The organism is Enterobacter sp. PP-008-ECC_S150, assembly GCF_045257065.1.
Taxonomy (GTDB): domain Bacteria; phylum Pseudomonadota; class Gammaproteobacteria; order Enterobacterales; family Enterobacteriaceae; genus Enterobacter; species Enterobacter chengduensis.
This window is the reverse complement of record NZ_JBJHHG010000021.1, coordinates 1-87,715: the sequence shown is the minus strand read 5'-3', so window position 1 is coordinate 87,715 and position 87,715 is coordinate 1. Positions and strand designations below refer to the sequence as shown.

The 87,715-nt window shown below is 57.1% G+C and carries 81 protein-coding genes, 3 tRNA genes and 1 riboswitch; of the genes, 40 read left to right on the top strand and 44 right to left on the bottom strand.

All coding sequences use genetic code 11. The annotated features are described in order from the left end of the window. Positions 1-474 precede the first annotated feature (474 nt). Together ACJBF3_RS20620 and ACJBF3_RS20615 are read right to left on the bottom strand one after the other, a co-directional pair. Complete coding sequence (locus tag ACJBF3_RS20620; RefSeq protein ID WP_045327424.1) at positions 475-1,587, bottom strand: hypothetical protein; 1,113 nt, start codon at positions 1,585-1,587, stop codon at positions 475-477. A gap of 23 nt (positions 1,588-1,610) precedes the next feature. Further along, the gene (locus tag ACJBF3_RS20615) at positions 1,611-2,921 is read right to left on the bottom strand and encodes an MFS transporter (protein ID WP_045327425.1); all 1,311 of its coding nucleotides are present in this window, start codon (positions 2,919-2,921) and stop codon (positions 1,611-1,613) included. A gap of 360 nt (positions 2,922-3,281) precedes the next feature. Here ACJBF3_RS20615 and ACJBF3_RS20610 point away from each other — a divergent pair, with 360 nt between their 5' ends. Next, on the top strand, positions 3,282-5,078 hold the full coding sequence (locus tag ACJBF3_RS20610) for a glycoside hydrolase family 2 protein (RefSeq protein ID WP_045327426.1): 1,797 nt from the start codon (positions 3,282-3,284) through the stop codon (positions 5,076-5,078). A 4-nt stretch (positions 5,079-5,082) separates the two neighbouring features. Here the strand turns inward: ACJBF3_RS20610 and ACJBF3_RS20605 are convergent, their stop codons facing one another. From ACJBF3_RS20605 to mntR, 7 genes are all read right to left on the bottom strand, one after another. After that, a complete protein-coding gene (locus ACJBF3_RS20605) occupies positions 5,083-6,663 on the bottom strand; it encodes a hypothetical protein (RefSeq protein WP_127902856.1) in 1,581 nt (526 codons plus the stop codon). A 199-nt stretch (positions 6,664-6,862) separates the two neighbouring features. Continuing rightward, positions 6,863-7,903, bottom strand: coding sequence for an aldo/keto reductase (locus ACJBF3_RS20600; protein ID WP_045327428.1), 1,041 nt, complete (start codon positions 7,901-7,903; stop codon positions 6,863-6,865). Positions 7,904-8,010: 107 nt separating this feature from the next. Next, positions 8,011-9,534 (bottom strand): efflux transporter outer membrane subunit, encoded by a 1,524-nt coding sequence (locus tag ACJBF3_RS20595; RefSeq protein ID WP_045327429.1) that lies wholly within the window; start codon positions 9,532-9,534, stop codon positions 8,011-8,013. Beyond that, positions 9,534-11,105 (bottom strand): DHA2 family efflux MFS transporter permease subunit, encoded by a 1,572-nt coding sequence (locus ACJBF3_RS20590; protein WP_045327430.1) that lies wholly within the window; start codon positions 11,103-11,105, stop codon positions 9,534-9,536. Before ACJBF3_RS20590 ends, ACJBF3_RS20595 begins: the two co-directional genes overlap by 1 nt. Then, on the bottom strand, positions 11,102-12,196 hold the full coding sequence (locus tag ACJBF3_RS20585; RefSeq protein WP_045327432.1) for an HlyD family secretion protein: 1,095 nt from the start codon (positions 12,194-12,196) through the stop codon (positions 11,102-11,104). Before ACJBF3_RS20585 ends, ACJBF3_RS20590 begins: the two co-directional genes overlap by 4 nt. Before the next feature lie 101 nt (positions 12,197-12,297). Further along, complete coding sequence (locus tag ACJBF3_RS20580; RefSeq protein ID WP_045327434.1) at positions 12,298-13,407, bottom strand: anion transporter; 1,110 nt, start codon at positions 13,405-13,407, stop codon at positions 12,298-12,300. Next, a complete protein-coding gene (gene mntR, locus ACJBF3_RS20575; RefSeq protein ID WP_008501176.1) occupies positions 13,404-13,877 on the bottom strand; it encodes a manganese-binding transcriptional regulator MntR in 474 nt (157 codons plus the stop codon). The genes ACJBF3_RS20580 and mntR overlap by 4 nt, the downstream gene beginning before the upstream one ends. 183 nt (positions 13,878-14,060) lie before the next feature. On the opposite strand from mntR, the gene mntS reads away from it, so the two are divergent. Beyond that, positions 14,061-14,189: a manganase accumulation protein MntS gene (mntS, locus tag ACJBF3_RS20570; RefSeq protein WP_008501175.1), complete on the top strand. Its 129-nt coding sequence runs from the start codon at positions 14,061-14,063 to the stop codon at positions 14,187-14,189. Between the two features lie 282 nt (positions 14,190-14,471). Further along, positions 14,472-16,055 (top strand): phosphoethanolamine transferase, encoded by a 1,584-nt coding sequence (locus ACJBF3_RS20565; protein WP_045327436.1) that lies wholly within the window; start codon positions 14,472-14,474, stop codon positions 16,053-16,055. 586 nt (positions 16,056-16,641) lie between these two features. Here ACJBF3_RS20565 and ompX read toward each other — a convergent pair. Further along, positions 16,642-17,160, bottom strand: a complete 519-nt coding sequence (gene ompX, locus ACJBF3_RS20560; protein WP_024908709.1) for an outer membrane protein OmpX — start codon at positions 17,158-17,160, stop codon at positions 16,642-16,644. Positions 17,161-17,515: 355 nt separating this feature from the next. Here ompX and rhtA point away from each other — a divergent pair, with 355 nt between their 5' ends. The 6 genes from rhtA (at position 17,516) to ybiO (ending at position 24,123) form a co-directional block, all read left to right on the top strand. Next, on the top strand, positions 17,516-18,403 hold the full coding sequence (gene rhtA, locus ACJBF3_RS20555) for a threonine/homoserine exporter RhtA (RefSeq protein WP_406545243.1): 888 nt from the start codon (positions 17,516-17,518) through the stop codon (positions 18,401-18,403). 299 nt (positions 18,404-18,702) lie between these two features. Further along, positions 18,703-19,206, top strand: a complete 504-nt coding sequence (dps, locus tag ACJBF3_RS20550; protein ID WP_010428924.1) for a DNA starvation/stationary phase protection protein Dps — start codon at positions 18,703-18,705, stop codon at positions 19,204-19,206. A 362-nt stretch (positions 19,207-19,568) separates the two neighbouring features. After that, a complete protein-coding gene (gene glnH / locus ACJBF3_RS20545; RefSeq protein WP_023310880.1) occupies positions 19,569-20,312 on the top strand; it encodes a glutamine ABC transporter substrate-binding protein GlnH in 744 nt (247 codons plus the stop codon). A gap of 93 nt (positions 20,313-20,405) precedes the next feature. Then, positions 20,406-21,065: a glutamine ABC transporter permease GlnP gene (glnP, locus tag ACJBF3_RS20540; RefSeq protein ID WP_003858462.1), complete on the top strand. Its 660-nt coding sequence runs from the start codon at positions 20,406-20,408 to the stop codon at positions 21,063-21,065. After that, on the top strand, positions 21,062-21,784 hold the full coding sequence (glnQ, locus tag ACJBF3_RS20535) for a glutamine ABC transporter ATP-binding protein GlnQ (protein ID WP_032639054.1): 723 nt from the start codon (positions 21,062-21,064) through the stop codon (positions 21,782-21,784). The genes glnP and glnQ overlap by 4 nt, the downstream gene beginning before the upstream one ends. Positions 21,785-21,909: 125 nt before the next feature. Continuing rightward, entirely contained in the window at positions 21,910-24,123 is a 2,214-nt protein-coding gene (gene ybiO, locus ACJBF3_RS20530) for a mechanosensitive channel protein (protein ID WP_045331574.1), read from the top strand. Between the two features lie 48 nt (positions 24,124-24,171). Here ybiO and rlmF read toward each other — a convergent pair whose 3' ends face one another. Next, positions 24,172-25,083: a 23S rRNA (adenine(1618)-N(6))-methyltransferase RlmF gene (rlmF, locus tag ACJBF3_RS20525; protein ID WP_045331577.1), complete on the bottom strand. Its 912-nt coding sequence runs from the start codon at positions 25,081-25,083 to the stop codon at positions 24,172-24,174. Positions 25,084-25,326: 243 nt separating this feature from the next. On the opposite strand from rlmF, the gene mcbA reads away from it, so the two are divergent. From mcbA to ybiJ, 3 genes are all read left to right on the top strand, one after another. Then, positions 25,327-25,593: a DUF1471 family periplasmic protein McbA gene (gene mcbA / locus ACJBF3_RS20520; protein ID WP_045331579.1), complete on the top strand. Its 267-nt coding sequence runs from the start codon at positions 25,327-25,329 to the stop codon at positions 25,591-25,593. A 121-nt stretch (positions 25,594-25,714) separates the two neighbouring features. Beyond that, positions 25,715-25,981, top strand: a complete 267-nt coding sequence (locus ACJBF3_RS20515; RefSeq protein WP_047723444.1) for a DksA/TraR family C4-type zinc finger protein — start codon at positions 25,715-25,717, stop codon at positions 25,979-25,981. A gap of 285 nt (positions 25,982-26,266) precedes the next feature. Continuing rightward, entirely contained in the window at positions 26,267-26,527 is a 261-nt protein-coding gene (gene ybiJ, locus ACJBF3_RS20510; RefSeq protein WP_023310874.1) for a DUF1471 family protein YbiJ, read from the top strand. Positions 26,528-26,645: 118 nt separating this feature from the next. On the opposite strand, the gene ybiB is transcribed toward ybiJ, so the two are convergent. Next, the gene (gene ybiB / locus ACJBF3_RS20505) at positions 26,646-27,608 is read right to left on the bottom strand and encodes a DNA-binding protein YbiB (RefSeq protein ID WP_045331584.1); all 963 of its coding nucleotides are present in this window, start codon (positions 27,606-27,608) and stop codon (positions 26,646-26,648) included. Positions 27,609-27,860: 252 nt separating this feature from the next. On the opposite strand from ybiB, the gene ACJBF3_RS20500 reads away from it, so the two are divergent. The 5 genes from ACJBF3_RS20500 to ACJBF3_RS20480 all read left to right on the top strand — a co-directional run bounded on the left by ACJBF3_RS20500 (position 27,861) and on the right by ACJBF3_RS20480 (position 33,252). Then, complete coding sequence (locus ACJBF3_RS20500) at positions 27,861-28,397, top strand: fimbrial protein (RefSeq protein ID WP_045331588.1); 537 nt, start codon at positions 27,861-27,863, stop codon at positions 28,395-28,397. Between the two features lie 67 nt (positions 28,398-28,464). Continuing rightward, positions 28,465-29,139 (top strand): molecular chaperone, encoded by a 675-nt coding sequence (locus ACJBF3_RS20495; RefSeq protein WP_045331591.1) that lies wholly within the window; start codon positions 28,465-28,467, stop codon positions 29,137-29,139. Between the two features lie 23 nt (positions 29,140-29,162). Further along, positions 29,163-31,724, top strand: a complete 2,562-nt coding sequence (locus tag ACJBF3_RS20490) for a fimbria/pilus outer membrane usher protein (RefSeq protein ID WP_162837900.1) — start codon at positions 29,163-29,165, stop codon at positions 31,722-31,724. Between the two features lie 20 nt (positions 31,725-31,744). Next, positions 31,745-32,734, top strand: a complete 990-nt coding sequence (locus tag ACJBF3_RS20485; protein WP_047717668.1) for a fimbrial protein — start codon at positions 31,745-31,747, stop codon at positions 32,732-32,734. 5 nt (positions 32,735-32,739) lie between these two features. Then, positions 32,740-33,252, top strand: coding sequence for a fimbrial protein (locus ACJBF3_RS20480; RefSeq protein ID WP_045331620.1), 513 nt, complete (start codon positions 32,740-32,742; stop codon positions 33,250-33,252). Here ACJBF3_RS20480 and dinG read toward each other — a convergent pair. Both dinG and rhlE read right to left on the bottom strand, forming a co-directional pair. After that, the gene (gene dinG, locus ACJBF3_RS20475; protein WP_045331597.1) at positions 33,239-35,416 is read right to left on the bottom strand and encodes an ATP-dependent DNA helicase DinG; all 2,178 of its coding nucleotides are present in this window, start codon (positions 35,414-35,416) and stop codon (positions 33,239-33,241) included. The two genes, ACJBF3_RS20480 and dinG, sit on opposite strands and share 14 nt — an antisense overlap. Before the next feature lie 97 nt (positions 35,417-35,513). Then, on the bottom strand, positions 35,514-36,851 hold the full coding sequence (gene rhlE / locus ACJBF3_RS20470; protein WP_045331599.1) for an ATP-dependent RNA helicase RhlE: 1,338 nt from the start codon (positions 36,849-36,851) through the stop codon (positions 35,514-35,516). Between the two features lie 205 nt (positions 36,852-37,056). Here rhlE and cecR point away from each other — a divergent pair, with 205 nt between their 5' ends. Genes cecR through ACJBF3_RS20445 form a run of 5 tightly spaced genes read left to right on the top strand, consistent with a single transcriptional unit; the run spans position 37,057 to position 42,697 of the window. Beyond that, entirely contained in the window at positions 37,057-37,734 is a 678-nt protein-coding gene (cecR, locus tag ACJBF3_RS20465) for a transcriptional regulator CecR (RefSeq protein WP_045331602.1), read from the top strand. Further along, on the top strand, positions 37,731-38,726 hold the full coding sequence (gene hlyD, locus ACJBF3_RS20460) for a secretion protein HlyD (RefSeq protein WP_045331604.1): 996 nt from the start codon (positions 37,731-37,733) through the stop codon (positions 38,724-38,726). The genes cecR and hlyD overlap by 4 nt, the downstream gene beginning before the upstream one ends. Next, positions 38,719-40,458 carry an ATP-binding cassette domain-containing protein gene (locus tag ACJBF3_RS20455; RefSeq protein WP_045331606.1) on the top strand — a complete coding sequence of 580 codons (1,740 nt, stop codon included), beginning with the start codon at positions 38,719-38,721 and terminating at the stop codon, positions 40,456-40,458. Before hlyD ends, ACJBF3_RS20455 begins: the two co-directional genes overlap by 8 nt. Beyond that, a complete protein-coding gene (locus ACJBF3_RS20450) occupies positions 40,448-41,581 on the top strand; it encodes an ABC transporter permease (RefSeq protein ID WP_045331608.1) in 1,134 nt (377 codons plus the stop codon). Before ACJBF3_RS20455 ends, ACJBF3_RS20450 begins: the two co-directional genes overlap by 11 nt. A 9-nt stretch (positions 41,582-41,590) precedes the next feature. Then, complete coding sequence (locus ACJBF3_RS20445; RefSeq protein ID WP_045331610.1) at positions 41,591-42,697, top strand: ABC transporter permease; 1,107 nt, start codon at positions 41,591-41,593, stop codon at positions 42,695-42,697. Here the strand turns inward: ACJBF3_RS20445 and ACJBF3_RS20440 are convergent. After that, positions 42,659-43,069, bottom strand: a complete 411-nt coding sequence (locus tag ACJBF3_RS20440; RefSeq protein ID WP_023334980.1) for a YbhQ family protein — start codon at positions 43,067-43,069, stop codon at positions 42,659-42,661. The genes ACJBF3_RS20445 and ACJBF3_RS20440 overlap by 39 nt on opposite strands. Before the next feature lie 133 nt (positions 43,070-43,202). On the opposite strand from ACJBF3_RS20440, the gene ACJBF3_RS20435 reads away from it, so the two are divergent. The 3 genes from ACJBF3_RS20435 to ACJBF3_RS20425 are packed head-to-tail and all read left to right on the top strand — an operon-like array spanning position 43,203 to position 46,161. Beyond that, positions 43,203-43,964, top strand: coding sequence for an endonuclease/exonuclease/phosphatase family protein (locus ACJBF3_RS20435; RefSeq protein WP_045331612.1), 762 nt, complete (start codon positions 43,203-43,205; stop codon positions 43,962-43,964). Then, the gene (gene clsB, locus ACJBF3_RS20430; protein WP_045331615.1) at positions 43,961-45,199 is read left to right on the top strand and encodes a cardiolipin synthase ClsB; all 1,239 of its coding nucleotides are present in this window, start codon (positions 43,961-43,963) and stop codon (positions 45,197-45,199) included. Before ACJBF3_RS20435 ends, clsB begins: the two co-directional genes overlap by 4 nt. Then, positions 45,199-46,161 carry a YbhN family protein gene (locus ACJBF3_RS20425; RefSeq protein ID WP_045331618.1) on the top strand — a complete coding sequence of 321 codons (963 nt, stop codon included), beginning with the start codon at positions 45,199-45,201 and terminating at the stop codon, positions 46,159-46,161. The genes clsB and ACJBF3_RS20425 overlap by 1 nt, the downstream gene beginning before the upstream one ends. An 89-nt stretch (positions 46,162-46,250) precedes the next feature. On the opposite strand, the gene ACJBF3_RS20420 is transcribed toward ACJBF3_RS20425, so the two are convergent. The 6 genes from ACJBF3_RS20420 to moaA all read right to left on the bottom strand — a co-directional run bounded on the left by ACJBF3_RS20420 (position 46,251) and on the right by moaA (position 49,730). Then, complete coding sequence (locus ACJBF3_RS20420) at positions 46,251-46,958, bottom strand: Bax inhibitor-1/YccA family protein (protein ID WP_045331241.1); 708 nt, start codon at positions 46,956-46,958, stop codon at positions 46,251-46,253. Between the two features lie 64 nt (positions 46,959-47,022). Beyond that, positions 47,023-47,475: a molybdopterin synthase catalytic subunit MoaE gene (gene moaE / locus ACJBF3_RS20415; RefSeq protein ID WP_406545242.1), complete on the bottom strand. Its 453-nt coding sequence runs from the start codon at positions 47,473-47,475 to the stop codon at positions 47,023-47,025. Between the two features lies 1 nt (position 47,476). Further along, positions 47,477-47,722 carry a molybdopterin synthase sulfur carrier subunit gene (moaD, locus tag ACJBF3_RS20410; protein ID WP_045331247.1) on the bottom strand — a complete coding sequence of 82 codons (246 nt, stop codon included), beginning with the start codon at positions 47,720-47,722 and terminating at the stop codon, positions 47,477-47,479. Next, positions 47,715-48,200, bottom strand: a complete 486-nt coding sequence (gene moaC / locus ACJBF3_RS20405; RefSeq protein WP_008501142.1) for a cyclic pyranopterin monophosphate synthase MoaC — start codon at positions 48,198-48,200, stop codon at positions 47,715-47,717. The genes moaD and moaC overlap by 8 nt, the downstream gene beginning before the upstream one ends. A gap of 3 nt (positions 48,201-48,203) precedes the next feature. Then, complete coding sequence (moaB, locus tag ACJBF3_RS20400; RefSeq protein ID WP_032638997.1) at positions 48,204-48,716, bottom strand: molybdenum cofactor biosynthesis protein B; 513 nt, start codon at positions 48,714-48,716, stop codon at positions 48,204-48,206. Positions 48,717-48,740: 24 nt separating this feature from the next. Continuing rightward, positions 48,741-49,730, bottom strand: coding sequence for a GTP 3',8-cyclase MoaA (gene moaA / locus ACJBF3_RS20395; protein ID WP_045331250.1), 990 nt, complete (start codon positions 49,728-49,730; stop codon positions 48,741-48,743). After that, a riboswitch (molybdenum cofactor riboswitch) is annotated at positions 49,718-49,852 on the bottom strand. Its footprint overlaps the gene before it by 13 nt. Before the next feature lie 225 nt (positions 49,853-50,077). Here moaA and yvcK point away from each other — a divergent pair. Next, on the top strand, positions 50,078-50,986 hold the full coding sequence (gene yvcK / locus ACJBF3_RS20390) for a uridine diphosphate-N-acetylglucosamine-binding protein YvcK (protein ID WP_045331253.1): 909 nt from the start codon (positions 50,078-50,080) through the stop codon (positions 50,984-50,986). Positions 50,987-51,112: 126 nt separating this feature from the next. Here the strand turns inward: yvcK and ACJBF3_RS20385 are convergent, their stop codons facing one another. Both ACJBF3_RS20385 and uvrB read right to left on the bottom strand, forming a co-directional pair. Next, positions 51,113-52,270, bottom strand: a complete 1,158-nt coding sequence (locus ACJBF3_RS20385) for a DDE-type integrase/transposase/recombinase (protein ID WP_045331256.1) — start codon at positions 52,268-52,270, stop codon at positions 51,113-51,115. 103 nt (positions 52,271-52,373) lie between these two features. Further along, positions 52,374-54,389 carry an excinuclease ABC subunit UvrB gene (uvrB, locus tag ACJBF3_RS20380; protein WP_045331257.1) on the bottom strand — a complete coding sequence of 672 codons (2,016 nt, stop codon included), beginning with the start codon at positions 54,387-54,389 and terminating at the stop codon, positions 52,374-52,376. 751 nt (positions 54,390-55,140) lie between these two features. Between uvrB and ACJBF3_RS20375 the strand changes: the two genes are divergently transcribed. Continuing rightward, complete coding sequence (locus tag ACJBF3_RS20375) at positions 55,141-55,863, top strand: ABC transporter ATP-binding protein (RefSeq protein WP_045331259.1); 723 nt, start codon at positions 55,141-55,143, stop codon at positions 55,861-55,863. On the opposite strand, the gene bioD is transcribed toward ACJBF3_RS20375, so the two are convergent. Genes bioD through bioB form a run of 4 tightly spaced genes read right to left on the bottom strand, consistent with a single transcriptional unit; the run spans position 55,826 to position 59,453 of the window. Then, positions 55,826-56,527: a dethiobiotin synthase gene (gene bioD / locus ACJBF3_RS20370; protein WP_059517965.1), complete on the bottom strand. Its 702-nt coding sequence runs from the start codon at positions 56,525-56,527 to the stop codon at positions 55,826-55,828. The genes ACJBF3_RS20375 and bioD overlap by 38 nt on opposite strands. Next, the gene (gene bioC / locus ACJBF3_RS20365) at positions 56,520-57,275 is read right to left on the bottom strand and encodes a malonyl-ACP O-methyltransferase BioC (RefSeq protein ID WP_045331264.1); all 756 of its coding nucleotides are present in this window, start codon (positions 57,273-57,275) and stop codon (positions 56,520-56,522) included. The genes bioD and bioC overlap by 8 nt, the downstream gene beginning before the upstream one ends. After that, on the bottom strand, positions 57,259-58,416 hold the full coding sequence (gene bioF / locus ACJBF3_RS20360; RefSeq protein ID WP_045331266.1) for an 8-amino-7-oxononanoate synthase: 1,158 nt from the start codon (positions 58,414-58,416) through the stop codon (positions 57,259-57,261). Before bioF ends, bioC begins: the two co-directional genes overlap by 17 nt. Beyond that, positions 58,413-59,453, bottom strand: a complete 1,041-nt coding sequence (gene bioB, locus ACJBF3_RS20355) for a biotin synthase BioB (protein WP_033144975.1) — start codon at positions 59,451-59,453, stop codon at positions 58,413-58,415. The genes bioF and bioB overlap by 4 nt, the downstream gene beginning before the upstream one ends. An 86-nt stretch (positions 59,454-59,539) precedes the next feature. Here bioB and bioA point away from each other — a divergent pair, with 86 nt between their 5' ends. After that, complete coding sequence (bioA, locus tag ACJBF3_RS20350) at positions 59,540-60,829, top strand: adenosylmethionine--8-amino-7-oxononanoate transaminase (RefSeq protein WP_072265695.1); 1,290 nt, start codon at positions 59,540-59,542, stop codon at positions 60,827-60,829. Positions 60,830-60,877: 48 nt separating this feature from the next. After that, on the top strand, positions 60,878-61,354 hold the full coding sequence (locus tag ACJBF3_RS20345; protein WP_045331274.1) for a kinase inhibitor: 477 nt from the start codon (positions 60,878-60,880) through the stop codon (positions 61,352-61,354). Between the two features lie 86 nt (positions 61,355-61,440). On the opposite strand, the gene hutH is transcribed toward ACJBF3_RS20345, so the two are convergent. The 5 genes from hutH to hutI all read right to left on the bottom strand — a co-directional run bounded on the left by hutH (position 61,441) and on the right by hutI (position 67,685). Continuing rightward, on the bottom strand, positions 61,441-62,961 hold the full coding sequence (gene hutH / locus ACJBF3_RS20340; protein WP_045331279.1) for a histidine ammonia-lyase: 1,521 nt from the start codon (positions 62,959-62,961) through the stop codon (positions 61,441-61,443). After that, complete coding sequence (hutU, locus tag ACJBF3_RS20335) at positions 62,958-64,646, bottom strand: urocanate hydratase (protein ID WP_045331282.1); 1,689 nt, start codon at positions 64,644-64,646, stop codon at positions 62,958-62,960. Before hutU ends, hutH begins: the two co-directional genes overlap by 4 nt. Before the next feature lie 126 nt (positions 64,647-64,772). Then, positions 64,773-65,507, bottom strand: a complete 735-nt coding sequence (locus tag ACJBF3_RS20330) for a histidine utilization repressor (RefSeq protein ID WP_045331285.1) — start codon at positions 65,505-65,507, stop codon at positions 64,773-64,775. Between the two features lie 19 nt (positions 65,508-65,526). Next, positions 65,527-66,465 carry a formimidoylglutamase gene (gene hutG, locus ACJBF3_RS20325; protein WP_045331288.1) on the bottom strand — a complete coding sequence of 313 codons (939 nt, stop codon included), beginning with the start codon at positions 66,463-66,465 and terminating at the stop codon, positions 65,527-65,529. Further along, a complete protein-coding gene (gene hutI, locus ACJBF3_RS20320; protein ID WP_045331290.1) occupies positions 66,462-67,685 on the bottom strand; it encodes an imidazolonepropionase in 1,224 nt (407 codons plus the stop codon). The genes hutG and hutI overlap by 4 nt, the downstream gene beginning before the upstream one ends. A gap of 224 nt (positions 67,686-67,909) precedes the next feature. Here hutI and ACJBF3_RS20315 point away from each other — a divergent pair, with 224 nt between their 5' ends. Then, complete coding sequence (locus ACJBF3_RS20315) at positions 67,910-69,193, top strand: putative acyl-CoA thioester hydrolase (RefSeq protein WP_045331293.1); 1,284 nt, start codon at positions 67,910-67,912, stop codon at positions 69,191-69,193. Positions 69,194-69,248: 55 nt separating this feature from the next. Here the strand turns inward: ACJBF3_RS20315 and tisB are convergent, their stop codons facing one another. Then, positions 69,249-69,338 (bottom strand): type I toxin-antitoxin system toxin TisB, encoded by a 90-nt coding sequence (tisB, locus tag ACJBF3_RS20310; RefSeq protein WP_023332440.1) that lies wholly within the window; start codon positions 69,336-69,338, stop codon positions 69,249-69,251. A gap of 443 nt (positions 69,339-69,781) precedes the next feature. After that, complete coding sequence (gene pgl, locus ACJBF3_RS20305) at positions 69,782-70,777, bottom strand: 6-phosphogluconolactonase (protein ID WP_045331294.1); 996 nt, start codon at positions 70,775-70,777, stop codon at positions 69,782-69,784. 140 nt (positions 70,778-70,917) lie between these two features. Between pgl and ACJBF3_RS20300 the strand changes: the two genes are divergently transcribed. Next, entirely contained in the window at positions 70,918-71,736 is an 819-nt protein-coding gene (locus tag ACJBF3_RS20300) for a pyridoxal phosphatase (RefSeq protein ID WP_047717673.1), read from the top strand. On the opposite strand, the gene modC is transcribed toward ACJBF3_RS20300, so the two are convergent. The 4 genes from modC to ACJBF3_RS20280 form a co-directional block, all read right to left on the bottom strand. Further along, positions 71,737-72,795, bottom strand: coding sequence for a molybdenum ABC transporter ATP-binding protein ModC (gene modC / locus ACJBF3_RS20295; protein ID WP_045331945.1), 1,059 nt, complete (start codon positions 72,793-72,795; stop codon positions 71,737-71,739). Between the two features lie 2 nt (positions 72,796-72,797). Next, positions 72,798-73,487 carry a molybdate ABC transporter permease subunit gene (gene modB, locus ACJBF3_RS20290; RefSeq protein WP_045331946.1) on the bottom strand — a complete coding sequence of 230 codons (690 nt, stop codon included), beginning with the start codon at positions 73,485-73,487 and terminating at the stop codon, positions 72,798-72,800. Beyond that, positions 73,487-74,260, bottom strand: a complete 774-nt coding sequence (gene modA / locus ACJBF3_RS20285) for a molybdate ABC transporter substrate-binding protein (RefSeq protein ID WP_045331947.1) — start codon at positions 74,258-74,260, stop codon at positions 73,487-73,489. The genes modB and modA overlap by 1 nt, the downstream gene beginning before the upstream one ends. Before the next feature lie 178 nt (positions 74,261-74,438). Further along, entirely contained in the window at positions 74,439-74,588 is a 150-nt protein-coding gene (locus ACJBF3_RS20280) for an AcrZ family multidrug efflux pump-associated protein (protein WP_032638956.1), read from the bottom strand. A 127-nt stretch (positions 74,589-74,715) separates the two neighbouring features. Between ACJBF3_RS20280 and modE the strand changes: the two genes are divergently transcribed. The 7 genes from modE to gpmA all read left to right on the top strand — a co-directional run bounded on the left by modE (position 74,716) and on the right by gpmA (position 82,535). Next, the gene (gene modE, locus ACJBF3_RS20275) at positions 74,716-75,504 is read left to right on the top strand and encodes a molybdenum-dependent transcriptional regulator (protein ID WP_045331948.1); all 789 of its coding nucleotides are present in this window, start codon (positions 74,716-74,718) and stop codon (positions 75,502-75,504) included. 67 nt (positions 75,505-75,571) lie between these two features. Continuing rightward, the gene (gene modF, locus ACJBF3_RS20270) at positions 75,572-77,044 is read left to right on the top strand and encodes a molybdate ABC transporter ATP-binding protein ModF (RefSeq protein ID WP_045331949.1); all 1,473 of its coding nucleotides are present in this window, start codon (positions 75,572-75,574) and stop codon (positions 77,042-77,044) included. A 201-nt stretch (positions 77,045-77,245) separates the two neighbouring features. After that, entirely contained in the window at positions 77,246-78,262 is a 1,017-nt protein-coding gene (gene galE / locus ACJBF3_RS20265) for a UDP-glucose 4-epimerase GalE (RefSeq protein WP_032638951.1), read from the top strand. Between the two features lie 10 nt (positions 78,263-78,272). Beyond that, positions 78,273-79,319, top strand: a complete 1,047-nt coding sequence (gene galT / locus ACJBF3_RS20260) for a galactose-1-phosphate uridylyltransferase (protein ID WP_047717675.1) — start codon at positions 78,273-78,275, stop codon at positions 79,317-79,319. Positions 79,320-79,322: 3 nt separating this feature from the next. Next, entirely contained in the window at positions 79,323-80,471 is a 1,149-nt protein-coding gene (galK, locus tag ACJBF3_RS20255) for a galactokinase (protein WP_045331951.1), read from the top strand. After that, positions 80,465-81,508 (top strand): galactose-1-epimerase, encoded by a 1,044-nt coding sequence (gene galM / locus ACJBF3_RS20250; RefSeq protein ID WP_045331952.1) that lies wholly within the window; start codon positions 80,465-80,467, stop codon positions 81,506-81,508. The genes galK and galM overlap by 7 nt, the downstream gene beginning before the upstream one ends. A 274-nt stretch (positions 81,509-81,782) precedes the next feature. Then, positions 81,783-82,535 (top strand): 2,3-diphosphoglycerate-dependent phosphoglycerate mutase, encoded by a 753-nt coding sequence (gene gpmA, locus ACJBF3_RS20245; RefSeq protein ID WP_008501111.1) that lies wholly within the window; start codon positions 81,783-81,785, stop codon positions 82,533-82,535. Between the two features lie 59 nt (positions 82,536-82,594). Here gpmA and aroG read toward each other — a convergent pair whose 3' ends face one another. Further along, a complete protein-coding gene (gene aroG, locus ACJBF3_RS20240; protein WP_045331954.1) occupies positions 82,595-83,647 on the bottom strand; it encodes a 3-deoxy-7-phosphoheptulonate synthase AroG in 1,053 nt (350 codons plus the stop codon). A gap of 302 nt (positions 83,648-83,949) precedes the next feature. On the opposite strand from aroG, the gene ACJBF3_RS20235 reads away from it, so the two are divergent. Continuing rightward, positions 83,950-84,330 carry a protein YbgS gene (locus ACJBF3_RS20235; protein WP_045331955.1) on the top strand — a complete coding sequence of 127 codons (381 nt, stop codon included), beginning with the start codon at positions 83,950-83,952 and terminating at the stop codon, positions 84,328-84,330. Between the two features lie 105 nt (positions 84,331-84,435). After that, positions 84,436-85,374, top strand: coding sequence for a CDF family zinc transporter ZitB (zitB, locus tag ACJBF3_RS20230; protein ID WP_045331956.1), 939 nt, complete (start codon positions 84,436-84,438; stop codon positions 85,372-85,374). Here zitB and pnuC read toward each other — a convergent pair. The 5 genes from pnuC to ACJBF3_RS20205 all read right to left on the bottom strand — a co-directional run bounded on the left by pnuC (position 85,371) and on the right by ACJBF3_RS20205 (position 87,675). Beyond that, on the bottom strand, positions 85,371-86,090 hold the full coding sequence (pnuC, locus tag ACJBF3_RS20225) for a nicotinamide riboside transporter PnuC (RefSeq protein ID WP_045331957.1): 720 nt from the start codon (positions 86,088-86,090) through the stop codon (positions 85,371-85,373). The genes zitB and pnuC overlap by 4 nt on opposite strands. A 22-nt stretch (positions 86,091-86,112) precedes the next feature. Beyond that, a complete protein-coding gene (nadA, locus tag ACJBF3_RS20220) occupies positions 86,113-87,156 on the bottom strand; it encodes a quinolinate synthase NadA (RefSeq protein WP_045331958.1) in 1,044 nt (347 codons plus the stop codon). Between the two features lie 222 nt (positions 87,157-87,378). Beyond that, positions 87,379-87,454 (bottom strand) — tRNA-Lys (locus ACJBF3_RS20215). Between the two features lie 23 nt (positions 87,455-87,477). Next, positions 87,478-87,553, bottom strand: a tRNA-Lys gene (locus ACJBF3_RS20210). 46 nt (positions 87,554-87,599) lie between these two features. After that, positions 87,600-87,675: transfer RNA gene (locus ACJBF3_RS20205), tRNA-Lys, on the bottom strand. Positions 87,676-87,715: the final 40 nt, after the last annotated feature.

Sequence of the window (87,715 nt, the reverse complement as noted above, 5' to 3'; positions counted from 1 at the left end):
CAGGGATGCAATATCTGAATTTTTCAGCCATACGTTACCGGGGATAGCGGGTTTTCTGACGTCCCGAATTAACGATCATTTTCAGGTGCTCAAACCTGCATCTTGAGGTTTATTGGGTATATTGGTAATGCTATCAGTTCAATACGTGCAACCACGGGTGGGTTTGCGGAGGTTTTCGTTAAACCCGGCGACTCGGTAAAAGCAGGACAGGAGGTCGCCCTGCAGCGAAATGCGTTCGGTGATGTTGTCGCGAAGTATTCAGCAGAACGGGACGGCCAAGTACTGTCAATTGGAACAGATGTAGTTAGAGAACCCCGAGCCCTGCTGGTAAGAGTCCTTGAGCAAAATCCAGCGGCAACCTGCAAAGACGGTTGCTGATTGCCGCCACAGCCCATCGTTGAATCGGCAAAAGCATGCTCAATGGAATAAAATGCTTTCGCCGATTTCTGTACCGATGGGCAAAGAAATTTAAAATCACCTCAACAGATTTTTAAAATATCCAATACCGATCGTCTTGCGGAAACGCCAGTCCTGCCATTGAGGCCATAAAACGTGGGCGATCATCGCGATAGCTATCCATCGGAACCAGGTGGCAAACGTATTACTGTGTCCCTGAGGCTCTTTATATCCCTTCACCCATCCATCATATCCTCGCTCGCCAAGTAAGGTGTCCGGGAATCCACCATCCGCGTTCTGGAAGTCCAACAATTTCACGAGCATACTGCGGAGCCAATGCTCAATTTCATCGCTGCGATATGGGCAACGCGCGTGGCCGTGCGCCAAAATATCGATAATATCGACATCAATACAGCTGCTGCGAATGGCTAGTGGTTGTTCCAGGCAACGGCTTATCGACTGGTTAAAATAGGGAATGTTTTCATCGAGTGCATAAAATACATGTAGATTATGCGTCGCACCGCAGAGCGCAAATAGTAAAGCTTCCTGGCTGTACTGCTGACCCGGCCCCCAAAAACCTGAATAGGGTTCGCTTTGCTGATTATGCCAGAAGATCATATCCTGCAAACGTTGAGCCGCAGGACCGTTCGGTTCTCTCTGCTGTTCGAGTAACAGAAAACTTCCAATATTGACGATATTATTACCTTCCAGCCAGGGATCGCGCATATCACGTTGACCTAACCATGCCCAAAAATACTGAGCGTCGAGGTAAGGTTTCAAAAATGGCAGCTCGATTCTATCCAGTTGATCCAGCACTTCCAGCGTCCCCATACAGTAATTGGTTGTATGAAAACGCATGTACTGGCGCGTTTTTTCAGCATCCGGTCCTTTCCATGTTTCGTTCCAGCACAACCCCGGCAACTGGAAAAAACCGTCCTCCCCCTGATGGCCCAATATCCAGTCCGCAAGCGCTTCTTTCCCGGCGATCTCATCCCCCAATAAAACGCGAGCCATCGTGCCATCATAGGTTCCCGGCAGAAGCATTTGCGGCCATTGCTCGGGCTGGTGAAGTTCGCTGACGCGTAATACGCCTGCCGTTGCGTTGGGGAGTTGCATTTTATTTAGCCAAAGAAGACTTTTCTCTCTGGCTGCCAAAATACGTTCCTTTAACAGACTATCGGTAAATGACATGTTCTGTACCTGTATAGTTAATATTATTTAAATTTAGCTGCTGACATTGTTGGAATTAATAAATGCATTATCAGGAAACCCAGCAGATAGGCAAAACCACCCATCAGGAAAATAGACCAATAGCTTCCAGTTGCCTGTAAAATATGTCCTGTGGCCTGCGTAAAAAGAATTGAACCGAGAGAACCAATCAGGCAACCAATACCAACAACAGCACCCACCGCCTGTTTTGGAAACATATCGGATACGCTGGTATAAAGATTGACTGACCAGCCCTGATGCGCTGCGACGGCAAGCCCAATCAGCAGTACAGCGCACCAAAGATTGGAAACGTTCGAGACCAGTAAAATAGGAAGCACGCAGGTAGCGCATAACAATAATGTCGCTTTACGCGCTTTATTGACAGCCATACCACGGTTTACCATCCATGCAGGGAGATAGCCACCTGCAAGACCGCCCATCGTTGCCAGAATATTGATTAATACCAGGGGCATCGCCATATGCGCCATATCAATACCGCGAGCGTCATGCAGCCACTTCGGTAGCCAAAAAAGGAAGAACCAGAAAATCGGGTCAGTGAGAAATTTGCAAATGGCGAATGCCCAGGTCTGCTTATACTTTAGCAAACCCAACCAGCTGATTTTTTGAGTTGTTTGTACTGTAATATCGGCGTCATCATCCTGATTAATCCAGGCTAATTCTTCTTTATTTACCTTCTTAATTTTCTCCGGCTTTCCGTATAATATTAACCAGAAAGCAATCCAGATAAACCCTACGGCACCGGTGACGATAAATGCTTCACGCCAACCCCACTGTAATGCTATCCATGGAATAATAACAGGAGCGAAAATATTACCGATGTTGGAACCCGAATTAAAAATACCCGTTGCGAAAGCACGCTCTCGTTTTGGGAACCACTCTGCAGCAACCTTCACAGCTGAAGGGAAGTTGGCACTCTCCCCCAGCCCAAGGAAGATTCGCGCGTAGATAAATCCTATAACGGTACCGACCATTCCGTGAGCCATCGCAGCTAAACTCCAGATTGCCAATGCGACAGGTAAAACCAGGCGTGCGCCATAAACGTCAACAAAACGTCCGCACAGGAATAAACCTAAGGCATAGGCAGCCTGAAATGCCGTTACTATATTACCGTATTCAATTTCATTCCAGCCAATGTCTTTTTGTAATATTGGGGCGAGCAACCCTAATATAGATCTATCAAGATTATTTATGGTGACAGAAAAAAAGAGCAACGCGCAAATTGTCCATCGATATCGACTGGTTGTAGAACCAATATTTACTGCTTCATTACTGATACCACCCTGCAACTGACCCATAGTATTTCCTCCGTCACGATTTAATAATCGTATCCAAACAGACCCATAGTAATTAATTTCAACCAGTGTACGTTACCCGGCCTGAATGCATGACGGATAATAAACAGAAGTGAGATCCCTGAAGTCCTGCCATAATTTTATGTGAGTCATATCGCGCCTCAGGGTTGAAGATGTGATCAAAATCACCATAGTAAAAGCAATTATGAGATGCGCATCACATTAGAATCCTGTCGTTATTCGACCTCCATCACATTTACATGTTTTTATCACTTAACTTTCCTTCTGTTTATGAGGAACAGCTCCAGCGTCTGAATTCGAGCCGTTATTCTACAGAAACACCTCTTTTATGAAGGATATCTCATGTTGGAAAAATCGGACCTGGCTGAAAATGCCGTTGAATGTTTACATAACGAGCAATATGACCAACCGTATAATAAGCAGAATCTCAATCATACTAATCTGTTATTCACGGGTGGCCGAGACCGTGAAAGCCTGAGTGGCGAATGGCGCTTTACGTTGGATCTTCACGACACAGGATTAAGGCAAAAATGGTATCTCTTAGAGAAAAGTGACGCTGAAACACGTCGCGATCCTTACGATTACGATCCTTTTGCCGGGGAGACCGTTCCGGTGCCGGGATGCTGGCAGATGATGAAAGAAAAATGGTTTTATTTTGAAGGGAGTGCGTGGTACACCCGGGACATTGATTACCTCAAACAGGACGCGGATGAACGTATTTTCTTACGTATTGGCGCAGCCAATTACGATTGCAAACTTTTTGTCAATCATCAGTTTATAGGCAACCACTATGGGGGCTCAACCCCATTTTGCGCTGAATTAACGTCTGTATTACTGCCTGGAAAGAATGTGGTGATGTTATGTGTGAATAACACCCGCACTACTGACAGGCTACCTTTGAGAAATAACGACTGGTTCAACTATGGCGGGATATACCGTGAAATTGATATTATTCGAACGCCGCAAACTTATATCAGGGATCTGTTCGTTTATTTAGTTCCAGACGGCAAATATAATAAAATAGCCGTGAGAATAGCAGTGGAAGGCGATGCGGGAGAGGTGAATTTCTCTCTCGCTGAACTTGGCATCTCCGTTACCCTTCCGGTGGTGAGTGGCATTGCTGAAGCTAACCTGTCTGCTGAACCGCAAATTTGGTCTCCTGAACACCCTAAATTGTATCGCGTTATGGCATCGCTGGGGCGCGACTGTGTCAGTGACCGCGTGGGTTTCAGGCAAATTGACGTTGTGGGTACGGATATCCGTATCAACGGTAAATCGCTCTATCTACGCGGCATAAATTGCCACGAAGATGATGTATTATTGGGAAAAATGACCAACGAAGCGGATATCCGCCGCCGTTTTCATGATGCCAAAGAGCTCAACTGCAACTACCTGAGACTGGCGCATTACCCCCACCATGAGATGGTCGCGCGTATTGCGGATGAGGTCGGTTTGCTGCTCTGGGAAGAAATTCCAAACTACTGGGCGATAGATTTTGAAAATCCGACAACGCAACGTGATGCACATAATCAGTTGATGGAGCTAATCTATCGCGACCGAAACCGTGCCAGCGTAATTATCTGGTCAGTGGGTAATGAGAATGCCGATACCGATGAACGCCTGGATTTTATGAGCATGTTGATTGACGCAGCCCGAAAGGCCGATCCCAGCCGTTTGATTTCTGCCGCTTGCCTTGTCAATCATGCAAAAATGAAGATTGAAGATCGTCTGGCAGATTATCTTGATATTATCGGTCTGAATGAGTATTACGGCTGGTACGAAGAGAATTTTGACGATCTGATTGTGCTCGGTGAAAACTCGTCGCCAACAAAGCCTGTTGTTATCACTGAAACTGGTGCCGAGGGCGTTCCGGGCGAACATGCACCTCAGTCGGGGCCATTCTCGGAAAACTATATGGCGGATGTTTATCGCAAACAGACCCAGTATCTGCCAAAACTCAATTATGTGCGCGGTTTTACCCCATGGTTGTTGTATGACTACCGTACAGAAAGACGTCAGAATCCCTATCAGAAAGGATTCAATTGCAAGGGACTGATTACCGCAGATAAAGTAACGCGCAAAAAAGCATTTTATGTATTGCGGGATTTTTATCAGCAATTAAAAAATGCCGGATCATAATTGATCAATTTTCTGTCAAACTTTCTGCCAGGCTAAGTAGCCTGGCAGGATCAAATAGCATAGCCAGATAATGTGGCTGTTGTTGTTCTTCTTTATCAATCCACCCAGAAATTCGAATCGCCAGAAGGCGCAGTTCATTAATTTCACTATTTAATTCAAATGAAGATATGCCACTCTGATGGCCGTAACGATCGACCATCATTTTCATAGCGACACTTCGTGCGACTCTATTGAACATTTCAGTGTAGTACGGGACGCGGTCCCAGACGCGTTTGAATAAATCTTTTTTCTCATCCGACATCTCAATGGAGTGTATTATTTGAAAGAGCCGGTTACGGGAGTCTTGTGCCAAAAACATAGCTCGTTCTTTCTCTAACACTAATTGCTGGAACTGTTCGCGTCCGGCATCGGGATCGTTTATCGGGAACAAGACCGTCGCAGCATAATCCTCAGATTTAAGCAAATGAAACTGCAGTTGTTTTACGGCTTGTGCATAGTTTACCGGGACCTGGCTGAAATGGTGTAAAACATGTCCCAGTATATAGGGGGTCTTTCTCATCCATTCATAGCTGTTGGCGTACAATTGATGAAAGATGTTTAATTCAGCCGCCTCCACCTTACGCTCAAGCATATCCGTGAGCCAGCAATGAAACGCCTGTTTCTCAGACATAAATATTTCACGGCCAAACATCGCTAAGCCATGCAGGTTCACTGAATTTACGGAGTTAATCAGGGAACTGTTAGAGATCCATTCCCAACTAAGCCGTCCCGTAATCGCTTCCAGTTCCTCACCAGCCATACTCTCAACCCAGCTAAGACGGCCCTGAATTTCCTCTAATAAGTAGCACGGTAGTAGAGTCCAGCCGTACTCCAGCCCCCACATATCAAACTCAATCCACTTGATCCGACCTTCAAGCTGAGTCAATAAAGGGTTATTGACAAAACCTGGGCGATAGCCATGAGCAACTGCTTTTATTGACACCCTCACATCCGGAGGTAATACCTGCAACGCATTGACTAATTGCCACGATGCTGCCTCATCCTCCATGTAGTCACGCAGGACCATTTTTTTTCCCAGGCTTCGCAGGGTTTGGTAGAGAAATGGGATTGTCGAAACCCAGCTGGCTTTATAGGGTTGATGTCGGTGAAGATTAACAATCATTCCATCAATGCCGGATAGCTGTTCCAGGGCTTCAAAGAGTGCGTGCTGATAAAAGTTTTTCCAGAAAATTTCATCTGCGCTAATATTATCAATCAAAGCATATTCTGGATATTTTTCTTGTATTTTCCCATCCCGTGGTAGAGCTTCTCCTTGCAACCAAACGCCAATGCCCGACGCCTGACAATAACGGCATAATCGCTGCAAATACAATAAATGCTCCTGATACTCACGCATCAGATTTTCACGACCATGTTGACAATATTTTGAAGGAGGGACTAATAAAGACAATAAATTCTGCTGATTAATAACAAGTCCATTAAATTGGTCCCGTACCATCACTGCAATAACACTCTGCAAGTATGGCCAGTGCCAGATCAGCGAAGAGTTTACTTCTAGTAAACGAAGCGGAATTGAGCTCTGCACTTAAAGAAACCACACTAAGAACGTTAGCCATGGCTTGCATTTTATAGCTTTTATTTTTCATTCACCACATTTCTTTGTTCTTAGACATCCTGAAGTCCTAATTACAATAGTGATACAGTTTGCCTTTAAAAAAGCAGCATCTCGTCATTTACTTATATCTCATCCCCGGCAGGCGAAGCGCCACCGGGGAAAAGAAAGGTTACTGTTGCGCTAACTGGTTGCGGCGATACTCCCCCTGCCGCTCCAGCATCCAGCCCGGATATTCCCGCGGCAGCGCGCTCACCGCATCAAGCTGTTTCAGCTCATCTTCGCTTAAGCGGATCCCGGTTGCGGCAATGTTGTCGTCCAGCTGTTCAACGCGTTTCGCACCAATGATGACGCTGGTCACCGCTTTCTGATGCAGCAGCCACGCCAGCGCGATTTGCGCGACGGAGACGCCCTTGCTTTCGGCGATAACGCGCATCACGTCCACGCAGTCGAAGGCGCGATCTTTATTCACCGGCGGGAAGTCAAACTCCAGACGGCGACCACCGGCTTCGCTCTGCCCGTCGCGGCCATATTTCCCGCTCAGCAGGCCGCCCGCCAGCGGGCTCCAGACCATCAGCCCGACGCCTTCGCTCTGCATCATCGGCACCAGCTCGCGTTCCAGATCGCGCCCGGCGATGGTGTAATACGCCTGCAGCGAGGCGAAGCGCGCCAGCCCGAGCCGCTCGGAAATGCCCAGCGCTTTGGCAATCTGCCACGCCGCCCAGTTCGACACGCCGATATAGCGCACGTGGCCGTGCTGCACCAGGTTATCCAGCGCGTACAGCGTCTCTTCAATCGGCGTGGCCGGGTCGAAGCCGTGTAGCTGGTAGAGATCGATATGATCGAGCTGCAGGCGGCGCAGGCTATCCTTCACGCTGCTGATAATGTGATAGCGCGAGCTGCCGCGCGAGTTCACCCCTGCCGTCCCCTTTTCGCCGAACACTTTGGTGGCGACCACCACGTTCTCGCGGGGGATCTTCAGGTTCTTCAGCGCCTGACCGGTGATCTCCTCCGACCGCCCTTCCGAATAGACGTCCGCAGTATCGATAAAGTTGATCCCGGCATCCAGCGCGCGGCCCACCAGCTGTTCTGCTTCGCTCTGCTGGAGCTGGCCAATCTTGCCCCACATGCCGCCTTCACCGCCGAAGGTCATGGTGCCGAGGCACAGTTCAGAAACGAACAGACCGGTATTGCCCAGTTTTTGATAACGCATAAGATAATCCTCGCATGTCGTTTAAGGGGTACCCGATAGTTATACCCGCCCCTCGGCCATCGCGAATGTGGCGTTCCTGTCCGTTTCTTGCCCAATCCTCTGAATAGTTATCCGCGCGGGGCGTCGCCAAAGACGCTGTAGTCCGGTAACTGCACCTGCTGATACGGTTCCCAGCCGCCGCCGAGGGCCTTGTAGAGTGCCACCAGATCGAGCGCGCTTTGCACCTGCGCCTGCGCGCGCTGCTGCTGGGCCTGGGCAAGCTGACGCTGGGCGTCCAGCACGTCGATAAAGCTGGCGATCCCCTGGCGGTAGCTGTCGCTCGCCAGATCGAAGGCGTTTTGCAGAGCGTCGATGGTTTTCGCCAGCCCCGCTTCACGCTGCTGGTCGGTGCGATAGCTCACCAGCGCATTTTCGACATCGCCAAGCGCGGTGAGCACCGTCTGGCGATAGTCCAGCACCGCCGCCCCCTGCTGCGCGCGCGCCACCTTGACGCTGGAGACCAGCCGTCCGCCCTGGAAAATGGGGATGGAGACCTGCGGGCCGAAGCTGTAAAAGTGGCTGCTCCAGTCGGTGAGCCAGTTGGTTTCGCTGTTGCGCAGGCCAAACTGACCGGAGAGGGTAAAGCTCGGGAACAGCTGGGCCACCGAAACGCCGATTTGCGCCGTGGCGGCATGCAGGTTCGCCTCCGCTTCACGCACGTCCGGACGGCGTCGCGCCAGCGTCGACGGTATGCCGGTCTGCACGATATCCGGCAAGACTGGCATCGGCTGTACGCTTTGCAATTCCGCATCCAGCGCGCCCGGCGGCTTGCCGAGCAAGATCGCCAGGCCATTCATCGCCTGCCGCTCCTGCGCCTGGTACTGCGGCAGCTGTGCTTCAAGGTTGCCTAACTGCGCCCGGGCGTTTTCCACGTCCATCTGCGGCGACAGCCCGCCCCGCTGGCGGCTTTCGGTCAGATCCAGCGTCTGCTGGGCGCTTTTAATCTGGGTATTCAGCGTGGCGATAACGCTCTGCGCCCCGCGCAGCTGCAGCCACGCGCGCGCCACTTCCGCCTCCAGCGACACCAGCGCGTCGTTACGCTGCTCGATAGCGGCTTTCTGCTGCGCTTCGGCGGCTTCCACCTGACGGCGCACCTTGCCCCACAGGTCGATTTCCCACTGGGCGTCGAAGCTGCCCTGGTAGAGGTTAATCGGCTGCGTCAGCGGGCCCAGCGCGCCCTTCAGGTTGGGATCGATGCTATCCACCTGATCATATACGCCGTGGGATTTCAGCTCCCCTTCCAGGCCGAGCTGCTGGCGCGTCGCCTGCAGATTGCCGTTTACCGACGGGTAAAACGCCCCGCCCGCCTGGTTAATCTGCTCGCGCGCCCCGGCGATGCGCAGCACCGTCTGCTGCAGGGTCAGGTTCCCGGCGATGGCGCGCTCAACCAGGCTGTCCAGCTGCGGCGAGCCGAAGGTCTTCCACCAGCGCGGGTTGGTCGCGGCGGAGGACGTTTGCGATTTCACCGCGCTGTCGCCCTTATCGTTCCAGTGCGTGACGGGAGGTGGTGCGGGCTGCTGGTAGTCCGGCCCAACGGCGCAGCCCACCAGCAGCATCATTATCATCAGGGGGTGTAAACGTCTGTGTATCATCAATGTGCTCCTGCACTCCCCTCGCTCTTAACCGGCGAGAGCAACAAACAAAACGGAATCAGCAACAGGGCCACGACGCTCAGGATGGTGAAGACGTCGATGTAGGCCAGAAAACGGGACTGCTCAATCATGGTCTGGTACAGGCGTCCAGTGGCGATGCCGGTGGGGTCACCCACCTGGGTGGTGAAGTTCTGGATCGCCTGCGCGCTTTCGCGTATCGCCAGCTGGAACTGCTCGTTAAACGGCGAGGCGTGGTACGCCAGATGCGCGCTGTGCGCCTGAGATCGTTCGGTGATGGCCGCCGTCGACAGCGAAATCCCAATCGAACCCGCCACGTTGCGGAACATGGTGAACAGCGCCGCCGCGTCGGCATTAAGCCGTCTCGGGATCGAAATAAAGGCAATGGTGGTGAGGGGCACAAACAGGAACCCCAGCCCGATCGACTGGGCGCTGCGGAACAGCACCAGCGTTTCGAAGTCGATATCCGGGGTCAGCGTGCGCGACCAGAAGAACGACACAGCGAGGCAGGTAAAGCCAAAGGCAATGATCCAGCGCGTCTGCACCACCGGCATCAGCTTCAATACCAGCGGGATGGTCAGCACGATCAGCACCGCGCCGGGCGAAAGCACCAGCCCTGACCACGTCGCCGTGTAACCCAGATCCTGCTGCGCCAGCTGCGGGATCACCACCGAGCTGCCGTACAGGATCATCGCCATACCTGCCATCAGCAGGCTGGAGATAGCGAAGTTGCGGTCCTTCATGCAGTGCAGATCCACCACCGGCTTTTTGGCATACATCAGCCAGTAAATCGCGCCGATGATGCCGATCAGCGTTAATACCGCGAACGTGCGGGTAAAGTTCGAGTTAAACCAGTCCTCATCTTCCCCGCGGTCAAGCATCACCTGCAGACAGCCGAGCCCCAGGGCGATCAGGCCGATCCCCGTCCAGTCAATGCTCAGCTTCTCTTTTGACTTGCTCTCCCAGGGCGGATCCTCCAGCAGCTGATAGATCGCCAGCACCGTGACAATCCCCACCGGAATGTTGATAAAGAACACCCAGCGCCAGGAGTAGTTGTCGGTGATCCAGCCCCCCAGCGTCGGGCCGAGGACCGGCGCAACGATGATCGCGATGGAAGAAAGCCCGAACGCTTTGCCCCTGTCCTCCGGCTTGAAGTAGTCGAGCAGCACCGACTGCTGCGTGGGCTGCAGTCCGCCGCCAAAAAAGCCCTGCATCACGCGGAACAGGATGATCTGCCACAGCTCGGTGGCGATGCCGCAGAGGAACGAGCAGACGGTAAACATCACGATGCAGATCAGGAAGAACTGCTTGCGGCCAAACACCCGGCTCAGAAACGCCGAAATGGGCAGCACGATGCCGTTCGCCACCAGATAGCTGGTTAACACCCAGGTAGATTCGTCATAGCTGGACGAGAGCGAGCCCGCCACGTGGGGCAACGCCACGTTGACGATAGTGGTATCCAGAATTTCCATAAAGACCGCCAGGGTGACGACAATCGCCACCGCCCACGGATTGCTGGCGGGTTTCCAGCTGTCGTGGCCGTGATCCGTCATTCGACCGTCACCTTCGGCGCCACCGACAGGCCCAGCGGCAGCGGTTTGTTGGCATCGAGTCCCTTATCAATGACGATTTTCACCGGCACGCGCTGCACAATTTTGACGAAATTACCGGTGGCATTTTCTGCCGGGAAGGCAGAGAAGCGCGAGCCGCTGCCCTGCTGGATACTGTCAACGTGGCCCTCAAGCGCCATGTCAGGCCACGCGTCGACGGACACCGTGACCTTGTCGCCGGGCTTCATGCGCTCGAGCTGAGACTCTTTGAAGTTCGCCACCACCCACACGTTCGTGGAAACCAGCGAGAACAGCGCGGTGCCCGCCTGCACCAGCGTGCCGGGCTGCACGTTGCGTTTGGTGACAAACCCGTCGAACGGGGCGCGGACTTCGGTATAGGAGAGGTTCAGGTTGGCCGTTTCCAGCTGCGCTTTAGCCTGCTCAACCTGACGCTCGCGCGCTTCCACGTTGGTTTCCTGCTGGCGGATTTGCAGCTGTACCTGCTCTGCCACTTCCAGCTGCGCCTGCGCGCTGGCCAGGCCAGCCTGGGCGCTGCGCAGCTGGGCGTTTGCGGAATCAATGCTTTGCTGGGTGGTCGCGCGCGGGTCGACGCCGCGCTGGCGACGGTACTCCGCCTGCGCGTTCGCCAGATCGGCCTGTGCTTTCAGCACCTGCGCTTTGGCTTCGTCACGCTGGGCGGGATACTGCACTTTTGAGAGCGCCAGCTGCGCCTGGGCCTGATGCAGCTGGGCGATAGCCAGGCCAAGCTGGGCCTGGGCCTGATCGCGCTGTGCGGTGGTGTCACGCGGATCGATGACCACCAGCAGATCGCCCTTTTTCACGCGCTGGTTATCGCGCACCCGCAGCTCGGTGACGTAGCCCGCCGTTTTGGGGGCAATCGTCACCACGTCGCCGTCGGTAAAGGCGTCGTCTGTCGTCTCTTCGTTACGGGTTAAAAGCCACCAGACCAGGGCCACAATGACCATCACCACCACGACAATGCCGAGGATAATTAATGGTTTTTTGCCCGGGCGCTTACGCTCATTATTGTTTTTGTCCTGCTCGTCAGCAGGCGGGTTTTGTTCTTCAGCCATAGTTCAGCAACGGTCCTGTCAGTGAGCGGCATCACGCTATGCCGTTCACTAAAGCTAGGACGTTGCTATACGTTTGCCAGGAAAAACTGACAAATTGCGCACTATATGAGAAGGAATAGTCCGAAACCGATCGCCGCAGCCCATACCAGCATAGGAATTGACCAGAGATGGAAGCGCCACCAGATACGACGATCGTTAGCCATACGCAGGGCAATCAGGTTTGCCAGCGAGCCGGGCAGCAGCCCAAACCCGCCGATGTTAACAGCCCAGGCCAGCAGGGTATCGGGCGGAACGTAGTTGAGCAGCAGAATGGTGGAAGGCACGTTGCTGATAAACTGCGACAGGCCGATCGCCGTCAGCCACAGCCCCGGCTGAGACAGCGTGCTGACGCCGTGCAGCACGTTCTGCAGCACCGGAAGCTGGATGAGAAGATGCACGTCGATAAACATCGCCATAAAGACCAGCAGCAGCGTCCAGTCCACGCTGACCAGCACGCGGCGCGCCAGCACGACAAAGCCTGCGGCGACGAGCAGAACGCCCGCCAGCTCAACCTTCAGCTCCAGCGCGAACAGAAAGACGATGTATAGCCCGAGGCAGCTCCACACCAGGCGCGGCTGCCACTGCGGGCCCGCCGTGCCGCTGTGGTACTGCAGTTTTTTATCCGGAAACGCAAACCAGCATACCGCCAGCAGCGACAGCATCATCACCAGCGCCAGCGGGGCCATCTGCCAGGTGAAGGCGGCGAACGACAGGCCGGAACGTCCCCAGAGCAGGATATTTTGCGGGTTGCCGATCGGCGTCAGAAGCGAGCCGGCATTGACGGCCAGCGCTTCAAAGATGATGAGCCGGCTGACCGGGATTTCACACAGCTTACGCAGCGTAAGCGTGAGGGGCACGATGATAAACAGCGCCACGTCGTTGGTCAGAAACGTCGACAGCAGCGCGGCGGAGAACACCATAAACAGGGACAGCCTGCGTTCGGTGGCAAAGCGACGCACCATTTTACGACCCAGCACGTCAAAATAGCCGCTCAGCTCGACCCCTTTGGTGAGCATCATCAGGCCGCTCAGGGTAATGATGGTGCGCCAGTCAATCGCGGCGGGCCAGGCGTGTGGGGCAAACGGCACAAAGAGGCTTAACCCTGCGCCAATGATGAGTAAGAGATGGAAGAAACGATCGCGTGCCAGGGCCTGCAGTCCGGGGATTTTCATTCAGCGGAGGGACCATATTTAAGGGTAAATTCGCGAAACTTCACCAGCGTCTCTTCGCTGACGTGGTGTTCCATGCCTTCCGCATCCCGGCGGGCGATCTCCGGGCTGACGCCCAGCACCAGTAAAAAATTCTCGACAAGCTGATGGCGCTCGCGGCTCTCCTGCGCGAGTTTCTCCCCTTCCGGCGTCAGAAACACGCCGCGCCAGGGGATCATTTCAATTAAGCCCACGGAGGCCAGGCGTTTTAACATTTTAGCCACAGTCGGCTGCGACACCCCCAGCCTGGCGGCCATATCGACCTGGCGCGCTTCCCCAACCTCACGAATCAGATCGGAAATGAGTTCAACATAATCATCAATCAGTTCACGCCGGTGCGCTTCACGGACCTGACGAAAACCTTCGACATGTTCTTCAACATTCACCAGCTGCGTCGTTTTTTTAATGGTTGGCTTACCTGCGCGACGGTTCATTGTACTTCCTCAGTGGGGTGACGCTTCCAGCGCCCGGTATCGAGAGCGCACATTGTAAACCATCCCTAAGCAAGCACAAAAAATTAACGAAATAGCCATAGCTATACAATATAGCCTGTGCTATATCTGTATGTAATGCAGTCACCCTTCACGGATCGAAGGGATCAAAACTCAGGAGGTCTTATGAACGAATTCAAGAGGTGCATGACCGTGTTTACCCACTCACCCTTTAAAGTGCGCTTAATGCTGTTGAACATGCTGTGCGATATGTTTAACGGCAAACCGCATCAGGACGACAAACCTTCCCACTAAGCGGCGTTGCGGTACGCCGCTTCATTTTTTCGTCACAATCTCGCAGTAAACTGGCTTCCAGCCGCCCTATTCCCGATCTTTTTTACGGATTTGCAATCCCCTTCGCAAAACATCTGCTTAGCAACTGTTGATATTCTTTAGCGCTCGCACTATCTTCTTGCAGCCCTGCACAATTTGCGGCTCGCTGAAGCGGACCCCATTCCCTCTCCACGCACTGTCAGGCAGGTTATGACCCTTGACGCCAGGGTGAGCACATGGCGTTTTCATCCATGATAGTGACCTATGAATGTAACCCTGATAGATACCGTTGTGACCCGCAGCCGGGCCTTAAGCCCGTGGACGGGGTTTTACTTTTTGCAGTCATTACTGATTAACTTTGCGCTGGGTTATCCCTTTAGTCTGCTCTACGCGGTGGCCTTCACCTGCATTCTGCACGTGCTGTGGCGCTCTGCGCCGCGCGTGCAAAAAGCGTTAATCGGGATCTGTTCGCTGGTTGCTGCACTCTATTTTCCGTTTGGTCAGGCTTACGGCTCACCAAACTTTAATACCCTGCTGGCGCTGCACTCGACCAATATGGAAGAGTCGACGGAGATCCTGACCATCTTCCCGTGGTACAGCTACGTGGTGGGGCTCTTTATCTTCGCGTTGGGCGTTATCGCCATCCGCCGCCAGTCGGGCGAGAAAAAGTCCTGGGGTAAGATCGAACTACTCTGTCTGGTATTCAGCGTTGCCGTGGCGTTCGTCGCCCCCATCCAGAATATTCCCTGGGACGGCAAGCTAAGGCTTATTAATATCGGCTATCCGGTATTCCGCTTCGTGAAAGACGTCGTGGTGAATAATAAAGAGGTTCTCGACGAGCAGGCGCGCATGGCCGAACTTTCCAATATGAAAGACACCTGGAACGTGCTGGCCGTTAAGCCGAAATATCACACCTACGTGGTGGTGATTGGCGAAAGCGCGCGTCGCGATGCCATGGGCGCCTTCGGCGGACACTGGGATAACACCCCGTTTGCGAGTTCGGTCAAAGGCACGCTGTTTACCGATTATGTCGCGGCCAGCGGCTCGACGCAGAAATCGCTCGGCCTGACGCTTAACCGGGTCGTCGACGGTAAACCTCAGTATCAGGATAATTTTGTCACTCTGGCAAACCGCGCCGGTTACCAGACCTGGTGGTTCTCCAATCAGGGGCAAATTGGCGAATACGATACGGCTATCGCCAGTATCGCCAAACGTGCTGACGAGGTGCAGTTCCTGAAAAACGGCGACTTTGAAGCCGACAAAAACACCAAAGACGAGGCGCTGTTGAAGATGACGGCCCAGGTCTTCGCCACCCCGCGTACGCAGCCGCAGCTGATCGTCCTGCACCTGATGGGGTCCCATCCGCAGGCCTGCGATCGGACCGGCGGCAAGTATGCGGAGTTCGTGCAGTCCAAAGAGACGTCCTGTTATCTCTACACCATGACGCAAACCGACGACCTGCTCAGCAAGCTTTACGATCAGCTACGCAACACGGGCGACAGCTTCTCGATGGTCTATTTCTCGGATCACGGGCTGGCGTTTAAGGAGCGCGGCAAAGAGGTGCAGTATCTGGCACACGATGACAAGTTCCAGCAGAACTTCCAGGTGCCGTTTATGGTGCTGTCGAGCGATGATAAAACGCATCGCGTTATTAAAGCGCGTCGTTCGGCAAATGACTTCCTGCAGTTCTTCTCACAGTGGACGGGGATTACGGCCGAGCAGATAAAAAATGCTTACCCGTTTGTCTCTAACAAGAAAGCTCCCCCAGTTTACGTTACCAACTTTAAGTTACAGAAAGTTGACTACAACCATCTGGGTACGGATATTTTTGATATTAAGAGTAAGTAAGCTGAGCGGTCTGATGCCCTCACCCTGGCCCTCTCCCACGGGGCTGGGGAATCCCCAGTAATTTTTTTACCTGAAGCGACGTATCTAGCATCAGGATTATGAATGCCTTACAGCAATGACCTGGTCCGGCTGTAAATCGCCGAAGCGTTTCCTGCAGGCCGGGGCGAGGCGCATGGATGCGCCGAGAGGGCGGGCTTTACAGGGACGTTACCTCCGCCCGTCCCCGATAAGCCGGAAGGAATAAGCTGAGGGCACCGCGAAGCGGCGATTTACCGCCGGGAGCCCGGGTCGCCAGGGTGGTGGCGATTGAGCCACCCTGGCACGTTCACCGGTCATGTTGTTACAGAGTAGCAAGGAACATAAAGTGAACGGAATGACCTCCACAGCCGTATGTTCCCCCTCACCCCAGCCCTCTCCCTCAAGGGAGAGGGGGTCGTCCGTGCAGGCATTATTTTGTGGGGATCCCTCAGACCACGGGTAGAGGGAATAAACACTAAAAACGGCAACCTGAGGTTGCCGTTTTGCTTTGAACTTGAAAAAAAAATCCGCCACAGTGGGCGGATTTTTTATTTAATCACCGAAGTGATTAGAAGCGGTAACCTACGCCCGCGATCCAGGTGCCAACGTCAACGTTGCGGATACGGCTCTGCTCATAGGAGAAGTCCAGAGCAACGTCCTGGATTGGGTTGAACTGCAGGCCTGCGCCATAGGAGAAGCCGTAGTCGCTGTTGCTTGCAGTGCGGTTCAGACCCTGGTTTTCGGTCTGCTGGAATTTACCGTAGCCAACACCCACAACACCGTAGATGCTTGCCCAGTCGTTCAGACGGTAAGCTGGACCAGCAGTGATACCGTAGTACTGACCTTTGTTGTACGCGCCGTTTTCAGAACGATCTTTCTCGGTGTAGGTGAAAGAACCGATCACGCCCAGTGGGTTGTTATCCTGCTCGTAGCGATACTTCAGGTTGAAGCCGTTAGCTTTGTTCATCACGCCCTGATAGTCGCTCTGAGCGTAACCACCAGTAACAGTAGAAGTCGCAGCTACAGCGGTACCTGCGGAAACAGCCAGTACAGCGGCCAGTGCTGAAAGACATGCAATTTTTTTCATAACCACCTCAAATGTGATCCAAGTAAGTCCGTAAGTTTTAAATATATCAAAAAAATTTGCGAAACTCTTTGTGATTCGTGATGTCTAATGAAACTTTTCCTGTAACAGAACGTTTCCAGCATCAGCTATCTCTTTCAAATCACATGCAATTTTCACTACTAAATGCGCATAGTGCGCGTACGCGCCGTTACATTCATCCAGATTATTCCTAATCTGACAGGCGATAAATCCACCAGCGCGTCATCATTTTACGGATTTGACGGGCTTTTTTTTTCAACCGTACCTCAACCGTAGCCGCATATTTCCTTTACACTGCAACCTTTACTTCACTTGACATAAGCTGACAGGAGAAAGGATGCCTGGGTTATCCCGCACGTCGTCGGTCTGGTTGCCGGTCGCAGTCATACTCATTGCCATGTTGTCCATTCAAAGCGGCGCTTCGCTTGCAAAATCGCTTTTCCCGCTGGTTGGCGCGCCCGGGGTGACCGCCCTGCGTATTGCGCTGGGCACGGCAATACTGGTGATCATTTTTAAACCCTGGCGTCTGCGCTTCAAAAAAGAGCAGCGTTTACCCCTGCTGTTTTATGGGCTCTCCCTGGGGGCGATGAACTACCTGTTTTACCTCTCCATCCAGACGATACCGCTCGGTATTGCCGTCGCGCTGGAGTTTACCGGCCCGCTGGCGGTGGCGCTCTTCTCCTCCCGTCGCCCGGTCGATTTTATTTGGGTCGTGTTAGCCGTTCTGGGCTTATGGTTCCTGCTTCCCCTGGGCCAGAGCGTCGCTGAGGTCGATCTGACGGGTGCCGCCCTGGCGCTGGGTGCAGGCGCCTGCTGGGCCGTCTATATCCTCACCGGCCAGCGTGCAGGCGAAGAGTACGGTCCGGCAACGGTGGCGCTGGGCTCCCTGATTGCGGCCATCGTGTTTGTGCCCATCGGCATGGCGCAGGCGACCGAATCCATCTGGCAATGGTCCGTTATGCCCGTCGGGCTGGCGGTCGCGATCCTTTCTACCGCACTCCCCTATTCTCTGGAGATGATAGCCCTTACGCGTCTGCCGACACGCATATTTGGCACCCTGATGAGCATGGAGCCTGCGCTCGCCGCCATCTCCGGGATGGTGTTTCTTGGCGAAACCCTGACATTGACCCAGACGCTGGCGCTCTGCTCGATTATCGCGGCATCCATGGGCTCGACGCTCACCATGCGCCCGGAGCCTAAAGTTGAGAAGGTGGATATCCGCTAAGGCCATATATTCTGCATGGCCTCCACGCCATGCAGAATAAAGGCCAGAAAGACGCTCGTTATAATTTCTTACACACTTTGCGCTATTTTCAAAATATCCCTCTGAATTTTCTCCCCGATCCTGAAATTAAGATTGATCTGTATCAATTTTAAAATTATCAATAATAATCAATAGATTAAATTCACAACCTCCTTCTCGCTATTAAACCGATAGGCACAGCCAAACCGCAGACAAAAAATCCGGTGCTATACTTAGTTCCGTAATTACCTGGGACATAAACATCAAGAGGATATGAGATTATGAGTACCGCTAAACTGGTGAAAACGAAAGCGTCTAATCTGCTTTATACCCGTAACGATGTATCGGATAGCGACAAAAAGGCGACCATTGAGTTGCTGAATCGCCAGGTGATCCAGTTCATCGATCTTTCGCTGATCACCAAACAGGCCCACTGGAATATGCGCGGTGCAAACTTTATTGCCGTTCATGAAATGCTGGATGGCTTCCGCACAGCACTGGTTACCCACCTCGACACGATGGCTGAACGCGCCGTTCAGTTAGGCGGCGTAGCGCTGGGCACCACGCAGGTGATTAACAGCAAAACGCCACTGAAGAGTTACCCGCTGGATATTCATACCGTGCAGGATCACCTGAAAGAGCTGGCGGACCGCTACGCGATTGTGGCAAACGATGTGCGCAAAGCGATTGGCGAAGCCAAAGACGAAGATACTGCCGATATTTTCACCGCCGCGTCCCGCGACCTGGATCAGTTCCTGTGGTTTATCGAATCTAACATCGAGTAATCCATACGAATTTTCTATCAAACCCTCGCCCTCCGGTGAGGGTTTTGCACATCTATGGTGCACACTTTTTGCCTGAGACCGTGCAAAAGTGAAGAAATTGTAATAATCACCTCACACAACCGTTAACGAAAGATTGTTTTTTCGTCAGAATGGACGCTAAATATCTCCCCATCAGTTGAGCCAAACGGAGTGCACCAAAACAGTGCTCTACTTTGGTGCAACAACACCTCATTGCCCCGTTTATTGTGCAATGCGTGACATCATCCCCTTTGCAAAACAACAGCTTGTAAAGTTGGCACGATTTTTTCATTGTGCCACCTGTTCTCGCAGGGGATCGCCCCGTGGATATAAAAGGAAATGCTATGAAGTCTGTATTAAAAGTTTCACTGGCTGCACTTACCCTGGCTTTTGCAGTGTCTTCTCAGGCTGCCGACAAACTGGTTGTGGCGACCGACACGGCGTTCGTTCCGTTTGAATTCAAACAGGGTGATAAATACGTTGGTTTTGATGTGGACCTGTGGGCCGCAGTCGCAAAAGAGCTCAAGCTGGATTACACCCTGAAGCCGATGGACTTCAGCGGCATCATCCCGGCGCTGCAAACGAAGAACGTCGATCTGGCGCTGGCGGGCATCACCATCACCGACGAACGTAAAAAAGCGATCGACTTCTCTGACGGCTACTACAAAAGCGGCCTGCTGGTGATGGTCAAAGCCGATAATAACGACGTAAAAAGCGTGAAAGATCTCGACGGCAAAGTGGTGGCAGTGAAGAGCGGCACCGGTTCTGTTGATTACGCGAAAGCCAATATCAAAACCAAAGACCTGCGTCAGTTCCCGAACATCGACAACGCGTATATGGAACTGGGCACCAACCGTGCCGACGCGGTTCTGCACGACACGCCTAACATCCTGTACTTCATCAAAACCGCTGGCAACGGCAAGTTCAAAGCCGTTGGCGAGTCTCTGGAAGCCCAGCAGTACGGTATCGCGTTCCCGAAAGGCAGCGACGACCTGCGCACCAAAGTGAATGGCGCGCTGAAAACGCTGAAAGAGAACGGCACCTATAACGAAATCTACAAAAAATGGTTCGGTACCGAGCCTAAATAATTTTACCTGAATTCAGGTTTGTAACGCCCGGTGGCGCTGCCGCTTGCCGGGCCTACGTTTTTCGTTTTTCACCACGGTATACAGGAATACATCATGCAGTTTGACTGGAGCGCCATCTGGCCTGCCATTCCACTCTTGCTTGAAGGCGCTAAAATGACCCTGTGGATTTCGGTCCTGGGTCTGGTTGGCGGGTTGATTATCGGTCTTGTCGCCGGTTTCGCCCGCACCTACGGCGGCTGGATTGCAAACCACATCGCACTGGTTTTCATCGAAGTGATCCGCGGCACCCCCATCGTCGTGCAGGTCATGTTCATCTACTTCGCCCTGCCGATGGCGTTCACCGATCTGCGCATCGACCCGTTCAGCGCAGCCGTCGTGACCATTATGATCAACTCGGGCGCCTACATTGCGGAAATTACCCGCGGTGCGGTGCTGTCGATTCATAAAGGCTTCAGTGAAGCGGGTCTGGCGTTAGGCCTTTCACGTCGCGAAACGATCCGCCACGTTATTCTGCCGCTGGCGCTGCGCCGCATGCTGCCGCCGCTCGGTAACCAGTGGATCATCAGCATTAAAGATACGTCGCTGTTCATTGTTATCGGCGTGGCCGAGCTGACCCGTCAGGGGCAGGAGATCATTGCCGGCAACTTCCGCGCGCTGGAAATCTGGAGTGCGGTGGCCGTTGTCTACCTGATCATTACTCTGGTTCTGAGCTTTGTTCTGCGTCGTCTTGAAAGAAGGATGAAAATCCTGTGATTGAATTTAAAAACGTTTCCAAGCACTTTGGCCCAACCCAGGTGCTGCACAATATCGATCTGAACATCCAGCAGGGTGAAGTGGTGGTGATTATCGGGCCATCCGGATCCGGTAAATCCACCCTGCTGCGCTGCATCAACAAGCTGGAAGAGATCACCAGCGGCGACCTGATCGTCGACGGCCTGAAGGTGAACGACCCGAAAGTGGACGACCGTCTGATTCGTCAGGAAGCGGGCATGGTGTTCCAGCAGTTCTACCTCTTCCCGCACCTCACGGCGCTGGAGAACGTGATGTTTGGCCCGCTGCGCGTGCGCGGCGCCAGCAAAGCGGCGGCAGAAGCGCTGGCCAAAGATCTGCTGGCGAAGGTCGGCCTGGCTGAACGCGCGCACCACTACCCTTCCGAGCTGTCCGGCGGTCAACAGCAGCGCGTGGCGATTGCTCGCGCCCTGGCGGTTAAACCGAAAATGATGCTGTTTGATGAGCCAACGTCAGCACTCGACCCGGAGCTGCGCCACGAGGTGCTGAAGGTCATGCAGGATCTGGCGGAAGAAGGGATGACGATGGTTATCGTGACCCACGAAATCGGCTTTGCCGAGAAAGTGGCCTCCCGCCTGATCTTCATTGATAAAGGCCGCATCGCGGAAGACGGTAACCCGCAGGAATTGATTGCGAACCCGCCGAGCCAGCGTTTGCAGGAGTTCCTGCAGCACGTCTCCTGATTATTCACTTCACACGTAAGCCGGGCATGCCCGGCTTTTTTACGCCAGATTGTTCCCAAAAATCCCCCACCTCGCCCCGACCTCTATACTTATCATTTTGTTCGACATTTTCACCGGAGGGCGCCGTGCCGTGGATCCTGTTGCTGTTGATTAGCCTGTTTAGTGCGCCATCGTTCGCCGTCGCCATCCCCGGCGTGACCACCGCAACAACTGCCAGCCAGCAAACTACGCCCCCTCCGGAACCGGATGTCGAACAGAAAAAAGCCGCCTACGGCGCCCTTGCCGACGTGCTTGAGAACGACTCCTCCCGGCAGGAACTGATTGGCCAGCTGCGGAAAGTGGCCGCCACGCCGTCGCAGGAGTCGGTGCCCACCCTCACCCCGCCGCAGGTGGAAGAGCAAAAAACGGTGCTGGAAAACGTCACCGACGTGAGCCGACACTATGGTGAAGCGCTCTCCTCGCGCTTTGCTCAGCTCTACCGCAACCTGATTGGCTCCCCGCATAAGCCGTTCAACCCACAAACGTTCACCGCCGCCGCCACGCAGTTCCTGATGCTGGCCGGTGCAGTATTCCTGTTCTACTGGCTGGTGCGCCTGTGCGCGTGGCCGCTGTACCGCAAAATGGGGCAATGGGGACGCAGAAAGAATCAGCAGAAGAGCAGCTGGCTGCACCTGCCGTTAATGATAGCCTCAGCGTTTATCATCGACTTACTGCTGCTGGCGCTGACGCTGTTCTTAGGCCAGCTGCTGGCCGACAGGCTGAACGCGGGCAATAAAACCATCGCCTTTCAGCAGTCGCTTTTCCTCAATGCCTTTGCCCTGATTGAGTTCTTCAAGGCGCTGCTGCGGCTGCTCTTTTGTCCGCGCGTCCCGGCGCTGCGTCCTTTCTCCATCCGGGATGAAACCGCGAAGTACTGGGCGCTTCGCCTCAGCGTGCTCAGCGGGTTGATTGGCTACGGCCTGCTGGTTGCCGTGCCGATCATCTCCAACCAGGTGAACGTCCAGTTTGGCGCGCTGGCAAACGTCATTATCATGCTCTGCATCACCGTCTGGTCGCTGTACCTGATCTTCCACAATAAAAAGACCATCACGGAGAGCCTGCTGCATCTGGCCGATCGCTCCCTGTCGTTCTTTAGCCTCTTTATTCGCGCGTTCGCCCTGGTGTGGCACTGGCTGGCAAGCGCTTACTTCATCGTGCTGTGCTTCTTCTCGCTGTTCGACCCGGGAAATAGCCTGAAATTTATGATGGGGGCGACGTTCAAAAGCCTGGCGATTATCGGCATCGCGGCGTTTGTGTCCGGCCTGCTGTCGCGCTGGATTTCGAAAACCATCACCCTGTCGCCGCAGGTACAGCGGAATTACCCGGAGCTGCAAAAGCGGGTTAACGGCTGGATGTCGGTGTCGCTCAAGGTGGCGCGCATTCTCACCGTCTGCGTGGCGATTATGCTGCTCCTGAATGCGTGGAGCCTGTTTGATTTCTGGAACTGGCTGCACAACGGCGCGGGCGAAAAGACGGTCGATATTTTAATTCGTATCGCCCTGATCCTGTTCTTCTCTGCCGTCGGCTGGACGCTGCTGGCGAGCCTGATTGAGAACCGTCTGGTATCGGATATTCACGGCAGGCCACTGCCCAGCGCGCGGGCAAGAACGCTGTTAACCCTGTTCCGCAACGCGCTGGCGGTGATTATCAGCACCATTACCATCATGATTGTGCTCTCGGAAATCGGCGTGAATATCGCCCCGCTGCTGGCGGGTGCCGGTGCCCTGGGTCTGGCCATCTCCTTCGGGTCGCAAACGCTGGTGAAGGATATTATTACCGGCGTCTTTATCCAGTTTGAGAACGGGATGAACACCGGCGATCTGGTGACCATCGGGCCGTTAACCGGCACCGTGGAGCGGATGTCGATTCGTTCGGTGGGCGTGCGCCAGGACACCGGGGCGTACCACATCATTCCCTGGTCTTCGATCACCACCTTCGCCAACTTTGTGCGCGGCATCGGTTCCGTGGTGGCGAACTACGATGTGGATCGTCATGAGGATGCCGATAAAGCGAAGCAGGCGCTGCGCGATGCGGTAGAAGAGCTGATGCAGATGGAGGATATTCGCGGGCTGGTGATTGGCGAGCCGTCGTTTGCCGGCATCGTTGGGCTGACGAACACGGCATTTACCCTGCGCGTGTCGTTCACCACCCAGCCGCTGAAGCAGTGGACGGTGCGCTTTGCGCTCGACAGCATGGTGAAAAAACACTTTGACCTGGCGAACGTGCGGATGCCGGTACAGACGTATCAGGTGTTGCCGCCACCCGCCTCGCCGCTGCCGCCGCAGGAGCCGACGCTGTAGCCTGGTTGCCGGGTGGCGGCTTCGCCTTACCCGGCCTACGACGGAGGGCTATTTGCGACGTTTGTTGTTGTCCATAAACGTCCAGGCAATAAAGCGGCTCTGCTTCTGGCCCTGCGCCATCTCTTTTTTCACCACCTTAACGGCACCCGCTTCGGTGAGCGCACGGTAGAGCGGCGGCAGGTTATCCCCGCGGGAAACCAGCGTGGTGAACCATTTTACCTGGCGACCAAACTGTTTGCTTTCCGCAATCATGCGCAGGATAAACGCCACTTCGCCCCCTTCACACCAGAGCTCCTGCTGCTGACCGCCGAAGTTCAGCGCGGCGTCTTCAGCCTGCCCCAGGTTACGACGCTTGCGCTCGCTGCCCGCGCGGGCCGCTGCCGCCGAATCGTGGAACGGCGGGTTGCACATCGTGGCGTCATAGCTTTCGTTTTTGTGAATAATGCCGTTGAAGATCGACGCCGGGTCTTTCTGACGACGCAGGCGAATGGCGCGGCTGAGTCCCGGGTTCGCGCTGATAATCGCCTGCGCGCTGGCAAAGGCCTCGTCACCGATTTCGCTTCCGGTAAAGCGCCACTGATAGTCGTGCGCGCCGATGAGCGGGTAGATCAGGTTCGCCCCGGTGCCAATATCCAGAATGGTGGCCTGCTGCGGAACGACACCCTCATTGCCTTCGGCAAGAAGGTCGGCAAGGTGATGAACGTAGTCAGCGCGGCCCGGCACGGGTGGACAAAGAAAGCCTTCCGGAATATCCCAGTGCGCCACACCGTAAAAATGCGCCAGCAGGGCTTTATTCAGCATTTTTACCGCCTGCGGGTCCGCAAAGTTGACCGAGGGTTCGCCCGCTGGGGTCTGAACAATGAAGTTCTGCAGCGGCGGGCAGCTCTGGCATAACGCATTCATGTCGTAGCGGCTGCGGTGGCGATTTCGCGGGTGCAATCCCGGCTTTTGGGCAGTCATGGCATTCTCCTTTAAACAGCGGCGTAAGATACCCTTTGCTGGCCCAACGGTAAATCTTTCTCTGCGACGCTCAAAAACTCGCCATAAATCAACTACCTTTATGTCTATGATCCGTCAGTAAATTGTCAATTTATATCGTTCAAAAAATAAGCAGATCATCATCAAATATTTGCGCTAAGTCACATTCGTCTGGCTTCTAAACTTATAGGGAATCACCTGTTGTTCCCTCATGAGGATGTGATTATGAAAAAGTACCTGACCCTTGCTGTTATCGCAGCCGCTCTGGCGACCGCGTCCTTCTCTGCCATGGCCGTTCAGTCACTGACCCAGAGTACTGACACCAGCCAGCTGCGTCCTGCGGGCACCGTCTCGGTGAGCCGCGCCAGCAACCTTGACGATCTTCAGGCTAAGCTCGCCGAAAAAGCCCGCCAGGAAGGTGCAAAAGGATTCGTGGTGAACGCCGCCGGCGGAGATAACCATATGTACGGCACGGCAACCATTTATAAATAACCTGCCTCTTCTGTAAGACTGCATCTGTCCAACGGGTGCAGTTCTCTTCCCTCTTCGCCTTGATTGTTTATTTTTTAACCCCATCTAAACTGTAGGGCTTAACCGATATCAGGAGGACGCCATGGCTTCCGGCTGGGCAAATGACGACGCTGTTAACGAACAGATCAACAGTACAATTGAAGATGCGGTTGCGCGGACCCGCGGTGAAATTCCGCGCGGTGAAAGCTTAACGGAGTGCGAAGAATGCGGAGAACCTATTCCTGAGGCACGCCAAAAAGCCATCCCGGGCGTAAGGTTATGCATTGCCTGCCAGCGGGATAAAGATTCGAAAAACAGCTCACATTCAGGATATAATCGCAGAGGATCGAAAGACAGCCAGTTACGTTGACTTGCATTTACCTAAGTTAACGTTGCTGAGGCCTACCTTTACGCTCACGCTTTTTAGCGAACCGCGTGGCAAAATGTGCCATTCACCTTTCTTCTGTAAAGCGCATCCGCAAGAAGTGTAAAGCGGTACTTTGAATTTATTAATATTCAATAAGTTATTTGTCATTCAATTTTTTTGAGCGACCACGTCAATTCTCTTCGATTTTATCCCTCGCGAAAAACCGTGATACTTATCACATCGACGAGACATCGTCCCCTTAACAGAAACACCTGCGAGAGATTAATTATGAAAACCATCAAATATGCTGTTGCTGCTGTTGCCCTGTCCGCTCTGTCTTTCGGCGCCTTCGCCGTTGAGCCGGTTTCTTCTACTCAGGCGCAGAATATGAACAAAGTTGGTGTGGTCAGCGCTGATGGCGCCACCACGCTGGACGGCCTGGAAGCCAAACTGGCTGAGAAAGCGGCTGCTGCCGGTGCAAGCGGATACACCATCACCTCCGCTAACGGCAATAACAAGCTGAGCGGCACCGCGGTTATCTACAAATAATCGCCTGAATGAATGCTGTACCCTCACCAAACCCTCAGGTGAGCTGCTCCAACCCTCATTGACCCTGTTGTTTGTTACCCTTGCTTGCCCGTCCGCCACTGGACGGGCTTTTTTTTGCCTAAAATGCCGCTTCAACGCGCGTCAGACCGGCCTCGACCGTCTCCACTTCCCCGGTCGCCAGCAGGCAGCAGGCCATCTGCAGCTTGATGGAGTGCGGCACCGGCACGTTTCCGGCAAGACACTGCTCAATCCACTTCGCGGTGGTGAAGGGATCTTTCGCCTCCGGCAGAATAACGCCGCTGTTCTCTTCCCCCCGCTCAAGCGCGATGCGCGTTCCCGCCGCGTCGATCAGCATTATTTGCGGGCAGCGCTGCGGATTAGCGTAGACCTCCCCTTCCGTGCCGTGCATCAGCAGCGCGTTGCCGCCAATCTCTTCAAAGAATTTCCCCACGCGCCCCACGTATTCCGGGTGCGAAACGCTGGACAGGCGCAGCGCGGCGTTTTCAGCAAACGGCGTGACCAGCTTCGCCAGGGTGTGGGCGCTGTTACGCACGCCCATTCGCCAGCGCATAGCGAGCTGCTTTTCCAGCGGCGGGCAAAGCGCCCTCACGGGAATGTAGACCGGATGATGGCTATCAAGCATCGCCTGCGCCTGCCCGGCGTGGAGAGTCGGTTCGATCCCCAGCAGTTCAAAAATCGTTTCCGTCAGCACGCGGGTCGGATCTTCGCTTACCCCGTGCACCACTACCGGGAAACCCAGCTTATGTAACAGAATGGCCAGCAGCGGCGTCAGGTTGGCCTGCTTGCGCGCGCCGTTATAGCTGGGAATGACGATCGGCATCGGCTTAGCGACCGGCGGCGTCAGGCGCAGCGTTTGCGCCTGCATCGCCTCGTAAAAGCCGCGCATCTCCGCCTCGCCTTCCCCCTTAATGCGCAGGGCGATAAGTATGCCGCCGAGTTCGAGATCGGGAACCTCACCGTTGAGCATGCGGGTGTAGAGCGCTCGCGCCGTCTCGTGATCCAGATCGCGGGCATGGTTTTTACCACGTCCTACCTCTTTGATAATTTTACGATAATCCACGGTATCTCTCCTGAAACGTCCTCTTATTACCACTATATCCCCGATGAAGTCCTGCCCGATAGCTTTTTATCCCCACCGTCAGAGACGCCTGTTTTTACGAAGAAAAAAATTATGCAAGCACTCGTTAAATTATTTGTGATGTCTATAGAAGATTCTTAGCCATTCATTTTTTGATTAAATAACGAGCGGAATTTATTGAGGTCAACGGGCAAAAACCTTAGGCACGTTTTTACCCACACACCAGGAACTATTATGAACAAGATTGCGTTAGGTCTCTTTATCGCGTCGGTGGTTGGCTGCTCGGCATCCGCGTTTGCAGCCACAGACGGTGAAGGACAGATCAACTTTACGGGCGAAATCATTGATTCCGCCTGTCAGGTTGTAAATGGTTTAAGTAACCCGTTGAACGTGACGCTGGGCAAAGTCTCGAAGACGGTCTTTACCGGTGCCGGCTCCACCAGCACCGCCACGAAGTTTGATATTGAGTTAAAAAACTGCCCGGAAACCGTGACAACGGCAGCGATTAACTTTGGCGGCACCCCGGATGCCAATAATAACAGCACCCTGGCGTTAACGCCGGATACCGATGCCGCAACCGGCGTGGCTATTCAGCTGATCGATTCTTCTGAACAGCCCGTGAGTTTATATACCCCGTCAAAAGAGTATCCCCTGGCGTCCGGTACGGCAGTAAACGATCTGCAGTTCGCAGCGCGTTATATTCAGACCGGATCGGCCGTCACGGCTGGCCCGGCAAACTCTGTTTCAACATTCACGGTTATTTATAACTGATATTGTTCACCCGGGACTATTTCATTTTGCAAAAAAGAAATAGTCCTGCCTTATTTGAGAAAAAACTATGCGTCACGGTTATTTACTCAGCACACTGTTACTGGTAGCGGCAACGGCACACGCGGGCGTGATTATTAACGGCACGCGGCTGATCTACCAGGGAGGCAAAAAGGAATCCTCTATCGGTATTTCAAACCCAGATGCAACGGATTATCTGGTGCAATCCTGGGCGGATTCTGGCGGTAAAAACCTGGCTAAAGCACCGTTTCTGATTACGCCACCGCTGTTTCGTCTTGACGCGAAGCAGGAAAACGTTCTGCGCGTCGTACGTACCGGCGGAAATATGCCTGAAGATCGCGAGTCGCTGTTCTGGCTCAATATTAAGGCCATCCCCTCTTCAAAACCGGTCGCGGGCGAGAATACCCTGCAAATCGCCATTAACACGCGCATCAAGCTGATGTACCGTCCGGCCTCGATCAAGGGTAAACCCGAAGACGTGGCGGATAAGCTTGAGTGGCGCCGGGAAGGCAATGACCTGGTGGTTAACAACCCCACGCCGTTTTATATGAACTTCCAGAAGGTCACCCTTAACGGACATAAGATCGATAAAGCCACCTGGGCCGTGCCTAAAACCGAAACCCATTTTGCGCTGCCTGCCAATACCGGCGGCTCAACCGTGTCGTGGTCAATTATTACTGACTACGGCAGCATCAGCAAAACGCTCTCTGCTTCCCTGCGTTAATACATTATCCAACAGCGGATCTTATGATTACGTATTCTTCAACCCCAAGAAGGCAACTGCCTTCCGTTTATCGGATGCTTACGCTGCTGACCCTGTTATGCGGGTTAGCGGCCGTATGTTTTTCGCAGCAAACGCGGGCGGATGACTATTTTAATCCGGCGCTGTTGGATGTCGATAATCCGCAGCAGGGAAAAACCGATCTCTCTATTTATGAAAAAGGCCCGGGACAGGCACCGGGTAAATATCAGGTCACGATCTTTATCAATAATAATAAAATCGATACCCGCGACGTGACCTTTACATTGCAAATGCAGGCTAGCGGGGATAATTCCCTGCAGCCCTGCTTCACTCTGGCCGATTTAAAAAGCCTGGGCATTAAAACCGACGACTACCCTCAGCTTGCCGCGAAGGGCAAATGCGCGGATTTGCAGGCCATACCGGCGGCGTCGGCGACGTTTCGCGTCAGCAACCAGCAGCTTTTGCTGAGCATTCCGCAGTCCGCCCTCGGCCAGGTTCCCCGCGGCTATATTGACCCAACGGAATTCGACGAGGGGATCACCGCCGGCATCCTGAACTACAGCGCCAGCGCCAGCCAGAGCCATGCGCTTCAGCAGGGCGAACAGGACAACAGCAGCCAGTACGTCAACCTGCGCCCGGGCCTGAACATCGGCGCGTGGCGCCTGCGCAACTACTCGACCTGGAACCGCAGCACCAGCGGCCACGACGAGGAGCAGTCCTTTAACTCGGTCTATACGTACGCCCAGCGCGACATCGTGGCGTTAAAAAGCGACCTGACCGTAGGCCAGAGCAGCTCTCCGGCAGACGTGTTTGACAGCGTCCCGTACACCGGCGCGCAGCTCAATTCCGACAGCGATATGCTGCCCGACAGCGAAAAAGGCTACGCCCCAATCATCCGCGGCACCGCCCACAGCAACGCGCTGGTGGTGGTACGTCAGAATGGCTACGTCATTTATCAAAATACCGTTGCGCCGGGTGCGTTTGAAATCAACGATTTGTACCCCACCGGCAGCAGCGGCGATCTCCAGGTCACCGTGAAGGAGACGGACGGCAGCGAACGTCACTTTGTGGTGCCCTACGCCTCCGTTCCGGTGCTGCAGCGCGAAAAGCACCTGAAGTACAGCGTCACTGCCGGGCGCTACCGCTCCTATGACAAAGACGTGGAGCAGACCCCCTTCGCCCAGGGGAGCGTGATTTATGGCCTGCCGTACGGTTTCACCGCCTACGGTGGCGTGCAGCAAAGCAGCCACTATCAGTCGCAGGCGCTGGGCACCGGTAAAAACTTTGGCGATCTGGGCGCGTTCTCCATCGACGTGACGCGCGCCAAGGCGCTGCTCAAAAAACAGCAGGCCAGCAAGGGGCAGTCCTGGCGCTTGCGCTACAGCAAAGACTTTGCCGGAACGGGCACAAACTTCTCCCTGGCGGGCTATCGCTACAACAGTAAAGGGTTTTATACCCTCGAAGACACCATGGAGTCCTACACCCGCGCCGATGACTGGTCGGCACCGCAGCAGCGCCGCGCGCGCACCGAGGCCACCGTCGATCAGACGCTGGGCGACGGCTGGGGGTCGTTTACGCTGAGCCTGGTCAAAGAGACCTACTGGAACCAGGGTCAGGACATGACCTCGATGAGCGTTAGCTATAACAACAGCTGGAAAGGGATCACCTACAGCATGAGCTATAGCCTCAACAAAAACACCAACAGCAGCGATGACGAAGGCGAATCGATCGGCAACGATAACCTGTTCGCGCTGAGCGTCTCGGTTCCGCTGGATCGCTGGATGAGCAATACCTGGGCCACCTACAACATGAATGACAGTAAGGACGGCGCGACGCACACGCTGGGCCTGAACGGGACGGCGCTTGCCGAGAATAACCTTAACTGGAACGTGCAGGAAGGCTACGACTCCTCAGAGCACGCCACCTCGACCAGTCTGAACGCGGATTACAAAGCCACCTACGGCGAGGTGACCGGCGGCTTCAGCCAGGATAAATACCAGCGGACCACCAACGTCGGCCTGCAGGGGGGCATGATCGCCCACGCTAACGGCCTCACGCTGAGCCAGCCGCTGGGCGAGACCATCGCGCTGGTAAAAGCGCCCGGCACCCACGGCACGCACATCGCCAACCAGACAGGAGTAGAAACCGACTTCCGTGGCTACACCGTGGTGCCGTTCGTGACCGCCTATCGCCACAACACGATTTCGCTGGATACCGAAACGCTGCCTGGCGAGGCCGACGTGACGCACGCCTCGCAGATCGTCACGCCAACCCGCGGTGCGGTGGTGCGGGCAAGCTTCAATACCCGCGTGGGGCGCCGCGTGCTGATGACCCTGACGCACAACGGGAAACCGCTGCCCTTTGGCGCAACGGTCACCACCGAGGATAAGGACAGCGAATATATCGTCGGCAACGACGGCCAAACCTATCTTTCCGGAATGCCCGATCGCGGCAAGCTCTCTGTCTCATGGGGACAGGACGCCAGCGACCGCTGCGTTGCGGAATACGCGCTCACGGATGAAAAAGACAACACAGACATTACTAATGCTGCAGCGCAGTGTCAGTAATCAACCCGGCAGGTGCTGATATGCAGCTTGTAAAACAATGCTTTTTCCTACTCGTCCTGGCGACCGCATCGCTATTTGTGCCGCATGCGAAGGCAACATGCACTTCGCCCGATTTGCCAAAAATGATTAACGTATCATCCATCTCTGTCTCCAGCACGTTGCCGGTTGGGGCCACCATCCCCGGCACCGAGCAGACCGTTCACATTTCGGGTAATTGTTATAACCCTGCTGACTACGGCTTGCCTATCGTTGCATGTTATTACGGTTCAGGTACCGAAATACCCGGTCTTTCAGGGGTTTATGAATCGGGCATTGAAGGCGTCGGTGTTGCATTGATGAATGATAAAGGTCAGCGAATTACCGGCGCAGGAGGGGTTTACTGTAACTCAACCGCCACACCGCTGGGATATGTCTCCGATGATGTCGCTGAGTCGTTTAGTTTTGACGCCACCCTTGAGCTGGTGAAAACCAGCGATACGGTTAAATCAGGCTCGCTTTCCCAGGCTGCGTCAAAATTTGGTGTCGGCGTTTATCAACATGAAGGGATTAGCGACCCCAATACCATTTCTTATTCGGGCAACGTAAACCTCCAAAACGTCACCTGCTCCGTGCTGCCTAAAACCCTGACCGTCAACATAGGCGATTTTCCGGTCAGTGATTTTATCTCGGTCGGTACGCTTTCAATGCCCGATAAGAAGTTCAACATCACGGTGAACTGTAACGCCAACGTTCAGCCTGAATTTAAGGTGACCAGCAGTAACGGCTACGTGCCCGGCTACGAAGGGGTGATTAAGCTCACGCCGGAGAACGGCGTGGCAACGGGGGTCGGCGTTCGCATGGTGATCGACAACGCGCTGGCCACGTTCGATACCTACACCCCAACCGAAAGCATGGCCTACGCCAACCAGACGCTGGATATCCCGGTCATACTGAACTACCTGCAGGTGGCCGATGAAGTCACTCCTGGCCCGGCAAACGCCGTCGCCACCATTACGCTGGCCTATAAGTGATGATGATGAAAAAACGTATCCTGATGCTGGCCGTTCTGGCCGCCACCCTGATTACTCAGACCCGGGCTGACGATATTCAGCTGCAAATGACGGGTAACATTTTCGCCAATACCTGCGTCGTGGACAGCGCCAGCAGGAATTTAACCGTAGATTTAGGCCAGGCGGCCTCCAGCGATTTTCGCGACGTGGGGGATACCGGCGCCTGGAAAACCTTCAGCCTGAAGGTGACGCACTGTCCGAAATCCCTCGCCGTGGCAAATGCCGCCTTTTACGGCCAGCCCGACGGCGCGCACCCGACCAAATTCGCCAACACGGGCAGCGCGAAGGGTCTGGCGCTGGAGCTGGCGGACGGCCAGGACCATATCCTCATTGCGCCGCAGGCCAGCTTTAACGCGGTAATCGACCAAAACGACCATACGGCCACCTTCCCGCTGGCCGCCCGCTATTACGCCACCTCAATGCCGGTAACCGCTGGCACCTTCAGCAGCGTCGTTCAGGTGACATTTACTTACCAGTAGGACCGCGCCCCTTAGCACGGATGCTTTTCCTGCGCCCGGCGGCCAGTTTTGCCGGGCGTTTTTTTACCTCCGGCACCTCAGGCTGTTCAATCGGGAAGACCGGCAGCGCGTTCAGAAGCCGCTGGCCGTAATTTTTGGTCAGCAGGCGTTTATCGTAAATCACCACCTCGCCCCAGCAGCCGTGGCTTCGAATCAAACGCCCCACCTGCTGAATGAGATTAAACGACGCCGCGGGCAAACTCTGCACCTCAAACGGATAGCGGTTGAGGCTTTTCAGCCACTCCCCTTCGGTGATCACCACCGGGCTGTCAATGGGCGGGAATGCGATTTTGTGGATATGCACCTGCGTCAGGTAATCGCCCTTCAAATCCAGACCTTCCGCAAATGACTGCAGCCCCACCAGCACGCTGCGCTCGCCGCTATCGATGCGCTTACGGTGCGTTTCCACCAGCCGGTAGCGCGGCTGATCCCCCTGCACCAGCAGGAGTAAACGCAGATCGGTGACGTGCTCCAGGAAGCGCTGCATCGCCCGCCCGCTGGCAAAGAGCACCAGCATGCCGGGGTATTTTTTGCTCTCGACCTGTTCGCGGAAGTAGGCCGCCATCTCCGCAATGTGCTGCTCTTCGTTGTCGATAAGCGGCTCGTATTTCATGCGTGGAATGACCAGCTTCCCCTGCTCGCAGTGGTTGAACGGCGAGTCCAGCGCCACAAAGCGGTCGCCCGCCTTCTCTTTAAGCCCGCTCATCTCCTGCAAGCGGGAGAAGCTGTTCAGTGAACGCAGCGTGGCGGAGGTCACCACCACGTGCGGCACGCTGCGCCAGATAAGCTTTTCCAGCTGATCGGCCACGCGGATGCCCACGCAGTGGAAGAAGAGATGGACCTGCCCGTCGCGCACCTCGCGGGTGGCCCACTTGGTGACCGGCGCACCGGACGCCTGCGCCATCGAGGCCAGCCGCCAGAGCTTGCTCTGCGCCTCAAACATGCCGAGTGCGCGGTTCATCTGCAGCAGAATGCGGTGCAGGCGCACCACGTCATGCGAGCCGGTTTTCTCGCTGAGATCGTTTAAAAACATCTCCGCCAGCCCGCGCAGCTTTTCGAGGTGCTTCGCCAGCTGCTGGCAGATCGCCATCACCTCTTCCGGCAGTTCGCCCATCGCAAAGCGGTGTTCCGCTTCCTGGGCTGCCGGAAGATAAAGATTCAGGATGTTGTTGAGCGAGGAAATCAGGCCGTAAACCTCTTCACAGTGGTCGCTCAGCCGCTCCGGCACCGCCAGCGGCGGGGTGGTTTTCGGGCGGAACTGCTCCATACAGGTGGCGACAAGCTTGCAGAAGAGATCGAGCTGCAGGCGGAACCAGGGCGCGGTAATCTCGGCGCTCATCTCCAGCGCGTCGCGCGCCACGTCCGGCAGATGGTGGCCTTCATCAAGCACCAGCAGCAGGTTTTTCGGCTCCGGCAGCACCGCTTCGCTCTCGAGCGCGGCCATCACCAGCGCGTGGTTAGCGACCACCACTTCCGCCTCCTGAATCTCACGCCGGGCGACAAAGAACGGGCACTCGCGGTAGTAGTGGCAGTTGCGGTTCAGACAGCTGGCTTTATCCGTGCTGAGCCTGCGCCACAGGTCGTCGTTAATCGCCAGACTGGTGTGATCCCGCAGGCCGTCCCACTTATAGCCGTCAAGCTCGGCTTTGAGTTTTGCACACTGCTCCTGCTCGGCCTTATTGTTTGGCGTCAGCTCGTCGTCCAGAAACGCGAGCAGATCCTGCTGGCTGGGCTCGCTGCTGGCAAGCGCCGCCAGGTTGCGCGGACACACGTAACGCCCGCGCCCAAAGGCTGCCGTAAAGCGCAGATCGGGGATGATTTTACGCAGCAGCGGTAAATCTTTGCTGAAGATCTGATCCTGCAGCGCCACGTTGGCGGTGCTGACCACCAGCGTTTTGTCCTCTTCCCGCGCGATGGCGATGCCGGGAATGAGATACGACAGGGTTTTCCCGACGCCGGTCGGGGCTTCAATCGCCAGATGTCGCCCGTCGTCCCCGGCGAGCGTTTTTGCCACGTCGGCAATCATCTGCCGCTGGGGCGCTCGGGGGATAAAGTCGGGGATCTGCTGCTGTAGCGCCTTATACCATGCGCCAATTTGCGCCTTGAGCGCAGCGGTTAAAGCCATCGGAAAACCTGAAATACTGTATAAACAGCCACTATTGTGGCACTTTCTGTTCGCTGCCGCAAAAAGAAAAGCCCGGCTTTACGACCGGGCTTCCAGATTACTGCGGGTTAGCAGGTTTACGCGGGCGGCGTCGACGCTGCCCTTCCCCTGCCGGTTTCCCTTCGCCGCTGCGCCACGGGTTTTCACCCGCCGGTTTGCCGTCGTTGTTGCGACGCGGCTGCTGACCTCGACCGCCGCCGCCCTGGCCGCGACCGCCACCCTGACGACCGTTCTGAATCGGCTCGGCTTTGATGGACGGATCCACTTCGTAGCCCGGGGTTTCGATGCGCGGGATCTCTTTCTTCAGCAGACGTTCGATGTCGCGCAACAGCTTGTGCTCGTCCACGCAGACCAGCGAAAGCGCTTCACCGGTTGCCGCTGCACGGCCGGTACGGCCGATACGGTGAACGTAGTCTTCCGGCACGTTTGGCAGCTCGTAGTTCACCACGTGCGGCAGCTCTTCAATGTCGAGGCCACGGGCAGCGATGTCGGTCGCCACCAGCACGCGGATGTCGCCGGACTTGAAGTCCGCCAGCGCGCGGGTTCGCGCGCCCTGGCTCTTGTTACCGTGAATGGCGGCGCTGCGGATGCCGTCTTTATTCAGCTGTTCCGCCAGGTGGTTCGCGCCGTGCTTGGTGCGGGTGAAGACCAGCACCTGCTGCCAGTTACCCTGGCCGATCATCTGGGAGAGCAGTTCGCGCTTGCGCTTTTTATCAACGAAGTGAACGTGCTGCGTCACCTGCTCGGAGGCAGTGTTGCGACGCGCCACTTCCACTTCCAGCGGGTTATGCAGCAGCTTTTCCGCCAGCGCCTTGATCTCGTCGGAGAAGGTCGCGGAGAAGAGCAGGTTCTGACGACGCGCGGGCAGCTTAGCCAGCACGCGACGAATATCGTGGATAAAGCCCATGTCGAGCATGCGGTCGGCTTCGTCCAGCACCAGAATTTCAATACTATCGAGCTTCACCGCGTTCTGGTGTTCGAGATCCAGCAGACGGCCCGGCGTTGCCACCAGCACGTCCACGCCGCCGCGCAGCTTCATCATCTGTGGGTTGATGCTGACGCCGCCGAACACCACCAGCGAGCGAATGTTGAGATAGCGGCTGTAGTCACGCACGTTCTCACCAATCTGCGCCGCCAGCTCGCGGGTTGGGGTCAGGATCAGGGCACGGACCGGACGACGGCCTTTGGCGTGCGGCTGGTTTTTTACCAGCAGCTCTAACAGGGGCAGCGTAAAGCCCGCAGTTTTGCCGGTGCCGGTCTGGGCGCTGGCCATCAGGTCACGACCCTGAAGAACGGCAGGGATCGCCTGCTGCTGGATTGGGGTTGGCTCAACGTAGCCCTGCTCTGCGATCGCGCGCAGAATTTCCGGGTTCAGGCCAAGGGAATCAAAAGACATAAAAACTCCGAACCGCCCCGACCATCACAGGTGTAGTTTTCAGGGAGATATAACAATTAGGAGGACAAAAACCACAATGTCGCGAAGGAGCGGAGTGTAGCAGCTTTTGTGACGTGGCGCATAAAATATCCCTGCGTACTCCCTCGACGTTAGCCTGAATCAGGCATAATCTTAATCAATCGATTGATTAATTTTCAATGCCGCCATGAATACGACACCCACAACAAGCAAAGGTGAACAGGCCAAAAATCAGCTTATCGCCGCCGCGCTGGCGCAGTTTGGCGAGTACGGGCTGCATGCGACCACGCGCGATATTGCCGCGCTGGCCGGGCAGAACATTGCGGCGATTACCTACTATTTTGGCTCAAAAGAGGATTTGTATCTCGCCTGCGCCGACTGGATCGCCGATTTTATCGGCACGCAGTTTCACCCGCACGTTGAGGAAGCCACCGCGCTGCTCGGCCAGCCGTCGCCCGATCGCGAGGCCATCCGCCAGCTGATCCTCAAGGCCTGCCACAACATGATCCGCCTGCTGACCCACGACGATACGCTCAGCCTGAGCAAGTTTATCTCCCGGGAGCAGCTCTCCCCCACTGCCGCCTATCAGCGGGTACACGATCGGGTGATTGCCCCGATGCATACCCACCTGACCCGGCTGATCGCCGCCTATACCGGGCGGGATGCCAACGATACCGAGACCATTTTGCATACCCACGCCCTGCTGGGTGAGATCCTTGCCTTCCGTCTGGGCAGGGAAACCATCCTGTTACGCACCGGCTGGACACAATTTGATGAGGATAAAGCCGCGCAGATTGGCCAGGTCATCGCCTGTCATCTCGATCTGATCCTGCAAGGCTTAACGCAAAGGAGCCTGAAGTCATGAAAAAACCTGTCGCCATCATTCTGGTGGTTGTTGTTTTGCTTGCCGCGGGCGTCGGTGGATGGCTGTGGTATCAGAGCCACCAGGATAAAGGCCTGACGCTGTACGGTAACGTGGATATTCGCACGGTGAACATGAGCTTCCGCGTCGGCGGACGTCTCGCCTCGCTGAGCGTTGACGAAGGCGATGCCATTAAAACCGGGCAGACGCTGGGGATGCTGGATAAAGCGCCCTACGAGAACGCCCTGATGCAGTCCAAAGCGGGCGTGTCCGTTGCCCAAGCGCAATATGACCTGATGCTGGCAGGCTATCGCGATGAAGAAATTGCCCAGGCCGCCGCCGCCGTTAAGCAGGCGCAGGCGGCCTACGACTACGCGCAGAACTTCTACGCGCGCCAGCAGGGGCTGTGGAAAAGCCGCACCATCTCCGCCAACGATCTGGAAAATGCGCGCTCGTCCCGCGACCAGGCGCAGGCGACGCTGAAGTCCGCGCAGGATAAATTAAGCCAGTACCACACCGGTAACCGCCCGCAGGACATTGCCCAGGCGAAAGCCAGCCTTGAACAGGCGCAGGCGCAGCTGGCCCAGGCGGAGCTGGATCTGCACGACACCATCCTCATCGCGCCGTCTGACGGCACGCTGATGACCCGCGCCGTGGAGCCGGGCAGCATGCTCAGCGCGGGCAGCACCGTCTTAACGCTCTCCCTGACCCGCCCGGTCTGGGTGCGCGCCTACGTTGACGAGCCGAATCTCGGCCAGATGCAGCCGGGCCGCGAGCTGCTGCTCTATACCGACGGTCGCCCGGACAAGCCGTATCACGGCAAGGTGGGCTTCATCTCCCCTACCGCCGAATTCACGCCGAAAACCGTGGAAACGCCGGACCTGCGTACCGACCTCGTGTATCGCCTGCGCATCATCGTGACCGATGCGGATGACGCCCTGCGCCAGGGCATGCCCGTCACCGTAAAAGTGAACAACGGGGAACGACATGAATGACGCGGTTATTCAGCTCAGCAATCTGGTTAAACGCTTTAAGGGGATGGACAAACCGGCGGTCGCGCCGCTGAACTGCACCATCCAGAAAGGCTATGTCACCGGGCTGGTCGGCCCGGACGGGGCGGGAAAAACCACGCTGATGCGAATGCTCGCCGGTCTGCTGAAGCCGGATGAAGGCTCGGCCAGCGTGCTGGGCCTTGACCCGATCAAAGACGACGGCGCGCTCCACGCCATGCTCGGGTACATGCCGCAGAAGTTTGGCCTGTATGAAGACCTGACGGTGATGGAAAACCTGAATCTGTACGCCGACCTGCGCAGCGTCACCGGCGAAACCCGGGAGAAAACCTTCGCCCGGCTGCTGGAGTTCACCTCTCTCGGCCCGTTCACCGACCGGCTGGCGGGCAAGCTCTCCGGCGGGATGAAGCAGAAGCTGGGGCTGGCCTGCACGCTGGTGGGCGAGCCGAAGGTGCTGCTGCTGGACGAGCCCGGCGTCGGCGTGGATCCGATTTCGCGCCGCGAGCTGTGGCAAATGGTGCACGAGCTGGCGGGCGACGGGATGCTGATCCTCTGGAGCACCTCCTACCTCGACGAAGCCGAACAGTGCCGGGACGTGCTGCTGATGAACGAGGGTGAACTGCTTTATCAGGGCGAGCCGACGACGCTGACGCAGAGCATGGCCGGGCGCAGCTTCCTGCTCCACAGCCCGCAGGAGTCCAACCGCAGGCTGCTGCAGCGGGTGCTCAGGCTGCCGCAGGTCAGCGACGGGACGATCCAGGGCCGCTCGGTGCGGGCGATCCTCAAAAAAGAGGCCACCGTCGACGATATTCGCCGCGCGCCAGGCATGCCTGAGATCGAAGTGGAAGAGACGGCGCCGCGCTTTGAGGACGCGTTTATCGACCTGCTGGGCGGCGCGGGCACGTCGGAGTCCCCTCTCGGCGCCATTCTGCACACGGTGGACGGCACGCCGGGGGAAACGGTTATTGAAGCGAAATCCCTCACCAAAAAATTCGGTGACTTCGCCGCCACCGATAACGTCAACTTCGCGGTAAAACGCGGCGAGATTTTTGGCCTGCTCGGGCCGAACGGCGCGGGAAAATCGACCACCTTTAAGATGATGTGCGGCCTGCTGGTGCCGACGTCCGGCAAGGCGCTGGTGCTGGATATGGACCTTAAGGTCAGCTCCGGCAAGGCGCGCCAGCATCTGGGCTATATGGCGCAGAAATTCTCGCTGTATGGCAACCTGACCGTCGAGCAGAATCTGCGCTTTTTCTCCGGGGTATACGGCCTGCGCGGGCGCGCCCAGAGCGAGAAAATCCGCCGCATGAGCGACGCCTTCGGGTTAACCAACATTGCCTCCCACGCTACCGACGAGCTGCCGCTCGGCTTTAAGCAGCGCCTCGCGCTGGCCTGCTCCCTGATGCACGAGCCGGATATTCTGTTTCTGGACGAGCCGACCTCCGGCGTTGATCCCCTTACCCGCCGCGAGTTCTGGCTGCATATCAACAGCATGGTGGAAAAAGGGGTGACCGTGATGGTGACCACCCACTTCATGGACGAGGCGGAGTACTGCGACCGCATCGGGCTGGTCTATCGCGGCAAGCTGATTGCCCACGGCACGCCGGACGACCTGAAAAACCAGGCCGCCGACGATGAGGTCCCGGACCCGACCATGGAGCAGGCGTTTATCACCCTCATCCACGACTGGGATAAGGAGAATGCCCATGCGCAGTAACGCCATTTCCTGGCGCCGGGTGCGGGCGCTATGCATTAAAGAGACGCGGCAGATCGTGCGTGACCCCAGCAGCTGGCTGATTGCGGTGGTGATCCCCCTGCTGCTGCTGTTTATCTTCGGCTACGGCATTAACCTGGACTCCAGCAGGCTGCGGGTCGGGATTTTGCTGGAGCAGCAGAGCGAAGAGGCGCTGAGCTTCACCCACGCCATGACCGGCTCGCCCTACATTGACGCCACCATCAGCGACAGCCGGCAGGAACTGATCCAGAAGATGCAGGCCGGGAAAATTCGCGGCCTGATCGTTATTCCGGTGGATTTTGCCGCCAACATGGCGCGGGCGAATACCGATGCGCCGATCCAGGTCATCACCGACGGCAGCGAGCCGAACACCGCGAACTTCGTGCAGGGCTACGCGGAGGGGATCTGGCAGCTCTGGCAGATGCAGCGCGCGGAAGATCGGGGGGAAGAATTTAAGCCGCTGATTGACGTGCAGACGCGCTACTGGTTTAACCCCGCCGCCATTAGCCAGCACTTTATTATTCCGGGCGCGGTGACGATTATCATGACGGTGATCGGCGCGATCCTGACCTCGCTGGTGATCGCCCGCGAGTGGGAGCGCGGCACCATGGAGGCGCTGCTTTCAACCGAAGTGACGCGCGTCGAGCTGCTGCTGTGCAAGCTGATACCCTACTACTTCCTCGGCATGCTGGCGATGCTGCTCTGCATGCTGGTGTCCGTCTTTATCCTCGGCGTGCCGTACCGCGGCTCGCTGGTGGTGCTGTTCTTTATTACCAGCCTGTTTTTACTCAGCACGCTGGGGATGGGGCTGCTCATCTCCACCATCACCCGCAACCAGTTTAACGCCGCCCAGGTGGCGCTCAACGCCGCCTTTTTACCGTCGATTATGCTGTCCGGCTTTATCTTCCAGATAGACAGTATGCCTGCCGTCATCCGCGCCGTGACCTATATCATTCCGGCGCGCTACTTCGTGAGCACGCTGCAAAGCCTGTTCCTGGCGGGGAATATTCCGGTGGTGCTAATTATCAACACGCTGTTTTTAATGGCGTCAGCGGTGATGTTTATCGGGTTAACGTGGATGAAAACCAAACGGCGGTTAGATTAAGGAGCGCGCATGTTTCACCGTTTATGGACGTTAATACGCAAAGAGCTGCAGTCCCTGCTGCGCGAGCCGCAAACCCGCGCCATTCTGGTGTTGCCGGTGCTGATCCAGGTTTTGCTGTTCCCGTTTGCCGCGACGCTTGAGGTGACCAACGCCACCATTGCCATTTACAACGAGGACAACGGCAGGCATTCCGTCGAGCTGACGCAGCGTTTTGCCCGGGCAAAAGCCTTTACCCACATCCTGCTGCTGAAAAGCCCGCAGGACATTCAGCCGACCATCGACACGCAAAAAGCGCTGCTGCTGGTGCGCTTCCCGGCGGATTTTTCCCGCTATCTGGATACCTTACAGACCGCGCCGATGCAGCTGATCCTCGACGGGCGCAACTCCAACAGCGCCCAGATTGCGGCCAACTATCTGCAGCAGGTGGTGAAGGATTACCAGCAGGAGCTGATGGAGGGTAAACCGAAGCCCAACAACAGCGAGCTGGTGGTGCGCAACTGGTACAACCCGAATCTGGACTACAAGTGGTTCGTGGTGCCGTCGCTGATCGCCATGATCACCACCATCGGGGTGATGATCGTCACCTCCCTTTCCGTGGCCCGCGAGCGCGAACAGGGCACGCTGGACCAGCTGCTGGTCTCCCCGCTCGCCACCTGGCAAATTTTCGTCGGCAAAGCGGTGCCGGCGCTGATCGTTGCGACCTTCCAGGCCACCATCGTGCTGGGGGTGGGAATTTGGGCATACCAGATCCCCTTTGCCGGTTCGCTGGCGCTGTTTTACTTCACGATGGTGATTTACGGGCTGTCGCTGGTGGGGTTTGGGCTGTTAATTTCGGCGCTGTGCTCGACGCAGCAGCAGGCGTTTATCGGGGTATTCGTCTTTATGATGCCCGCGATTTTGCTCTCCGGGTACGTTTCCCCCGTCGAGAACATGCCGGTGTGGCTCCAGGATCTGACGTGGATAAACCCGATTCGCCACTTTACGGACATCACCAAGCAGATCTATCTGAAGGATGCGAGTCTGGATATTGTCTGGGGAAGTTTGTGGCCGCTGCTGGTCATCGCGGCCACGACGGGCTCAGTGGCGTACGCGATGTTTAGACGCAACATCGCGTAGCTTTTTCTCTTTGGTCAGCAACGAGACCACCGCAGGCCCTGCGAGGATCGCCAGACCCGCCAGGGCCAGCAGCAGGTTGTTTTGCAGCACGCGTGACAGCAGCCACAGCACGATCATCGCCGCACCAAAGTACCAGGTGGTGGTGAGCTCCTCGAGCACGTCACCCACCTCACGCCAGCGCGCTTCATGGTGGCGCTGTAAGAACAGCATCGACAGCACGGTGACGCCATAGAGGACGCATAGCCCCAGGCCGACACGCACCAGCGTGCCGCTCATCCAGCCCATCACCAGTACGGCCACGACCAGTAAATGCAACATTATCTGCCAGCAACTTAACCCCGTTGCGACACGAACACGTTGTTGCCACTTCATGGCTTCTCTCCTGAAGGATTTTTCTCTGCTTAATCAGACTACCGCACTTTACGGAAAATTCCGTAACGCCGCATCTTTTTGTGACGCCGACTACACTTTATTTTCATTGGGATAGTCACTCAGGAAGGAGCTTATGACTCAAAAAATGCAGCATTTCTCGCTTAAGGTGCTGACGATAAACATTCATAAAGGCTTCACAGCATTTAACCGCCGCTTCATTTTACCGGAGCTGCGCGACGCGGTACGCACCGTGAGCGCCGATATTGTCTGCCTGCAGGAGGTGATGGGCGCGCACGAAGTCCATCCGCTTCACTTTGAGAACTGGCCCGACACGCCGCACTATGAATTTTTGGCCGACACCATGTGGAGCGATTACGCCTACGGCCGCAATGCGGTCTATCCGGAAGGCCATCACGGCAACGCGGTGCTGTCCCGTTACCCCATTGAACATTACGAAAATCGCGACGTTTCCGTCGGAGAAAGCGAAAAGCGCGGCCTGCTTTACTGCCGCATTACCCCGCCCGATCTTGAGCGTCCTGTCCATGTTGGCTGTGTTCATCTTGGCCTTCGCGAGGCCCATCGCCAGGCGCAGCTGAAAATGCTGGCAGACTGGACCAACGCGCTTCCCGAAGGTGAACCGGTGGTGGTAGCGGGCGATTTCAACGACTGGCGGCAGCGGGCAAACCATCCGCTGAAGGTGCAGGCCGGGCTGGAGGAGGTTTTTACTCGCGCCAACGGCAGGCCCGCGCGCACCTTTCCGGTCCGTTTCCCGCTGCTCCGGCTTGACCGCATCTACGTGAAAAATGCCCACGCCAGCAGCCCGACCGCCCTGGCGCTCCTCAACTGGCGACATCTTTCCGACCATGCCCCGCTCAGCGCGGAGATCCACCTATGAAATGTTCCTGGCAGGAAGGCAACCGGATCACGCTGCTGGTCAACGGGGACGAGTATTACCCGGCCGTGTTTAAGGCGATTGATAACGCTAAGCAGAGAGTGATCCTCGAAACCTTTATCTGGTTCGAAGATAACGTTGGCAAACAGCTGCACGGCGTGCTGCTGCGCGCCGCGCGACGCGGCATCAAAATTGAAGTGCTGCTGGATGGCTACGGCTCGCCGGACCTCAGCGATGGGTTCGTCAATGAACTGACCGCTGCGGGCGTGGTGTTCCGCTACTACGATCCCGGTCCGCGCCTGTTCGGCATGCGTACCAACCTTTTCCGCCGGATGCACCGCAAAATTGTGGTGGTGGATGAGACGGTGGCGTTCGTCGGCGGCATTAACTACTCCGCCGAGCACATGTCCGACTACGGCCCGGAAGCGAAGCAGGATTACGCCATTCGCATTGAGGGCCCGGTAGTGCAGGACATCGTATTATACGAACTGGAGAACCTGCCGGGGAAAGAGGCCGTTCGCCGCTGGTGGAAACGCCGCCATCGCCCGGAGGAGAACCGCAAGCCTGGCGAAGCGCAGGCCCTTTTCGTCTGGCGCGACAACGGCGAGCACCGGGACGATATTGAACGCCATTACCTGAAGATGCTCGCCAACGCGAAGCGCGAGGTGATTATTGCTAACGCCTACTTCTTCCCGGGCTATCGCCTGCTGCACGCCATGCGCAACGCGGCCCGGCGCGGGGTACGGGTGAAGCTGATTGTGCAGGGCGAGCCGGATATGCCGATCGTCAAAGTCGGCGCGCGGCTGCTGTATAACTATCTCGTGAAGGGTGGCGTACAGATCTACGAATATCGCCGCCGACCGCTGCACGGCAAAGTCGCGCTGATGGACGATCACTGGGCCACCGTCGGCTCCAGCAATCTGGATCCGCTGAGCCTGTCGCTCAATCTTGAAGCCAACCTGATCATTCACGATCGCCAGTTTAACCAGACCCTGCGGGATAACCTGCAGGCGCTGATCGTTAACGACTGCGTGCGCGTGGACGAGTCTATGGTGCCGAAACGCACCTGGTGGAATCTGGGCATCAGCGTGGTGGTGTTCCACTTCCTGCGTCATTTCCCGGCGATGGTCGGCTGGCTGCCGGCGCATACGCCGAAGCTGGCGCAGGTAGACCCTCCGGTACAGCCCGAAATGGAAACCCAGGACCGCGTTGAGGCGGAAGACGGAGGCAAACCCTGATGTCAAAATCGCATCCACGCTGGCGGCTGGCGAAAAAGATCCTGACCTGGCTGTTTTTTATTGCGGTCGCGGTCCTGCTGGTGGTTTACGCGCAGAAAGTTGACTGGGAAGAGGTGTGGAAAGTTATCCGCAACTACAACCGGATGGTGCTGCTGGGCGCTGCCGGGCTGGTTATCGTCAGCTACCTGATGTACGGCTGCTATGACCTGCTGGGCCGGGCTTACTGCGGCCACAAGCTGGCCAAGCGCCAGGTGATGCTGGTGTCGTTTATCTGCTACGCCTTTAACCTGACGCTGAGCACCTGGGTCGGCGGCATTGGCATGCGCTATCGCCTTTACTCGCGGCTTGGCCTGCCGGGCGGCACCATCACGCGTATTTTCTCGTTAAGCATCACCACCAACTGGCTAGGCTATATTCTGCTCGGCGGGGTAATCTTCACCATCGGCGTGGTGCAGCTGCCCGCGCACTGGTATATCGATGAGGCCACGCTGCGCATTCTGGGCATCGTGCTGCTGCTGATTATCGCCTTTTATCTGTGGGCCTGCGCTTTCGCTAAGCGCCGTCATATGACCATCAAAGGGCAAAAGCTGGTGCTGCCCTCGTGGAAGTTCGCCGTGCTGCAGATGGCGGTATCCAGCGCCAACTGGATGGCGATGGGGGCCATCATCTGGCTGCTGATTGGCGAGGACGTGAATTACTTCTTCGTGCTGGGCGTGCTGCTGGTGAGCAGCATTGCGGGCGTCATTGTGCATATTCCGGCGGGGATCGGGGTGCTGGAGGCGGTATTTATTGCCCTGCTGGCCGGGGAGCATGTCTCACAGGGAACGATTATCGCCGCCCTGCTGGCGTACCGTATGCTCTATTACTTCCTGCCGCTGGCGCTGGCAACGGTCTGTTATCTGGCGCTGGAGAGTCGGGCGAAGAAGCTGAGAGCGAAGAACGAAAAGGTAATGGCGAAATAAATAAGTCGGGTGGCGGCTTCGCCTTACCCGGCCTACGGTTCGCGTTTCGTAGGCCGGGTAAGGCGAAGCCGCCACCCGGCAAAACAACCCTAGCGACGGTTGCCGAAAATCCGCAGCAGCATCAGGAACAGGTTGATGAAGTCCAGATAGAGCGTCAGCGCGCCCAGAATCGAGTATTTGCGCAGGTTTGCACTGTCGCGCACGTCGATCTGCTCGCCGATGTTTTTCAGCTTCTGCGTGTCATACGCCGTCAGCCCAACGAAGACCACCACCCCGATGTAGGTAATGGCCCACATCAGCGCGTCGCTCTTCAGCCACAGGTTCACCAGCGACGCCAGCACAATCCCAATCAGCCCCATAAACAGCATGCTGCCAAAGCCGCTCAGATCGCGCTTCGTGGTGTAGCCGTAGAGGCTCATCGCGCCGAACATTCCGCCGGTCACCACAAACGTGCTGGCGATGGAGGAGTAGGTGTAGACGATGAAAATACTGGAAAGCGTCAGCCCCGTTAGCGCCGAATAGAGCATAAACAGCGTGGTCGCCATCCCCGCGCTGAGCTTATGCACCAGACCGGAGAGCACGAACACCAGCCCCAGCTGGGCGATAATCAGCCCAAAGAAGGTGATTTTGCTGGAGAAAATAAACATCATCAGCTCGGGCGTGTTCGCCGCATACCACGCGATAAACGCGGTAAGCAGCAGGCCGACCGTCATCCAGCCGTACACCTGAGCCATATACGTCTGCAGGCCGCTACGGGTCTGCTGTACTATTGAATCGGAACGCGGAAATCGGTCCATGATTCACTCCTGATTAAGATTAAGTAGACACACACCTTAAGATTAACACATCCACGTCAACCGACTACCAACGGCTGACGGCTTGTTTGTCGCTGTCGCGGGATTCTACCCAGCGATCGCCCTCCGGCGTCGCTTCGCGCTTCCAGAACGGGGCTTTGGTTTTGAGGTAATCCATAATGAACTCCCCTGCCGCAAAGGCGCTGCCGCGGTGCGCGCTGGTCACGCCGACAAAGACAATCTCTTCGCCTGGCCACATCTCGCCGATGCGGTGGATCACCGTAACGCGCCCGAGCGGCCAGCGGCCTCGCGCCGCCTCCACAATCTCCGCCAGCGATTTCTCGGTCATTCCCGGATAGTGCTCCAGCGTCAGCGCCTTCACGCTGTCGCCGAGGTTGTGGTTGCGCACCTTGCCGGTGAAGGTGACGACCGCGCCGTCTTCATCGCGTTCCGCCAGCCAGCTGTATTCTGTCCCCACGTTAAAACGCGCGGGACTCACCAGAATTCGGGTTTCAGCCATCTCAGCCCCCCGTAACCGGCGGGAAGAAGGCCACTTCATCCCCTGCGGTCAGCGGATGGCTGAATTCCACCAGCGTCTGGTTAACGGCCGCCAGCAGCTTGCCTTCGTCGAGCGCCAGCGCCCAGCGGTCGCCCTGCGCCGCCAGATGCGCACGCAGGGCGGCTACGTTTTCAAAAGAGGCATCCAGCGTCAGGCTGTCGGTATTCACCAGCTCGCGCACCTGGGCAAAAAAGAGCACCTTAATCATGGCTGTCCACCTTAAAATCACCAGATTTGCCGCCGCTTTTAGCCAGCAGGCGAACCGGGCCAATCACCATATCTTTCTGCACCGCTTTGCACATGTCGTAGATGGTCAGCGCGGCAACGGAGGCCGCCGTCAGCGCCTCCATCTCGACGCCGGTTTTGCCGGTTAAGCGGCAGAGTGACTCAATCCGCACGCGGTTGTGCTCCGGCTGCGCCTGCAGGTTCACTTCCACCTTGCTCAGCATCAGCGGATGGCACAGCGGGATTAAGTCCCAGGTCCGCTTGGCGGCCTGAATCCCCGCAATGCGCGCGGTGGCAAAGACGTCGCCCTTGTGGTGACTGCCGTCGATAATCATCGCCAGCGTTTCCGGCAGCATGGTAACGAACGCTTCCGCGCGCGCCTCGCGCACCGTCTCGGCTTTGGCAGAGACGTCCACCATATGCGCTTCGCCAGCGGCGTTAATGTGGGTCAGTTGTGACATAGCTTATTTCTTTAAATGAGGATGAAAATTACACGGACGGGTACGGGCATCGAGCTGCGGAGCGATGATGTTTTCCCACGCGGTGCGGCAGGCTTTGGTCGAGCCCGGCATGGCGAAAATCAGGGTTTTGTTAGCCACGCCGGCAACGGCGCGCGACTGCAGCGTGGAGGTACCGATCTCTTCAAAGGAGAGCATGCGGAACACTTCGCCAAAGCCTTCCACCTCGCGGTCGAACAGCGGGATGAGCGCCTCGGGGGCCTGATCGCCCGCGGTAAAGCCGGTGCCGCCGGTGATCAGCACCACCTGCACGTCATCGCTGGCGATCCACTGCGAGACCTGCGCGCGAATGGCGTAGCGGTTCTCCTTCACGATAGCTTTATCGACGATGTGATGCCCCGCGTCATGGGCCGCCTCGCGCAGCCAGTGGCCGGAGGTATCATCCTCTTCGCCACGGCGGTCGGAAACGGTAAGGATAGCAATGCGTGTCGGGATAAATTCTGCGCTGACCTGACTCATCTTCTGATTCCTTCTTAAGCCTGATTACCCGCCGATGTAAGACAGGTTCTGAGTTATGCCGGTATTGCCCTGGTGCAGGAAGTGGGTCTGTTTTTTATGCGTCAGGGCTTCAGAAATACGCGCTTCAAGCGCGGCCTGCTGCGCATCGTTTTCCAGCAGATCGCGAAGGTCTACGCCGCCGTCGCCGAACAGGCAAAGGTGGAGCTTGCCAACGGAGGAGACGCGCAGGCGGTTACAGCTGGCGCAGAAGTCTTTCTCATAGGGCATGATAAGACCAATCTCGCCTTCGTAATCAGGATGACAGAAGACCTGCGCCGGGCCGTCGCTGCGCTGGCGGATCTGGTGGATCCAGCCGCGCCTGAGCAGCGCGTCGCGCAGCACCATGCCGGAAATGTGATGACGCCGGAACAGCTCGCTGCCCTCGCCGGTTTCCATCAGCTCGATAAAGCGCAGCTGAATGGGACGGGATTTTATCCACGCCAGGAAGGTGTCCAGCTGATGATGGTTTACATCACGCATCAGCACCGTGTTGACTTTGACTTTTTCGAAGCCCGCCGCGAATGCCGCATCGATCCCGTCCATGACCTGCTGGAACTTATCCTGGCCGGTAATGGCGTGGAACTGGCGGGCATCAAGGCTGTCCACGCTGACGTTGATGGCGGTTAAGCCCGCCTCGCGCCAGTTCGCCACGTCACGCGCCATGCGGTAACCGTTGGTGGTCACCGCAATCTGGCGGATGCGCTCGTTTTCACGCACGGCGGCAATGATGTCGGGGAAATCGCGGCGCAGAGAGGGTTCACCGCCGGTCAGACGCACTTTCTCGGTGCCGAGCTCAGAGAAGGCGCGCGTGACGCGGCGCACCTCATCCACGGAGAGAAAGCCGTTATTGGTGACGCCGCCCGGCTTGTAGCCGTCGGGCAGGCAGTAGGTGCAACGGAAGTTGCACACATCGGTAATCGACAGACGCAAGTAATAAAACTTACGCGCGAAAGCATCAGTAAGTTGTGAAGCCATGTACACCTTTCCAAATACGGGAGGCACAGTCATTTCTTTCTGTACCCTGGTGGCTCATTCGCCACGGCCAGAGCGCCATATCTTTCGACACAGGCACAAAGGCTAGAGTGTATGTTTTCAATATTGAAAACGTGGTTAGGGCGATAGTAGCGCGGAAATTCTGACGACGCCATTATCACTTTACGCTATATAATCATCTATATAGCGGATTATTGCTGCATTTTCGCTACAGAATACCTAAAAATCGTATTTTCACATTGATATACGTCATTTTGACTCGGGTGAGGCATCGTCTTTTAGGGGTAGTTAGGTTACTGTTACGCGATCGAACGTGATAAGGAATACGTATGCGCAATCGCACTTTTGCGGATCTTGACCGAGTGGTCGCTCTTGGCGGAGGGCACGGCTTAGGCCGGGTGATGTCCTCTTTGTCGTCGCTCGGCTCAAGGCTGACGGGGATAGTCACCACCACCGATAACGGCGGCTCCACCGGACGCATCCGTCGTGCCGAAGGCGGTATTGCCTGGGGAGATATGCGCAACTGTCTGAACCAGTTAATTACCGAGCCAAGCGTCGCGTCGGCGATGTTTGAGTACCGTTTTGGCGGCAATGGCGAACTTTCCGGGCATAACCTCGGAAACTTGATGTTAAAGGCGCTGGATCACCTGAGCGTAAGGCCTCTGGAAGCCATCAACCTGATCCGCAACCTGCTCAAAGTGGACGCATTCCTGATCCCCATGTCTGAACAACCGGTTGACCTGATGGCAATCGACGCTGAAGGGCATGAAGTGTACGGCGAGGTGAATATTGACCAGCTCCTCATGCCGCCAACGGAGCTCATGACCTATCCAGCCGTGCCCGCCACGCGGGAAGCGGTGGAGGCCATTGGGGAAGCGGATCTTATTCTGATCGGCCCGGGCAGTTTCTATACCAGCCTCATGCCCATTCTGCTGGTGAAAGAGCTGGCGCAGGCGCTGCGCCGCACTCCGGCGCCGATGGTTTATATCGGCAATTTAGGCCGTGAGCTGAGCCCGGCGGCGGCGAGCCTGTCGCTGGCGGACAAGCTGAATCTCATGGAGCAGTACGTCGGTAAAAAAATTATCGACGGCGTGGTGGTCGGGCCGAAGGTGGATGTCTCCGGCATTGGCGACCGCCTGGTGGTCCAGGAGCCGCTGGAAGCGAGTGATATTAAATATCGCCACGACCGCCATCTGCTGCGCGAGGCGCTGGAGAAGGCGATTCAGGCGCTGGGCTGACAAAAAATCCCCGGTGGCGCTGCGCTTACCGGGGCTACAAGGGGCACTTAACCCGTAGGCCCGGTAAGCGCAGTGTATGACCGGATACATAGGTGACAGATCAGACCGGGAACATAGGTAACACTTTTAGTCTATCCGGATCACACTCTGGGTTTTTCGGTCGTAGTACGCAAGCGTTATCCCGTTAAAGATGATGGCCTCAAGGCCATCATCCTGTTCTTCCAGCATGATGTACTCATCCGTCAGTGCTTCACTCAGGAACACCGTCCCCTTTTTCCCCATATAGAGCGTCCCTCTCGATTTCACCCTGTAGACTGTACCTCCTTCCGGATAAGCATATTCAGGAACACGGCCATCCCAGCGCCGGTTCGAGGGTTGCCATACCGTTCCGGGTGTTGCACCCGCCAGTGCTTCATGCGGCCTTTCATGGTTAAATTCCTCCCGATAGTCAGTGAACCAGCGCTGTTGTTCTTCCATCGTCATGAAGGTATTGCCCTGTTTTACCGCACTTTTCAGGGAACGGTGCATTCGCTCATGGCGTCCATTTTCTTCCGGATGACCCTTTCTGATACGCTCTGGCCTGATGCCCAGCTTGATTAGCCAGACGGCAAGACGACTTAATCCGGCTATTCCCGTGCCTGCGAAGGGCTGACCATTATCGGTTCTGAGCACTTCCGGCAGACCGTATTCCAGGAACGCCTCTGTCAGGCACTCTCTGACGAAGGGTTCACTCTCCCTGTGTGTTCCCCGGCAGCTCAGCAGATACCGGCTGTGATTGTCGGTCAGCGTGAAGGGATGGCTGTACTCTCTGCTCAGCAGCCTGAACTTGCCTTTAAAATCAGCGCTCCAGACCTGATTGTTCTCACTGATGACGGTCAGGGGCCGGCGATTGCCCGGGGTTCTGCGTTTTCGCTTTTTATCCGGAACCAGGCCTTCACGCTTGAGGATATCGCCGATAGTGCTGGCAGCAGGTACGGTAAAATCGACGTGATGATTAAGCAGCCACATCCGCAGTTTTTTCGGCCCCCAGTCAGGGTGTTTTTGACGCAGGGCTGTGAGGTGACCGACGATATCATCAGGAACCATCCGGGAACGGGAGCGTGGCGCGCGCGAGCGGTCAGAGAGAGATGAGAGGTCAGAAGGGTCAAAACGTTGAAGCCATTTATAGCCGGTTTTACGGCTGATGTTAAAAAGGCGGCAAAGAGCGGAGAAGGAGTCCGTGCCTGCATGGCAGGCACGGATAAAATCAAGGCGTTGCATAGGTCGGGTCTCAGTCCAGGGCATAGCGAGTCTCCTCTTCTATGCCAGTTATAACTGTTACCCATGTATCCGGTCTAAAGTGTTACCCATGTTTCCGGTTCATACCGCAGCGCCACCGGGCAAGAAGCTACGATGCGGCAATAAACAGATCCCGCAGCTGATGCAGCTGGTCGCGGATCTGCGCCGCCTCTTCGAACTCCAGGTTCTGCGCGTGCTGCATCATCTGCCCTTCCAGCTCGTGGATTTTCTGCTGCAGCGCCTTCGGCGTCAGCACGACGGTATCTTCTTCCACCACTGAACGCGCCTTGCCGCGACCTTTTGCTTTGGTTTTGGCAATGTTCTGACCCAGCGCAAGAATATCCACCACCTTCTTGTTCAGCCCTTGCGGGGTAATGCCGTGCTCTTCGTTGTAGCGCTGCTGTTTCTCGCGGCGGCGCTCCGTTTCACTAATCGCTTTCGCCATCGACGGGGTGATTTTATCACCGTACAGAATCGCTTTGCCGTTGACGTTACGCGCCGCGCGGCCAATGGTCTGGATCAGGGAGCGTTCAGAACGCAGGAAGCCCTCTTTATCCGCATCCAGAATCGCCACCAGCGAGACTTCCGGCATATCCAGGCCTTCTCGCAGCAGGTTGATCCCCACCAGCACGTCAAACTCGCCCAGACGCAGGTCGCGGATAATCTCCATGCGCTCCACGGTATCGATATCCGAGTGCAGATAACGCACCTTCTCGCCGTGCTCTTCGAGATATTCGGTCAGGTCTTCCGCCATACGCTTGGTGAGCGTGGTCACCAGCACGCGCTCGTTGATGGCGGAACGGGCGCGAATTTCCGAAAGCAGATCGTCCACCTGCGTGGCGACCGGACGCACTTCGATAATCGGGTCCAGCAGCCCGGTCGGACGTACGACCTGGTCAACCACCTCATCGCCCGATTTCTCCAGCTCGTAGTTGCCCGGCGTGGCCGAGACGTAAATGGTTTGCGGCGCTAACGCTTCAAACTCTTCAAACTTCATCGGACGGTTATCCAGCGCCGACGGCAGGCGGAATCCGTACTCCACCAGCGTCTCTTTACGCGCGCGGTCACCGCGGTACATCCCGCCGATCTGCGGGATCGTGACGTGGGATTCGTCGATCACCAGCAATCCGTCAGCCGGAAGGTAATCAAACAGCGTCGGCGGCGGCTCGCCCGGCCCGCGCCCGGAGAGGAAGCGCGAGTAGTTTTCGATGCCGGAGCAGTAGCCCAGCTCGTTCATCATCTCAAGGTCGAACTGCGTGCGCTGGCTGAGGCGCTGCTCTTCCAGCAGCTTATTGTTCGCCAGCAGCACCTTGCGGCGCTCGGCCAGCTCTATTTTGATCTCTTCCATCGCCTGCACGATACGCTCGCGCGGCGTCACGTAGTGCGTTTTTGGGTAGATGGTGAAGCGCTGGACCACCGACTCAACGTGTCCTGTCAGCGGGTCGAAAAGCGACAGCCGCTCGACCTCCTCGTCAAACAGCTCGACGCGCAGCGCCATATCGTCCGATTCCGCCGGGAAGATGTCGATCACCTCACCGCGCACGCGGAAGGTGCCGCGCTGGAAGGCCTGGTCGTTGCGGGTGTACTGCAGCTCGGCCAGGCGACGCAAAATCGCACGCTGGTCGATGATCATCCCCTGCGTCAGGTGCAGCATCATCTTGAGATAGAGATCAGGATCGCCCAGACCGTAGATCGCCGAAACCGACGCGACCACAACCACATCACGACGCTCCAGCAGCGCCTTGGTGGCCGACAGCCGCATCTGCTCGATGTGTTCGTTCACCGAGGCATCTTTTTCGATAAAGGTGTCAGAGCTCGGTACGTACGCTTCAGGCTGGTAGTAATCGTAGTAGGAGACGAAATACTCCACGGCGTTTTCCGGGAAGAACTCTTTCATCTCACCGTAAAGCTGCGCGGCCAGGGTTTTATTGGGCGCCAGCACCATCGTTGGACGCTGGAGATCGGCAATCACGTTGGCGATGGTGAACGTTTTACCCGAGCCGGTTACCCCGAGCAGCGTCTGGTGCGCCAGCCCGTCTTCCAGCCCCTCTTCGAGACGACGGATCGCCTCAGGCTGATCGCCAGATGGACGGAAAGCAGAATTCAATTTGAACGGTTTACTCATGGGCGACAACCTGATGACGTTATAAGCGGCAGGTGAGTAATTTTACTCGTTGTTGCCAGGAATGCCAGTAAAAAACACTGGATGAAAAACCAGTAGCATGTCAGGATATTTAGCGTAGCGCCTGAATCATTAGCGCGATAGCGACAAAATTTGGGCTGTGACAACATAAAACACCAGTCAGGTCAGGTTATCCCCAGAACTTTTTCTTTTTTAACATTTGTCAAGCCAGGTAATGATAGTTTTATGGCAACGGGTGACACTTTCATGACGGGAATTGCTTTTATCTAAGCAATTAAAAATTAAACGATATTTTCTAAAGCCGCGTTTCGCGTCAATTTGGGCGAAAGCCGCGTCTTCTCTCGCTTATCGCGTGTTTTCTAACTCTAATGCACATGGTTATCCACAGGAATAGTGGATAACTGCTTCCAGCCCATACGGCGTGGCGCTCGGCAAATTCCCGGATTTTCCCACGAGACGGCAGGAAAAAATTTTTATAGCTCTTTTTTGCTGATTAACAGTTGCGTCATTCATAACCAACCGATGCGATCTTGCTCACATTTTCATCATTTCTGACGCTGCACCACAACCCAACACCGCCAGCACCGTCCGTGTGCAATCCCGGCTGTTATCCGCCGCGCGCTTGTGACTTATTCCTAAAAAAGCCGTTTTTTTAAGCACTTTTCGATTTCTGGCAGGGGTTTTGCAGACTCAACTATGAGCCTCACCTACACACATTTTTAAGGAGAGAAAGATGTTGAGTCTGCGTGCTGTAAATCAGTTTTACGGAAGCCAACATACGCTATGGAACGTGAATGGGGATTTTCCGCAGGGAATGTGTACAGGCGTCGTTGGCCTGCCGGGGATGGGGAAAACCACCCTCATGAACTGCATTGCCGGGAGAGTGCCCGTCGAAAGCGGCAGCATCATCTGGCACGAGGCGGGGGCACCGCCCCGCGATTTGCTCAACCTGCCGCCAGAACCGCGTTCAGGACCGGGGATAGGGTATGTCCCGCAGGACAGGCGGATCTTCTCCCAGCTGACGATTGAGGAAAATCTGCATATCGCCATGCGGGCGATGGGGAAACCCAACCCGGAGGCGAAAAGTGACGTTTACGACCTGTTTCCGGCGCTCTACGCGCTGCGACAGACCCGAGCCAACGCGATCTCTCCGGACGACCAGTATCAGCTGGCGCTGGCTAATGCGCTGGTCAACCGTCCGCACCTGCTGATCCTCGATGAGCCCCTGCTCGGCGCAGGCTACAGCTTCGCCCAGAAGCTGGGGCAGCTGCTGGGGCGCTTAAACCGGGAGTTGGGTATGACGGTGCTGTTAGCGGAGCAGCAGCTGTCGTTTATCCGCCGGGTGGCGGACCGTTTCTGTCTGCTCTATCGCGGGCGTAACGTGGCGCAGGGCCACGTTAACGAGCTGGATGACGAGCTTATCGCTCACTGGATGACGCGGGAAGCAAGGCGCTGAGATCGAGGTAACGTCCGGTGTCGGCTTTATCCACGCCGTCAGCCAGCCAGGGGATCTCCCCAAGGCACGGCGCGGGCAGGACGCGCCCAAGCGTCGCCAGATATTCCTGGTGTCGTTTACCCGGCGCAACCACGTCGTTAGCTATCCAGCCCGCCAGCCGCAGCCCCGCCTGCTGGACGGCCTGCGCGGTAAGCATGGCGTGGTTAATACAGCCCAGCTTAACGCCGACCACCAGAATGACCGGAAGCCGCTCGGCCTGCACCCAGTCCGCAAACGTCTGCGTGTCCGAAAGGGGCGTAAACCAGCCCCCCGCACCTTCCACCAGCACCCAGTCGGCCTGGCTCTCCAGCGCCCGTAATCCGGCAGACAGCACGGCAAAATCAATCGGACGATCTTCGTCGGCGCTGATGATGTGCGGCGAGGTCGGCTCGGCAAAGGTGTACGGATTCACCGCTGAATAGGCAAGCTCAAGGGTACTGTTACGCTGGAGCGCCAGCGCGTCGGTGTTGCGTAGCCCTTCCGCCCTCATCTCGCTGCCGGAAGCGACAGGCTTGTATCCGGCGGTGTTTTTCCCGAGCCGTCTCGCCGCCTGCAGCAGCGCCGAGCTGGCAACCGTTTTACCTACTTCCGTATCCGTTCCGGTGACAAAATAACGTTCAGTCACGTTCGATAATCCCATGAAAAAGTTGATAGGAGAGCGGGAATCGACCCCGCTGCTGCGGCCAGGCCAGCTCCAGGCGCTGTAGCTGACCCCGGGTGAGCGGTTTTTTCTCGCGCCCGGCATGCAGGTGCGTGGCGCCAATGCCCTTCAACGAGCGCATGGCGCTAAGCGCATCGCTAAAATTGAGCGTGATGGTCTGCACCGTACTGCGGTAGCGCCAGCCTGCCAGCGCCTGCGTCACCTGCTCGTGCGATAAAAAGCGGTTAGCGTGCGGCTGCTCATCCACTGCTTTCCAGGCCTGATTCAGCTCCGGCAGCGAACTTTCCAGCAGGGTGGTAAAGGCCACCTTCCCGCCCGGCCGCGCCACGCGATACAGCTCGCGTAAGGCCTGCGGCAGGCTGCTGCACCACTGGACCGCCAGATGACTCCAGACCAGATCGAACTGGGCATCCCCCAGCGGGATCGCCTCGATATCGGCCAGCAGATAGCGATCTGCTGCCTGCCCCTGACGCGCCACGTCGAGCATCCGGTCCGAGAGGTCGATCGCCGTGACCCGGCTTCCCGCCTCGCGCCAGTAGCGGCTATTGCTGCCGGGACCACAGCCGGCGTCCAGCACCTGCGGAAAGCGCTTCTCGCCAAGCGCGGCCAGAAGCCCCGCCGCGCTCTGGCGCTGCAGGTCATCGTGCTGCGAATAGCTCTGGGCGGCGCGACCGAATGCCGCCGCGACGGCCTGCTTATTCACCGGCATCATGGAGCACCTCCAGCAAGGTCTGGATATCGCGCGCTTCATGCGCCGCCGTCAGGGTTAAGCGCAGCCGGGCGGTACCCGGCGGAACGGTGGGCGGACGAATGGCGGTGACCCACATGCCCCGCTCGCGCAGCGCCTGTGCCAGGGCCAGCGCACGACCATTTTCGCCGACAATCACCGGCTGGATGGCGCTCTGCGAATCGGGACTGCGGAAGGGTAATGCCGCTAATCCCTGGCGGAAGCGGGCAATATGCTCTGCCAGACGCTGGCGACGTGCCTCCCCTTCTGCGCTGCGGATCACCGCCAGGGACGCAGAGAGCGCCACCGCCTGCGCCGGGGGCATGCTGGTGCTGTAGATCAGGTGTCGGGCAAACTGCAGCAGATAGTCGGCGACGGACTCGCTGCACAGCACGGCAGCGCCGCTGGCGCCAAAGCCCTTGCCGAAGGTGACGATCAGCAGCTCCGGCTTCACGTTTTGCCGGTACGCGCTGCCGCGGCCTTCGTCGCCCATCACGCCAATCCCGTGAGCATCGTCCACCAGCAGCCAGGCGTTTTGCCGCTTTGCGGCCTCGTGCAGCGCGGCAAGCGGCGCGCTGTCGCCGTCCATGCTGAACACCCCTTCCGTGACCGCCAGCTGCTGTCCTTCGCAGGGTTTTTCCAGCAGCGCAGCGAGCTGTACCGCGTCGTTATGGGCAAAGCGGCGCAGCTGGGCCGGGCTTAAATTTGCCGCCTCCAGCAGCGAGGCGTGGCTGAGTCTGTCGGCGACAATGCGATCGTCCTTCCCCATCAGGGCCGTGATGACCGCCTGGTTGGCGGCAAAGCCGGAGATAAAAAGCAGCGCGCGCGGGTAGCCGAGCCAGTCGGCAAGCGCCTCTTCCAGCGCCTGATGCGCCGTGGTGTAGCCGCTGACGTGTCCCGAGCCGCCGCTGCCCACGCCAAACCGCTCCGCGCCCTGCTGCCAGGCGCGGACGATGGCCGGATGCTGGCTCAGCCCGAGATAATCGTTGCTGGAGAAGTTGCAGAACTGACGCCCCTCGCGGGTAAGAAAACGGCCCGCGCCGTTTTCCACCACCCTGCGGACGCGAAACGCCTCTGCCGCCCGGCGTTCGTCCAGCGCGGTATTAATTCGTGCCTGCCAGGTCATACGGCTGCCGCGTTGTAGAACTGGTCGGTGTCGGCGTTAAAAATCTGCTGCTCCAGCTGCTGCTGTTGCTCGTTATCGCCCGTCAGCACCTCGGTCTGATGCGGGTTCAGCCCCAGCTTGCGGAACAGCTGTACGTCTTTGTCCTCTTCCGGGTTCGGCGTGGTCAGCAGCTTGCAGCCGTAGAAGATGGAGTTGGCCCCGGCCATAAAGCACATCGCCTGGGTCTGCTCGTTCATCTGCTCACGGCCGGCAGAGAGGCGCACGAAAGAGGTCGGCATCATGATGCGCGCCACCGCGATGGTGCGGATAAAATCAAACGCATCCACGTCGTCGTTATCCGCCAGCGGCGTGCCTTTGACCTTCACCAGCATGTTGATTGGCACGCTTTCCGGCGGGGTCGGCAGGTTCGCCAGCTGCAGCAGCAGGCCCGCGCGGTCTTTCACCGTTTCGCCTAAGCCCACGATGCCGCCGGAGCAGACCTTGATCCCCGCGTCACGCACTTTATCCAGCGTGTCCAGACGCTCCTGATAGGTACGCGTGGTGATGATGTTGCCGTAAAATTCAGGCGAGGTGTCGAGGTTGTGGTTGTAGTAATCCAGCCCCGCGGCCGAGAGGCGCTGCGCCTGCTCTTCGTTGAGCGTACCGAGGGTCATACAGGCTTCGAGGCCCATCTCCTTCACACCCTTTACCATCTGCTCCAGGTACGGCATGTCGCGATCGTGCGGATTCTTCCACGCCGCGCCCATGCAGAAGCGGGTTGAGCCGGCGTTTTTCGCCTTGCGCGCGGAGTCGAGCACCTGCTCGACTTCCATCAGGCGCTCGGATTCAAGACCGGTTTTGTAGCGCGCGCTCTGCGGGCAGTATTTGCAGTCTTCCGGGCAGGCGCCGGTCTTGATTGACAGCAGCGTGCTGACCTGAACATGGCGCGGATCGAAGTGCTGACGATGCACCTGTTGGGCTTCGAACATCAGCTCAAGAAAAGGTTTGTTGAATAATTCAGTGACTTGCGACATCGTCCAGCGTGCGTGGTGAGCCATCGGGCTTCTCCAAAGGGTTTTGTTAATTTTCGGTTCGGTTTATACTCGTAAACCTAAAACTTTTCAAAATGGTTTACAAGTCGATTATGACCCAGGACGATCTCGCCTTCGACAAGCAGCATATCTGGCACCCTTACACCTCCACGACCCGCCCTCTTCCCGTCTACCCGGTAGCCTCCGCCCACGGCTGCGAGCTGCACCTTGCCAGCGGCGAACGGCTGGTCGACGGAATGTCCTCCTGGTGGGCGGCCATTCACGGGTACAACCACCCGCGCCTGAACGCGGTGATGAAGGCGCAGATTGACCAGATGTCGCACGTGATGTTTGGCGGCATCACCCACCAGCCCGCGGTGGATCTTTGCCGCCGTCTGGTGGCGATGACGCCTCAATCGCTCGAGTGCGTTTTCCTGGCCGACTCCGGCTCCGTGGCGGTGGAAGTGGCGATGAAGATGGCGCTGCAGTACTGGCATGCGAAGGGTGAAGCGCGCCAGCGGTTCCTCACCTTCCGCAACGGCTATCACGGGGATACCTTCGGGGCGATGTCGGTGTGCGATCCGGACAACTCCATGCACAGCCTGTGGAAGGGCTATCTGCCGGAAAACCTGTTTGCTCCGGCCCCGCAGAGCCGCTTCGACGGCGAGTGGAACGAGATGGACATGGTCGGCTTCGCGCGGCTGATGGCGGCGCATCGTCACGAGATTGCTGCCGTCATTCTTGAACCCATCGTGCAGGGGGCGGGCGGCATGCGTATGTACCACCCGGAATGGCTGAGGCGCATCCGCAAGATGTGCGACCGCGAAGGCATTCTGCTGATTGCCGACGAGATCGCCACCGGATTTGGCCGCACCGGGAAGCTGTTTGCCTGCGAACATGCGGGCATTGCGCCGGATATTCTGTGTCTGGGCAAAGCGCTGACCGGCGGCACCATGACGCTCTCGGCCAGCCTCACCACCCGCCACGTTGCCGACACCATCAGCGACGGCGAGGCGGGCTGCTTTATGCACGGCCCGACGTTTATGGGCAACCCGCTGGCCTGCGCCGTCGCCAGCGAAAGCCTTGCGATTCTGGAAAGCGGCGAGTGGCAAACGCAGGTGGCGGCGATTGAGGCGCAGCTGAAAGCGGAGCTGTGCGCCGCCTCGGGGGCGAACTTCGTCGAGGACGTGCGCGTGCTGGGCGCCATCGGGGTGATTGAAACCACCCATCCGGTTAACATGGCGGCGCTGCAGCGCTTCTTCGTAGAGCAGGGCGTCTGGGTGCGGCCTTTCGGCAAGCTTATCTACCTGATGCCGCCGTACAGCATTACGCCAGCGCAGCTGCGTAAATTAACCGATGCGGTCGTAACAGCCGTTAACATTCCCGCGCATTTCGCGATTTAACCCGATGCATTACACTTGCTGAACGAGCGATCAACGAGGGTAAACCGTATGAAAATCATCAGTAAAGATCTGCGCGACGGTGAAAAGCTGCCGGAACGCCACGTATTCAACGGCATGGGGTATCAGGGAGACAATATCTCTCCGCACCTGGCGTGGGACGAGGTTCCGGCAGGCACCAAAAGCTTTGTCGTGACCTGCTACGACCCGGATGCGCCAACCGGCTCCGGCTGGTGGCACTGGATCGTGGCGAACCTGCCTGCCGACACGCGCGTGCTGCCGCAGGGTTCCGGTTCAGGCCTGGTTGCCCTTCCTGACGGCGCGATTCAGACGCGCACTGACTTTGGTAAAGCGGGCTACGGCGGCGCGGCACCGCCAAAAGGGGAAACCCACCGCTATATCTTCACGGTGCACGCGCTGGATGTGGAGAAGATTGAGGTCGATGAAGGGGCGAGCGGCGCGATGGTTGGATTTAACGTGCATTTCCATACCCTCGGAAACGCGTCGATTACGGCGATGTATTCGTAAAAAAAAGCCGGGTGGCGGCTACGCCTTACCCGGCCTGGATTTCGCACTCGCAGGCCCGGTAAGCGCAGCGCCACCGGGCAAAAAAATCACAGCACCGAAGGTAACAGGCCCACCAGTCGCCCTTCTTCCAGAAGCTGCATCGCCTTATCAATATCCGGCGCAAAGAAGCGGTCGTCATCGTAATGCGATACATGCTCGCGCAGCGCATGACGCGCCTGCTCCAGCAGCGGGCTGGATTTTAGCCCTTCACGCAGATCGATACCCTGACTTGCCGCCAGCCATTCCACCGCCAGCACGCCGCGGGTGTTGGAGGCCATTTCCCAGAGACGACGCCCGGCAGCCGGTGCCATCGAAACGTGATCTTCCTGATTCGCCGAGGTTGGCAGGCTGTCCACGCTGTGCGGGTGCGACAGCGCCTTGTTCTCGCTTGCCAGCGCTGCGGCCGTCACCTGAGCAATCATAAAGCCCGAGTTGACCCCGCCGTTGCGCACCAGGAACGGCGGCAGCTGCGACATGTGTTTATCCATCATCAGCGCGATGCGGCGCTCGGACAACGCGCCGACCTCGGCAATCGCCAGGGCGATATTATCCGCCGCCATCGCCACCGGTTCAGCGTGGAAGTTGCCCCCGGAGACCACCTCGTTTTCCTCGGCGAAGACCAGCGGGTTATCGGACACCGCGTTAGCCTCCACCAGCAGCACCTCAGCCGCCTGGCGCAGCTGCGTCAGGCACGCGCCCATTACCTGCGGCTGGCAGCGCAGGGAGTACGGATCCTGCACCTTCTCGCAGTTGTGGTGTGAATCGGCAATCTCGCTGGTGTCGGTAAGCACGTGGCGGTACATCGCGGCGGCATCAATCTGCCCGCGCTGGCCGCGCACCTCGTGGATGCGGGCGTCGAACGGGCGACGCGAGCCCAGCACGGCTTCGGTGGTCAACGCACCGCACACCACCGCCGAGGCAAACAGATCTTCCGCTTCGAACAGGCCGCGCAGCGCGAAGGCGGTCGATGCCTGGGTGCCGTTCAGCAGCGCCAGCCCCTCTTTCGCCGCCAGCGTGATCGGGCTTAAGCCCGCTTTTTTCAGCGCCTCTTTCGCAGGCAGCCACTCGCCCTGCCAGCGCGCTTTGCCTTCACCCAGCAGCAGCAGCGACATGTGCGCCAGCGGCGCGAGATCGCCGGAGGCACCGACGGAGCCCTTCGCCGGGATCCACGGATAGACCTCCGCATTGACCAGCGCCATCAGCGCCTGGATCACGCTCAGGCGGATGCCGGAGAAACCGCGCGCCAGGCTGTTGATTTTGAGCACCATCATCAGACGAACGATCTCGTCGTCCAGCGGCTGGCCGACGCCCGCCGCGTGCGACAGCACCAGCGAACGCTGCAGGTTTTCCAGATCGTGCGTCGCAATGCGGGTCTGCGCCAGCAGGCCAAAGCCGGTGTTAATCCCGTAAGCCGTGCGCCCTTCGGCAACGATGGCTTCAACGCAGGCGACGCTGTCGTTAATGGCGGCGTGGGCGCTTTCATCCAGCGAAAGGGTGACCGGCTGACGCCAGACGTTACGCAGCTGTTTCAGCGTCAGCGAGCCGGGAGTGAGTGTTAAGGCGTTCATTCATGCTTTCCTTGTGTGGCAGGGATCATCGGCAGGTTAAGTCCCTGCTCTTTGGCACAGTCAATGGCAATTTCGTAGCCCGCATCCGCGTGACGCATCACGCCGGTTGCCGGGTCGTTGTGCAGCACGCGAGCGATACGCGCGGCGGCTTCATCGGTTCCGTCGCAGACGATGACCATCCCGGAGTGTTGGGAGAAGCCCATCCCCACGCCGCCGCCGTGGTGCAGCGATACCCAGGTCGCGCCGCTGGCGGTATTGAGCAGAGCGTTCAGCAATGGCCAGTCGGAGACCGCATCCGAGCCGTCGCGCATGGCTTCGGTTTCACGGTTCGGGCTGGCAACGGAGCCGGAGTCCAGGTGGTCGCGGCCAATGACGATCGGCGCGGAGACTTCGCCGCTGCGCACCATCTCGTTAAAGGCCAGGCCCAGCTTTTGTCGCCACTCCAGGCCTACCCAGCAGATACGCGCCGGCAGCCCCTGGAAGTTAATGCGCTCGCGGGCCATGTCCAGCCAGCGGTGCAGGTGTTCGTCATCGGCGACGATCTCCTTTACTTTGGCATCGGTTTTGTAGATATCTTCCGGATCGCCGGAGAGGGCAACCCAGCGGAACGGACCGATACCGCGGCAGAACAGCGGACGGATATAGGCAGGCACGAAGCCCGGGAAGTCGAAGGCGTTATTCACGCCCATCTCTTTCGCCATCTGGCGGATGTTGTTGCCGTAATCAAAGGTCGGGATCCCCATCTGGCTGAAGGCCAGCATAGCGGAGACGTGTTCCGCCATAGAGCGCTTCGCGGCGAGCACCGTACCTTCCGGGTCGGTTTCCGCTTTCTGCTGGTAGGCTTCCCACGTCCAGCCTTTTGGCAGATAGCCGTGCAGCGGGTCATGGGCGCTGGTCTGGTCAGTGACCAGATCCGGACGCACGCCGCGGGCGACAAGTTCAGGCAGAATATCCGCCGCGTTGCCGCACAGGGCGATCGACACCGCTTTGCCTTCGGACGTGTATTTTTTGATACGCGCCAGCGCGTCATCGAGATTCTCGGCCTGTTCGTCGACGTAGCGGGTACGCAAACGGAAATCAATGCGGCTCTGCTGGCACTCAATGTTTAACGAGCAGGCACCGGCGAGCGTGGCGGCCAGCGGCTGCGCGCCGCCCATGCCGCCCAGACCGGCGGTCAGTACCCAGCGGCCTTTCAGCGAGCCGCTGTAGTGCTGGCGACCGGCTTCCACGAAGGTCTCGTAGGTGCCCTGCACAATGCCCTGGCTGCCGATGTAGATCCAGCTCCCGGCGGTCATCTGGCCATACATCGCCAGCCCTTTCGCGTCGAGTTCGTTGAAGTGTTCCCAGGTGGCCCAGTGCGGCACGAGGTTAGAGTTGGCGATCAAAACGCGCGGCGCGTTTTTGTGCGTTTTGAACACGCCAACCGGCTTGCCGGACTGCACCAGCAGGGTTTCGTCGTGTTCGAGTTCGGTCAGGGATTTTACAATTGCGTCATAGCATTCCCAGTTGCGCGCGGCGCGGCCAATGCCGCCGTAGACCACCAGCTCGTGGGGGTTTTCCGCCACCTCAGGATCGAGGTTGTTCATCAACATGCGCAGCGGGGCTTCGGTGAGCCAGCTTTTGGCGGTAAGCGTGGTGCCGCGCGCGGCGCGGACGTCCTGCTGGCGGTATTTACCTGACGACATTGTGTGCTCCTATACGGGACAGATGATGCATTTAGATATACTTGTATAGACAAGCACACACAAGGTCAGATTTAACAAAAAAGATACAATTTTGTTATATTGCGTTAGCGATCACGCTTATAAAACTTATGACATGAAATGGCCCTGCAGCCGGTAACGGTTCCCCGGGAAAAGCAGCCTGGCATGGGACACAATGTGCGACGAGGACCAGGTACGGCGGCGGATCAGCAGGCACGGATCGTGCTCTTTAATACGCAGCCTTTCGCACTCCTGCGGCGTGGCGCGCACGGCCTCCACGATGTGTTCCCCTTCCGTCAGCGGTGCGACGAGCGAGAGATAGGCATGCGGCGTGGTCTGGGTGTAATCCTGGCTGAGATAGTCCGGGATCCGCTCAGCGTTCACGCAGCGATCTTCAATCTGTACCGGAACGTCGTTCTCAAAGTGCACCATCACCGAGTGGAAGATGCGGCTGCCTTCTTTAACATTAAGCTCTGCGGCCTGCTCGGCGCTGGCCTGGGTCTCTTCAAGCACCAGCACCTCGCAGCGGTGCTGATGATTACGCGCGGCAATCTCGTCCGCAATGCTGCGGATTTCAAACAGCGCCGACTGCCCTTTCGGCTCCGCCACGAACGTCCCCACGCCCTGCAGGCGCACCAGCAGCCCTTCGTCGGTCAGCTCGCGCAGCGCCCGGTTGATGGTCATCCGGCTAAAGCCAAACTGCGCCACCAGGTCAGCCTCCGACGGAATGCGGTCGTGCGGCCGCCAGACGCCGGTGGCGATTTTTTCGCTGATCGCCTGCTTTACCTTTTCGTAGAAAGGTGCGGGAGGGCTCGACGGCGGCAGGGGTGAGCGTGAAAACATCGTGACTCCTTGAATAGTGTTATGCCCACCAGTGAGCAATTTGCCAGGCCAGACGGGCGGCGAGCTTAGCGCCCTGCCCGTCGCGGTCATACTGCGGGTTAAACTCTACCAGATCGGCGGCCTGTAGCTTACCGCTTCGGCAGATTTGTTCAATCAGGGGGAGGAGATCCCGTGCCGGTATGCCTAACGCCGCCGGAGCGGAAACGGCAGGCATTTCGCTGGCGGGCAGGACGTCCAGATCGATCGTCAGGAAGACGCGGTCGGCCTGCGCCAGCACCTTTTCCAGCGCAGGCTGCGCATCGCGACTGAAATGCAAATCTTCCACCAGCGTGACGTTCAGGCGTTCGGCCTCATCCCACAGCGCCTGGGTGTTCGCCGCCCGGCTGACGCCAAAGCAGGCATAGTGAAACTCCCGCCCGCGCTCATCGCAGTAGTGCGCCAGCTGGCGAAACGGCGTGCCGGACGTCGCCCGCTCGGCCTTGCGCAGGTCGAGATGGGCATCAAGGTTGATGATGGCCACCCGCTCGTGCGGAAAGGCGTCCAGAATGCCCCGACCGTGCCCCCAGGCGGTCTCGTGCCCGCCGCCAAACACCAGCGTGCGCATTCCGGACTGCTGGCAGGCCGTCACGGCATCGCTTAACGCCTGCTGTGCCGCTTCCAGCTCGTCGCCTTCAACGTAAACCGACCCCATATCCGCCAGCCGTTCATGACCCTGATGGCTTGCCATATTCGCCAGCGCCTTACGCAGTATATCCGGCGCCTGCGCGGCGCCGGGCCTGCCCTGATTGCGCTTAACGCCTGCATCACATTCAAAGCCTATCAGCGCGATGCCGGATGATAGCGGCGTGAACTGCTTCTGCTGCCTTATCGTCTGAAAAATGCGCGTTGCGTTGCTGGCCTCGGCGCTGTCGTCGCGCCCCTGCCAGACCGTTTCGGCTACCGGCCGCCATAAGCTCATACTGCCTCCCCACGGAAAATACGTTGATACAGCGGATTGCGCCCCGGCTCGTAGACCATCTCGACCGGATGGTGTGCATCCCAGACGATGAAATCAGCGACAAATCCGGCCCGCAGCTGTCCGTGGGTTGCGCCACGCCCCAGCGCCTGCGCCGCGTGGCGCGTGACGCCAGCCCAGGCCTCTTCCGGCGTCAGGCCAAACTGAACGCAGGCCATGTTCATCGCCAGGTGCAGGCTCGCAAACGGGCTGGTGCCCGGGTTATAGTCGGTGGCGACGGCCATCGGGACCCCCTGTTTTCTGAGCCGTTCCACCGGCGGGCGCTGGCGCTCCTGCAGAAAATAGAACGCGCCGGGAAGCAAGACCGCCACCGTACCGCTTTGCGCCATCGCCTGAACGCCCGCGTCGTCGAGGTATTCGATATGGTCGGCGGAAAGTCCTCTATACCGGCTGACCAGCGCCGCGCCGCCCTGATTCGACAGCTGCTCAACGTGCCCTTTCACCGGGATACTGAGCGCGGTTGCCGCCTTAAAGAGGCGCTCGGTTTGCGACGGCGTAAAGCCGACGTTTTCGCAGAACACGTCTACCGCTTCATATAGCTCTTTTTGCCACAGCGTGGGCAATATCTGCTCGCAGACCAGCGTGAGGTAGGCATCCGGATCCTGCCGGTATTCCGGCGGAACCGCATGGGCCGCCAGCAGCGTTGGGCTGATATCGATCGGATTATTGAGGCTTAGCTGGCGCGCGACCTGCAGCATCTTCTCTTCGGCCTCGGCGTTTAAACCGTATCCAGATTTGATTTCAACCGTGGTGACGCCTTCATCCATCAGACGCTGAAGCCGCTGCTGCGCCAGCGTAAGCAGGGCTTCGGGCGAGCTGCCGCGCGTCGCCGTCACGGTAGCGTTAATCCCGCCCCCCTGGGCGCTGATGGTTTGATAAGAGACGCCGTTCAGACGCTGCTCCCACTCCGCCGCGCGGTCGCCGCCAAACACCAGGTGGGTATGGCAGTCAATCAGGCCCGGGGTGACCAGACGACCCTGGAGATCGATACAGTGAGGGTGTCCGGCAGGAATGTCAGATTCAGGGATCGCGGCCAGAAGGGTGTGGCCGCGCACGACCAGGGCGTGTTGCTCTTTCAGTCCATAGGGTGCGGAGACGTCCGGCGCCATCGTTGCCAGTCGCGCATTTCGCCATATAACATCGTCGGGATGAATCTGCTGCATGGGCATTCCACTTGTCATGGGTTGTATAGACATTTATTTTCATCTGCTGTCTGCTGTCAACCGACTTTGCGGAAAATGTTATTTATTTGTGATCGTTTACCTGCCGCTCCGGGGCGAAAAATGCAACTTTTACCCTTTTTATCTTCCCGTTTCGCTCAACTTAGTATAAAAAAGCAGGCTATTTCGTCTATCCCGTAAAGACTTGCATACCCAGGAGCTTCACCTTGAACATTTCCAGGATTTCCCGTCTGGCGTTGGCACTCGCCTTTGGCGTGACCTTATCCGCATGCAGTTCAACCCCACCGGATCAGCGCCCTTCTGAGCAGGTTGCGCCCGGCACCGCCTCGCGCCCGATTTTGTCCGCAGATGAAGCGAAGAACTTCGATCGCGCGCACTACTTCTCGGCGATGGATCCTAACGCTGCGCCGTGGGCACCGTCTTCTATTAGCCTGCCGAAACAGCCTGACTTCGTGGTTGGCCCGGCAGGCGCGCAGGGCGTAACGCACACCTCTATTCAGGCTGCGGTCGATGCTGCCATCACGAAACACAGCGCGTCTCGCCAGTACATCGCGATCCTGCCGGGTGAATATGAAGGCACCGTGTATGTTCCGGCAGCCCCGGGCAGCATTACGCTTTACGGTCTGGGCGAAAAAGCGATCGACGTAAAAATTGGCCTGGCGATTGATTCCGAAATCGACAGCAACACCTGGCGTCACCTGGTGAACCCGGCCGGTAAATATATGCCGGGTAAACCGGCGTGGTACATGTTTGATAACTGCCAGAGCAAGCGTTCCGCCACCGTTGGCGTGATGTGTTCGGCGGTATTCTGGTCTCAGAATAACGGCCTGCAGCTGCAGAACCTGACCATTCAGAATACCCTGGGCGACAGCGTTGATGCCGGTAACCACCAGGCCGTTGCGCTGCGCAGCGATGGCGATCGGGTGCAGATTAACAACGTCAACATCCTGGGTCGTCAGAACACCTTCTTCGTGACCAACAGCGGCGTGCAGAACACTCTGCAGAACAACCGCCTGACCCGTACGCTGGTCACCAACAGCTACGTTGAAGGTGACGTGGATCTGGTATCCGGCCGCGGCGCGGTGGTATTTGATAACACCGATTTCCGCGTGGTGAACTCTCGTACCCAGCAGGAAGGTTTCGTGTTTGCCCCGGCAACCCAGTCGAACCTCTTCTACGGCTTCCTGGCCGTGAACAGCCGCTTTAACGCTGCCGGTGACGGCGTGGCGCAGCTGGGACGCTCTCTGGACGTGGACGCTGCGACCAACGGTCAGGTGGTGATCCGCGACAGCGTGATCAACGAAGGCTTCAACATGGCGAAGCCGTGGGCGGATGCCGCGATCTCCAAACGTCCGTTCTCCGGCAATACCGGCGCGGTGGATGATAAAGGGAACGTGCAGCGCAACCTGAACGACGCAAACTTTAACCGCATGTGGGAATACAACAACCGCGGTCTGGGTAGCAAAGTGGTTGCCGAGCCGAAGCAGTAATAAGATGAGAGTAAAAGGGGGATATTAATCCCCCTTTTTACTGCGACTGAATGCGTCAGGCACCAAACTTAAGATACGCATCCAATAGTTGCATAATCGCAACCATGAGTTGCAGGAACAGAATTGCCCATTCCACACCGCTCATACGCCACTCCTTTGGTATAGAGCACTTCTCCTCTGATTTACCTTTCCGCTGCCTGTCACCAGAGGTGTGTTGGTTATGTTTTGATGTGCTCCGCAGTTTAGGCACCGTCGGCACCACCAGACAGCCAGGACTGAATACGGATCCTGAATTGCGGAACTGCAACACATCAAGCCAACGGACAGAATGATATCAAATCACTACTGTACATAAAAACAGATAAAATCAGTTTAGGAATCTATAAAGAATACGCATGTAAGCGACTGATTATTATCAAAATAGAAATTTCTAATCTTTCCACGTTGTTTGCCCTTCGTTGACGAGGAATTTACTTCGCTTTGAGTCGACATTATGATGAACATGTTGGTTACGTTTTGATGTGCTCACCCGGCTACCACCGGGCATAAAAAAACCTCGCATTGGCGAGGTTTTTTGTTTTAAGCCGCTTAGTGAGCGTTAACCACCACCCACATTGGCCCCTGGCCTACGGCGTAGCGCCCTTTCTCTTCCAGCAGACCCTGCTCGCCTTTAATTTCATACAGCGCGATGTGGTGGGATTTCTGCCCCGCCGCAATCAGATACTTCCCGCTGCGATCGATATTAAAGCCGCGCGGCTGGGTTTCCGTTGGCTGGAAACCTTCGATGGCCAGCACGCTGCCATCTTCAGAAACGCTGAAGACGGTAATCAGGCTGGAGGTACGGTCGCAGGCGTACAGATGACGTCCGTCAGGCGTGATGTGGATATCCGCCGCCCAGCGGGTGTCGGAGAAATCAGACGGCATCATGTCCAGCGTCTGCACGCACTCGATCTGGCCGTTAGGATCTTTCAGTTCCCAGACGTCCACAGAGCTGTTCAGCTCGTTGACCACGTAGGCGTAATGCTGGTTCGGATGGAACACCATATGACGCGGACCTGCGCCCTCTACCGTCGTGACTTCAGCAGGCGTCTGCGCCACCAGGTGACCATCGTCGCTCAGGGTGAACAGACAGATGCGATCCTGCTTCAGCGCAGGCACCCACAGCGTGCGGTTGTCCGGAGAGATGTTCGCCGAGTGGCAGCCTTCCAGCCCTTCTACCACGTCCACGGTTTCGACCGGAATGCCGTCGTCAAGACGCGTCACGCTGACGCAGCCCGCATTGTAAGAGCCGCTAAAGATAAAGCGCCCTTTACGATCGGTAGAGATGTGGGTAGGGCTGCCCGGCAGCGGGGCTTCGGCAGCGTAGGTCAGCGCGCCGTCGTCCGGCGAAATGCGGTAGGCCAGCACCCGGAACTCAGGGCGAACGCCAACATAGAGAAAACGTTTATCCGGGCTGACGACCATTGGCTGTACCTGCCCCGGAACATCAACAACCTGAACCAGCGTGAGCGAACCTTCTGCATTCAAACGCCAGACGTGGATCTGCTGACTTTCAGGACTGGCGGTATAAACGGTTTGTTTCATGAACACTCCTTTCCTCACTGCGCGTGAAAGTGATTATTTTTAACGGTGAATGCTGAATTTTAGCCAGGAATTTTGCAGCGATTTACTCTCGGTGTAACATCGCCTGAGACCTAAAATTCAACATTAACCCGGAAGAACAAATGACCTCGCGTGTGATTGCACTGGATTTAGACGGAACATTACTTACCCCTCAGAAAACCCTGCTCCCCTCCTCCCTTGAAGCGCTTAAGCGCGCCCAGGAAGCAGGATATCAACTTCTTATCGTTACGGGTCGACATCACGTTGCCATTCATCCTTTTTATCAGGCACTGGCGTTAGATACACCTGCAATTTGTTGTAATGGCACTTATTTGTATGATTATCAGGCAAAAAAGGTTTTAGCCTCCGACCCGCTACCGGTTCCCCAGGCGCTGCAGCTGATTGATCTGCTGGATGAGCATGCCATTCACGGCCTGATGTACGTGGATAACGCGATGGTCTACGAGCGCCCAACCGGCCACGTGGTGCGCACCAGCAACTGGGCGTTGTCCCTGCCTGAAGCGCAGCGTCCGGTCTTTACCCAGGTTTCCTCCCTGCGCCAGGCGGCTCAGGACGTTGAGGCTATCTGGAAATTCGCCCTGACGGATGAAGACACCACCAAACTGAATGCCTTCGCGAAGCACGTGGAACAGACGCTGGGTCTGGAGTGCGAATGGTCCTGGCACGATCAGGTGGATATTGCCCGCAAAGGCAACAGCAAAGGCAAGCGTCTGACGCAGTTCGTGGAATCGCAGGGCGGGTCAATGCAAGACGTCATCGCCTTTGGCGACAACTACAACGACATCAGCATGCTGGAAGCCGCCGGGACGGGCGTGGCGATGGGCAATGCCGACGACGCGGTAAAAGCGCGCGCTAACGTGGTGATTGGCGACAACACCACCGACAGCATCGCGCAGTACATTTATACCCACCTGCTGTAATCAGGCGGTGATTGAGACGCTCTTAATTTGCGCGTAAAGCCACAGGCCGGGCTTGATCCCTAACTCATCCCTGGCCCACGGGCTAATGCGCGCCCAGAGCGTCCTGCTGCCGACTTCAAGCTTCACTTCCACCTGCCCGTTATCATCAAAACACTCCGCGACTTTGGCGCGCAGAATATTTCGAATGCTGGTTTGCAGCGGCGGCTGCAGCACCAGCGAGACGTCCGACGCCTGGATGCGAATTCGCAGCGCCGACTGTAGTGGTTTGTCGATCTTATTGACCCACAGGTGCTGGTCGCCCAGCGCCAGCGCGGTCATCGCGTAGTGCGGGTGATGTTCCAGCACGCTCACCTTCAGGATGCTGCTCTGCTGCTCCCGGGGTAACCAGGGGTGCATCACGCTGCTGCCCCACACCTCTTCGAGGTTGCCGAAGGCCTTCACGCTGCCCTCCTCCAGCACCAGCACCTTGTCGGCCAGATGGAGGATCTCATCCAGCGAATGGCTGACGTAGAGCATCGGAGTATTAATTTCGCGCGTCAGGCGCTGTAGATAGGGCAGAAGCTCGCGCTTACGCGGAATATCCAGCGAGGCCAGCGGTTCGTCGAGCAGCAGCAGTTCGGGCGCCGTCAGCAACGCGCGGCCGATAGCCACGCGCTGTTTTTCTCCGCCGGAGAGCGAGGATGGCAGCCTGTCGAGCAGTGGCTCAATGCCTAAAAGCGTTACCAGCTTATCAAACTGCCCGGCCATGCTTTTCGCCATGCCGTAACGCAGGTTGCCGCGCACGCTGTAGTGCGGGAACAGGCGCGCGTCCTGGAAAACATAGCCGATGCGGCGCTTATCCGGCGACAGATACACCTTATTTTCCACGTCATTCAAAACGCGGTTGTTCAATACAATGCGTCCTGACTGCGGGCGCGTCAGGCCGCTGATGGCATTGATCAGCGACGTTTTGCCCGCCCCCGACACGCCGAAGATGGCGGTGATACCGCTCGCAGGCAGCGTCTCGTTAAGCGTCAGGGTATGGTTTCCCAGCGTCTGGGTGAAGTTCAGTTCCAGCATGCTTATTTCCCCATCCGCTCGCGGCTCAGCCGCGCCAGCCATTCCGACACCAGCAGCGACGCCAGGGCTAAGACGATCGAGATGATGCACAGCCGCGCCGCCGCGCCTTCTCCGCCCGGCGTTTGTATCAGCGTATACATGGCTGACGGAATCGTGCGCGTCTCGCCGGGAATGTTCGATACGAACGTGATGGTCGCGCCGAACTCGCCCAGCGAGCGGGCGAAAGCCAGCACCGTACCAACAATAATGCCGGGTAACGTCAGGGGGAGCGTGATGGTGAAAAAGACGCGCCAGCGCCCGGCGCCCAGCGTGCGGGCCGCCTGTTCGAGCTTCATGTCCACCCCTTCCAGCGCGAGGCGGATTGCCCTCACCATCAGCGGGAATGACATCACCGCCGCCGCCAGTACCGCACCGCGCCAGCTAAAGGCGAACGTCAGCCCAAACCAGTCGTAGAGCTTCTCGCCGATAAAGCCGCGTCGGCCCATCGAAACCAGCAGCAGGTAACCAACCACCACGGGTGGCAAAACGAGCGGAAGATGAAGCACGCTGTCGAGCAGCGCTTTGCCGGGAAACCGGCAGCGAACCAGTAACCAGGCAAAGAAGATCCCAAAGGGCAAACTCAGCGCAACCGCCAGGGAAGAGACTTTAAGGCTCAGCAGAACAGCCTGCCATTCAGGATCGGTCAATATCATCAGTGAGTCGTAAATCCGTAACGTTTAAAGATTGCGGACGCTTCCGGCCCCTTCAGGTAATCGCGGAAGGCCGTCACGGTCGCATTTTTATGTCCATCAACAATCGCAACAGGATATTCCACTTTCTTGTGGGAGTCTTCCGGGAACGTTGCCACCACTTTCACGCCCTTGCTGGCAACGGCATCAGAGCCATACACAATGCCCAGCGGGGCTTCGTTGCGCTCCACCAGCGCCAGCGCGCCGCGGACATCTTCCGCCGGGGCCAGCTTCGGCGACAATGTCTCCCATGCCCCCAGCTTTTGCAGCGCTTCTTTGGCATAAATACCGGCAGGAACGTGCTCCGGATCGCCCACCGCCAGTCGGCCACCGTTGAGCAGGCTCGTCCAGTTTGTCTCTTTGTTGATGGTGAAGTCGGCCTGCGCGCTGGCTTTTGGCGCCACGACGACCAGGCTATTGCCCAGCAGCGTTTCGCGGGTTTCCGCATCAATCGATTTCTTCTCCACCGCGTAATCCATCCACTTCTGGTCAGCCGAAATGAACAGATCCGCCGGTGCGCCCGCTTCTATCTGGCGCGCCAGCGTTGAGGAAGAGGCAAACGAGGAGACCACCTCGACGTTTTTCTCTTTTTTATACGCCGCCGCGATATCCTGCAGCGCGTTGGTCAGCGACGCCGCCGCAAAGACCGTGATTTTACCGTCGTCCGCCAGCGCGTGTCCGGTAAGTGAAAGCGTCAGCGTTGCCCCTGCGAAAAGGCGTACCCATGAACGTGCCATCTGTAACTCCTGTGAGTAGCGTTATATACATATTAATATAACGATAACGTCAGGGAGATCCCAGCGTTAAATCGTACCGCTGAAGAGGTAAACCGGCGTGAGGCCTACACTATTATCGACGAAAATGCGGAAAACTTGAGAGCAAAACGCCCGGGCTGGCCGGGCGTTCTGAAGGGAATCAATGCTGCTTTTTAGGCTGGTCTTTGTGACCAATGTTCGAAAAGAGGTTGAACACTTCACCCAGGCCGTAGATGGCACCGAGGATGATGGCCATCACTACTGGTACCATGATCACGGCGAATACCAGACTTTTCAACAACTCTAACATGGTTTTCTCCAGATATTGTGAATAGCTTATTCTACCCTTTCAGGTGAGAAAAACATCCCCTTTTGTGCGGTACCCTTTGCGCCCTGCACCATTTGGGTCACAATACTCCTTTTGCCAGGATACTGTTATGCAGGCCGAAATTCTCCTCACACTCCGACTTCAGCAAAAGCTTTTCGCCGACCCGCGACGTATCGCCCTGCTTAAACAAATAGAACAAACGGGCTCGATTAGCCAGGGGGCAAAAAACGCCGGCATCAGCTATAAAAGCGCCTGGGATGCCATCAACGAGATGAACACCCTGAGCGAACAGCCGCTGGTGGACAGAGCCACGGGCGGCAAAGGCGGCGGCGGTGCAATCGTCACGCGCTATGGCCAGCGCCTTATTCAGCTTTACGATCTGCTGGCCCAGATCCAGCAAAAAGCGTTTGACGCGTTGAGCGATGACGATAACGTACCGCTGGACAGTTTGCTGGCGGCCATTTCCCGCTTCTCGCTCCAGACCAGCGCCCGTAACCAGTGGTTTGGGACGGTGACGGCGCGCGACAATCTGCAGGTCCAGCAGCATATTGAGATCCTGCTCGCCGATGGCACCACCCGTCTGAAAGCCGCCATAACCGCGCAGAGCGCAGAACGTCTTGGCCTGGAGGAAGGTAAAGAGGTGCTGGCGCTCGTGAAAGCGCCGTGGGTGAATATCACCCGCGATCCCGACGCCGCAAAAGCAGCCGATAACCAGCTACGGGCCGCAATCAGCCATATCGAACGCGGCCAGGCGCAGTGCGAAGTGCTGATGACGCTGGCCGATGGGCAACGGCTTTGCGCGACGATCCCGCTTAGCGAAGCGGAGGGTTTAGAAGAAGGCACCGTCGTTACCGCATGGTTCAACGCGGACCGGGTGATTATCGCCACATTGTGCTGAGCGCATTGACAATCGCGCCGACAGTGCGTATCCCTGATATCTGTTGCTGCAAAAACAGGGATAAATCATGTCATCATTGCAAATTTCGCAAGGCACGTTTCGTCTTAGCGATACCCGAACGCTGACGATTGCCGATTTGACGATACGCGCGGGTGAAAGCTGGGCGTTTGTCGGCACCAACGGCAGCGGTAAATCCGCGCTGGCCCGCGCGCTGGCGGGAGAGCTTCCCCTCCTCAAGGGTGAATACCAGAGCGATTTTACGCGCCTGACGCGCCTGTCCTTTGAACAGCTGCAAAAGCTGGTGAGCGACGAGTGGCAGCGCAATAACACCGATTTACTCAGCCCTGGCGAAGACGATACCGGCCGCACGGCGGCGGAAATTATTCAGGATGAGGTGAAAGATCCCGCCCGCTGTCAGCGCCTGGCGGAACGGTTCGGTATCGCCCCCCTGCTCAACCGGCGCTTTAAGTACCTCTCTACCGGCGAAACGCGGAAAACGCTGCTCTGCCAGGCGCTGATGAGCGAGCCCGAGCTGCTTATCCTCGACGAACCGTTTGACGGCCTTGACGTGCAGTCCCGCGCGCAGCTGGCATCCCTGCTGGAGTCGCTTAATCAGCAGGGATATACCCTGGTGCTGGTGCTTAACCGCTTCGATGAAATTCCGGCGTTTATCCAGCACGCGGGCGTGCTGGCTGACTGTAACCTCACCGAGACGGGTGAAAAAACCACGCTGCTTCAGCAGGCGCTTATTGCCCAGCTTGCGCACAGCGAAAAGCTCGACGGAATTGCCCTTCCGGAACCCGACGCTCCGTCGGCGCGCCATGCGCTCGATCCCCACCAGCCGCGCATCGTGCTGCGGGATGGAATGGTCACTTATGACGATCGTCCGATCCTCAATCGCCTCAGCTGGACGGTCAATCCGGGCGAGCACTGGCAGATTGTTGGCCCCAACGGCGCGGGAAAATCCACGCTGCTGAGCCTGGTAACCGGCGATCACCCGCAGGGCTATAGCAACGATCTCACGCTGTTTGGCCGCCGTCGAGGCAGCGGCGAAACCATCTGGGATATCAAAAAACATATCGGCTACGTCAGCAGCAGCCTGCATCTGGATTACCGTGTCAGCACCACGGTATGCAACGTGATCCTCTCCGGGTATTTTGATTCCATCGGCATTTATCAGGCGGTGTCGGACAGGCAGCAGAAGCTGGCCCAGCAGTGGCTGGATATTCTGGGCATGGACAGCCGGGTCGCTGACGCGCCGTTTCATAGCCTGTCGTGGGGGCAGCAGCGTCTGGCCCTGATCGTTCGCGCGCTGGTGAAACACCCTACGCTGCTGATCCTCGACGAACCGCTGCAGGGACTCGATCCGCTGAACCGACAGCTCATCCGCCGCTTTGTGGACGTGCTGATTAGCGAAGGTGAAACGCAGCTGCTGTTTGTTTCACACCATGCCGAAGATGCCCCCTCCTGCATTACTCATCGACTGGAGTTTGTTGCGGACGGTGAACGCTATTTCTATCGGCAAAGCAAAATCGATTAGCCTCCGGAGGGCGCCGCCCTCCGTTTTTCAGATAACCTGCACTAAGACTTTGCTATCCCGTTGATCTACAATGCCTCATCGCCGCTGAAAATCGGATTTTAAAAACAGTGTAAACGATTCCACTATTTTATCCCGTGTCACACTTTTCACGTCTCTGTTATGCTATGGTTATTACATACCATAAGCCCAATGGAGCGAATTATGCGAGTTCTGGTAACAGGTGGTAGCGGTTACATCGGAAGTCATACCTGTGTTCAGCTGCTGCAAAACGGTCATGACGTCATCATTCTCGACAACCTGTGCAACAGCAAGCGCAGCGTGCTGCCGGTGATTGAACGCCTTGGCGGTAAACAGCCCACCTTCGTGGAAGGCGACATCCGCAACGAAGCGCTGATGACCGAGATCCTTCACGACCACGCCATCGAAGCGGTGATCCACTTCGCAGGTCTGAAAGCGGTCGGTGAATCCGTTGCGAAGCCGCTCGAGTATTACGACAACAACGTCAACGGTACCCTGCGTCTCATCTCCGCCATGCGCGCGGCCAACGTCAAAAACTTCATCTTTAGCTCCTCCGCCACCGTCTACGGCGATCAGCCCAAAATCCCTTACGTTGAAAGCTTCCCGACCGGGACGCCGCAAAGCCCGTACGGCAAAAGCAAGCTGATGGTGGAGCAGATCCTGACCGATCTGCAAAAAGCGCAGCCGGAGTGGAGCATCGCCCTGCTGCGCTACTTCAACCCGGTCGGCGCCCATCCGTCTGGCGACATGGGTGAAGATCCGCAGGGCATTCCGAACAACCTGATGCCGTATATCGCCCAGGTAGCGGTAGGCCGTCGCGAGTCGCTGGCGATTTTTGGCAACGACTACCCGACCGAAGACGGCACCGGCGTGCGCGACTACATCCACGTAATGGATCTGGCCGACGGTCACGTGGCGGCCATGCAGCAGCTGGCGGATAAACCGGGCGTGCATATTTACAACCTCGGCGCCGGGGTCGGCAGCAGCGTGCTGGACGTGGTTAACGCCTTCAGCAAAGCCTGCGGTAAGCCGGTGAGCTACCACTTCGCCCCGCGTCGTGATGGCGACCTGCCCGCGTACTGGGCCGACGCTACCAAAGCCGACAAAGAGCTTAACTGGCGTGTTACGCGCACGCTCGATGAAATGGCACAGGATACCTGGCACTGGCAGTCACGCCACCCGCAAGGCTATCCGGACTAAGGATCCCTTCATGACGCAATTTAATCCCGTCGATCATCCGCATCGTCGGTTTAACCCGCTCAGCGGGCAATGGATTTTGGTTTCTCCGCATCGCGCCAAGCGCCCCTGGCAGGGGGCGCAGGAGACGCCTGCAAAACAGACGCTGCCACAGCATGACCCGGACTGCTTCCTGTGCCCCGGCAACACGCGCGTGACCGGAGATAAAAACCCGGACTATACAGGCACCTTCGTCTTCACCAACGATTTTGCCGCCCTGATGACCGACACGCCGGACGCGCCGCAAAGCCACGATCCGCTGATGCGCTGCGAAAGCGCGCGCGGTACCAGCCGCGTGATCTGCTTCTCGCCCGATCACAGCAAAACGCTGCCTGAGCTGAGCGTCGACGCGCTGAAAGAGGTGGTGAGCACCTGGCAGACGCAAACCGCCGAGCTGGGCCAAACTTATCCGTGGGTGCAGGTGTTCGAAAATAAAGGCGCGGCCATGGGCTGTTCTAACCCGCACCCGCACGGCCAGATTTGGGCGAACAGCTTCCTGCCCAACGAAGCCGAGCGCGAAGACCGTCTGCAGAGAGCGTATTACGCGGAAAACGGTTCGCCGTTGCTGGTGGATTACACCCGGCGCGAGCTGGCCGACGGCAGCCGCACCGTGGTGGAAACCGAACACTGGCTGGCCGTCGTCCCCTACTGGGCCGCGTGGCCGTTTGAAACGCTGCTGCTGCCGAAAGCGCACGTGCTGCGCATCACCGATCTCAGCGACGCGCAGCGCGACGACCTTGCCCTGGCGCTGAAAAAGCTGACCAGCCGTTACGACAACCTGTTCCAGTGCTCCTTCCCGTATTCCATGGGCTGGCACGGCGCGCCGTTTAACGGTGAAGAAAATCAGCACTGGCAGCTGCACGCCCATTTCTATCCGCCGCTGCTGCGCTCTGCGACGGTACGTAAATTCATGGTGGGCTATGAAATGCTGGCGGAAACCCAGCGTGACCTGACGGCGGAACAGGCAGCAGAACGTCTGCGTGCCGTTAGCGACGTCCACTATCGCGAATCAGGAGTTTAAAAAATGAGTCTGAAAGATAAAACACAATCCCTGTTTGCTGAGAAATTTGGCTACCCTGCCACCCACGTTATCCAGGCGCCAGGTCGCGTTAACCTGATTGGTGAACACACCGACTATAACGACGGTTTCGTGCTGCCGTGCGCCATTGATTACCAGACCGTCATCAGCTGCGCGAAGCGCGACGACCGCAACGTTCGCGTACTCGCAGCGGACTACGACAATGAGCTCGACGAATTTTCACTAGACGCGCCGATCGTGACGCACGACGGCCAGCAGTGGTCTAACTACGTGCGCGGCGTGGTAAAGCACCTCCAGAAGCGTAACAAGAACTTCGGCGGCGCGGATTTGGTTATCAGCGGCAACGTGCCGCAGGGGGCGGGCTTAAGCTCCTCTGCGTCGCTGGAAGTCGCCGTTGGCACCGTGTTCCAGCAGCTTTATCATCTGCCGCTGGACGGCGCGCAAATCGCCCTGAATGGTCAGGAAGCGGAAAACCAGTTCGTGGGCTGTAACTGCGGCATTATGGACCAGCTGATCTCCGCCCTGGGCAAAAAAGATCATGCCCTGTTAATTGATTGCCGCACGCTGGGCACCAAAGCCGTTCCCCTGCCAAAAGGCGCGGCCGTGGTCATCATCAACAGCAACTTTAAGCGCACGCTGGTGGGCAGCGAATACAATACCCGCCGCGAGCAGTGCGAAACCGGCGCCCGCTTCTTCCAGCAGCCTGCCCTGCGCGACGTAACGCTCAATGAATTTAATAAAGTGGCGCACGAGCTGGATCCGGTCGTCGCCAGACGCGTTCGCCACGTGCTGACGGAAAATGCCCGTACCGTTGAAGCCGCCTCCGCGCTGGCGAAAGGTGACCTGAAGCGCATGGGTGAGCTGATGGCGGAATCCCACGCCTCCATGCGCGATGATTTTGAAATCACCGTTCCGCAGATCGACACCCTGGTGGACATCGTAAAAGCGACCATCGGCGACAAAGGCGGCGTGCGCATGACGGGCGGCGGTTTTGGCGGCTGCATCGTTGCGCTGGTGCCTGAAGAGCTGGTCCCTGCCGTACAGGACGCCGTGGCGAAACAGTACGAAGCAAAAACAGGGATCAAAGAAACCTTCTACGTGTGTAAAGCTTCACAAGGAGCCGGACAGTGCTAAACGAAACGCCTACCCTCGCACCGGATGGTCTGCCGTATCGCCTGTTAACCCTGCGCAACAGCGCGGGGATGGTCGTTACGGTCATGGACTGGGGTGCAACCCTTCTTTCAGCCCGCGTACCGATGCCTGACGGCACCGTGCGCGAGACCCTGCTCGGCTGCGCCTCCCCCGAGCAGTATGTCACTCAGTCCGCCTTTCTGGGCGCGTCCGTTGGGCGCTATGCTAACCGCATCGCAAAGAGCCGTTTTGAACTCGACGGCGTGCAGTACAGCCTGCTGCCAAGCCAGGGAGAGAACCAGCTGCACGGCGGACCGGAAGGGTTTGATAAACGCCGCTGGAAAATTGTTCGTCAAAACGACGGGGAAGTGCTGTTCTCCCTGGATTCGCCTGATGGCGATCAGGGTTTCCCGGGAAATCTTACCGCCTCGGCACGCTTTACGCTGACGGAGGATAACCGTATCGCCATTGAATACCGTGCGACGGTCGACAGGCCGTGTCCGGTCAACCTGACCAACCACGCCTATTTCAACCTCGACGGTAACCAGTGCGACGTGCGCAACCACACGCTGCAGATCCTGGCGGATGCGTATCTGCCGGTTGACGAGACGGGTATTCCGTATCAGGGCCTTAAAGACGTGAGCGGCACCAGCTTCGACTTCCGCAACGCGAAAGCTATCGCCAAGGATTTCCTGAGCGATGACGATCAGCGTAAGGTGAAAGGCTACGACCACGCTTTCCTGCTGCAGGCCAAAGGCGATGTGAAACAGCCTGCCGCGCAGGTCTGGTCCGCGGACGATAAGCTGCAGATGACGGTGTATACCACCGCCCCTGCCCTGCAGTTTTACTCCGGCAACTACCTCGGCGGCACGACGGCGCGCGAACATAATGAATACAGCGACTGGCAGGGTCTGGCGCTGGAGAGCGAGTTCCTGCCGGACAGCCCGAACAACACGGACTGGCCACAGCCGGACTGCGTGCTGCGCCCGGGTGAAGAGTACGTTAGCGTTACCGAGTATCATTTCACTCCGCGCGCTTAATGCCAGGCGGCGTTCCGCTTGCACGGTCCTACGGGTAGGCCGGATAAGCGGAGCGCCATCCGGCAAAAAACGCCAGCCCTCACAACGAGGGCTTTTTTATGTGCGCCTTGCTGAAAATAGCGCCGATCGCAGACAAAATCATAACCCTGGATTCACAAGCATCTTACACTCAGAGACTATTTTCGCTATGGTTAGGGTTAAGCGTTGCTGGTGGCACGGCCACGGCAATATAATGAGAATTGTTATCATTCTAAAAATGCTTGAGGAGTAAGAGATGGCTATTACTAAGCTGGTCCTGGTGCGTCACGGCGAAAGCCAGTGGAACAACGAAAACCGCTTTACCGGTTGGTACGACGTTGATCTGTCCGAGAAAGGCGTAAGCGAAGCAAAAGCAGCAGGTAAACTGCTGAAGGAAGAAGGCTTCAGCTTTGATTTTGCTTACACCTCTGTGCTGAAACGTGCCATCCATACCCTGTGGAACGTGCTGGACGAACTGGATCAGGCCTGGCTGCCGGTTGAGAAATCCTGGAAACTGAACGAGCGTCACTACGGTGCACTGCAGGGCCTGAACAAAGCGGAAACCGCTGAGAAATACGGTGATGAGCAGGTTAAACAGTGGCGTCGCGGCTTCGCGGTCACCCCACCAGAGCTGACCAAAGATGACGAACGCTATCCGGGCCACGACCCGCGTTACGCGAAGCTGACCGACGCCGAGCTGCCAACCACCGAGAGCCTGGCGCTGACCATCGACCGCGTTGTGCCTTACTGGAACGAAACCATTCTGCCACGCCTGAAAAGCGGCGAGCGCGTGATCATCGCCGCTCACGGTAACTCCCTGCGTGCGCTGGTGAAATACCTGGACAACATGGGTGAAGACGAAATTCTTGAACTGAACATCCCAACTGGCGTACCGCTGGTGTATGAGTTCGACGAAAACTTCAAGCCAATCAAACACTATTACCTGGGTAACGCGGACGAAATCGCAGCGAAAGCCGCGGCCGTTGCGAACCAGGGTAAAGCGAAGTAATTAGCTGGCCATAAAAAAAGCGCGGAGTCTTCCGCGCTTTTTTATTTGTGCCTGGACATTCAGCCGCGACGCGCTTTTACCGCATTCGCCAGCTGACGCAGGAGGGTATCGGTATCATCCCAGCCGATGCAGGCATCGGTGACGCTTTTGCCATACACCAGCGGCTCGCTGCCCTCCAGGCTCTGGTTACCTTCAACCAGATGGCTTTCGATCATCACCCCAATCACCGCCTTCTCGCCGCCGGCAATCTGCTGGCAGACGTCTGCCCCCACTTCCATCTGCTTTTTGAACTGCTTGCTGGAGTTGGCGTGGCTGAAATCGATCATCACCTGCGGCGGCAGCCCGGCTTTTTCCAGCCCGACTTTGACTTCTGCCACATGTTGCGCACTGTAGTTTGGCTCTTTGCCGCCGCGCAGAATGATATGGCAGTCACCGTTACCGCTGGTGTTTACGATGGCGGAATGGCCCCATTTGGTCACGGACAGGAAGCAGTGCGGCGCGCCCGCTGCGTTAATGGCGTCGATAGCCACCTTAATGGTGCCGTCAGTGCCGTTCTTGAATCCGACCGGACAGGAGAGGCCGGACGCCAGCTCGCGGTGGACCTGAGATTCCGTTGTGCGGGCACCAATTGCCCCCCAGCTCATCAGGTCCGCCAGGTATTGTGGCGTAATCATGTCCAGGAATTCACCGGCCGCAGGCAGGCCGCTGTCGTTGATCTCCAGCAGCAGCTTGCGCGCAATGCGCAGACCGTCGTTGATCTGAAAGCTGTTATCCATGTGCGGATCGTTAATCAGCCCTTTCCAGCCCACGGTGGTGCGCGGTTTTTCAAAATAGACGCGCATCACGATTTCCAGCTCATCCTTCAGCTCTTCACGCAGGGTGAGCAGACGGGCCGCGTACTCTTTCGCGGCAGCAGGATCGTGGATGGAGCACGGGCCAATCACCACCAGAAGACGATCGTCATTACCTTTCAGGATCTTATGGATCGCTTTGCGAGCATGAGAAACCGTGTTTGCGGCATGTTCAGTGGCGGGGAATTTCTCAAGGAGCGCTACGGGAGGTAATAACTCATTGATCTCTTTAATGCGTAAATCGTCGTTCTGATAATTCATCTTCTTTCCAGCTCTGCCATATCTTTAGTAATGAAAGCAATCCTTTCAATCTATCTTGTCGGTATGGAAGTGTAAACACGGTTTTACACTTCACGCAGATAATTCCTGGAATTCACTTAAAAATCGCCACAAAATAGCGAAAAGTGAGATCTAACCTAAGCTTTTTAACTGTAACAACCACTTTTACATGCTTAAACGCGATTCCCTACTGACGTAAGTCCGTATGGCGGAATCTTTCGCCTTTGAAAAGATGCACTGTTGGAGATGTTATCCAGCGTAACGACAAGAACAGGAGCACCATGATGAAAATGACAAAACTGGCAACCCTCTTCCTGACCGCCACCCTCACTTTAGCGAGCGGCAGCGTTCTGGCCGCAGAAACGGGCACCTCTGACAGCAACGGTGACGCGAATGCGGCAGCGGCAGCAGGCCAGCCCGCCCCTGATGCGAAACAGAATCTTGCTCCAAATAATGTCGACAACAGCCAGATCAATACCGGCAACACCAACACCGGCGGTACCATGCTGCATCAAGACAGTAGCGGTTCCGGCACCATGAACCATGACAATATGAGTTCAGATGAGGTCCATAAGAACTCTGTGTGCAAAGACGGCAAATGCCCGAACCCTAACGACAAGGTGGGTAGCGACGCCAATACCAAAACCGACGGTACCACCCAGTAATCCGTTGTGGCCGAAAGAAAAAGGAGAGCTCAGGCTCTCCTTTCTTTTTGGAGCAACCCATTAAAAACGCTACACTAAAAACAATAATAAATCAGGAAAGCAGACATGGCGCACACCCATTCCCACTCACACGCTCCCGGCAACGACAACGCGAAACGACTGATGCTGGCCTTTGGCGTCACGGCAACGTTTATGATTATCGAGGTCATTGGCGGCCTGGTTTCCGGCTCTCTGGCGCTTTTGGCCGATGCCGGGCATATGCTGACCGATGCCGCCGCGCTGCTCTTCGCCCTGCTGGCCGTACAGTTCGCGCGGCGTCCACCCAATGCGCGCCATACCTTCGGCTGGCTGAGGCTGACCACCCTTGCCGCGTTTGTTAACGCCATCGCGCTGGTAGTCATTACGATCCTCATCGTCTGGGAGGCCGTGCAGCGCTTCAGGCACCCGCAGCCGATCGCCGGGGCAACAATGATGGTCATTGCGGTGGCGGGACTGCTGGCCAATATTCTGGCGTTCTGGATTTTGCATCGCGGTAGCGGGGAAAAGAACCTCAACGTGCGCGCGGCGGCCCTGCATGTGCTGGGTGATTTGCTCGGTTCAGTTGGGGCGATTGTCGCAGCGCTGGTGATCCTCTACACCGGCTGGACGCCTGTCGACCCGATTCTGTCCGTGCTGGTATCGTGTCTGGTGTTACGGAGCGCCTGGCGGCTCCTGAAGGAGAGCGTCAATGAACTGCTGGAAGGGGCGCCAGCCTCCATGGACATCGACGAACTGAAGCGTAACCTGCGCCGTTCGGTACCGGAAGTGCGCAATGTTCATCATGTGCACGTCTGGCTGGTGGGTGAAAAACCGGTGATGACGCTGCATGTCCAGGTGATCCCGCCCCACGACCACGATGCGCTGCTCGATCGCATCCAGCACTTCCTGGAGCACCACTACGACATTAGCCACGCCACCGTCCAGATGGAGTATCAGCCCTGCAGCGGGCCGGACTGCGACCTTAACGAGGCGCAGTCCGGACATTCACATCACCATCACCACTAGCTGGAAAGCGCGTGGGAACCTCGCTCGCGCGCGCTGTTAATCCACATCCGGCTACCGTTGAGCGCGATGAAGGTCAGCAGCAGGTACTCCAGCGACATGGCATAAACGCCCTGCAGCGCAAAAATCACCACGCTGATCACGTTGATGATGACCCACAGCAGCCAGTTTTCGACGTACTTGCGGGTCATCAGGATCATCGCCGCAATCGACAGCACCATCATGCAGGAATCCCAGAACGGGAAGGCATCCGGCTGGAGCACAGGCATCGTCACGTTCAGGCCGAAACCGGACATAACCGACACAGCAACGCGGGTCAGGAACGCAAACACCGGGTTGATGTAGACGGTCATTAAGCCAATCGCGACCACGCAGGCGACAAACCAGGCGATGGCTTTAGGCAACGGCAGCCAGCGGATCTGCAGCTCTGCCTCCTGCTGGCCGTTCTGACGCGACCACGCGTACCAGCCGTAAATGTTGGCGGCGAAGAAAAACAGCTGCAAAAGCAGGCTGGCGTACAGCTGGATCTGAAAGAAGATAATCGCAAACAGCGTGACGTTAATCAGCCCGAATGCATAATTGCTAATCTTCTCCAGGCTTGCCAGCCAGATGCAGAGTAATCCCGCCAGCGTGCCGACGGCCTCAATCCATGACAGGTCATAGCCACCTGCACCAATCGGTATATGTACCAGAATGTTCTGCGTGCTAAAAAAATCCATCTTTTCCCCGGGACGTTTTGAATTAAGTACGTAGTGTAGCTGCAAAATCCAGCATGCGGTTAAGCGGAATTAACGCGCCTTCACGCAAAGCGGCATCCACGTGGATTTCATGCGCTGCGCCGCCGGTCTCCAGCCCTTCGGCAATGGCCTTCAGGCCGTTCATCGCCATCCACGGGCAATGCGCGCAGCTGCGACACGTCGCGCCCTCGCCCGCCGTTGGCGCTTCAAGGAGCTCTTTCTCCGGTACGGCCTGCTGCATCTTGTAGAAAATGCCGCGATCGGTCGCCACGATGAGCTGTCTGTTTGGCAGCGTTCTGGCCGCGTTGATAAGCTGGCTGGTTGATCCTACCGCATCCGCCATGTCGACAATCGACTGCGGTGATTCAGGGTGAACAAGAATGGCGGCATCAGGATAAAGCGCCTTCATGCGCGCCAGCGCCTGGGTTTTGAATTCATCGTGGACAATGCAGGCCCCCTGCCAGCAGAGGACGTCAGCGCCCGTCTGCTTCTGAACGTAATTGCCAAGATGACGGTCAGGCGCCCAGATAATTTTCTCACCCAGGCTGTCCAGATGTTCAATCAGCTCAACGGCGATGCTGGAGGTGACAACCCAGTCTGCCCGAGCTTTTACCGCCGCCGAGGTGTTGGCGTAAACCACCACGGTCCGGTCAGGATGGGCGTCGCAGAAGGCGGTGAATTCGTCAATCGGGCAGCCGAGATCCAGCGAACACTCCGCATTGAGCGTGGGCATCAGAATGGTTTTTTCAGGGCTGAGGATCTTTGCCGTTTCGCCCATAAAACGCACGCCTGCGACGAGCAGCGTGGAAGCGGGATGTCTTGCCCCGAAGCGCGCCATCTCCAGCGAGTCAGAAATACAGCCCCCGGTCTCTTCCGCCAGCTGCTGGATTTCCGGGTCGGTGTAATAATGGGCTACCAACACCGCATCGCGCGCTTTGAGAAGACGTTTGATCTTCTCGCGGTAGAATTGCTTTTCATCAAGGCTCAGCGGCGCAGGCTTTGGCGGAAACGGATAGACTGCGGCTTCAGGATCAAACATCACGCTCATTATGGCTTCTCGTTTTACGGGCTTAACAATATTGCCTTTCTTTTGCCTGACATAGCAAAACGCATGGCAATTGTGTTTTGTATACTAAACAAGATAGCGAATATGAGAGAAAAAGTCACTGGAAACAGGTGCGGATAGCATTTGTCGGGTGGCGGCTTCGCCTTACCCGACCTACAAAAGCTGCAGATAGCAAAAAGGCGCCTTTAGGGCGCCTTTCTACACTGGTGGGTCGTGCAGGATTCGAACCTGCGACCAATTGATTAAAAGTCAACTGCTCTACCAACTGAGCTAACGACCCCTTGCGGGATTTTTTCTTCGAAGTGGTGGGTCGTGCAGGATTCGAACCTGCGACCAATTGATTAAAAGTCAACTGCTCTACCAACTGAGCTAACGACCCATTCGGGTGCTGACTTCGAAGATTTTTACTCGGTACCACTTTTAAGTGGTGGGTCGTGCAGGATTCGAACCTGCGACCAATTGATTAAAAGTCAACTGCTCTACCAACTGAGCTAACGACCCACTTTTACGCTGTTTTCACGTTGTTTGATATCCCGTGGCA

What these genes read in the sequence shown, in the direction of transcription:
- ACJBF3_RS20620 (WP_045327424.1), bottom strand. Translation starts at nt 1,587, where the DNA reads ATGTCATTTACCGATAGTCTGTTAAAGGAACGTATTTTGGCAGCCAGA.
- ACJBF3_RS20615 (WP_045327425.1), bottom strand. Translation starts at nt 2,921, where the DNA reads ATGGGTCAGTTGCAGGGTGGTATCAGTAATGAAGCAGTAAATATTGGT.
- ACJBF3_RS20610 (WP_045327426.1), top strand. Translation starts at nt 3,282, where the DNA reads ATGTTGGAAAAATCGGACCTGGCTGAAAATGCCGTTGAATGTTTACAT.
- ACJBF3_RS20600 (WP_045327428.1), bottom strand. Translation starts at nt 7,903, where the DNA reads ATGCGTTATCAAAAACTGGGCAATACCGGTCTGTTCGTTTCTGAACTG.
- ACJBF3_RS20595 (WP_045327429.1), bottom strand. Translation starts at nt 9,534, where the DNA reads ATGATACACAGACGTTTACACCCCCTGATGATAATGATGCTGCTGGTG.
- ACJBF3_RS20590 (WP_045327430.1), bottom strand. Translation starts at nt 11,105, where the DNA reads ATGACGGATCACGGCCACGACAGCTGGAAACCCGCCAGCAATCCGTGG.
- ACJBF3_RS20585 (WP_045327432.1), bottom strand. Translation starts at nt 12,196, where the DNA reads ATGGCTGAAGAACAAAACCCGCCTGCTGACGAGCAGGACAAAAACAAT.
- ACJBF3_RS20580 (WP_045327434.1), bottom strand. Translation starts at nt 13,407, where the DNA reads ATGAAAATCCCCGGACTGCAGGCCCTGGCACGCGATCGTTTCTTCCAT.
- mntR (WP_008501176.1), bottom strand. Translation starts at nt 13,877, where the DNA reads ATGAACCGTCGCGCAGGTAAGCCAACCATTAAAAAAACGACGCAGCTG.
- mntS (WP_008501175.1), top strand. Translation starts at nt 14,061, where the DNA reads ATGAACGAATTCAAGAGGTGCATGACCGTGTTTACCCACTCACCCTTT.
- ACJBF3_RS20565 (WP_045327436.1), top strand. Translation starts at nt 14,472, where the DNA reads ATGAATGTAACCCTGATAGATACCGTTGTGACCCGCAGCCGGGCCTTA.
- ompX (WP_024908709.1), bottom strand. Translation starts at nt 17,160, where the DNA reads ATGAAAAAAATTGCATGTCTTTCAGCACTGGCCGCTGTACTGGCTGTT.
- rhtA (WP_406545243.1), top strand. Translation starts at nt 17,516, where the DNA reads ATGCCTGGGTTATCCCGCACGTCGTCGGTCTGGTTGCCGGTCGCAGTC.
- dps (WP_010428924.1), top strand. Translation starts at nt 18,703, where the DNA reads ATGAGTACCGCTAAACTGGTGAAAACGAAAGCGTCTAATCTGCTTTAT.
- glnH (WP_023310880.1), top strand. Translation starts at nt 19,569, where the DNA reads ATGAAGTCTGTATTAAAAGTTTCACTGGCTGCACTTACCCTGGCTTTT.
- glnP (WP_003858462.1), top strand. Translation starts at nt 20,406, where the DNA reads ATGCAGTTTGACTGGAGCGCCATCTGGCCTGCCATTCCACTCTTGCTT.
- rlmF (WP_045331577.1), bottom strand. Translation starts at nt 25,083, where the DNA reads ATGACTGCCCAAAAGCCGGGATTGCACCCGCGAAATCGCCACCGCAGC.
- mcbA (WP_045331579.1), top strand. Translation starts at nt 25,327, where the DNA reads ATGAAAAAGTACCTGACCCTTGCTGTTATCGCAGCCGCTCTGGCGACC.
- ACJBF3_RS20515 (WP_047723444.1), top strand. Translation starts at nt 25,715, where the DNA reads ATGGCTTCCGGCTGGGCAAATGACGACGCTGTTAACGAACAGATCAAC.
- ybiJ (WP_023310874.1), top strand. Translation starts at nt 26,267, where the DNA reads ATGAAAACCATCAAATATGCTGTTGCTGCTGTTGCCCTGTCCGCTCTG.
- ACJBF3_RS20500 (WP_045331588.1), top strand. Translation starts at nt 27,861, where the DNA reads ATGAACAAGATTGCGTTAGGTCTCTTTATCGCGTCGGTGGTTGGCTGC.
- ACJBF3_RS20495 (WP_045331591.1), top strand. Translation starts at nt 28,465, where the DNA reads ATGCGTCACGGTTATTTACTCAGCACACTGTTACTGGTAGCGGCAACG.
- ACJBF3_RS20490 (WP_162837900.1), top strand. Translation starts at nt 29,163, where the DNA reads ATGATTACGTATTCTTCAACCCCAAGAAGGCAACTGCCTTCCGTTTAT.
- ACJBF3_RS20485 (WP_047717668.1), top strand. Translation starts at nt 31,745, where the DNA reads ATGCAGCTTGTAAAACAATGCTTTTTCCTACTCGTCCTGGCGACCGCA.
- ACJBF3_RS20480 (WP_045331620.1), top strand. Translation starts at nt 32,740, where the DNA reads ATGAAAAAACGTATCCTGATGCTGGCCGTTCTGGCCGCCACCCTGATT.
- dinG (WP_045331597.1), bottom strand. Translation starts at nt 35,416, where the DNA reads ATGGCTTTAACCGCTGCGCTCAAGGCGCAAATTGGCGCATGGTATAAG.
- rhlE (WP_045331599.1), bottom strand. Translation starts at nt 36,851, where the DNA reads ATGTCTTTTGATTCCCTTGGCCTGAACCCGGAAATTCTGCGCGCGATC.
- cecR (WP_045331602.1), top strand. Translation starts at nt 37,057, where the DNA reads ATGAATACGACACCCACAACAAGCAAAGGTGAACAGGCCAAAAATCAG.
- hlyD (WP_045331604.1), top strand. Translation starts at nt 37,731, where the DNA reads ATGAAAAAACCTGTCGCCATCATTCTGGTGGTTGTTGTTTTGCTTGCC.
- ACJBF3_RS20455 (WP_045331606.1), top strand. Translation starts at nt 38,719, where the DNA reads ATGAATGACGCGGTTATTCAGCTCAGCAATCTGGTTAAACGCTTTAAG.
- ACJBF3_RS20450 (WP_045331608.1), top strand. Translation starts at nt 40,448, where the DNA reads ATGCGCAGTAACGCCATTTCCTGGCGCCGGGTGCGGGCGCTATGCATT.
- ACJBF3_RS20445 (WP_045331610.1), top strand. Translation starts at nt 41,591, where the DNA reads ATGTTTCACCGTTTATGGACGTTAATACGCAAAGAGCTGCAGTCCCTG.
- ACJBF3_RS20440 (WP_023334980.1), bottom strand. Translation starts at nt 43,069, where the DNA reads ATGAAGTGGCAACAACGTGTTCGTGTCGCAACGGGGTTAAGTTGCTGG.
- ACJBF3_RS20435 (WP_045331612.1), top strand. Translation starts at nt 43,203, where the DNA reads ATGACTCAAAAAATGCAGCATTTCTCGCTTAAGGTGCTGACGATAAAC.
- clsB (WP_045331615.1), top strand. Translation starts at nt 43,961, where the DNA reads ATGAAATGTTCCTGGCAGGAAGGCAACCGGATCACGCTGCTGGTCAAC.
- ACJBF3_RS20425 (WP_045331618.1), top strand. Translation starts at nt 45,199, where the DNA reads ATGTCAAAATCGCATCCACGCTGGCGGCTGGCGAAAAAGATCCTGACC.
- ACJBF3_RS20420 (WP_045331241.1), bottom strand. Translation starts at nt 46,958, where the DNA reads ATGGACCGATTTCCGCGTTCCGATTCAATAGTACAGCAGACCCGTAGC.
- moaE (WP_406545242.1), bottom strand. Translation starts at nt 47,475, where the DNA reads ATGGCTGAAACCCGAATTCTGGTGAGTCCCGCGCGTTTTAACGTGGGG.
- moaD (WP_045331247.1), bottom strand. Translation starts at nt 47,722, where the DNA reads ATGATTAAGGTGCTCTTTTTTGCCCAGGTGCGCGAGCTGGTGAATACC.
- moaC (WP_008501142.1), bottom strand. Translation starts at nt 48,200, where the DNA reads ATGTCACAACTGACCCACATTAACGCCGCTGGCGAAGCGCATATGGTG.
- moaB (WP_032638997.1), bottom strand. Translation starts at nt 48,716, where the DNA reads ATGAGTCAGGTCAGCGCAGAATTTATCCCGACACGCATTGCTATCCTT.
- moaA (WP_045331250.1), bottom strand. Translation starts at nt 49,730, where the DNA reads ATGGCTTCACAACTTACTGATGCTTTCGCGCGTAAGTTTTATTACTTG.
- yvcK (WP_045331253.1), top strand. Translation starts at nt 50,078, where the DNA reads ATGCGCAATCGCACTTTTGCGGATCTTGACCGAGTGGTCGCTCTTGGC.
- ACJBF3_RS20385 (WP_045331256.1), bottom strand. Translation starts at nt 52,270, where the DNA reads ATGCCCTGGACTGAGACCCGACCTATGCAACGCCTTGATTTTATCCGT.
- uvrB (WP_045331257.1), bottom strand. Translation starts at nt 54,389, where the DNA reads ATGAGTAAACCGTTCAAATTGAATTCTGCTTTCCGTCCATCTGGCGAT.
- ACJBF3_RS20375 (WP_045331259.1), top strand. Translation starts at nt 55,141, where the DNA reads ATGTTGAGTCTGCGTGCTGTAAATCAGTTTTACGGAAGCCAACATACG.
- bioC (WP_045331264.1), bottom strand. Translation starts at nt 57,275, where the DNA reads ATGATGCCGGTGAATAAGCAGGCCGTCGCGGCGGCATTCGGTCGCGCC.
- bioF (WP_045331266.1), bottom strand. Translation starts at nt 58,416, where the DNA reads ATGACCTGGCAGGCACGAATTAATACCGCGCTGGACGAACGCCGGGCG.
- bioB (WP_033144975.1), bottom strand. Translation starts at nt 59,453, where the DNA reads ATGGCTCACCACGCACGCTGGACGATGTCGCAAGTCACTGAATTATTC.
- bioA (WP_072265695.1), top strand. Translation starts at nt 59,540, where the DNA reads ATGACCCAGGACGATCTCGCCTTCGACAAGCAGCATATCTGGCACCCT.
- ACJBF3_RS20345 (WP_045331274.1), top strand. Translation starts at nt 60,878, where the DNA reads ATGAAAATCATCAGTAAAGATCTGCGCGACGGTGAAAAGCTGCCGGAA.
- hutH (WP_045331279.1), bottom strand. Translation starts at nt 62,961, where the DNA reads ATGAACGCCTTAACACTCACTCCCGGCTCGCTGACGCTGAAACAGCTG.
- hutU (WP_045331282.1), bottom strand. Translation starts at nt 64,646, where the DNA reads ATGTCGTCAGGTAAATACCGCCAGCAGGACGTCCGCGCCGCGCGCGGC.
- ACJBF3_RS20330 (WP_045331285.1), bottom strand. Translation starts at nt 65,507, where the DNA reads ATGTTTTCACGCTCACCCCTGCCGCCGTCGAGCCCTCCCGCACCTTTC.
- hutG (WP_045331288.1), bottom strand. Translation starts at nt 66,465, where the DNA reads ATGAGCTTATGGCGGCCGGTAGCCGAAACGGTCTGGCAGGGGCGCGAC.
- hutI (WP_045331290.1), bottom strand. Translation starts at nt 67,685, where the DNA reads ATGCAGCAGATTCATCCCGACGATGTTATATGGCGAAATGCGCGACTG.
- tisB (WP_023332440.1), bottom strand. Translation starts at nt 69,338, where the DNA reads ATGAGCGGTGTGGAATGGGCAATTCTGTTCCTGCAACTCATGGTTGCG.
- pgl (WP_045331294.1), bottom strand. Translation starts at nt 70,777, where the DNA reads ATGAAACAAACCGTTTATACCGCCAGTCCTGAAAGTCAGCAGATCCAC.
- ACJBF3_RS20300 (WP_047717673.1), top strand. Translation starts at nt 70,918, where the DNA reads ATGACCTCGCGTGTGATTGCACTGGATTTAGACGGAACATTACTTACC.
- modC (WP_045331945.1), bottom strand. Translation starts at nt 72,795, where the DNA reads ATGCTGGAACTGAACTTCACCCAGACGCTGGGAAACCATACCCTGACG.
- modB (WP_045331946.1), bottom strand. Translation starts at nt 73,487, where the DNA reads ATGATATTGACCGATCCTGAATGGCAGGCTGTTCTGCTGAGCCTTAAA.
- modA (WP_045331947.1), bottom strand. Translation starts at nt 74,260, where the DNA reads ATGGCACGTTCATGGGTACGCCTTTTCGCAGGGGCAACGCTGACGCTT.
- ACJBF3_RS20280 (WP_032638956.1), bottom strand. Translation starts at nt 74,588, where the DNA reads ATGTTAGAGTTGTTGAAAAGTCTGGTATTCGCCGTGATCATGGTACCA.
- modE (WP_045331948.1), top strand. Translation starts at nt 74,716, where the DNA reads ATGCAGGCCGAAATTCTCCTCACACTCCGACTTCAGCAAAAGCTTTTC.
- modF (WP_045331949.1), top strand. Translation starts at nt 75,572, where the DNA reads ATGTCATCATTGCAAATTTCGCAAGGCACGTTTCGTCTTAGCGATACC.
- galE (WP_032638951.1), top strand. Translation starts at nt 77,246, where the DNA reads ATGCGAGTTCTGGTAACAGGTGGTAGCGGTTACATCGGAAGTCATACC.
- galT (WP_047717675.1), top strand. Translation starts at nt 78,273, where the DNA reads ATGACGCAATTTAATCCCGTCGATCATCCGCATCGTCGGTTTAACCCG.
- galK (WP_045331951.1), top strand. Translation starts at nt 79,323, where the DNA reads ATGAGTCTGAAAGATAAAACACAATCCCTGTTTGCTGAGAAATTTGGC.
- gpmA (WP_008501111.1), top strand. Translation starts at nt 81,783, where the DNA reads ATGGCTATTACTAAGCTGGTCCTGGTGCGTCACGGCGAAAGCCAGTGG.
- aroG (WP_045331954.1), bottom strand. Translation starts at nt 83,647, where the DNA reads ATGAATTATCAGAACGACGATTTACGCATTAAAGAGATCAATGAGTTA.
- ACJBF3_RS20235 (WP_045331955.1), top strand. Translation starts at nt 83,950, where the DNA reads ATGAAAATGACAAAACTGGCAACCCTCTTCCTGACCGCCACCCTCACT.
- zitB (WP_045331956.1), top strand. Translation starts at nt 84,436, where the DNA reads ATGGCGCACACCCATTCCCACTCACACGCTCCCGGCAACGACAACGCG.
- pnuC (WP_045331957.1), bottom strand. Translation starts at nt 86,090, where the DNA reads ATGGATTTTTTTAGCACGCAGAACATTCTGGTACATATACCGATTGGT.
- nadA (WP_045331958.1), bottom strand. Translation starts at nt 87,156, where the DNA reads ATGAGCGTGATGTTTGATCCTGAAGCCGCAGTCTATCCGTTTCCGCCA.